The organism is Rhizomicrobium sp. (assembly GCA_037200385.1).
Lineage (GTDB): Bacteria > Pseudomonadota > Alphaproteobacteria > Micropepsales > Micropepsaceae > Rhizomicrobium.
This window is the reverse complement of the sequence record JBBCGL010000001.1, coordinates 902,557-1,012,711: the sequence shown is the minus strand read 5'-3', so window position 1 is coordinate 1,012,711 and position 110,155 is coordinate 902,557. Positions and strand designations below refer to the sequence as shown.

The 110,155-nt window shown below is 66.5% G+C and carries 119 protein-coding genes and 2 tRNA genes (2 of these 121 running past the window's edge); 75 read left to right on the top strand and 46 right to left on the bottom strand.

The window, feature by feature from the left end:
• The 4 genes in view from WDM91_04905 to WDM91_04890 are tightly spaced (at most 58 nt apart) and all read left to right on the top strand, a layout consistent with a single transcriptional unit that may run on beyond the window.
• A protein-coding gene (locus WDM91_04905; protein ID MEI9993912.1) for an RluA family pseudouridine synthase crosses the window boundary here: on the top strand, positions 1-366 show its 3' portion. 639 nt of this gene lie to the left of the window's left edge; 366 of the gene's 1,005 nt are visible here — the last part of the coding sequence; its start codon lies off the left edge, out of view; it ends in the stop codon at positions 364-366.
• Positions 363-1,454: a cupin domain-containing protein gene (locus tag WDM91_04900; GenBank protein ID MEI9993911.1), complete on the top strand. Its 1,092-nt coding sequence runs from the start codon at positions 363-365 to the stop codon at positions 1,452-1,454. Before WDM91_04905 ends, WDM91_04900 begins: the two co-directional genes overlap by 4 nt.
• Positions 1,451-2,146 (top strand): ATP12 family protein, encoded by a 696-nt coding sequence (locus tag WDM91_04895; GenBank protein MEI9993910.1) that lies wholly within the window; start codon positions 1,451-1,453, stop codon positions 2,144-2,146. Before WDM91_04900 ends, WDM91_04895 begins: the two co-directional genes overlap by 4 nt.
• Positions 2,147-2,204: 58 nt before the next feature.
• Positions 2,205-3,737, top strand: coding sequence for an acyl-CoA carboxylase subunit beta (locus WDM91_04890; protein ID MEI9993909.1), 1,533 nt, complete (start codon positions 2,205-2,207; stop codon positions 3,735-3,737).
• A 201-nt stretch (positions 3,738-3,938) separates the two neighbouring features.
• Here the strand turns inward: WDM91_04890 and WDM91_04885 are convergent, their stop codons facing one another.
• Entirely contained in the window at positions 3,939-4,316 is a 378-nt protein-coding gene (locus WDM91_04885; protein MEI9993908.1) for a Rid family hydrolase, read from the bottom strand.
• A gap of 77 nt (positions 4,317-4,393) precedes the next feature.
• Between WDM91_04885 and WDM91_04880 the strand changes: the two genes are divergently transcribed.
• Positions 4,394-6,076 carry a M28 family peptidase gene (locus tag WDM91_04880; protein MEI9993907.1) on the top strand — a complete coding sequence of 561 codons (1,683 nt, stop codon included), beginning with the start codon at positions 4,394-4,396 and terminating at the stop codon, positions 6,074-6,076.
• A gap of 40 nt (positions 6,077-6,116) precedes the next feature.
• Here the strand turns inward: WDM91_04880 and WDM91_04875 are convergent, their stop codons facing one another.
• Complete coding sequence (locus tag WDM91_04875; GenBank protein MEI9993906.1) at positions 6,117-8,201, bottom strand: FUSC family membrane protein; 2,085 nt, start codon at positions 8,199-8,201, stop codon at positions 6,117-6,119.
• Positions 8,202-8,300: 99 nt separating this feature from the next.
• Between WDM91_04875 and WDM91_04870 the strand changes: the two genes are divergently transcribed.
• Positions 8,301-10,301, top strand: a complete 2,001-nt coding sequence (locus WDM91_04870; GenBank protein MEI9993905.1) for an acetyl/propionyl/methylcrotonyl-CoA carboxylase subunit alpha — start codon at positions 8,301-8,303, stop codon at positions 10,299-10,301.
• A 46-nt stretch (positions 10,302-10,347) separates the two neighbouring features.
• On the opposite strand, the gene WDM91_04865 is transcribed toward WDM91_04870, so the two are convergent.
• Positions 10,348-12,360, bottom strand: coding sequence for a TonB-dependent receptor (locus tag WDM91_04865; protein MEI9993904.1), 2,013 nt, complete (start codon positions 12,358-12,360; stop codon positions 10,348-10,350).
• 179 nt (positions 12,361-12,539) lie between these two features.
• On the opposite strand from WDM91_04865, the gene WDM91_04860 reads away from it, so the two are divergent.
• Positions 12,540-12,833, top strand: coding sequence for an acylphosphatase (locus WDM91_04860; protein MEI9993903.1), 294 nt, complete (start codon positions 12,540-12,542; stop codon positions 12,831-12,833).
• Here WDM91_04860 and WDM91_04855 read toward each other — a convergent pair.
• A complete protein-coding gene (locus WDM91_04855) occupies positions 12,830-13,228 on the bottom strand; it encodes a hypothetical protein (GenBank protein MEI9993902.1) in 399 nt (132 codons plus the stop codon). The genes WDM91_04860 and WDM91_04855 overlap by 4 nt on opposite strands.
• Before the next feature lie 76 nt (positions 13,229-13,304).
• A complete protein-coding gene (gene lipB, locus WDM91_04850) occupies positions 13,305-13,949 on the bottom strand; it encodes a lipoyl(octanoyl) transferase LipB (GenBank protein MEI9993901.1) in 645 nt (214 codons plus the stop codon).
• Between the two features lie 40 nt (positions 13,950-13,989).
• Here lipB and WDM91_04845 point away from each other — a divergent pair, with 40 nt between their 5' ends.
• The 4 genes from WDM91_04845 to WDM91_04830 all read left to right on the top strand — a co-directional run bounded on the left by WDM91_04845 (position 13,990) and on the right by WDM91_04830 (position 16,192).
• On the top strand, positions 13,990-14,226 hold the full coding sequence (locus tag WDM91_04845) for a FliM/FliN family flagellar motor switch protein (GenBank protein ID MEI9993900.1): 237 nt from the start codon (positions 13,990-13,992) through the stop codon (positions 14,224-14,226).
• Positions 14,227-14,338: 112 nt separating this feature from the next.
• Positions 14,339-14,836 carry an NAD(P)-dependent oxidoreductase gene (locus WDM91_04840; protein ID MEI9993899.1) on the top strand — a complete coding sequence of 166 codons (498 nt, stop codon included), beginning with the start codon at positions 14,339-14,341 and terminating at the stop codon, positions 14,834-14,836.
• Positions 14,833-15,621, top strand: coding sequence for a phosphoadenylyl-sulfate reductase (locus tag WDM91_04835; protein MEI9993898.1), 789 nt, complete (start codon positions 14,833-14,835; stop codon positions 15,619-15,621). The genes WDM91_04840 and WDM91_04835 overlap by 4 nt, the downstream gene beginning before the upstream one ends.
• A 331-nt stretch (positions 15,622-15,952) precedes the next feature.
• Positions 15,953-16,192: a hypothetical protein gene (locus WDM91_04830; GenBank protein MEI9993897.1), complete on the top strand. Its 240-nt coding sequence runs from the start codon at positions 15,953-15,955 to the stop codon at positions 16,190-16,192.
• 1 nt (position 16,193) lies between these two features.
• Here the strand turns inward: WDM91_04830 and WDM91_04825 are convergent.
• Positions 16,194-16,278: transfer RNA gene (locus WDM91_04825), tRNA-Leu, on the bottom strand.
• Positions 16,279-16,365: 87 nt separating this feature from the next.
• Positions 16,366-17,565 carry a class I SAM-dependent methyltransferase gene (locus WDM91_04820; protein MEI9993896.1) on the bottom strand — a complete coding sequence of 400 codons (1,200 nt, stop codon included), beginning with the start codon at positions 17,563-17,565 and terminating at the stop codon, positions 16,366-16,368.
• A gap of 262 nt (positions 17,566-17,827) precedes the next feature.
• On the opposite strand from WDM91_04820, the gene WDM91_04815 reads away from it, so the two are divergent.
• Positions 17,828-19,003 carry an isovaleryl-CoA dehydrogenase gene (locus tag WDM91_04815; GenBank protein MEI9993895.1) on the top strand — a complete coding sequence of 392 codons (1,176 nt, stop codon included), beginning with the start codon at positions 17,828-17,830 and terminating at the stop codon, positions 19,001-19,003.
• A 93-nt stretch (positions 19,004-19,096) separates the two neighbouring features.
• Here the strand turns inward: WDM91_04815 and WDM91_04810 are convergent, their stop codons facing one another.
• Positions 19,097-19,891, bottom strand: coding sequence for a hypothetical protein (locus WDM91_04810; GenBank protein ID MEI9993894.1), 795 nt, complete (start codon positions 19,889-19,891; stop codon positions 19,097-19,099).
• A gap of 120 nt (positions 19,892-20,011) precedes the next feature.
• Here WDM91_04810 and WDM91_04805 point away from each other — a divergent pair, with 120 nt between their 5' ends.
• Positions 20,012-21,193 (top strand): acetyl-CoA C-acyltransferase, encoded by a 1,182-nt coding sequence (locus WDM91_04805; GenBank protein ID MEI9993893.1) that lies wholly within the window; start codon positions 20,012-20,014, stop codon positions 21,191-21,193.
• A gap of 91 nt (positions 21,194-21,284) precedes the next feature.
• On the opposite strand, the gene WDM91_04800 is transcribed toward WDM91_04805, so the two are convergent.
• Together WDM91_04800 and WDM91_04795 are read right to left on the bottom strand one after the other, a co-directional pair.
• A complete protein-coding gene (locus tag WDM91_04800) occupies positions 21,285-22,184 on the bottom strand; it encodes an SDR family oxidoreductase (protein MEI9993892.1) in 900 nt (299 codons plus the stop codon).
• Positions 22,185-22,198: 14 nt separating this feature from the next.
• Positions 22,199-23,098, bottom strand: coding sequence for an NAD(P)H-binding protein (locus WDM91_04795; protein ID MEI9993891.1), 900 nt, complete (start codon positions 23,096-23,098; stop codon positions 22,199-22,201).
• A 65-nt stretch (positions 23,099-23,163) separates the two neighbouring features.
• On the opposite strand from WDM91_04795, the gene WDM91_04790 reads away from it, so the two are divergent.
• The 5 genes from WDM91_04790 (at position 23,164) to WDM91_04770 (ending at position 26,876) form a co-directional block, all read left to right on the top strand.
• Positions 23,164-23,718 carry a PadR family transcriptional regulator gene (locus tag WDM91_04790; GenBank protein ID MEI9993890.1) on the top strand — a complete coding sequence of 185 codons (555 nt, stop codon included), beginning with the start codon at positions 23,164-23,166 and terminating at the stop codon, positions 23,716-23,718.
• A 72-nt stretch (positions 23,719-23,790) separates the two neighbouring features.
• Positions 23,791-25,383, top strand: a complete 1,593-nt coding sequence (locus WDM91_04785) for a carboxyl transferase domain-containing protein (protein MEI9993889.1) — start codon at positions 23,791-23,793, stop codon at positions 25,381-25,383.
• Between the two features lie 157 nt (positions 25,384-25,540).
• Entirely contained in the window at positions 25,541-26,101 is a 561-nt protein-coding gene (locus tag WDM91_04780) for a flavin reductase family protein (protein ID MEI9993888.1), read from the top strand.
• A complete protein-coding gene (locus WDM91_04775; protein ID MEI9993887.1) occupies positions 26,098-26,583 on the top strand; it encodes a GNAT family N-acetyltransferase in 486 nt (161 codons plus the stop codon). Before WDM91_04780 ends, WDM91_04775 begins: the two co-directional genes overlap by 4 nt.
• Positions 26,580-26,876, top strand: coding sequence for a putative quinol monooxygenase (locus tag WDM91_04770; protein MEI9993886.1), 297 nt, complete (start codon positions 26,580-26,582; stop codon positions 26,874-26,876). Before WDM91_04775 ends, WDM91_04770 begins: the two co-directional genes overlap by 4 nt.
• 43 nt (positions 26,877-26,919) lie before the next feature.
• On the opposite strand, the gene WDM91_04765 is transcribed toward WDM91_04770, so the two are convergent.
• Positions 26,920-27,591, bottom strand: a complete 672-nt coding sequence (locus WDM91_04765) for a type II CAAX endopeptidase family protein (protein ID MEI9993885.1) — start codon at positions 27,589-27,591, stop codon at positions 26,920-26,922.
• Between the two features lie 178 nt (positions 27,592-27,769).
• On the opposite strand from WDM91_04765, the gene WDM91_04760 reads away from it, so the two are divergent.
• The 4 genes from WDM91_04760 to WDM91_04745 all read left to right on the top strand — a co-directional run bounded on the left by WDM91_04760 (position 27,770) and on the right by WDM91_04745 (position 31,093).
• Positions 27,770-28,114, top strand: coding sequence for a hypothetical protein (locus WDM91_04760; protein MEI9993884.1), 345 nt, complete (start codon positions 27,770-27,772; stop codon positions 28,112-28,114).
• 338 nt (positions 28,115-28,452) lie between these two features.
• Entirely contained in the window at positions 28,453-30,336 is a 1,884-nt protein-coding gene (locus tag WDM91_04755) for an acetyl-CoA carboxylase biotin carboxylase subunit (GenBank protein MEI9993883.1), read from the top strand.
• A complete protein-coding gene (locus WDM91_04750) occupies positions 30,333-30,767 on the top strand; it encodes a DUF1489 domain-containing protein (GenBank protein ID MEI9993882.1) in 435 nt (144 codons plus the stop codon). Before WDM91_04755 ends, WDM91_04750 begins: the two co-directional genes overlap by 4 nt.
• Positions 30,764-31,093, top strand: coding sequence for a gamma-glutamylcyclotransferase family protein (locus tag WDM91_04745; protein ID MEI9993881.1), 330 nt, complete (start codon positions 30,764-30,766; stop codon positions 31,091-31,093). Before WDM91_04750 ends, WDM91_04745 begins: the two co-directional genes overlap by 4 nt.
• A gap of 168 nt (positions 31,094-31,261) precedes the next feature.
• Here the strand turns inward: WDM91_04745 and panC are convergent, their stop codons facing one another.
• Positions 31,262-32,107 carry a pantoate--beta-alanine ligase gene (panC, locus tag WDM91_04740; protein ID MEI9993880.1) on the bottom strand — a complete coding sequence of 282 codons (846 nt, stop codon included), beginning with the start codon at positions 32,105-32,107 and terminating at the stop codon, positions 31,262-31,264.
• Between the two features lie 66 nt (positions 32,108-32,173).
• On the opposite strand from panC, the gene putA reads away from it, so the two are divergent.
• Together putA and WDM91_04730 are read left to right on the top strand one after the other, a co-directional pair.
• On the top strand, positions 32,174-35,290 hold the full coding sequence (gene putA / locus WDM91_04735; GenBank protein MEI9993879.1) for a bifunctional proline dehydrogenase/L-glutamate gamma-semialdehyde dehydrogenase PutA: 3,117 nt from the start codon (positions 32,174-32,176) through the stop codon (positions 35,288-35,290).
• A 6-nt stretch (positions 35,291-35,296) separates the two neighbouring features.
• A complete protein-coding gene (locus tag WDM91_04730; GenBank protein ID MEI9993878.1) occupies positions 35,297-35,737 on the top strand; it encodes a DnaJ domain-containing protein in 441 nt (146 codons plus the stop codon).
• On the opposite strand, the gene WDM91_04725 is transcribed toward WDM91_04730, so the two are convergent.
• A complete protein-coding gene (locus WDM91_04725; protein ID MEI9993877.1) occupies positions 35,738-37,399 on the bottom strand; it encodes a D-alanyl-D-alanine carboxypeptidase in 1,662 nt (553 codons plus the stop codon).
• A 268-nt stretch (positions 37,400-37,667) separates the two neighbouring features.
• Here WDM91_04725 and WDM91_04720 point away from each other — a divergent pair, with 268 nt between their 5' ends.
• From WDM91_04720 to WDM91_04700, 5 genes are all read left to right on the top strand, one after another.
• A complete protein-coding gene (locus tag WDM91_04720; GenBank protein MEI9993876.1) occupies positions 37,668-38,129 on the top strand; it encodes a phasin family protein in 462 nt (153 codons plus the stop codon).
• 171 nt (positions 38,130-38,300) lie between these two features.
• Positions 38,301-38,657 carry an ATP-dependent Clp protease adapter ClpS gene (gene clpS, locus WDM91_04715; protein ID MEI9993875.1) on the top strand — a complete coding sequence of 119 codons (357 nt, stop codon included), beginning with the start codon at positions 38,301-38,303 and terminating at the stop codon, positions 38,655-38,657.
• A gap of 7 nt (positions 38,658-38,664) precedes the next feature.
• On the top strand, positions 38,665-40,995 hold the full coding sequence (clpA, locus tag WDM91_04710) for an ATP-dependent Clp protease ATP-binding subunit ClpA (GenBank protein MEI9993874.1): 2,331 nt from the start codon (positions 38,665-38,667) through the stop codon (positions 40,993-40,995).
• A 71-nt stretch (positions 40,996-41,066) separates the two neighbouring features.
• Positions 41,067-41,741 (top strand): hypothetical protein, encoded by a 675-nt coding sequence (locus WDM91_04705; protein ID MEI9993873.1) that lies wholly within the window; start codon positions 41,067-41,069, stop codon positions 41,739-41,741.
• Positions 41,738-42,139: a GFA family protein gene (locus WDM91_04700; GenBank protein ID MEI9993872.1), complete on the top strand. Its 402-nt coding sequence runs from the start codon at positions 41,738-41,740 to the stop codon at positions 42,137-42,139. Before WDM91_04705 ends, WDM91_04700 begins: the two co-directional genes overlap by 4 nt.
• 156 nt (positions 42,140-42,295) lie before the next feature.
• On the opposite strand, the gene WDM91_04695 is transcribed toward WDM91_04700, so the two are convergent.
• The gene (locus tag WDM91_04695) at positions 42,296-42,652 is read right to left on the bottom strand and encodes a DUF1428 domain-containing protein (protein ID MEI9993871.1); all 357 of its coding nucleotides are present in this window, start codon (positions 42,650-42,652) and stop codon (positions 42,296-42,298) included.
• Between the two features lie 405 nt (positions 42,653-43,057).
• On the opposite strand from WDM91_04695, the gene WDM91_04690 reads away from it, so the two are divergent.
• Positions 43,058-43,441, top strand: a complete 384-nt coding sequence (locus WDM91_04690) for a hypothetical protein (GenBank protein ID MEI9993870.1) — start codon at positions 43,058-43,060, stop codon at positions 43,439-43,441.
• On the opposite strand, the gene WDM91_04685 is transcribed toward WDM91_04690, so the two are convergent.
• Genes WDM91_04685 through WDM91_04665 form a run of 5 tightly spaced genes read right to left on the bottom strand, consistent with a single transcriptional unit; the run spans position 43,442 to position 46,047 of the window.
• Complete coding sequence (locus tag WDM91_04685; GenBank protein MEI9993869.1) at positions 43,442-43,681, bottom strand: hypothetical protein; 240 nt, start codon at positions 43,679-43,681, stop codon at positions 43,442-43,444. It abuts the gene before it with no gap.
• A 28-nt stretch (positions 43,682-43,709) separates the two neighbouring features.
• Complete coding sequence (locus tag WDM91_04680; GenBank protein ID MEI9993868.1) at positions 43,710-44,000, bottom strand: antibiotic biosynthesis monooxygenase; 291 nt, start codon at positions 43,998-44,000, stop codon at positions 43,710-43,712.
• Positions 43,997-44,413, bottom strand: a complete 417-nt coding sequence (locus WDM91_04675) for an HIT domain-containing protein (protein ID MEI9993867.1) — start codon at positions 44,411-44,413, stop codon at positions 43,997-43,999. Before WDM91_04675 ends, WDM91_04680 begins: the two co-directional genes overlap by 4 nt.
• Positions 44,414-45,589, bottom strand: coding sequence for a GNAT family N-acetyltransferase (locus WDM91_04670; GenBank protein ID MEI9993866.1), 1,176 nt, complete (start codon positions 45,587-45,589; stop codon positions 44,414-44,416).
• Complete coding sequence (locus WDM91_04665; protein ID MEI9993865.1) at positions 45,586-46,047, bottom strand: RidA family protein; 462 nt, start codon at positions 46,045-46,047, stop codon at positions 45,586-45,588. The genes WDM91_04670 and WDM91_04665 overlap by 4 nt, the downstream gene beginning before the upstream one ends.
• A 61-nt stretch (positions 46,048-46,108) precedes the next feature.
• Between WDM91_04665 and WDM91_04660 the strand changes: the two genes are divergently transcribed.
• The 3 genes from WDM91_04660 to WDM91_04650 are packed head-to-tail and all read left to right on the top strand — an operon-like array spanning position 46,109 to position 48,824.
• Positions 46,109-47,155, top strand: a complete 1,047-nt coding sequence (locus tag WDM91_04660; protein ID MEI9993864.1) for an agmatine deiminase family protein — start codon at positions 46,109-46,111, stop codon at positions 47,153-47,155.
• On the top strand, positions 47,152-48,027 hold the full coding sequence (gene aguB, locus WDM91_04655) for an N-carbamoylputrescine amidase (GenBank protein MEI9993863.1): 876 nt from the start codon (positions 47,152-47,154) through the stop codon (positions 48,025-48,027). The genes WDM91_04660 and aguB overlap by 4 nt, the downstream gene beginning before the upstream one ends.
• Positions 48,024-48,824, top strand: coding sequence for a DUF1849 family protein (locus WDM91_04650; protein ID MEI9993862.1), 801 nt, complete (start codon positions 48,024-48,026; stop codon positions 48,822-48,824). Before aguB ends, WDM91_04650 begins: the two co-directional genes overlap by 4 nt.
• Here WDM91_04650 and WDM91_04645 read toward each other — a convergent pair.
• Genes WDM91_04645 through WDM91_04630 form a run of 4 tightly spaced genes read right to left on the bottom strand, consistent with a single transcriptional unit; the run spans position 48,807 to position 51,893 of the window.
• Positions 48,807-50,078 (bottom strand): DNA polymerase IV, encoded by a 1,272-nt coding sequence (locus WDM91_04645; GenBank protein MEI9993861.1) that lies wholly within the window; start codon positions 50,076-50,078, stop codon positions 48,807-48,809. The genes WDM91_04650 and WDM91_04645 overlap by 18 nt on opposite strands.
• Positions 50,075-50,992 carry an ROK family protein gene (locus WDM91_04640; protein MEI9993860.1) on the bottom strand — a complete coding sequence of 306 codons (918 nt, stop codon included), beginning with the start codon at positions 50,990-50,992 and terminating at the stop codon, positions 50,075-50,077. The genes WDM91_04645 and WDM91_04640 overlap by 4 nt, the downstream gene beginning before the upstream one ends.
• On the bottom strand, positions 50,989-51,636 hold the full coding sequence (locus WDM91_04635; GenBank protein ID MEI9993859.1) for a hypothetical protein: 648 nt from the start codon (positions 51,634-51,636) through the stop codon (positions 50,989-50,991). The genes WDM91_04640 and WDM91_04635 overlap by 4 nt, the downstream gene beginning before the upstream one ends.
• The gene (locus WDM91_04630) at positions 51,633-51,893 is read right to left on the bottom strand and encodes a DUF3572 domain-containing protein (GenBank protein MEI9993858.1); all 261 of its coding nucleotides are present in this window, start codon (positions 51,891-51,893) and stop codon (positions 51,633-51,635) included. Before WDM91_04630 ends, WDM91_04635 begins: the two co-directional genes overlap by 4 nt.
• Positions 51,894-52,007: 114 nt before the next feature.
• On the opposite strand from WDM91_04630, the gene WDM91_04625 reads away from it, so the two are divergent.
• Both WDM91_04625 and WDM91_04620 read left to right on the top strand, forming a co-directional pair.
• The gene (locus tag WDM91_04625) at positions 52,008-52,382 is read left to right on the top strand and encodes a response regulator (GenBank protein ID MEI9993857.1); all 375 of its coding nucleotides are present in this window, start codon (positions 52,008-52,010) and stop codon (positions 52,380-52,382) included.
• A 9-nt stretch (positions 52,383-52,391) separates the two neighbouring features.
• Positions 52,392-53,765, top strand: a complete 1,374-nt coding sequence (locus tag WDM91_04620; GenBank protein MEI9993856.1) for a PleD family two-component system response regulator — start codon at positions 52,392-52,394, stop codon at positions 53,763-53,765.
• A gap of 15 nt (positions 53,766-53,780) precedes the next feature.
• Here WDM91_04620 and WDM91_04615 read toward each other — a convergent pair whose 3' ends face one another.
• A complete protein-coding gene (locus tag WDM91_04615; GenBank protein MEI9993855.1) occupies positions 53,781-54,527 on the bottom strand; it encodes a glucose 1-dehydrogenase in 747 nt (248 codons plus the stop codon).
• 112 nt (positions 54,528-54,639) lie between these two features.
• Here WDM91_04615 and WDM91_04610 point away from each other — a divergent pair, with 112 nt between their 5' ends.
• Positions 54,640-55,545 carry a LysR family transcriptional regulator gene (locus tag WDM91_04610; GenBank protein MEI9993854.1) on the top strand — a complete coding sequence of 302 codons (906 nt, stop codon included), beginning with the start codon at positions 54,640-54,642 and terminating at the stop codon, positions 55,543-55,545.
• Here the strand turns inward: WDM91_04610 and WDM91_04605 are convergent.
• Complete coding sequence (locus WDM91_04605; GenBank protein ID MEI9993853.1) at positions 55,540-56,292, bottom strand: SDR family NAD(P)-dependent oxidoreductase; 753 nt, start codon at positions 56,290-56,292, stop codon at positions 55,540-55,542. The genes WDM91_04610 and WDM91_04605 overlap by 6 nt on opposite strands.
• Before the next feature lie 96 nt (positions 56,293-56,388).
• On the opposite strand from WDM91_04605, the gene WDM91_04600 reads away from it, so the two are divergent.
• Positions 56,389-57,039: a DsbA family oxidoreductase gene (locus WDM91_04600; protein MEI9993852.1), complete on the top strand. Its 651-nt coding sequence runs from the start codon at positions 56,389-56,391 to the stop codon at positions 57,037-57,039.
• Here WDM91_04600 and WDM91_04595 read toward each other — a convergent pair.
• The gene (locus tag WDM91_04595) at positions 56,990-57,415 is read right to left on the bottom strand and encodes a hypothetical protein (protein MEI9993851.1); all 426 of its coding nucleotides are present in this window, start codon (positions 57,413-57,415) and stop codon (positions 56,990-56,992) included. The genes WDM91_04600 and WDM91_04595 overlap by 50 nt on opposite strands.
• Before the next feature lie 76 nt (positions 57,416-57,491).
• Here WDM91_04595 and WDM91_04590 point away from each other — a divergent pair, with 76 nt between their 5' ends.
• The 3 genes from WDM91_04590 (at position 57,492) to WDM91_04580 (ending at position 60,759) form a co-directional block, all read left to right on the top strand.
• Positions 57,492-58,610 (top strand): CaiB/BaiF CoA-transferase family protein, encoded by a 1,119-nt coding sequence (locus WDM91_04590; GenBank protein ID MEI9993850.1) that lies wholly within the window; start codon positions 57,492-57,494, stop codon positions 58,608-58,610.
• 129 nt (positions 58,611-58,739) lie between these two features.
• Positions 58,740-59,474 (top strand): histidine phosphatase family protein, encoded by a 735-nt coding sequence (locus tag WDM91_04585; GenBank protein ID MEI9993849.1) that lies wholly within the window; start codon positions 58,740-58,742, stop codon positions 59,472-59,474.
• Between the two features lie 43 nt (positions 59,475-59,517).
• Positions 59,518-60,759, top strand: coding sequence for an acetyl-CoA C-acetyltransferase (locus WDM91_04580; protein MEI9993848.1), 1,242 nt, complete (start codon positions 59,518-59,520; stop codon positions 60,757-60,759).
• 164 nt (positions 60,760-60,923) lie between these two features.
• On the opposite strand, the gene xth is transcribed toward WDM91_04580, so the two are convergent.
• Both xth and erpA read right to left on the bottom strand, forming a co-directional pair.
• The gene (gene xth / locus WDM91_04575; GenBank protein ID MEI9993847.1) at positions 60,924-61,706 is read right to left on the bottom strand and encodes an exodeoxyribonuclease III; all 783 of its coding nucleotides are present in this window, start codon (positions 61,704-61,706) and stop codon (positions 60,924-60,926) included.
• Between the two features lie 167 nt (positions 61,707-61,873).
• A complete protein-coding gene (erpA, locus tag WDM91_04570; protein ID MEI9993846.1) occupies positions 61,874-62,215 on the bottom strand; it encodes an iron-sulfur cluster insertion protein ErpA in 342 nt (113 codons plus the stop codon).
• A gap of 221 nt (positions 62,216-62,436) precedes the next feature.
• On the opposite strand from erpA, the gene WDM91_04565 reads away from it, so the two are divergent.
• The 6 genes from WDM91_04565 (at position 62,437) to scpB (ending at position 67,608) form a co-directional block, all read left to right on the top strand.
• The gene (locus tag WDM91_04565; GenBank protein MEI9993845.1) at positions 62,437-62,799 is read left to right on the top strand and encodes a hypothetical protein; all 363 of its coding nucleotides are present in this window, start codon (positions 62,437-62,439) and stop codon (positions 62,797-62,799) included.
• Between the two features lie 68 nt (positions 62,800-62,867).
• Entirely contained in the window at positions 62,868-64,097 is a 1,230-nt protein-coding gene (locus WDM91_04560; GenBank protein ID MEI9993844.1) for a deoxyguanosinetriphosphate triphosphohydrolase, read from the top strand.
• A gap of 88 nt (positions 64,098-64,185) precedes the next feature.
• Positions 64,186-64,998 (top strand): SPOR domain-containing protein, encoded by an 813-nt coding sequence (locus tag WDM91_04555; protein ID MEI9993843.1) that lies wholly within the window; start codon positions 64,186-64,188, stop codon positions 64,996-64,998.
• 38 nt (positions 64,999-65,036) lie between these two features.
• Positions 65,037-66,059: a beta-N-acetylhexosaminidase gene (nagZ, locus tag WDM91_04550; protein ID MEI9993842.1), complete on the top strand. Its 1,023-nt coding sequence runs from the start codon at positions 65,037-65,039 to the stop codon at positions 66,057-66,059.
• Positions 66,056-66,865, top strand: coding sequence for a ScpA family protein (locus WDM91_04545; protein ID MEI9993841.1), 810 nt, complete (start codon positions 66,056-66,058; stop codon positions 66,863-66,865). Before nagZ ends, WDM91_04545 begins: the two co-directional genes overlap by 4 nt.
• A gap of 50 nt (positions 66,866-66,915) precedes the next feature.
• Positions 66,916-67,608, top strand: a complete 693-nt coding sequence (scpB, locus tag WDM91_04540) for an SMC-Scp complex subunit ScpB (protein ID MEI9993840.1) — start codon at positions 66,916-66,918, stop codon at positions 67,606-67,608.
• 10 nt (positions 67,609-67,618) lie between these two features.
• On the opposite strand, the gene WDM91_04535 is transcribed toward scpB, so the two are convergent.
• Positions 67,619-67,834: a DUF2842 domain-containing protein gene (locus tag WDM91_04535; protein MEI9993839.1), complete on the bottom strand. Its 216-nt coding sequence runs from the start codon at positions 67,832-67,834 to the stop codon at positions 67,619-67,621.
• A 224-nt stretch (positions 67,835-68,058) separates the two neighbouring features.
• On the opposite strand from WDM91_04535, the gene WDM91_04530 reads away from it, so the two are divergent.
• A complete protein-coding gene (locus WDM91_04530; protein MEI9993838.1) occupies positions 68,059-68,382 on the top strand; it encodes a hypothetical protein in 324 nt (107 codons plus the stop codon).
• 86 nt (positions 68,383-68,468) lie between these two features.
• On the opposite strand, the gene WDM91_04525 is transcribed toward WDM91_04530, so the two are convergent.
• Entirely contained in the window at positions 68,469-70,172 is a 1,704-nt protein-coding gene (locus WDM91_04525; protein MEI9993837.1) for a hypothetical protein, read from the bottom strand.
• Positions 70,173-70,267: 95 nt separating this feature from the next.
• Here WDM91_04525 and WDM91_04520 point away from each other — a divergent pair, with 95 nt between their 5' ends.
• Together WDM91_04520 and WDM91_04515 are read left to right on the top strand one after the other, a co-directional pair.
• Entirely contained in the window at positions 70,268-71,347 is a 1,080-nt protein-coding gene (locus WDM91_04520) for a COX15/CtaA family protein (GenBank protein ID MEI9993836.1), read from the top strand.
• Positions 71,344-71,862 (top strand): hypothetical protein, encoded by a 519-nt coding sequence (locus WDM91_04515; protein ID MEI9993835.1) that lies wholly within the window; start codon positions 71,344-71,346, stop codon positions 71,860-71,862. The genes WDM91_04520 and WDM91_04515 overlap by 4 nt, the downstream gene beginning before the upstream one ends.
• A gap of 6 nt (positions 71,863-71,868) precedes the next feature.
• On the opposite strand, the gene WDM91_04510 is transcribed toward WDM91_04515, so the two are convergent.
• The 6 genes from WDM91_04510 to WDM91_04485 all read right to left on the bottom strand — a co-directional run bounded on the left by WDM91_04510 (position 71,869) and on the right by WDM91_04485 (position 75,569).
• Positions 71,869-73,143 (bottom strand): O-acetylhomoserine aminocarboxypropyltransferase, encoded by a 1,275-nt coding sequence (locus tag WDM91_04510; protein ID MEI9993834.1) that lies wholly within the window; start codon positions 73,141-73,143, stop codon positions 71,869-71,871.
• A gap of 227 nt (positions 73,144-73,370) precedes the next feature.
• Entirely contained in the window at positions 73,371-73,598 is a 228-nt protein-coding gene (locus tag WDM91_04505) for a hypothetical protein (GenBank protein MEI9993833.1), read from the bottom strand.
• 66 nt (positions 73,599-73,664) lie between these two features.
• Complete coding sequence (locus tag WDM91_04500; protein ID MEI9993832.1) at positions 73,665-74,180, bottom strand: CoA-binding protein; 516 nt, start codon at positions 74,178-74,180, stop codon at positions 73,665-73,667.
• Positions 74,180-74,449, bottom strand: a complete 270-nt coding sequence (locus tag WDM91_04495) for a hypothetical protein (protein MEI9993831.1) — start codon at positions 74,447-74,449, stop codon at positions 74,180-74,182. The genes WDM91_04500 and WDM91_04495 overlap by 1 nt, the downstream gene beginning before the upstream one ends.
• A 24-nt stretch (positions 74,450-74,473) precedes the next feature.
• The gene (locus WDM91_04490) at positions 74,474-74,764 is read right to left on the bottom strand and encodes a hypothetical protein (GenBank protein ID MEI9993830.1); all 291 of its coding nucleotides are present in this window, start codon (positions 74,762-74,764) and stop codon (positions 74,474-74,476) included.
• Position 74,765: 1 nt separating this feature from the next.
• Positions 74,766-75,569, bottom strand: coding sequence for an enoyl-CoA hydratase (locus WDM91_04485; GenBank protein ID MEI9993829.1), 804 nt, complete (start codon positions 75,567-75,569; stop codon positions 74,766-74,768).
• Between the two features lie 225 nt (positions 75,570-75,794).
• On the opposite strand from WDM91_04485, the gene WDM91_04480 reads away from it, so the two are divergent.
• The 4 genes from WDM91_04480 to WDM91_04465 all read left to right on the top strand — a co-directional run bounded on the left by WDM91_04480 (position 75,795) and on the right by WDM91_04465 (position 78,654).
• Positions 75,795-76,163: a PRC-barrel domain-containing protein gene (locus tag WDM91_04480; GenBank protein MEI9993828.1), complete on the top strand. Its 369-nt coding sequence runs from the start codon at positions 75,795-75,797 to the stop codon at positions 76,161-76,163.
• 203 nt (positions 76,164-76,366) lie between these two features.
• A complete protein-coding gene (gene rplM / locus WDM91_04475; GenBank protein ID MEI9993827.1) occupies positions 76,367-76,840 on the top strand; it encodes a 50S ribosomal protein L13 in 474 nt (157 codons plus the stop codon).
• A 61-nt stretch (positions 76,841-76,901) separates the two neighbouring features.
• Positions 76,902-77,339 (top strand): 30S ribosomal protein S9, encoded by a 438-nt coding sequence (gene rpsI / locus WDM91_04470; protein MEI9993826.1) that lies wholly within the window; start codon positions 76,902-76,904, stop codon positions 77,337-77,339.
• A 427-nt stretch (positions 77,340-77,766) separates the two neighbouring features.
• The gene (locus tag WDM91_04465; protein ID MEI9993825.1) at positions 77,767-78,654 is read left to right on the top strand and encodes a hypothetical protein; all 888 of its coding nucleotides are present in this window, start codon (positions 77,767-77,769) and stop codon (positions 78,652-78,654) included.
• Between the two features lie 181 nt (positions 78,655-78,835).
• Here WDM91_04465 and WDM91_04460 read toward each other — a convergent pair whose 3' ends face one another.
• Positions 78,836-79,450, bottom strand: coding sequence for a Crp/Fnr family transcriptional regulator (locus tag WDM91_04460; GenBank protein ID MEI9993824.1), 615 nt, complete (start codon positions 79,448-79,450; stop codon positions 78,836-78,838).
• 289 nt (positions 79,451-79,739) lie between these two features.
• Between WDM91_04460 and WDM91_04455 the strand changes: the two genes are divergently transcribed.
• Both WDM91_04455 and WDM91_04450 read left to right on the top strand, forming a co-directional pair.
• Positions 79,740-79,949, top strand: coding sequence for a hypothetical protein (locus WDM91_04455; protein ID MEI9993823.1), 210 nt, complete (start codon positions 79,740-79,742; stop codon positions 79,947-79,949).
• A gap of 35 nt (positions 79,950-79,984) precedes the next feature.
• Positions 79,985-80,695, top strand: coding sequence for a sensor histidine kinase (locus WDM91_04450; protein MEI9993822.1), 711 nt, complete (start codon positions 79,985-79,987; stop codon positions 80,693-80,695).
• Positions 80,696-80,836: 141 nt separating this feature from the next.
• Here the strand turns inward: WDM91_04450 and WDM91_04445 are convergent, their stop codons facing one another.
• On the bottom strand, positions 80,837-82,219 hold the full coding sequence (locus WDM91_04445; protein ID MEI9993821.1) for an NAD(P)/FAD-dependent oxidoreductase: 1,383 nt from the start codon (positions 82,217-82,219) through the stop codon (positions 80,837-80,839).
• Positions 82,220-82,409: 190 nt separating this feature from the next.
• Here WDM91_04445 and WDM91_04440 point away from each other — a divergent pair, with 190 nt between their 5' ends.
• Complete coding sequence (locus WDM91_04440) at positions 82,410-82,712, top strand: TM2 domain-containing protein (GenBank protein MEI9993820.1); 303 nt, start codon at positions 82,410-82,412, stop codon at positions 82,710-82,712.
• Between the two features lie 59 nt (positions 82,713-82,771).
• Here WDM91_04440 and WDM91_04435 read toward each other — a convergent pair whose 3' ends face one another.
• Positions 82,772-83,077 (bottom strand): DUF4282 domain-containing protein, encoded by a 306-nt coding sequence (locus WDM91_04435; GenBank protein ID MEI9993819.1) that lies wholly within the window; start codon positions 83,075-83,077, stop codon positions 82,772-82,774.
• 143 nt (positions 83,078-83,220) lie between these two features.
• On the opposite strand from WDM91_04435, the gene argC reads away from it, so the two are divergent.
• From argC to WDM91_04410, 5 genes are all read left to right on the top strand, one after another.
• Complete coding sequence (gene argC, locus WDM91_04430; protein MEI9993818.1) at positions 83,221-84,171, top strand: N-acetyl-gamma-glutamyl-phosphate reductase; 951 nt, start codon at positions 83,221-83,223, stop codon at positions 84,169-84,171.
• Between the two features lie 3 nt (positions 84,172-84,174).
• Positions 84,175-84,897: a phytanoyl-CoA dioxygenase family protein gene (locus WDM91_04425; protein ID MEI9993817.1), complete on the top strand. Its 723-nt coding sequence runs from the start codon at positions 84,175-84,177 to the stop codon at positions 84,895-84,897.
• On the top strand, positions 84,897-85,514 hold the full coding sequence (locus tag WDM91_04420) for an FMN-binding negative transcriptional regulator (GenBank protein MEI9993816.1): 618 nt from the start codon (positions 84,897-84,899) through the stop codon (positions 85,512-85,514). The genes WDM91_04425 and WDM91_04420 overlap by 1 nt, the downstream gene beginning before the upstream one ends.
• 226 nt (positions 85,515-85,740) lie before the next feature.
• Complete coding sequence (locus WDM91_04415) at positions 85,741-86,103, top strand: hypothetical protein (protein MEI9993815.1); 363 nt, start codon at positions 85,741-85,743, stop codon at positions 86,101-86,103.
• 9 nt (positions 86,104-86,112) lie between these two features.
• Positions 86,113-86,964 carry a hypothetical protein gene (locus WDM91_04410; GenBank protein MEI9993814.1) on the top strand — a complete coding sequence of 284 codons (852 nt, stop codon included), beginning with the start codon at positions 86,113-86,115 and terminating at the stop codon, positions 86,962-86,964.
• 6 nt (positions 86,965-86,970) lie between these two features.
• On the opposite strand, the gene WDM91_04405 is transcribed toward WDM91_04410, so the two are convergent.
• Positions 86,971-87,909 (bottom strand): hypothetical protein, encoded by a 939-nt coding sequence (locus WDM91_04405; GenBank protein MEI9993813.1) that lies wholly within the window; start codon positions 87,907-87,909, stop codon positions 86,971-86,973.
• Between the two features lie 61 nt (positions 87,910-87,970).
• Entirely contained in the window at positions 87,971-89,809 is a 1,839-nt protein-coding gene (gene phaC / locus WDM91_04400) for a class I poly(R)-hydroxyalkanoic acid synthase (protein MEI9993812.1), read from the bottom strand.
• Positions 89,810-89,993: 184 nt separating this feature from the next.
• On the opposite strand from phaC, the gene WDM91_04395 reads away from it, so the two are divergent.
• From WDM91_04395 to WDM91_04370, 6 genes are all read left to right on the top strand, one after another.
• Positions 89,994-91,394, top strand: coding sequence for an OmpA family protein (locus WDM91_04395; protein MEI9993811.1), 1,401 nt, complete (start codon positions 89,994-89,996; stop codon positions 91,392-91,394).
• Positions 91,395-91,563: 169 nt separating this feature from the next.
• Complete coding sequence (locus tag WDM91_04390; GenBank protein MEI9993810.1) at positions 91,564-92,778, top strand: LL-diaminopimelate aminotransferase; 1,215 nt, start codon at positions 91,564-91,566, stop codon at positions 92,776-92,778.
• Positions 92,775-94,055 (top strand): homoserine dehydrogenase, encoded by a 1,281-nt coding sequence (locus tag WDM91_04385; protein ID MEI9993809.1) that lies wholly within the window; start codon positions 92,775-92,777, stop codon positions 94,053-94,055. The genes WDM91_04390 and WDM91_04385 overlap by 4 nt, the downstream gene beginning before the upstream one ends.
• On the top strand, positions 94,052-95,053 hold the full coding sequence (glpX, locus tag WDM91_04380) for a class II fructose-bisphosphatase (protein MEI9993808.1): 1,002 nt from the start codon (positions 94,052-94,054) through the stop codon (positions 95,051-95,053). Before WDM91_04385 ends, glpX begins: the two co-directional genes overlap by 4 nt.
• A 185-nt stretch (positions 95,054-95,238) precedes the next feature.
• Positions 95,239-97,041 carry a single-stranded-DNA-specific exonuclease RecJ gene (recJ, locus tag WDM91_04375; GenBank protein ID MEI9993807.1) on the top strand — a complete coding sequence of 601 codons (1,803 nt, stop codon included), beginning with the start codon at positions 95,239-95,241 and terminating at the stop codon, positions 97,039-97,041.
• Positions 97,034-97,729 carry a class I SAM-dependent methyltransferase gene (locus tag WDM91_04370; protein ID MEI9993806.1) on the top strand — a complete coding sequence of 232 codons (696 nt, stop codon included), beginning with the start codon at positions 97,034-97,036 and terminating at the stop codon, positions 97,727-97,729. Before recJ ends, WDM91_04370 begins: the two co-directional genes overlap by 8 nt.
• 257 nt (positions 97,730-97,986) lie before the next feature.
• Here the strand turns inward: WDM91_04370 and WDM91_04365 are convergent, their stop codons facing one another.
• Complete coding sequence (locus WDM91_04365; protein ID MEI9993805.1) at positions 97,987-98,628, bottom strand: aspartyl/asparaginyl beta-hydroxylase domain-containing protein; 642 nt, start codon at positions 98,626-98,628, stop codon at positions 97,987-97,989.
• Positions 98,629-98,718: 90 nt separating this feature from the next.
• Between WDM91_04365 and WDM91_04360 the strand changes: the two genes are divergently transcribed.
• Together WDM91_04360 and WDM91_04355 are read left to right on the top strand one after the other, a co-directional pair.
• Positions 98,719-98,793, top strand: a tRNA-Glu gene (locus tag WDM91_04360).
• Between the two features lie 411 nt (positions 98,794-99,204).
• Positions 99,205-99,753 carry an SET domain-containing protein-lysine N-methyltransferase gene (locus tag WDM91_04355; protein ID MEI9993804.1) on the top strand — a complete coding sequence of 183 codons (549 nt, stop codon included), beginning with the start codon at positions 99,205-99,207 and terminating at the stop codon, positions 99,751-99,753.
• On the opposite strand, the gene WDM91_04350 is transcribed toward WDM91_04355, so the two are convergent.
• The gene (locus WDM91_04350; GenBank protein ID MEI9993803.1) at positions 99,739-101,253 is read right to left on the bottom strand and encodes a sulfotransferase; all 1,515 of its coding nucleotides are present in this window, start codon (positions 101,251-101,253) and stop codon (positions 99,739-99,741) included. The two genes, WDM91_04355 and WDM91_04350, sit on opposite strands and share 15 nt — an antisense overlap.
• Before the next feature lie 79 nt (positions 101,254-101,332).
• Here WDM91_04350 and WDM91_04345 point away from each other — a divergent pair, with 79 nt between their 5' ends.
• From WDM91_04345 to WDM91_04320, 6 genes are all read left to right on the top strand, one after another.
• Positions 101,333-101,749, top strand: a complete 417-nt coding sequence (locus tag WDM91_04345; protein ID MEI9993802.1) for a DUF3617 domain-containing protein — start codon at positions 101,333-101,335, stop codon at positions 101,747-101,749.
• 46 nt (positions 101,750-101,795) lie between these two features.
• On the top strand, positions 101,796-102,572 hold the full coding sequence (locus WDM91_04340; protein MEI9993801.1) for a Sir2 family NAD-dependent protein deacetylase: 777 nt from the start codon (positions 101,796-101,798) through the stop codon (positions 102,570-102,572).
• A gap of 307 nt (positions 102,573-102,879) precedes the next feature.
• On the top strand, positions 102,880-103,020 hold the full coding sequence (locus tag WDM91_04335; protein ID MEI9993800.1) for a hypothetical protein: 141 nt from the start codon (positions 102,880-102,882) through the stop codon (positions 103,018-103,020).
• 41 nt (positions 103,021-103,061) lie between these two features.
• Positions 103,062-104,222: a putative 2OG-Fe(II) oxygenase gene (locus WDM91_04330; GenBank protein MEI9993799.1), complete on the top strand. Its 1,161-nt coding sequence runs from the start codon at positions 103,062-103,064 to the stop codon at positions 104,220-104,222.
• An 87-nt stretch (positions 104,223-104,309) separates the two neighbouring features.
• Positions 104,310-104,912, top strand: coding sequence for an ATP-dependent Clp protease proteolytic subunit (locus WDM91_04325; protein ID MEI9993798.1), 603 nt, complete (start codon positions 104,310-104,312; stop codon positions 104,910-104,912).
• Between the two features lie 281 nt (positions 104,913-105,193).
• Positions 105,194-106,792, top strand: a complete 1,599-nt coding sequence (locus WDM91_04320; GenBank protein ID MEI9993797.1) for an alpha-amylase family glycosyl hydrolase — start codon at positions 105,194-105,196, stop codon at positions 106,790-106,792.
• On the opposite strand, the gene WDM91_04315 is transcribed toward WDM91_04320, so the two are convergent.
• The 3 genes in view from WDM91_04315 to WDM91_04305 are tightly spaced (at most 9 nt apart) and all read right to left on the bottom strand, a layout consistent with a single transcriptional unit that may run on beyond the window.
• Positions 106,781-107,203: an iron-sulfur cluster assembly scaffold protein gene (locus WDM91_04315; protein MEI9993796.1), complete on the bottom strand. Its 423-nt coding sequence runs from the start codon at positions 107,201-107,203 to the stop codon at positions 106,781-106,783. The two genes, WDM91_04320 and WDM91_04315, sit on opposite strands and share 12 nt — an antisense overlap.
• Positions 107,200-108,825, bottom strand: a complete 1,626-nt coding sequence (locus WDM91_04310) for a molybdopterin-binding/glycosyltransferase family 2 protein (protein MEI9993795.1) — start codon at positions 108,823-108,825, stop codon at positions 107,200-107,202. The genes WDM91_04315 and WDM91_04310 overlap by 4 nt, the downstream gene beginning before the upstream one ends.
• Before the next feature lie 9 nt (positions 108,826-108,834).
• Positions 108,835-110,155, bottom strand: the 3' portion of a protein-coding gene (locus WDM91_04305; protein MEI9993794.1) for an ATP-binding protein. 32 nt of this gene lie beyond the right edge of the window; 1,321 of the gene's 1,353 nt are visible here — the last part of the coding sequence; its start codon lies off the right edge, out of view; the stop codon is at positions 108,835-108,837.

Below are 110,155 nucleotides of genomic sequence, written 5' to 3'. Positions count from 1 at the left end.
GATGAAGGCGCCAAGGACGCGGTCACCGATTTCGTGGTGCTCGACACCGCGGGCGCGGAATTCGCCTGGCTCGCCGTCAAGCCGCTCACCGGCCGCACCCACCAGATCCGCGTCCATCTGGCTTCCATCGGCACGCCCATCGTGGGCGACTTCAAATATGGCGGCACCGACGTGCGCGGCATCGGCGAGATCGAGAACCGCCTCCACCTCCACGCGCGCTCGATAGACATCATGCGCCCCGACGGCGGCCGCCTGCATGCTGACGCACCCTTGCCGCCGCATATGGTCAGATCCTGGGAGCTGCTGGGCTTCAATGCCGACAAGGCGCCGGCGAACCCGTTCGAACGCAAGACCAGGAAGAAATGAAGACCCGTCCGACTTTCCTCAAGAACTGGCGCGCGCTCGAGCCGCCCCAGCCGCACAAGGCCGGCACCGGCGAGAACTTCGGCTATCCCGCGTCCTTCGCCGCCGCCGGCGGGCTGTCGCGTCTCAAGATCATGCATCTGCGCCTGCCGCCCGGCACCCGCGCCACCGTGCCCGGCGCCTATCGCGACGAGGAGGAGTTCTTCTTCGTTCTCGAAGGCGCGCCCGACCTGTGGCTCGACGGCCATCTCCATCCGCTGAAGGAGGGTGACGGCGCCGCCTTCAACGACCGCACCGGCATCGCGCACACGCTGATCAACAACACCGACCGGGACGTCCGGCTGTTCGTCTTCGGCGAAGCGACGCGGATGCAGTCGAAATTCGCTTGTCCGCTGCCGCAGGACGAGGCGGCAAACGATCTCCTGCGCCGGATGGACAAGTTCTGGAGCGGCGCACCGAAGCATAAGCTCGGCCCCAACTCGGGCCGCCCCGGCGACACCGCCGGCAAGCGCCGTTCGCGGCCCGACTACGTCGCGAACTGGCGCGACATCCTGGGCAAGGACGAAGATGGCTATCCGAACAGCACCGAGAAGCACGGCATCGACGCCGCGTTCGGCCGCCGCGCCCGCTTCTCGCGCATCGGCATCCATTTCGAGATCCTGCCCGCCGGCCGCCGCACCTCCTGGCCCCACGCCGAGCGCGACGAGGAGGAGTTCGTCTATGTCGTCGCCGGCACGGTCGATGGCTGGATCAACGGTTATCTCCATCGGATGGGGGAGGGCGATTTCGTCGGCTTCGAGGCCCGCACCGACATCTGCCATGTGGTAATCAACAACAGCGATGCCGATGCGCTGCTGCTGGTCGGCGCCGAAGCGTCGCGCACGCGCAACCAGTTCTGGTATCCCTTCCATCCGCACCGCGACAAGGAAACCGGCGAGCTCTTCTGGCAGGATCACCCCAAGCCAAAGCTCGGCCCGCATGACGGCCTCCCGGACGCCCTGCGCGTCCGCCTCCCCGCCGCCGTCCGCAAAGACCCCATCAAGGCCAACCGCGCGGCGATGACGCTGAAGCCTGAGAAAGCCCGTCGATGAAGCGCTTCTACAAGCAGGTGGGCGTCCGCCAGGTCGGGCCGCATTTCGGCATCACGCTCGACGAGCGCCCGGTGAAGACGCCGAACGGCGACATCCTCGCGCTGCGCTCCGCCGCGCTCGCCGACGCCATCGCTGCCGAATGGGCCCGCCAGGGCGACCAGATCGACCAGCGCGACATGCCGCTCACCGGCTTCGCCAACACCGCCATCGACCATGTCCGGGCCGACCGCGCCACCGTGCTCAGGCGGCTGGCGGACTTCGCCCGCCACGACCTGGTCTGCTACCGCGCCTCCGAGCCGCCGGAGCTTGCCGCCCGCGAAGCCGCCGCCTGGGACGCGCCGCTCGCCTGGGCCCAGGCCCGCTACGACATCGAGCTCGAGGTGACCCGTGGCATCGCCGCCATCCCGCAGCCGTCGGCTGCATTGGATGGTCTCGCGCGGCATCTTGCGACCCGCGACGAATTCGCCCTGACCGCGCTCGTCGCCGCCGCCGGCAACCTGAAATCGGTGGTGCTCGCATTGTCGCTTGCCGATGGCCGCCTGGCTGCCGCCGCGGCACACGCCGCTGCGCATATCGACGAGGACTTTCAGGCCGAAAAATGGGGCCGCGACGCCGAAGCCGTCGAGCGCCAGGCCAACCTGCTGGCCGAGCTCGACGCCTGCGAGCAATTCCTGCGTCTGGCCGCCGCTTGACCGCAAACCGGGCGCCCCACACTCTCCCGCCATCGATATTTCCAGTGAGCAGAGCCCCATGAAACACGTCGTCCAGGAACTCGAAGCCCGCCGCGCCAAGGCCCGTCTCGGCGGCGGCCAGGCCCGCATCGAATCGCAGCACGCCCGCGGCAAGCTCACTGCCCGCGAGCGTGTCGAGCTGCTGCTGGACGCCAATTCCTTCGAGGAGTTCGACATGTTCGTCGAATCCCGCAGTGTCGATTTCGATGCCGACAAGAACCGCTTCCCGGGCGACGGCGTGGTCACCGGCTGGGGCACGATCAACGGCCGCATGGTCTACGTCTTCGCCAAGGATTTCACGGTGCTGGGCGGCTCGACCTCCGAATGGCACGCCCAGAAGATCTGCAAGATCCAGGACATGGCGATGCAGAACGGCGCCCCGCTGATCGGCCTGTTCGATTCCGGCGGCGCCCGCATCCAGGAAGGCGTCGGCTCGCTTGCGGCTTACGGCGAGGTCTTCAAGCGCAACGTCCTCGCCTCGGGCGTGGTGCCGCAGCTTTCCGTCATCATGGGACCCTGCGCCGGCGGCGACGTCTACTCGCCCGCGATGACCGATTTCATCTTCATGGTGCGCGACACCTCCTACATGTTCATCACCGGTCCGGAAGTCGTGAAGACCGTGACGCATGAGGACGTGACGCCCGAGCAGCTCGGCGGCGCCAAGGTCCACTCCACCAAGTCGTCGGTCGCCGACGGCGCCTACGACAACGACGTGATCTGCCTGGAGGAGATGCGCCGGCTCTACGACTTCCTGCCGCTCAACAACCGCGACAAGGCGCCCGCCTGGCCGACCCATGACGACCCCAGGCGCGAGGAGCTCAGCCTCGACACGCTGGTGCCGGAGAACCCCAACAAGCCCTACGACATGAAGGAGCTGATCCTGAAGGTCGCGGACGAGGGCGATTTCTTCGAGATCGGCGAGGCCTTCGCCCGCAACATCATCACCGGCTTCGGCCGCATCGAGGGCTCGACCGTCGGCTTCGTCGCCAACCAGCCCATGGTGCTGGCCGGCGTGCTGGACAGCGACGCCTCCCGCAAGGCCGCCCGTTTCGTGCGCTTCTGCGACTGCTTCAACATCCCGCTCATCACCTTCGTCGACGTCCCGGGCTTCCTGCCGGGTCTGGCGCAGGAGCATGGCGGCATCATCAAGCACGGCGCCAAGCTGCTTTTCGCCTTCACCGAGGCGACGGTGCCGAAGGTGACCGTGATCACCCGCAAGGCCTATGGCGGCGCCTATGACGTGATGGCCTCCAAGCACATGCGCGCCGACGTGAACTACGCCTGGCCGAGCGCCCAGATCGCCGTGATGGGCGCCAAGGGCGCGGTGGAGATCATCTTCCGCAACGAACGCGGCAACCCCGATGCCATCGCCGAGCGCACCAAGGAATACGAAGACCGCTTCTTGAACCCCTTCGTCGCGGCGAGCCGCGGCTATATCGACGACGTTATCCGGCCCCACTCGACGCGCTGGCGCATCGCGCGGTCGCTGCGGATGCTGAAGAACAAGCAGGTCGCGCAGATCTGGAAGAAGCACGACAATATACCGTTGTGAGCGGGTCGGTCACGTCGGTTGGAGCCACCGCTGTCATCCCCGGCGAGCCGTGCGAAGCGCGGCGAGGGAAGGGGACCCAGGTCTATGGCACCGTCACGGTGACTGGCACCTGGGTCCCCTTCCCCTCGCTTCGCTCGGCCGGGGATGACAACGTGAGCGTGACGTAAAGCACCGCGCCAACGCTCTGCCCACTGACGTCGCTCACCCCTGCGCCCAGCACTCCATCTCCACCCGCGCGCCCAGGATGAGCTGCGCCCCGATCGCGGTGCGCGCTGGAAAGCGGCCGGCTTCGAAATACGGCACATACACCTGATTGAACGCCCCCCATTCCGCCATGTCGGCGAGATAGACCACGCATTTGAACACGTCGCCGAAGCCGGCCCCGGCTTCCTTCAGCACCGCGGCGATGTTCTCCATCATCTGCCGGCTCTCCGCCGCGATGCCGCCCGGCACCAGTTCCATCTTGCCGGGCAGGTTGCCGATGGCGCCCGACAGATAGAGCACGCCGTTCGTCCGGACCGCCTGGCTGAACGGCAAGCCCGCCGCCTTGGCGGCCGGCGAATTGATGAATTCCGACACCGTAAATTCCTCCTATGCCCCGTGACGGAGCGATGACAACCCGTATGATGCTGCGCCGTCCATCCCTTGGGGGAGCCATGAACCGCCGCCGCCTGATGGCCTTCGCGCTCGCCGCGTTGGCTACACCCGCAACCCTCTATGCCGCAACCGCGCCGGTCTATCCAGCGCATCCGGTCACGAGTCCCGACATCGTCGCCGCCGACGTGATGGCGCGCGACCGGGCGCTGGCTGACGACGTCTTCGAGGGCCGCGGCCCCGGCACGCCGCATGGCGAAGCCGCCGCGCAGTGGATCGCCGACGAGATGAAACGCATCGGCCTCAAGCCCGGCAATCACGGCAGCTATTTCCAGAAAGTGCCTTCGGTCTCCATCGCGCTCGACGCCGGGCAGTCCTCGCTGGCGTTCGAAACGCCGTCCGGTGCGATCACGCCGAACTTTCCCGAAGCGACGGTCTATTGGACGCCGCGCTATGCCTCGGCCGACGTGGATGTGAAAGCGTCACCGCTGGTGTTTGTCGGTTATGGCGTCGTGGCGCCGGAATATCATTGGGACGACTATGCCGGCCTCGACGTGAAGGGCAAGACCGTCGTCGTCCTGATCAACGATCCGGGCAACGAGGACCGCCCCGGCGACCCCGCCTTCTTCAAGGGCCGCGCCATGACCTATTACGGCCGCTGGACCTACAAGTACGAAGAGGCAGCGCGTCACGGCGCCGCCGCGGCGATCATCGTCCACGAGACCGGCCCCGCCGCCTATGGCTGGCCGGTGGTGCGCAATTCCAACTCCGGCAACAAGCTCTGGCTGGCCGAGAAGGACCGCAACGTCTCCCGGGTGCCGATCCAGGGCTGGATCACGCTGGACACCGCGCACGATCTCTTCAAGCGCGCCGGCCTCGATTACGACGCGCTGAAAGCTGCCGCCAACAAGCCCGGCTTCAAGTCGCTCGCAATGCCGGGCGAAACGCTGGAGGTCCACGCCCATTCGACCTTCAAGCTGCTCAACACCCGCAACGTGATCGGCGTGATTCCAGGCTACCTGCATCCCAACGACTATGTGCTCTACACCGCGCATTGGGATCATCTGGGCATCAAGCCCGACGTCGCCGGCCCCGACAAGATCTACAACGGCGCCATCGACAATGCGATGGGCGTCGCCTCGATCCTCGAGATCGGCGAGGCGCTCGCGCACGGCAAGCGGCCCCAGCGCAGCATCGCGATCATCGACTGGACGCTGGAGGAGCAGGGCCTGCTGGGCTCGGAATATTTCGCGCACCACCCGCTCTGGCCGCTCAACCACATCGTCGGCGGCGTGAACCTCGATGGCGGCTTGCCGCGCGGCCATGCCAGGGACCTCGTGCTGGTCGGCAACGGCGCGTCGGAGATGGAGGATATCCTGGCCGGCGTGCTCAAGACCCAGAACCGCGTGATCTCGCCCGATCCCGAGCCGGAGAAGGGCGGCTTCTACCGCTCCGACCACATCTCGCTTTCCAGGGTGGGCGTGCCGATGCTCGATCCCGCCGGCGCCAGCGACCTTGTGGTGGGCGGCACCGCGGCTGCCGCGGCGCTCCGCGACGACTACCGCATCAACCACTATCATCAGCCCTCGGACGAATTCAATCCGAACTGGGACCTCACCGGCGTGATCGACGACCTCGAGGCGCTTTATACGCTGGGCGACACGCTGGCGAACTCCGACCGCTGGCCGAACTGGTACGCCGGCAACGAGTTCAAGGCGATCCGGGACAAGAGCATGGCGAAATAACTTTCCTCCCCCGTAACCGCGGGGGAAGAAACCTCCCGCCCTAACCGCCCGCCAGCTGCGCCACCCGCCGCGCTGCGTGCTCGATATGCACCAGCCGCCGTTTGAGCACCGCCATCCCGTTGGGCTGGTGCAGGTCGGTCGCCGCGCCCAGCCGGGGCGACGCCTTTTTGCCGTCGCCCTTGCCGCCCAGCGTCTCCGAGACCCGCTCGCACACCTCCTTGAGCAGGGCGTCGCTCTGCGCCGCGTCCAGTTCGGCGCCGCGCAGCTTGAACAGAACCTGCATCGACGTCAGGTCCGACAGCAGCAGGTAGTTCGCGCTCAGGAGATCGTTCAGCCGCGCCAGCGTCGCGCGCTCGACATCCGGCTCGTCGGCCAGCCGCCGCACCGCGCCCGAAAGGTTCGCCACCGCATCGAACAGCCGCTTGCGCGCCAGCCGGTAGACCATCTCGACCCGCGTCCGCGTCAGCGCGGCGCGCGCGAAATCGCCGTCGGCCTTGAGCAGCGCGGCGACGGTGCGCGGCAGCTCCTGATGCTCCCAATTGGGCAGCAGGAAGGCGAAGACATAGGACAGCGCGGCCCCGATCAGCGTGTCCAGCACCCGCTCCGCCAGCACGTGATGCGCCCCGGGCTGCAGGAAATGCAGCAGCAGCAGGGCGGAGATCGACGCCGCCACCGCCGTCACGCGGTAGTTCACCGCACCGAAGGCGTGGCTGACTCCGACCGCCATCGCGACCAGCACCAGCAGATACGCCGTCGGCACGAAGGCGAGCAGCCCCGCCGCGACCGTGCAGCCGATCAGCGTGCCGATCACGCGGTCGGTGCGGCGTTGCCGGGTCACGCTGTAATTGGCCCGCATGATCAGCGCGGTGGTCAGCAGCACCCAGCTCGCATGCGAGATGCCCGGCAGGAACAGGGTCACGGCGAGCCCCGTGGTCATCGCCAGCGCCAGCCGGATCGCATAGCGCATCGCCGGCGCCTTCAGGCTGAACTGCGCCTGCAGCACCGAGAAATCGCGCGGCAGCGCCTGGCGGAACGCCGCGAGATCGACGCCGGGATGCGGCAGCGGCGCCAGCGCCGGAGTGGGCAGCAGCGCCGCCGCGATCGCCGCGATGCGCTCCGCCGCCTGGGCCAGCTTGTCCGCCGTGGAGCGGAACGCCGCGATGACCAGCAGCTCGTCCGCCCGTCCCTCCGACGCCTTGGCGAGGCGCGCGATCTCCGCCGCGATCTCGTCGCGGGCCTCCTTGTGCGAGCCGACCACGACGCCGCCGTCGTCGAGCGCCAGCGTCAGCATCGCGATGTCGTCGGCCAGCGCCAGGGTGAAGGCCTTGAGCCGCCGCATCAGATGGCGGTGCTGCGAGGCGCGCAGCATCTCGATATCCGCATCGCTCGACAGGATGGTCTCGAAGCCGTCCAGCAACGCGATCAGCGCGATCACCTGCCGCCGCTGCCAGGGCGTCTTGTCGCGGGCATAGACCGCGTCGCGCGCGATCTGCATCCGCTCCACGCAGGCCGCATGCGCCTCGATCAGCGCGGTGAACGCCTTGGCGTTGTCGATCGCCGGATCGAGCAGGCCCGCCTTGGCCCGCAGGAAACCCTCGAAGCGGTGCAGGGCCTCGATCATCAGGAGCCGGCGCACCCGCCGGTCGAACGCCCAGGCCGAGACCTGCGCATAGGCTGCGTAGAGCGCACCGCCCAGCGCGAAGAGCGCCAGGTGCGGCCAGGGCGGGTCCAGCGAGCCCATCGCCATCACGAAGGCCAGCACGCTGACCACGCCCAGCGTCAGGGCGCGCTTGCCATAGGCCGAGATCAGCCCCGCCCACAGTCCGATCGCCGCCGTGGCGGGCGCCAGCGTCCACGGCGTCTCCTTGGCGAACAGCGCCAGCAGGGTCACGACGACGGCCATCACCCAGGCGGCGACCAGGACCCGCGGCTTCTCGTTCAACGGATCGGGCTGGTCCGCGACGCTGACGCACAGCGCGCCGGTGGCCGCGGCGATTCCACCCAGCAGGCCGAAGCCGGCGCCCGCGATGCTGCCGCTCAGCGCGACGCCGGCCGCGACCGACAAGCCGTTCTCGATATGCGGCCGGAGCACTGCCCGCCGCAGGGTGTGGACAAACCGTGCCATGGTCTCCCCTGGGTAAACGAAGGGGACCGTTTACGGCAAGCCCAGCCTCGCCTAAAACCTTGGCCCTACAGGCCAATCGAGGCCGCCCCGGGGAACAGCGTGTTCAAGAAAATCCTGATCGCCAATCGCGGCGAAATCGCCTGCCGCGTCATCAAGACCGCCCGCAAGATGGGCATCAAGACCGTCGCGGTCTATTCCGACGCCGACCGCGATGCCCTCCATGTCGAGATGGCCGACGAGGCCGTCCATATCGGCCCGCCGCCCTCGGCGCAGTCCTATCTGGTGATCGACCGCATCGTGCAGGCCTGCAAGGACACCGGCGCGCAGGCGGTGCATCCCGGCTACGGCTTCCTGTCGGAGCGTGAAGCTTTCGCCGAAGCCCTGGCCAAGGCCGGCGTCGTCTTCATCGGTCCCAACAACCGCGCCATCGCCGCGATGGGCGACAAGATCGAATCCAAGAAGCTCGCCCAGGCCGCCAAGGTGAACACCGTCCCCGGCTTCATCGGCGAGATCACCGACGACGCCCATGCCCGCGCCATCGCGAAGGAGATCGGCTATCCGGTGATGGTGAAGGCCAGCGCCGGCGGCGGCGGCAAGGGCCTGCGCATCGTCCACAAGGAAGACGAGCTGGTCCAGGCGATCAAGTCCTCGCAGCACGAGGCCAAGGCCAGCTTCGGCGACGACCGCCTCTTCATCGAGAAATTCGTCACCGAGCCGCGCCACATCGAAATCCAGGTGATGGGCGACAAGCACGGCAACGTCGTCTACCTGAACGAGCGCGAATGCTCGATCCAGCGCCGCAACCAGAAAGTCATCGAGGAGGCGCCGTCCCCCTTCCTCGACGCCGCCACCCGCAAGGCGATGGGCGAGCAGGCCGTGATGCTCTCGAAGGCCGTAGGCTATGACAGCGCCGGCACGGTGGAGTTCATCGTCGACAAGCACCGCAATTTCTACTTCCTCGAGATGAACACCCGCCTCCAGGTCGAGCATCCGGTGACGGAGCTCACGACCGGCCTCGACCTCGTCGAGCTGATGATCCGCTCGGCCTATGGCGAGAAGCTCCCGGTCCAGCAGTCCGATATCGGCATCCACGGCTGGGCCGTCGAAAGCCGCGTCTACGCCGAAGATCCCTATCGCGGCTTCCTGCCCTCCACCGGCCGCCTGATCCGCTACCGCCCGCCGGCCGAAGGCACCCGCGGCGGCATCACGGTGCGCAACGACACCGGCGTCTACGAAGGCGGCGAGATCTCGATGTTCTACGATCCGATGATCGCCAAGCTCTGCACCCACGCGCCGACCCGCACCCAGGCGATCGACGCCATGGCGGTGGCCCTCGACCAGTTCCGCATCGAAGGCATCAACCACAACATCGCCTTCCTCACCGCGATCATGCACAACGCGCGCTTCCGCTCCGGCGCCCTCACCACCGCCTTCATCGCGGAAGAATTCCCCGACGGCTTCCACGGCCAGCCCACCACGGATGTCGACAAACACCGCTTCGTTGCGGCAGCGATCGCCGCGCGACTGGTCCGCGCCCTGCGCGCCAGCGGCATCTCCGGCACGATGAACGGCGCCTACCGGATCGCGAGCGATTTCGTCGTCACCATCGACGGCCAGGCCTTCGCCGTCTCGAACGCCAACCTCGCCGCCGGCAATCTGCACCTCGCCATCGACGGCAAGCCCTACACCGCGCTCACCGAATGGCAGGTCGGCCAGCCGATCATGTATCTCTCGGGCACGGACGGGGAGCATGCGATCCAGCTCAGCCGCATCTCCGGCGGCTACAAGCTGGGCCAGGGCGGCCGCACCGTTACGGCCATCGTCCGCTCCCCCACCGCCGCGCGCCTCGCCGCCCTGATGCCCAAGAAGATCGCGCCGGACACGTCGAAGCTGCTGCTCTGTCCGATGCCTGGCCTGATCGTTTCGATCAACGTCCACGAAGGCCAGGACGTGAAGGCCGGCGAGACGCTGGCGGTGGTCGAGGCGATGAAGATGGAGAACGTCCTGACCGCCGAGCGCGACGGCAAGATCAAGAAGGTCAACGCCGCCAAGGGCGACAGCCTGGCGCTGGACGACGTGATCCTGGAATTCGCGGATTGATTGCCATCCTTTCCTCCCCCGTAACCACGGGGGAGGAAACGTCTTGCTAAAGCGTGTGCCTCAACTGGATATCGACATACGGCCGCGACTGCGCGACGTACTTGTCGATATCGGCGATCGGCGAGACGTTGCGCGGCCCGCTATAGGCGATGTTCGTGTCGGTATAGACGAAGCCCCAGACATTGTCGGCCTCGACGTGCAGGCTCCATTCCGGATCGGGCTTCCACTCCCAGAACAGCACCACATAGGGCGCCGCGACATGGCGGTAGCGGACCTGCGCCAGACGGTAATATTGCTCGTCCCAGCAATTGTAATACGACACGCCCCAGGTCGATTTCAGGCTGTCGACGTCCTGGCTCAGCTTGATGTTGATGTTGTTGGGCCGCTGGCCGGAGATCCAGCGGTCCATGCCGCTCACCGGATCGCGCACCGAGCTGACGTCCCAGATCGCCGTCGTGACGAGCAGGCCGTTGGTGAGGCCGATCCTGTCCAGCGGCAGCGTCACGTTCAGCGTGATGTGCTCGTTGCGGCCGTTGCCGATATTGCCCGGCGCATCGAACACGTTGCCGAGCGGGTCGGCGATCGGGACATAGTCGACCACGTCCTTGATGTCCTCATGCATGAAGCCGAGCACCACCGCGCCCTTGTCCCAGAAATGCTGCTCGAGGGAGATCTCGTATTGCGCATGCTGGTCGGGCCGCAGGTTCTGGTTGCCCACCGTCACGCCGGTCGCCGACAGATTCGCCGAGGCGATGAAATTGGTGAAGTCGAGCTGTCCCACCACCTTCTCGTAACGCAGGCGCACCTGCGTATCCTTGCCCGGCGACCAGGTCAGCACCGCCCGCGGCTTGGGATAGAAGAAGGAGCGGCTGAGATCGACCGAGCCGCTCTCGCTGATCGTGGAATATTCCGCCCGCGCGCCCGCCTCGAACATCCACTGCTCCGAGATCCTCCAGGTGCCTTGCGCGAACGCTTCGCCGCGCCGTTCCTCGACCCGCGCATCGGCGGAGGGCAGGGGCTGGTCGACGGCGTTGATCGCGAAACGCGTCCGGCCGTCGAGGAAATTGTAGGCGCCCTCCGCGCCGCCCTCGAAGGTCAGGTCCGGCGTCGGGCGGTAGCGCAGCGTGGCGCGCGCGATGGTCTCGCCGGTATCGCTGCGCGAGCCGAAATCCTGGAACGTCGCGCCGTCATCCGCGGTCGAGCGCGCGGTCGAATGGCCGAGGCGCTGCAGCACCAGCGTCTCGAGCTCCATGCCGCCGACCAGGCCTTTCCAGTGCAGGCCGAGCTCGGCGCGTCCTTCGCGCGAATCGTCATGGAAATCCTCGGTGAAGCCGGGACGCTGATAGCGCAGATCGTCCACGAACGGGCTGATGAGAAGCAGGCCGTTGATCTTGAACTCGCCGCCCAGCAGCGGAAAGGTCGCTGCGCCCTTGACCGACCCGCCGACACCGAGACCGCGAGAATACGCCACGTCATGAGTCAGCAGGTTGCCCGCGCCGTCATAGACGTTGTGATAGCCCTTGCCGACCGAGTCGTCGTAGTTCTGGATCAGCCCGGCCGAACCTTCATAGGTCGATTGCCCCGAATGCTGCGTGAACTCCAGCGACGCATAGGGGATCATGTGCCCGTCGGTGAAGATCGAATCTTCTGCCGTCGCCACGATGCGCGTCGAGTCCTCCTTCTTGCGGATGACGTTGGCGACCACCGTCTGGCCCTGCATGTCGATGCCCGGCGCGCCGCCGCGGATCAGCTCGACATGGTCGACATCGGCGGCGGGGATGCGCTGCAGGACGGAGTCGAGCGCATCGCTCTTGGTGGTCGGCCGCTGGCCGTCGATCAGGACGTTGCCCGCGGTGCCCGCGAAGCCGCGCGCCGTGGCGCCCGCATCGAAATTGAATCCCGGCAGCCGCTTGATCATGTCGTAGGCGGTGTTGGGCCGCGCCTCGGCGAAGAACGCCGCGTCATAGGTGAGGATACCGCTCTGCGCGGGCTCCGCCTGCGCGGCGACGGTCGCCAGCACCGCGGCCATCGCCGCGATCGTCCATCTGCTGTGCCGCACGCGGTCCCCAAGTCGTTGATCCGTCGGAATCAAACTGGGGGCTGCGTTTCTAATCGCGCAACGCGCGCCGGACGCATGGCTCCGCTGCGGTGCTCATCTGCCCGGCGACTAGCGGCGGACGGTTCACGCGGAGGTGAAACGCTCTGGCCTCGTCCCGCCGGATCGGCTCATATGCCGCCATGAGCAGCGACGACGACTTCACCCATCTGCGCCTTCGGATCGAAGGCTTCGTCCAGGCGGTGGGCTACCGGAACTATGTGATCGCCGAAGCCGCGCGGCTGGGCGTCGACGGCTGGATCCGCAACCGTGCCGACGGCACGGTGGAGGTGTTGGTCTCCGGTCCCAACAAGGCCGTCGAGGCCCTGATCGGGCTCTGCATGAAAGGTCCGCCCGGCTCGACCGTGCGCAATGTCGAGATGCACAAGGCCGATGCCGCGGGCGAGAAGGGCTTCCGCCGCCGCCCGTCGCTCTAGCCGCCCGCGGGGCGCGTCCGCAGCAGTTCGCGCAGCACCGAGACCAGGAAGACCAGCAGGCCGAGGATCGCGATGCCGCCCGCCATGCCGGTGATCGGCCCCCACTTGGCGCTGTCGCCGCTCGTCAGCAGCATGTAGAGCGACGGCAGCATCGCCGCGAGGCCCAGCGTCGACAGCGTGAAATGCGTCCAGGCCAGCGGCAGCGACAGCGTCCCGCGCGTCAAGGCATAGAAGACGCCGTAGAGCGCCATCGTCGTCCAGCCCAGCAGGTTGATATGGGCGTGCAGCGGCGCGAGCGTGAACGCCTCCTTCGCACCCATATATTCGCCCAACGCCATGCCGCCGAGCAGCAGCAAGGCGGCGACGGTGAAGAACGCGGCGGATACGCGCGGCATGAAAATCCCCCACAGACAGCCATGCGCATGTACAAAAAATCCGGCGCGAAGAAAAGCCGGACCCGACGAGGAAATCTCAGCCGAACACGCCGTCGAAGGCCTGGCGCATCGCGACGTCGACGTCGGCCATCGTGACCGGCAACCCCAGATCGTGCAGGCTGGTCACGCCGTGTTCGCTGATCCCGCACGGCACGATGCCCGAGAAATGGCCGAGGTCCGGATCGACATTCAGGCTCACGCCATGGAACGTCACCCAGCGCCGCACCCGCACGCCGATCGCGGCGATCTTGTCCTCGCGCGAACCTCGCGCCACCCAGATCCCCACGCGTCCCTCGCGCCGTTCGCCCTTGACGTTGAACGCCGCCAGGGTGCGGATGAGCCAGTCCTCCAGATCGTGCACATAGGCGCGCACGTCGGGCCGCCGCCGCTTGAGGTCGAGCATCACATAGCCCACCCGCTGCCCCGGCCCATGATAGGTGTATTGCCCGCCGCGTCCCGTCTTGAACACCGGAAAGCGCGCGTCGATGAGATCGGCATCCTTGGCGCTCGTCCCTGCCGTGTAGATCGGCGGATGTTCCAGCAGCCAGACCAGTTCGGGCCGCTGCCCCGCCGCGATGGCGGCGGCGCGCTCCTCCATGAAGGCCACGGCCTCGTCGTAGGGCGTGAGCCCGGGCGCGATCCGCCATTCCACGGCGGGCCGCGTTAACGCCTCCGAAACCATGTCGGACGGACTATCGGGGCCGGTTCTCATAGGGCTCTACATGTCCTCCAATATCGCCGGCGTCAAAGTCGAAATCTCCGTGGTCCTGGGGAGTTCGACCATACCCATGCATCAGCTCCTGCGCATGGGCCGCGGCGCCGTTATCGAGCTCGATTCCAAGCAGGACGATCCGGTCTTGATCCTCGCCAACGACAAGCCGGTGGCCAAGGGCGAGATCATCATCCATGGCGACAAGATCGCGGTCTCCATCACGGACATCCTGAAGGGCTATCAATAATTTAACATCCGTATCTTGTGGATAATTCCATTGTCCACCTGATCCTTGCATTTTATTCCGTCGATGCGTACCTCTGCTGTAGAACCGGCCCGATAGCCGGTGCGGAGGCCGCTTGCTCCCCATTTTGCTCAACAGCCAGACTGTCCGTGCGGGCCTTGCCGGCGCGGGTGATGGCCATGCGCGCCGGGCGACGTTGCTCGCCGAGGCGGGCTTGGCCGCGCTGGCGGTGAGCCCGGATGAGCCCCTGCCGCCGCTGGACGTGCTTTTCATCGCCGGCCTCGACGCCGGCCGGACCGCGGCATTGGCTGCCAAAGCGCGCGCCGCCGGCATCCTGGTCAATGCCGAGGACATTCCAGAGCTCTGCGACTTCCATGTTCCCGCCATGGTGCGGCGCGGCGATCTCATCCTGACCGCTTCGACCGGCGGCCATGCGCCCGGTCTGGCCCGCCGGCTGCGCGAATGGCTGGAGGGCAAGTTCGGGCCCGAATGGAGCGGCCACCTCGCCGATACCGCCCAGGCCCGCGCCCGCTGGCGCGCCGCCGGCCTGCCGCCGGCTGAAGTCTCCCGCCGCACCCGCGACCTGATCGCGGAGAGGGGCTGGCTCTCGTGAGCGCCACCGTCACCGTCATCGACTCCAAGCGCGGGATCGGCCCCAGGGCGTTCGACCGCGCGGGGCAGGGTGCCGCCGATCCGCTGGTCGTCGCCAAGCTGGCACAGCTCCAAGATGCCGCGCGCGGCCGCGACGCGCACGGCATCCTCGAACTCGCGCTGACCGGCGAGTTCAAGGGCAAGAGTGCGGTCGTCTCCTCCTTCGGCGCGGAGTCCGCGGTCCTTCTTCACCTTGTGGCGCAGATCGATCCCGCGACACCGATCCTCTTCCTCAACACCGGCAAGCTGTTCGGCGAAACGCTGCGCTACCGCGACCGGCTGCAGGATGTGCTCGGGCTCGGAGACATCCGCGCCCTCGCGCCCAATCCAACCGAGCGCCAGCGCAGCGATCCCGAAGGCACGCTGTGGTCGCGCGATACCGATGCCTGCTGCAACGTGCGCAAGGTGATCCCGCTCAAGCGGGCACTGGAGCCTTTCGCGGCGCAGATCACCGGCCGCAAGCGTTTCCAGACCCGCGAGCGCGCCGAGATGGCGCCGGTCGAATTCTTCGACGGCCATTTCCGTTTCAATCCGCTGGCCGATTGGACGCTCGCCGACCTCGACGGCTACACCGACACGTACAGCCTGCCGCGCCATCCCTTGGTCGAAGACGGCTATCCCTCGATCGGCTGCATGCCCTGCACCCGCCGCGTCCAGGCCGGCGAGGACTACCGTGCGGGCCGCTGGTCCGGCCTCGACAAGGACGAGTGCGGCATCCACATCGGCGTCGACGGCGAGGGGATTTAGCGCGCACCTTGCGCATCGCATCCCCCTGTCATCCCCGGCTGAGCGTTGCGCAGCAACGCGAAGGGAAGGGGATCCAGGCGACAGACACCGTCACGGTATTTGCCGCCTGGGTCCCCTTCCCCTCGCATCGCTGCCGCGATGCTCGGCCGGGGATGACAAGGATGCCTCAAGATCGCCCGATCGGCTTGGCACTCGTCTCCGTGCATCCCCCTGTCATCCCCTTCCCTCGGCGTGCTTTCGCACGCCTCGCCGGGGATGACAGCGGTGCTTGCGCTGGCCTCGAAAAGGACAAATCCGGCTTTCACAACTGGTGTCGGTCTAAGGGGCGCCAATGACAACCGCAGAACAATCGAGCTTCGCTCCGCCGCGCCCGCTCCTCCAGCACCGGCTATGGATCGGCCGAAGCTACGGCCTGACCTTTACGTTCGTCACCACGCGCTTCATTCCCGACGTTCTGTTTCCAGGCCTCGACTATTACGACACGACAGCCCTCTATTGGCTGCTGATCGTCGCCGCGCTCATGATTCCGGATCTGGTGCTGGGCGGCCGCGCGCTGCTGCGCGGACGGTGATTGGTGCGGTCGAGAGGACTCGAACCTCCACGGGTTGCCCCGCTACCACCTCAAGGTAGTGCGTCTACCAATTCCGCCACGACCGCACGTCGGTAAGGAAATCACCGGTAGGCGCGGGGGTTTAGCAGAGCTTTTCCGCCAAGGGAAGCGTCCCGAAACCCCGCACGGAGCGCCTATTTCTCGACCACCGCATCCTCCGGTAGCTGGAGGATCAGGCGGTAGCAGTCGAGGCTCCGGCTGACGAACTCGTACGCGGCGCCCCACAGATAGAGCCGGAAGCGGCGGAAGTTGAAGTCGCCGAATTTCTCGACCAGGAAATCCTTGTGCGCGTCGAGATTCTTCGCCCATTGGACGAAAGTGTAGCAATAGCTCATCCGGTCGTTGAACACCTCCTCGCACTGGAACGGCGTCTTGGCGAGCTTGTTGAGGAAGTCGTCCAGCACCAGGAACGAATGGTTGCCCGGATAGATGTATTTCACCATGAAGGACGACAGCTCGTACTTCTTGATGCAGGCGCTGCCGTCCAGGAAGACGCGCCCGCCCGGCTTGACCAGAGTCATGAACTTGTTGAGCACGCGCATATAGTCCGGCAGGTGCTCGATCACGCCCATGATCACGATGGCGTCGTATTTGACGCCCGGCGTGTAGTCGAACAGGTCGCTCTCGACCAGCTCCCAGTCGTGCCCCAGTCTCTTGCCCTTCTCGGTCAGGAAGCGGATCGACTCCTTGGAGATCGAGATGCCGGTGCATTTCACGCCGCGCGCCGCGGCATATTCGAACCACGCGCCCCAGCCCGGCCCGACCTCGAGGATGTGGTCGCCCGGCTTCAGCTTCAGCTTCTCGAAGCAATAGTCGAACTTGCGCAGCGTCGCGACGTCCAGCCCCTCATCCGGGCTCAGATAGACGCCCTGGGTGTAGCAGGGCGTCACCGGATCGAGGAACGACAGGAAGAATTCCGAATCGATGTCGTAGTGGTGCGAGATCGCCTGCTTGTTGGTGTGCACCTGCCCGAAGAACAGCGGCTGGATATAGCGCCAGGCCTCGGTGACGAGATGGAAATCCTTCATCGAACCGCGCAGCTCGAACGGCTTCATCATGTCGCCTTCGAGGTCGATGTCGCCCGACAGATAGGCGTCGGCGATCTTGCCCTCGTCCAGGCTGGTGACCGCCTTGAGGCCGCGGTCCGAGCGGATGGCGAGCTGGAAGGTCGGCGTGCCCTGGCCGAAGCGCTGATGCGTCCCGTCGGGCAGGACGACTTCGAACGGCGTCTTGATGTCGGCATATTGCGCGGCGAAGCGGCCCAGCAGGGTCGGCTTGGCCGGCTTGGTCTCCGGCACGTCGGCGCCCGGTGTGATGTTCAACGCGTCCGTCATTCGTAACCCCCAGGCTGCTGATCCCTATGGCCGCAAAGGACATTCGCCCGCCGCGGCCGGGAAAGATTAAGGGCTGAGAACGGATTTGTCATGATCCGCGGCGTGGGGGGATTCGTAAAAGCGGCCCTGCCGTCCGGCTTGGATGCACGGCGGACTTGGTGTACGGCCAAGGCCGCGTTCGCGAGCGGCGTTCGGGCCGGTGGAAAGGGTTCCGCCTGCCGCAGCGGCGTCTTGGAATTGCGCGACTTTTCCGGAGCACTTAATGACGGCCAACGACTATCGCAGCCTCGACCACGCCCTGGGCGAAACCGCCGACATGATCCGCGAGACGGTGCGGACCTTCTCGGACGAGCAGATCGCGCCCCTGGCGGCGGAGATTGACCGCAGCAACGCCTTCCCGCGCCAGCTCTGGCCCCAGATGGGCGCGCTGGGCCTGCACGGCATCACGGTGGACGAGGAGTTCGGCGGTCTCGGCCTCGGCTATCTCGAGCATGTGGTGGCGATGGAGGAGGTGAGCCGGGGCTCGGCCGCCGTCGGCCTGTCCTACGGCGCGCACTCGAATCTCTGCATCAACCAGATCCGCCGCAACGGCCTGCCGGCCCAGAAGCGCCGCTACCTGCCCAAGCTGATCTCCGGCGAGCATGTCGGGGCGCTGGCGATGAGCGAGCCGGGCGCCGGCTCCGACGTCGTCTCGATGAAGCTGCGGGCCGAGAAGAGGGGCGAGCGCTACGTCCTCAACGGCACCAAGATGTGGATCACCAACGGCCCGCACGCCGACACGCTGGTGGTCTACGCCAAGACCGATGTTGCCGCCGGCCCGCGCGGCATCACCGCCTTCCTGGTCGAGAAGGGCTTCAAGGGCTTCTCCACCGCGCAGAAGCTCGACAAGCTCGGCATGCGCGGCAGCGACACCGCCGAGCTCGTCTTCGAGGATTGCGAAGTGCCGGAAGAGAACGTGCTGGGCGGCGAAGGCCGGGGCGTCAACGTCCTGATGAGCGGCCTCGACTATGAGCGCGCGGTGCTCGCGGCCGGCTCGCTCGGCATCATGCAGGCCTGCATGGACGTGGTGGTGCCTTACGTCCATGACCGCAAGCAGTTCGGCGAGAGCATCGGCAATTTCCAGCTCATGCAGGGCAAGCTGGCCGACATGTATGTCGCGCTCAGCGCGACGCGCTCCTATGTCTACGCCGTGGCGCGCGCCTGCGACCGCGGCCAGACCACCCGCAAGGACGCCGCCGGGGCGATCCTCTACGCGGCGGAGAAGGGCACCTGGATGGCGCTGCAGGCGATCCAGTGCCTCGGCGGCAACGGCTACATCAACGACTACCCCACCGGCCGCCTGCTGCGCGACGCCAAGCTCTACGAGATCGGCGCCGGCACGAGCGAGATCCGCCGCTGGCTGATCGGCCGCGAGCTGTTCGAGGAAAGCGGGAATTAGGCGGCTCGGACGATAGCGTCACGGCCGGCTTGTCCCGGCCATGACAAGTTATTGGTTAGGCTGACGCCAATCGAATCCGAATCCTGGGCGGCGTCAGGCCGCGCCGTAGGTCGTCAGCGCCAGGATGCTCTGCTTGTCGATCACGCCGACCGGCTTCAGCCGGCGGTAGACGACGAGGCCCTGCACCTTGTCGTTCGCCCACATCTTCTTCGTCGCGTCGCGGATGTCGGCGGTCTCCGCGATCGTGTCGTCCTGGCCGGCGCCCTTCATGCTGCGCAGCGTGTCGCTCTTGTCGGGATGGGCAAGGATGTCGACGATGAACTTCGCGATCTTGGTCTCGGCGTTCTCGCCGGTGAAATCCTTCTTGGCGGTCTCCGCCGGCAGGTAGCCGATGAAATCGCCCTTGTCGTTCAGCAGCAGGATGTGCTGGAAGCCCGTGAACGGCTTGAGCTTCTCGAACAGCTCCTTGAGCCGGACCGGGTTGAACACGTCCTTCTTCGAATCCTTGATGGTCAGCAGGATCGGCTTGGCGGCGTTCTTCTCCGGGTTCTTGAGCAGGTCGCCCAGCCGCACCGTCATCTCGCCGACGCTCTGGCCCGGCATCGCGGTGATGGTCAGCGGCTCCGGCTCGCGGAACAGCGCGACGAACTGCTTCACCGGATCCTTGTCCAGCGGCGACGCCTCCGCGACGCGCGCGACCACCGGCGGACGGCCCATCGCGACCAGCAGGAACGCCGCCAGCGACGCGCCGGTCGCCAGGATCGCCGACGCCGCGACGACCTTGCTCGGATCGACATGCCAGCCGAGATAGGGCGGCAGGAAATAGGCGGCCGCCAGCAGGACGACGGTCGCAATCCCCACTGCTGCGGCTATCGCGATCCTCTTCATGCCCCCCATTCCCCAACGCTTCTTGGCCGAACGCGCGGTTGATGATAACTCACGCCCGCGCCCCGGTCATGGGCTTTGTGCCGCAATGGGACGGGCGATTAAACAAGGGAATCCAAGGCAATGGCCGCCAACGATGTCGTCATTCTGTCCGGCGCCCGCACCCCGATGGGCAGCTTCCAGGGCGAGCTCTCCGGCCGCACCGCGCCCGAGCTGGGCGCTGCCGCCATCGGCGAGGCCGTCAGGCGCGCCGGGATCGCAGCCGGCGACGTCGAGGAGACCGTGATGGGCTGCGTCCTGCCCGCCGGCCTCGGCCAGGCGCCCGCCCGCCAGGCGGCGGTCTATGCCGGCGTGCCCTTCACCGTGCCCGCGACCACCGTCAACAAGATGTGCGGCTCGGGCATGAAGGCGGTGATGATGGTCGCCGACCAGATCGCCGCCGGCCGCGCCGGCCTCGCCATCGCCGGCGGCATGGAGAGCATGTCGAACGCGCCCTACCTGCTGCCCAAGGCCCGTGCCGGCCTGCGGCTCGGCCATGGCGAGGTCAAGGACTCGATGTTCCTCGACGGGCTCGAGGACGCCTATGAGCACCGCCTGATGGGCAGCTATGCCGAGGACGCCGCCCGCCACTACCAGTTCACCCGCGCCGAGCAGGATGCCTACGCCACCGAATCGCTCGCCCGCGCCAAGCGCGCCCAGGACGGTGGCGCCTTCGATGCCGAGATCGTCGCGGTGATGGTCCCGGTGAAGGGCGGCGAGGCGAATGTCGCGCGCGACGAGCAGCCCAAGACCGCCAACCCCGCCAAGATCCCGACCCTCAAGCCCGCCTTCGCCAAGGACGGCACGGTGACGGCCGCCAATTCCTCTTCGATCAGCGACGGCGCCGCCGCGCTGATCCTGGCCAGTGCCGACGAGGCGGAGAAGCGCGGCCTGAAGCCCATCGCCCGGATCGTGGCGCAGGCGAGCAATGCCGCCGAGCCCAAATGGTTCACCACCGCGCCGGTCGGCGCGATCCGGAAGGTCCTCGACGCTGCGGGCTGGAGTAAGGACGATGTCGACCTGTTCGAGATCAACGAGGCCTTCGCGGTCGTCGCGATGATCGCGATGCGCGATCTGGGTCTCGACCACGCCAAGGTCAACGTCAACGGCGGCGCCTGCGCGCTCGGCCACCCCATCGGCGCCTCGGGCGCCCGCATCATCGTCACGCTGCTCGCGGCGCTGAAGGCCCGCGGCCTCAAGCGCGGCGTCGCGGCGCTCTGCATCGGCGGCGGCGAAGCGACGGCCGTGGCGGTGGAGCTGGTGTAGCTTTCACCTCCCCGCAAGGGGGAGGTGAAGAGATGCCAGGCCGCTGCGGCGCCGGTCGATCCCGGCGCGCCCTTTTTCGAGCGCCCGCCGCTCAGCCGGCGACGTAATTCGCTTCCATGTCCGCCAGCAGCCCCGGCCCCTCCGGCGCCCAGCCCAGCTCCGTCTGCGTCTTGGCGCTCGAGGCGGGGATGTCGAGACCCAGGAACATGCCGAGGAAGCCGAAATGCGCCATGGCCTTCTCCTGGCTGATCGACTCCACCGGCAGCTTCAGCTTCTTGCCGATCAGCGCGGCGATGTCCTTCAGGGCCACGCCTTCCTCGCCGATCGGATGATACGCCGCGCCCGCGCGGCCCTTTTCCAAGGCCAGCCTGTAGACCTTCGCGGCATCGAGACGGTGCCCTTGCGACCAGCGGTTCCTGCCGTCGCCGATATAGGCCGCGACGCCCTTCTCGCGTGCGACCTGGATTGCATACGACACGAACCCCGCCTTGAAGCCCTGGTCGCTCGTGCCATGCGTGCTGGGCGCCAGCCGGATCGCCATCCCGCGCACGCCCTTGTCGGCGGCAAGCGCAAACGCCGTCTGCTCCGACACGCGCGGCGAACCTTCGCCCGACGGCATGATGTCCTCGGTCGCGACGTGGCCTGGCGAGAGCAGGGCGGTGCCCGAGCTCACCACCATCGGCTTGTTCGTGCCCGCCATCGCTTCGCCCATCGCCTCGATGGCGCGCTTGTCGATCTGGCCGTTCTCCGCGAATTTCGAGAAGTCGTGGATGAAGGCGGTGTGGATCACCCCGTCCGTCTCGCCCGCGCCCTTGCGCAGCGAATCGAGATCGGTCAGCGCGCCGCGCAGCACGTCGGCGCCCGCCGCTGCGACCGCTCTGGCCGCATCATCCGAACGGGCGAGGCCGAGCACCGTGTGCCCCGCGCCCAGCAACTCCTGCACCACGGCCGAGCCGATGAATCCGGACGCGCCGGTGACGAATACGCGCATGGCTGTTCTCCTTCTCAGATGTTCAGCGCCTTCGCGACCGCGTCGCGAAAGGGCAGTGGTTTGCGTGGCAGAAGCGCGCGGATCGGCATCGGATCGCCGACGCCGTCGGCGCCAAGACTGCCCACGATGTCCTTCAGCGCGCCGGGCGGCGTCTTCAGCATCCGCTCGAGCAGCGGCACGGCCGCTCGGAGCAGCGCCCGCGGAATGTGGATCTTCGGCGGCGGTCTCCTGCCGAGCACGCCGGCCACCATGTCGATCATCTCGTTGCTGCTCGGCACCTCGTCATTGCCGACGTCATAGGCCTGGCCGAAGGCGCGCGGCTCGTCGAGCACGCCGATGAGGTAATAGACGAGATCGCCGATCGCGATGCCGCGCATCCGCCCGCGCCCGTCGCCGATCACCAGCGCGACGCGGCTCTTGGCCTGCGCCACGGTCATCCCGAAGCCGCGGCCGCCGATGCCGACGATCATGCCGGGATGGATGAACGTCACGTCGAGACCGCTGGCGAGCAGTTCCTGCTCGATCCGCCCGCGCTCGCGCGTCCACACGCTCGGCGCATCGGGCGCGACGCCGAGCGACGTGACTTGGATCAGCCGCCGCACGCCGGTCGCCTTGCAGGCCGCCATGAGATTGCGCATGCCGGCCTTCTCGATGTCCATGAAGCCGCCCGCGCCGCTCTGCGGCGACAGCGTGTGGATCGAGACATAGACGCCGTCCGTGCCGTCCAGCGCGCGTTCCAGCGAGGCCGGATCGCCGACATCGCCCTTCACGGCCTCGCAGCCCGCCGCCGCGAGCGCCGCGACCGATTCGGGCTTGCGCGCCAGGCACCGCACCGCGAAGCCCTGCGCCAGCAGTTCCCGCGCCAGCGCGCCACCGACGAATCCCGAAGCCCCGATGACAAGCAGTTTCTTCACGGGCTAGATGGCATCCTGATGATCCAACGCGATCACTCTAACACGATTACTCTCGTGAGAGCAATATGTCCTCGATCCGCCTCTTCGTCCTGTCCACCGTTGCCGAGCTCGGGCCGGTGCACGGCCACCTGATCCGCCTCATGGCCGAGCGCATGCAGGCGCCGGTGTGGACCGACATCTCGGTCGGTGCGATCTATGGCGCCATCAACCGGATGGCGACCGAGGGCCTGTTGCGCGAGACGGCGCAGGAACGGGCCGGCAACCGCCCGACGCGCCAGCTCTACGAGATCACCGACGAGGGCCGCCGCACCCTCGACGCGCTGCGCCGCGAGGGCCTGAGCGAAATCTGGTTCAAGCCCGATCCGTTCGACCTGGCGCTGACGCGCATGGACCGCAAGACCACGAAGGCGCTGCCCACGATCATCGGCAAGCGGCTGGAGGCGGTGCGCGCGATGCTGGCGGAACGCCGGAAGGTCACCGAGGCCGTGCGTCCGAATGTCGGTCTCGCCAAGCTCTGGGTGCTGCGCCACAGCGAATACCGGCTGGAGGCGGAAGTCGCCTATCTGACCGATCTGCTGAAGTCCGCGAACGATATCGCCAACGACAAGGGGCATGTGTAAGACCCCGACGGAGGGGGAGTGATTCCGGCATCCAAATCTGCCAAGAAGGCTCAAACCCGCTCAGGACCAATCGTGTCGCAACTCAAATCCTCGCTTTCCCCGAACACCTCCGCCTTCAAAGCCAACGCCGCCGCCATGGCTGCACTGGTCGACGAGCTCAAATCCCGCCAGGCCGTCGCCGCGCTGGGCGGCGACGAGCGGTCGCGCACCCGCCACACCGAGCGCGGCAAGCTGCTCCCGCGCGAGCGGGTGGAGCGCCTGGTCGATCCCGGCGCGCCCTTCCTCGAACTCTCGCCGCTCGCCGCCAACGGCATGTATGAGGGCGACATCCACGGCGCCGGCATCATTACCGGCATCGGCCGCGTTGCGGGCCGCGAATGCGTCATCGTCTCCAACGACGCGACCATCAAGGGCGGCACCTACTATCCGCTCACCGTGAAGAAGCATCTGCGGGCGCAGGAGATCGCGCTGCAGAACCGCTTGCCCTGCATCTATCTGGTGGATTCCGGCGGCGCCAACCTGCCCAACCAGGCCGAGATCTTCCCCGACCGCGAGCATTTCGGCCGCATCTTCTTCAACCAGGCGAACATGTCCGCCGCCGGCATCCCGCAGATCGCCAGCGTGATGGGTTCCTGCACCGCGGGCGGCGCCTATGTTCCCGCGATGAGCGACGAGACCATCATCGTCAAGGGGCAGGGCACCATCTTCCTCGCCGGCCCGCCGCTGGTGAAGGCCGCGACCGGGGAGGTCGTGAGCGCCGAGGATCTCGGCGGCGCCGACGTCCATGCCCGCCAGTCGGGCGTCGCGGACTACTACGCCAATGACGACACCCATGCGCTGGCGCTGGTCCGCCACATCGTCGGCAACCTGAACCACGCCAAGCAGCCGAACATCCCGCTGTCGGCGCCGCGGCCGCCCGCTTTCGATCCCGCCGAGCTGGACGGCATCGTGCCGCAATCGCTGGCGGTGCAGTACGACGTGCGCGAGGTCATCGCGCGGCTGGTCGACGGCAGCGAGTTCGACGAGTTCAAGAAGCTCTACGGCACCACCATCGTCACCGGCTTCGCGAAGCTCGAAGGCATCCCGGTCGGCATCGTCGCCAACAACGGCATCCTGTTCTCCGAGAGCGCGCTGAAGGCGGCGCACTTCATCGAGCTGTGCTGCCAGCGCAAAATCCCGCTGCTCTTCCTGCAGAACATCTCGGGCTTCATGGTAGGCCGCAAATACGAGGCCGGCGGCATCGCCAAGGACGGCGCCAAGCTGGTGACCGCGGTGGCGACGGCGCAGGTCCCGAAGATCACGCTGATCGTCGGCGGCTCATACGGGGCGGGCAATTACGGCATGTGCGGCCGCGGCTTCTCGCCCCGCTTCCTGTTCTCGTGGCCCAATGCCCGCATCAGCGTGATGGGCGGCGAGCAGGCGGCCAGCGTGCTCGCGACCGTCAACCGCGACGCCGACAAATGGACGCCGGAGCAGGCCGAAGCCTTCAAGGCCCCGATCCGCCAGAAATACGAGGACGAAGGCAACCCCTATTTCGCGACGGCCCGCCTCTGGGACGACGGCATCATCGCGCCCAGCGACACAAGGCGGGTCCTGGCGCTGGCGTTCAGTGCCTGCCTCAACGCCCCGATCGCCGACACGAAGTTCGGCGTGTTCAGGATGTAGCTATCGCTGTCATCCCCGGCCGAACGGCGCGAAGCGCCGTGAGGGGAAGGGGACCCAGGCGCCGTTCACTTGCACAGGATGGAAACGCCTGGGTCCCCTTCCCCTCGCTTCGCTCGGCCGGGGATGACAATATGGATGGCGAAGGTTGTTGAAAATCATGACGCCCTCTCGCAAACATCCCCTCGTCCCCTCCAAGGTCCGCCGCTTCCTCGAGCCCGGTCCCATCATCCTCATCTCCTCCGCCCACAAGGGCGAGACCAACATCATGACCTGCGGCTGGCACATGATGCTCGGCTATGACCGCATCGGCTGCTACATCTGGAACGCCAATCACAGCCACGGCCTGATCCGCAAGTCGAAGGAATGCGTGATCAACATCCCCACCGTCGATCTCGCCGCCACCGCGGTGCGCATCGGCAATTGCTCGGGCCGCAGCGTCGACAAGTTCGCCAAATTCAAGCTTACGGCGGAGGCGGGCAGCAAGGTCTCCGCCCCGCTCATCGCGCAATGCCATGCGAACATCGAATGCCACCTCGCCGACACGCGCCTGATCGCGCGCTACGAGCTTTTCGTCTTCGACGTCGTGGCCGCCCGCGCCGCCGTCGCGCCCAAACTGCCCCGGACCATCCACTACCGCGGCGACGGCGCGTTCATGATCTCCGGCGCCGAGACCCGCAAGTGGCGCAAGCTCTTCCGCCCCGGCATGCTCGACGAATGACGCTCCGCGACGCCACGCAAGCCGACCATCCGGCCATCCTCGCCCTCAACGCTGCCTCGGTCGAGCAGCTCAGCCCGATGGACGAAGCACGCCTCGCGCTGCTTGCGTCCCAATCCGCCTATCTGCGCGTGATCGAAACCGACGGCGCCGTCGCCGCCTTCCTGATGGCCTTCCGCAAAGGCTCCGCCTATCGCGGCGCGGTGTTCCAGGCGCTGCAGTCGCGCGACAAGGACTTCCTTTACATCGACCGTGTCGTCACCGACGCGCGCCGGCGCGGGCAGGGCCTCGCGGGCCGGCTCTACGACGACATCGCCGCGTTCGCCCGTGCCGCCGGCATCGGCGCGCTGCTCTGCGAGGCCTATGTCGCCAACGACGTCTCGCGGCGTTTCCACGCGCGCCACGGCTTCCGCGAATTCGGCCGCATGGCGAGCCACGGCCGGACCGTCGCGCTGCTCGAACGCCTTCTGGAGGACCGTCCATGATCGTCGTCGCCGGCCACGTCTTCGCTTCCGAGGCGTCGCGCGCCGAGATGCTGCGCCTCAGCCTCGAGCACGTCCATCGCTCGCGCGGTGAGCCGGGCTGCCTCGAGCACGGCGTCTATGTCGACGCGGAGAATCCGCTGAAGCTGCACTTCTTCGAGCGCTGGGCCGACGAAGCCGCGATCCGCGCCCATTTCGCCGTCCGCGAAAGCCGCGCCTTCGCCAAGCGCCTGCGCGAGCTCGCCGCCGATCCGGGCCAGATGCATGTGATGACCGCCGAGCGGCTGAAGCTTTGACCCCTGCGGCTCCTCCCCGTGGCGGGGGAGGGAAGCCGGCCGCTCAGTGGTGCGGCGGCGCCGCGACGAACAGCAGGCCCGCCGCGTCGATCAGCCAATGCGCCAGGATGTTGGCCCCGAGGTCGCGCCGCCACAGATAGAGCACGGTCAGCATCAGCCCGGCACCGCCGGCGAACAGAAGCTGCGTCGGACCCCAAAAACTCAGATGGGCATAGGTGAAGACCGCGAGCGTCACCAGGCCGGCGACGATCCTGCTGCCGGTCAGTTCCTGCAGCCGTTCGATCCCATAGCCGCGGAACAGGATTTCCTCGGCGAAGGCCGCGCGCGTCACCAGCGCGACGCGATAGAGCAGGGGCAGGTTGACGATCTGCGCCATGGCCTCCGCGTTCTGCGTCAGGTGGTAGCGTTGGATGAGGAACTGGACGGCCAGCCCGACCGACGCCAGCGTCAGGACCGCGCCGCCGATGCCGAAGGCGAGGGTCTTCCAGGTCGGTCGCCGGAACCCGATCGACGACAGCGGCCGCCGCTCCACCACCAGCACATAGAGCAGGATCAGGGCGGCCAGCCCCCACCACAGGATTTCGCGGCCGACCAGCGGCGGCACGCCCGGGATCGGCGGCGCCAGCCGGATGACGCCGCTGCCCGACACGACCAACGCCAAAACCAGTCCGATCAGGATCGTCGCCCGCCGGCCCGTCGTCATGCCGTCCGCCATCCACCGCCCCCGCGTGCCAAGCCGCCATTATGCGGCCGCCGGCCGTCCTGTCACGCGACGAACCGCGCGACTCAACGCGCGATTGTATCGGGGGGGGGCGCCGGCAGCGGGTAAGGAACTTTCCCGTGCGGCCCGGCGTTATTTTGGATAACGTGTGGTTAACGATCAGGGGATGGCCATGGATCAAGTCCAGCATTTCATCAACGTCATCTGGGATTTCTTTCGCGAAGGCTTCAACCATGTGAACGCGGTCGAGGGGCTGGTCATCGCCCTGGTCGCCGCCATCATCGCGCCCGCCTGGGACCGGATCTGGGCCGTGGCCCTGGGCGCCACCATCGTCCATCTGATCGCCAATGTGCTGATTCCGGTGATCGCCAATCACACCTCCTTCCATCTGCCGCCGCTGATGGATCTGGATTACTGGCGCATGGCGCTATCGCTGTATGTCGGCTACCTGATCGTCATCGCGGTGCTGATGTTCATCAAGCGGATGTTCCTCTCGCCGCCCGCCCACGCGCACTGAAATAAAGTTCGGCGACTTATCCCCGCCCTGCCGCCGGCCGTGCCCCCGAAGGCGCGGCCGTTCGGCGTCGGGCCGGGGGGGATAAGTCGGACGTGCGCAAAAGCCAGGCCTTGAAGCTGCGGGGGCGGGGCCCACCTCACGCGCATGACCTGTGCCCGCGACACGATATTGCAGCCCTTGCGCCGCCAGCCGGCGGGCGCGCGCTCATGTCGCTTCGCGTGGCGACTTATCCCCCACGATTGCCTCGTGAAATCAGATTGTTATGCGAATAAGAGGGGAATTGAACCTCGCTTTCTGACATTTTCCCTCCGCGCCACTTTTGCTCTAAGAGCTCGCCCATGTTTCGCACCCTGCTGATCGCCAATCGCGGCGAGATCGCCTGCCGCATCCAGCGCACTGCCAAGCGCATGGGTCTCGCCACCGTCGCCGTCTATTCGGATGCCGATGCCGGCGCGCTCCATGTCGCGATGGCCGACCGGGCCGTCCGCATCGGCCCGCCGCCGCCGCGCGAATCCTATCTGCGGATCGACGCGATCCTCGCCGCCGCGAAGGAGACCGGGGCCGACGCCATCCATCCCGGCTATGGCTTCCTGTCGGAGAACGCCGAGTTCGCCGAAGCCTGCGCCGCCGCCGGCATCGTCTTCGTCGGCCCGCCGCCCGCCGCCATCCGCGCCATGGGGCTGAAGGACCGCGCCAAGGCGCTGATGCAGAAGGCCGGCGTGCCGGTGGTGCCCGGCTATCTCGGCGACGACCAGGCGCCGGCGCGGCTCGCGGACGAAGCCTCCCGCATCGGCTATCCCGTCCTGATCAAGGCGGTCGCCGGCGGCGGCGGCAAGGGCATGCGCAAGGTCGAGGAAGCGTCCGGTTTCGCCGCGGCGCTCGAAGGCGCCAGGCGCGAGGCGCAGTCCGCCTTCGCCAACGATGCCGTGCTGATCGAGAAATACGTCTCGCGCCCCCGCCACATCGAGGTCCAGGTCTTCGCCGACAACCACGGCAATGCCGTCCACCTGTTCGAGCGCGACTGCTCGCTGCAGCGCCGCCACCAGAAGGTGATCGAGGAAGCGCCGGCGCCCGGCATGAGCGAGGCGATGCGCGCCAGCATCGGCGCCGCCGCGGTGAAGGCCGCCAAGGCCGTGAATTACAGCGGCGCCGGCACCATCGAGTTCATCGCCGACGCCTCCGACGGCCTCAAGCCCGACCATATCTGGTTCATGGAGATGAACACCCGCCTCCAGGTCGAGCACCCGGTCACCGAATCCATCACCGGCACCGATCTGGTCGAGTGGCAGCTCCGCGTCGCGGCCGGCGAGCCGCTGCCCCGGACTCAGGACCAGCTCGCGATCCAGGGCCATGCCATGGAGGTCCGCCTCTACGCCGAAGACCCGCCGTCCGGCTTCCTGCCGTCCACCGGCACGCTCGAACGCCTGCATCTGCCGGAGGGCGTTCGCGTCGACACCGGGGTGCGCGAGGGCGATACCGTCACGCCCTATTACGACCCGATGATCGCCAAGGTGATCGCGCATGACGCGACCCGCGAAGGCGCCGCGGCGAAGCTGGCCGCCGCGCTCGGCGGCGCGGAGATCGCCGGCCTCAAGACCAATGCCGCGTTTTTGATCCGTATACTGACGAACGAGGCCTTCGTCGCGGCCGATATCGACACCGGCTTCATCGAGCGCCATCTGGCCGAACTCGTGCCCGCCGCGGCGCCGCCGTCCCCGGCGGTGCTCGCCGCCGCGGCACAGCTTGCGGTCGCTCCGGCGAACGACACCGGCAACGACCCCTGGAACGCGCGCGACGGATTCCGCCTCGGCGGACGGCGGACGCCGGCGGTGGATATCCTGGTCGACGGCAGGCGCGAGCGGGTCGACGCCGCGCCGTCGCCGCTCCCGGCCATCCGCCTGAAGTCCGGCGCCATCGCCGTGTTCGACCACGGCGAGACCGTCGTCGTGCAGCTCTACGATCCGTTCGAGGCCGCCGACTCCGCCGGCACGGCGTCCGATCGCGTCGTCACGCCGATGCCGGGCAAGATCGTCCAGCTCCTGGTCGCGCCCGGCGACACGGTCGCCAAGGGTCAGCCGCTCGCCGTCCTCGAGGCGATGAAGATGGAGCACACGCTGGCCGCGCCCGCCGCGGCGACGGTCGAGTCGGTGGGCGTCGCGGTCGGCGACCAGGTCGCCGACGGCACCATCGTCGTGCGCTTCGCGGCGGAGAAGGCGGCGTGACGCTGCACATCATCAAGCTCTGCGTCGGCGTCGAGACCGTCGAGGAGCTGGCGCAATGGCAGGCCGGCCGCATCCGCGACCAGAAGAAGCGCGGCGTGAAGGCGCCGCAGCTCGTCCATGTCACCCGCATGATGCCCAAGCGCAAGGACGAGGTGCTCGACGGCGGCTCGCTCTACTGGGTGATCAAGGGCCAGATCGCGGTGCGCCAGCGCCTGCTCGACATCAAGCGCGTGACGAAGAACGGCACGCCGCATTGCGGCCTGGTCTACGAGTCCAAGCTCGTGCCGGTGCAGCGCCGGGCCCATCGCGCCTTCCAGGGCTGGCGCTATTTCGATCCCAAGGACGTCCCGCCCGACGCACGCGGCGGTAAGGGCGGCGCCAATCTTCCCGAGGCGCTGCAGAAGGAACTCGTGGAGCTGGGCTTGCTGTGAGCGAACGTCTCTTCTCGTACGGCACGCTGCGCGATCCGAAGGTCCAGCGCGCCGTGTTCGGCCGGGAGGTGGCGGGCACGCCGGATGCGCTGGTCGGCTTCGTCCTCAAGCCGGTCACGATCAGCAACCGGCACTCTGCCGCCATCGCGGGTACCGATGCGCACACCATCCTCGAACCGGGCGACGGTCCGCCGATCGAAGGCCTGGCGCTGGAGCTGACGCCGGACGAATTGGCGCGGGCCGATGCTTATGAATCGGCCGAATACAAACGCGTCGCAATCCATCTGCGATCGGGACGCGATGCCTGGGTTTATGTCCGGGCGTAGAATCCACACCCAATTGTCATGGCCCGCGAATGCGGGCCACCCAGTTGGGTTCTGCACGTCGCGAGCAGGTTCGCGATATCGCATCGCGCAAATCCCAGGAGCGTGCCGCTTTCATCTGGGTGGCCCGCATTCGCGGGCCATGACAACGGGACGATGCGGTGCCGCTGCTCACACCGCCATATTGTCGATCAGCCGCGTCGCGCCGATCTTCGCCGCCGCCAGCACGCGGGCAGGGCGGTCGAGCATCTCGATGCGTTCGAGCGTCGCCGCATCGCGCACCGCGACATAGTCGACCGCATCGAATCCCGCTTCGCGCAGATCGGTGCGCGCGAAGTCCTTGACCTCCGCGACGGGATCGCCGCGCTTCAGCCGCGTGATCGCGTCCTTGAGCACCAGATTGAGCCGGGCCGCCACCTGGCGCTGCTCCGCCGAGAGATAGGCGTTGCGGGACGACATCGCGAGCCCGTCGGCCTCGCGCACGATCGGCGCACCCGCGATCTCGATCGGCAGGCCGAGATCGGCGCTCAGCCGCCGGATCACCAGCAACTGCTGGTAGTCCTTCTCGCCGAAGATCGCCATGTCGGGCATCGCGGCGATCAGCAGCTTGGCGACCACGGTCGCGACGCCGCTGAAGAAATGCGGCCGGAAATCGGTCTCGAGCCCGGTGCTCGGACCACCGATCTGAATGGCGGTGGCAAAGCCCGCCGGATACATCTCCGCCACCGACGGCGCGAAGATCAGGTCGAGCCCGACGCTCCCCAGCTTGGCGGCGTCGCTCTGCAGGTCGCGCGGATAGCGGTCGAAATCTTCATGCGGCGCGAACTGGGCGGGGTTCACAAAGATGCTCGCCACGACCTTGTCCGTCCGGCTTTGTGTCTCGCGCACCAGCGAGAGGTGGCCGTCATGCAGCGCGCCCATGGTCGGCACGAGGCCCACGCGTGCGCCGCCGTGCCGCCAGTCCGCGATCCGGCCACGAAGCGCCGCCGCCGTCGTCACGATCTCGGGTACTTTCATCACGCAAACATAGCGCGATGCCATGGCCGCGGGCTAGGATGCGCTGCGATCCAAACCGTCACAGCCATGACCTCCTCGCCGCTGCGCGACGCCATTTCCTCCGCCTATCTCGCCGACGAAGACAGCATCGTGGACCAGCGCATCGCGCAGGCGACGCTTTCGCCTGCCGAGGCCGCTCGCACCGCACGCGCCGCCGCCGATCTCGTCGACCGCATCCGCAAGGATGCCGCCAAGAGCACCGGGGTCGATGCCTTCATGCGCGAATACGCCCTGTCGAGCGAGGAGGGGGTCGCGCTGATGTGCCTCGCCGAGGCGCTGCTGCGGGTTCCCGATGCCGACACCGCCGACCGTCTGATCCGCGACAAGATCGGCGGCGCGCAATGGGATCGCCATCGCGCCAAGTCGGATTCGTTCTTCGTGAACGCCTCGACCTGGGCGCTGATGCTGACGGGACATGTCGTCCGCCTGGATGACACTGCGAAATGGGACTTCGAAGGCATCTTCCGCAAGCTCGTGGCCCGCACCGGCGAACCGGTGATCCGCCAGGCGGTGAGCTATGCGATGCGCATCCTCGGCCGCCAGTTCGTGCTCGGCCGCACCATCGGCGAGGCGATGAAGGAAGGCCGCCCGCTGGTCGAGAAGGGCTATCGTTACTCCTTCGACATGCTGGGCGAGGCCGCCTACACCAAGGCGGACGCCGCTCGCTACGCGCAGTCCTACCGCGACGCGCTGGACATGGTCGCCGCCGCGAACCCGAGAGACGCGCGCAGCATCTTCGAGCGGCCGAGCCTGTCGGTGAAGCTGTCCGCCCTGCATCCGCGCTATGAATGGGTGAACCGGTCCCGGGTCTTCGCCGAGCTCGTGCCGGTCGTGGTGTCGCTCGCGGCGCAGGCCCGCGCCGCCGACATTGCGATCACGATCGACGCCGAAGAAGCCGAACGGCTGGATCTGATGCTCGACCTGTTCGAGGCGCTCGGCGCGGCGCCGGAGCTCCGGGGCTGGAGCGGCCTCGGTCTCGCCGTCCAGGCCTATCAGAAGCGCGCGATGCCCATTCTGGCCTGGCTGATCGATCTGGCGCGACGCCAGGACCGCCGCATTCCCGTGCGCCTCGTCAAGGGCGCCTATTGGGACACCGAGATCAAGCGCGCCCAGGAACTGGGCCTGCCGGAATATCCCGTCTTCACGCGCAAGGCCGCGACGGACACGTCCTATCTCGCCTGCGCCCGTGTGATGCTCGGTGCCGGCGACGCGCTCTATCCGCAATTCGCCACCCACAATGCCCATTCCCTGGCCGCCATCGACGCGCTGGCCCGCGGCCGCCGCGATTTCGAATATCAGCGCCTCCACGGCATGGGCGAGACGCTGCACGAGATCCATCGCACGCTGGGCGGCGTCCCGACCCGCATCTATGCGCCGGTGGGAAGCCACGAAGACCTGCTCGCCTATCTCGTCCGCCGCCTGCTGGAGAACGGCGCCAACACCTCGTTCGTGAATCGCCTGGCCGACGAGGAGGCGCCGCTGTCCGAGATCATCGCCGATCCGGTGGCGCAGATCGCGACGCTCAAACCGCACCGCAATCCGCGCATCGCGCTGCCGAAGGACATCCTTGGCGAGCGCAGGAATTCGGCCGGATTCTTATGGAGCAATCCAAAGGTCACCGATCCGCTGCTGGCGGAGATCGACACGCTGTTGGCCTCGCCGCACGATGCCGCTCCACTGGTGGGGGGCGTGGCGCGCCCCGGCACGCCGTCCGATGTCCGCGACCCATCCGACCGGCGTCGTGTCGTGGGAACGGTCATCGAGGCGAGCGCCGGCGACGCGCAGGCCGCGCTCACGCAGGCCTGTGAGGCGCAGCGCGGCTGGAACGCCAAGGGCGGCAAGGTCCGCGCCGGCATCCTCTATCGGGCCGCCGACCTGTTCGAGGCCAATCGCAGCCTGCTGATGGCGCTGGCGATCCGCGAGGCGGGCAAGACCCTGCCGAACGCGCTCGGCGAAGTCCGCGAAGCGGTCGATTTCCTGCGCTACTACGCGGCGCGCGCGGCGCAGACGTTCGAAGAGCCCATCCGTCTGCCCGGCCCGACTGGCGAGTCGAACGAGTTGTCGCTGCATGGCCGCGGCGTGTTCGCCTGCATCAGCCCGTGGAATTTCCCGCTCTCGATCTTCACGGGCCAGGTTGCCGGCGCGCTTGCCGCCGGCAACGGCGTCCTCGCCAAGCCGGCCGAGCAGACCCCGCTGATCGCCGCCGCCGCGGTGGATCTGCTGCATCAGGCCGGCGTTCCGGCAGACGTGCTGCATCTTCTGCCCGGCGACGGGCCGAAGATCGGCCAGGCGCTGTTCGCCGATCCACGCCTGGCCGGCGTCGCCTTCACCGGCTCGACCGATGCGGCGCAGGCCATCAACCGCGCGCTCGCCGCGCGCAGCGGTCCCATGGCGACGCTGATCGCCGAAACCGGCGGCCAGAACGCGATGATCGTGGATTCCACGGCGCTGCCGGAGCAGGTGGCGCGCGACGCGCTCTCTTCGGCCTTCGACAGCGCCGGTCAGCGCTGCTCGGCGCTGCGCGTGCTGTTCGTGCAGGACGACGTCGCCGACAAGATGCTCAGGATCATCCTCGGCGCGATGGACGAATTGAAGCTCGGCGATCCGCTGCGGCTCGATACCGATGTCGGTCCGGTGATCGACGAGGCGGCGCGCGAAATGCTGGAACGGCACGCGGCGCAGATGACCCGCGACGCCAAATTGCTGCGCAAGCTGTCCGTTCCGCCCGAACTCGCGAGCGGCGTCTTCTTCGCACCGCACGCCTTCGAGATCGCCAGCCTCGCCCAGCTCACCCATGAGGTGTTCGGCCCCGTGCTGCACGTCCTGCGCTATTCGGCCGACAGCCTCGGCAAGGTCTGCGAGGCGATCAACGCCACCGGCTTCGGCCTGACGCTCGGCATCCACAGCCGCATCGAGGAGACCGCGGCCTTCATCCGCGAGCGGGTCCATGCCGGCAACATCTATGTGAACCGCAACCAGATCGGCGCCGTGGTCGGCGTCCAGCCCTTCGGCGGCGAAGGGCTTTCCGGGACCGGTCCGAAGGCGGGCGGACCGAACTATCTCCAGCGCTTTGCGCTGGAGCGGACCTATACGGTGAACACGACGGCAGCCGGCGGAAATGCCGCCCTGCTGAGCGCGGGTTAGGCGGCGATGGGCGCGATCATTGCGGGCGCGGCCGCGCTCGTCGTCCTGCTTCTGCTCATCCGCATCTATGTCGGCGCCGATCCCAAGGCGATGGCCGGCACCTTCCGCCATGTGGCCGTGACCATCCTTGGTCTCGCCGCGATCGGATTGCTGCTGACGGGCCGGGCGATCAGCGCGATTTTCCTGCTGGCGCTCGCCTGGGGTCTGTTCAGCGGCGGCCGGCTCTGGCCCGTCTCCTGGATGCCAGCGCGAGATCCCGCGACTCGCCGCGGAACGATGACGCGCGCAGAAGCGCTGGCCGTGCTCGGTCTCGAGGAAGGCGCCACGGAGGACGACATCAAGGCGGCCTATCTCCGCCTGATCCAGCAGAACCATCCCGATCGCGGCGGATCGAACTACCTCGCCGCGAAGATCAACGAAGCGAAGGACGTTCTGCTCGGCGCATGATCAGCGCGCCGAGGCCAGCACCGTGAAGCAGGTTTGGCCGCGCTGCGTCAGTCGCGAGCAGACCTCGCGCGCCTCGCGCTCCACGAACGGTCCGAACCGGGCGCGATACAGCATGTGCCCGTCGACGCCGGTGAACGGAATGACGATGCGGGCCGCCTGGCCGAGGATATCCATCGACTTCTCGGCATAGGACGCGAGCTGGCCGCGCGCCTGGTTCATGTCCGCGAAGGCGCCGATCTGGATCGTCCAGGCCTTCGGGCCCATCGGCACCGGCGTGCCGGAATCGCCGATATCGCCCTCGCCGACGTCATTGCGCAGTCGCGGCTTGACCACGGGCTTGGCGGTCGGCAGCAGCGCCGCGACCTGGCGCGGCTTGGCGATCGGCGTGATCGCCGGAGCGGCTGCCGCGACGATCGCCTCCGGAGGCTTCGGCCGCGGCCGCGGCACATTCGCCATCCGGATCGGCGCGGGCACCGGAACGGCGCGCGGCGCCGGGGGAGGGGCCACATGCGGCTGAGGCGCCTGGGGCGGCGTGAAGGCCGGTGCCGGAGCCGCCTGGGCCACAACCGTGGTGGGTTTGGGCGGCGGTGGCGCGGCGATCACGTTGGTATCGTCGCTTCCGTCGTCGGTGGCGGCAGCCTCGGCCGCCTCTTCGTCGTCGCCGGGCGCGGGCGCGACGTCCATGCTCGCGATGACCGGCGGCGCGTTCACGGCGACATTGCGCCAAGGCACGCCCGCATGGGCCACCAGCGCGGGATTGCGGCCGATCTGCCCAAAGGCATCGTCGAGCAGATGGACCATCTCGAGGTCGCGGCGATGCGCGGTCCGGCCGCCCATCACCACGCCGATCACATGCGCTCCGTTGCGCACGACAGAAGAGACGAGGTTGAAGCCCGACATCCCCGTATAGCCGGTCTTGATGCCGTCGGCGCCGTCATAGCGTCCGATCAGGTTGTCGTGCGTGACATAGGTCACGCCGCGGAAGGTGAAGGCCGGTGTCGCGAAATACGGGAAATATTGCGGGAAATCGTAGGCTAGGTGGCGCGCCAGGACGAGAAGGTCGGCCGCCGTCGTGATCTGCAGCTGGTCCGGCAGGCCGGACGCATTGTGATAGAATGTGTCCTTCATGCCGAGCTGGCGCGCCTTGGCCGTCATCAGCTCGGCGAAATGGCCCTCCGTGCCGCCCAGCGACTCGGCGATGGCGACCGCGACGTCGTTCGCCGAGCGGACCACGATCGCCTTGATCGCGGTTTCGACCGGGATCATGTCCCCGCCATAGAGATGCAGGTTCGTCGCATGCTGGCTGGCGGCATGCTCGGACACGCGCAGCATGGTCTGCATCGTGACGTCGCCGCGTTTCAGCGCCTCGAACAACAGGTAAAGCGTCATCATCTTCGTCAGCGACGCGGGATGGCGCTCCGCATAGGCGTTGCGGGCGTAAATCACCCGGCCGGTCTCGCCATCCGCGATCAGCGCCGCGTCCTTGGCAGGATCGGTCGGACCTACGGCGATCGGGATGCGCGCACGCCCATGCCCGCCCCGGTGGTGATGCCCCCGGGCGTCGGCAGAAGACGTGCCTGCCGCGAGGGCAAGGCCGATAAGTCCCGCTACGAACAGCGTTCGCACGAGCACGCCGAATCCGGCGCGCGGCTGTCCAAACATCACAGCCCCATTTGTCGTCGTTGGCGCCCCAAACAGATTCGATAAGACCAAATTGGGGCTCCCACCGCAAGCAGTCGAATTGACGATATAAAACCGGCATTTACGAAGTGTTAACGGTGCTGGCGAACGTGCTTAATGAATTTTTTGGTGCGGCGCAGCATAACCCTTGACAGTAGCGGTATTGCGCCGCATATAGGTCATGTTGCACCGCAACAAGGCCGCTGGCCGCGGAGACGGTGCGCCATGAACTTTACGAGGAGTAATCATTATGGCGAAAGCAAAGACGGCCGGCGAGAAGCTCAACGGCACGACCGAAACCATCGAAACCGCGTTCAAGACCGGCACCGAGGCGCTCAAGGCGAACTTCGACAAGGCCGTGAAGGGTTATGACCAGTTCCTGGGCTTCCAGAAGGACACGGTCGAGGCTTATGTGAAGGCCGCGAACGTCGCCGGCAAGGGCGCCGAGACGCTGCACAACGAAATCTACAGCTTTTCCAAGGCTTCGATCGAAGGCACGATCGCCAACACCAAGGCCCTGATGGCGTCGAAGTCCGCGCATGAGGCATTCGAACTGCAGACCGGCTTTGCCAAGTCGGCGTTCGAATCCTATGTCAACGAGCTCACCAAGCTCGGCGAGCTTTTCGTGGCGACGTCCAAGGAAAGCCTCGAACCGATCCAGGGCCGCGTCCAGGCCTGGGTCGAGGTCGTTCAGAGCGCGCGCGCAGCCTGATCCGCCGCCTGCCGAATGCGTCGAAGGGCCTGGGAGCGATCCCGGGCCCTTCTGCTTTGTCCCGGCTCGCGCGGCAGTAACCGCGCTGGCGTTAGGTCTATATCGGGGCTTTGCTCGGCCCTCTTATGGAATAGGATGGGCATCACCATATTGATTGAATGAAGCACCGAGATGAAAGACGGACGTGACGGGCGCGGCCAGGGTGGCCAGGGAACTCGCGACGGTGACGGCGGCACCGGCACGGGGATCGTCACCAAGACGCGACCCAAGACCAAGAAGCCGAGCATGTACAAAGTGCTCCTGCTCAACGACGACTACACCCCAATGGAGTTCGTCGTTCACATTTTGGAGAAGATCTTCAACAAGAACCGCGAGCAGGCGGTCGAGATCATGCTTCACGTCCATCGCCACGGAGTCGGCATCTGCGGCGTTTTCACCTACGATGTGGCCGAGACCAAGGTCGCGCAGGTCATTGAATTCGCGCGGCGTCACCAGCATCCTCTGCAATGCACGATGGAGAAGGAGTAGCGACTAGATGCCCTCACTCTCGCGAAGCCTCGAACAAGCGTTACACCGCGCGATCAAGCTCGCGAGCGACCGGCATCACGAGTACGCGACGCCGGAGCATCTCCTGCTCGCCCTGATGGACGACACCGATGCGGCACAGGTCATGAAGGCCTGCAATGTCGACATCGAGGCGTTGCGCAAGACCGTGCAGAAATACGTCGACGAAGAGCTGATGACCCTGGTCATCGAGGATGGCGAGGATGCCAAGCCCACGACCGGCTTCCAGCGCGTCGTGCAGCGCGCCGTGCTCCACGTCCAGAATTCCGGCCGCGAGGAAGTCACCGGCGCGAACGTGCTGGTCGCGCTGTTCACCGAGCGCGAGAGCCACGCCGTCTATTTCCTGCAAGAGCAGAACATGACGCGGCTCGACGCGGTCTCCTACATGAGCCACGGCATCGCCAAGCGCCCGGGCATGAGCCAGCAGAAGGCCGCCAAGGGCGCCGAGGAAGAGGGCGAGGACGGCGAGCCCAAGAACAAGCAGGGCACCGAGGCGCTCGAAGCCTATTGCGTGAACCTCAACGAGAAGGCCAAGGCCGGCCGCGTCGATCCCCTGATCGGCCGCATGGCGGAGGTCGACCGCACCATCCAGATCCTGTGCCGCCGCCAGAAGAACAACCCGCTGTTCGTCGGCGATCCCGGCGTCGGCAAGACCGCGATCGCCGAAGGGCTCGCGCGCAAGATCGTCAAGGGTGAAGTGCCCGAGGTCCTGAAGAACAGCGTCATCTATTCGCTCGACATGGGCTCGCTGATCGCCGGCACGCGCTATCGCGGCGATTTCGAGGAGCGCCTGAAATCGGTGGTGAAGGAGCTGGAGGCGCTGAAGGGCGCGATCCTCTTCATCGACGAGATTCACACCGTGATCGGCGCCGGCGCGACCTCGGGCGGCGCGATGGACGCGTCCAACCTGCTGAAGCCCGCCTTGCAGCAGGGTTCGCTGCGCTGCATCGGCTCGACCACCTACAAGGAATACCGCCAGTATTTCGAAAAGGACCGCGCCCTGGTGCGGCGCTTCCAGAAGATCGACGTCGTCGAGCCGACGCTGCCCGACACGATCAAGATCATGATGGGCATCAAGCCCTATTACGAGGAGTTTCATAAGGTTCGCTACACCGTCGACGCCATCAAGGCGGCGGTGGAGCTTTCGGCGAAATACATCAACGACCGCAAGCTGCCCGACAAGGCGATCGACGTGATCGACGAGGTCGGCGCCTCGCAGATGCTGCTGCCCGAGTCGCGGCGCAAGAAGGTCATCGGCGTCAAGGAGGTCGAGGACGTCATCGCGACGATGGCGCGGATTCCTCCAAAGTCGGTGTCGAAGGACGATACCGAGGCGCTGCGCACGCTGGAGGCGGATCTCAGACAGGCGGTGTTCGGCCAGGACGCGGCGCTGCATGCGCTGGCGAGCGCCATCAAGCTCGCCCGCGCCGGCCTGCGCGCGCCGGAGAAGCCGATCGGCTCCTACCTGTTCTCCGGCCCGACCGGCGTCGGCAAGACCGAGGCCGCCAAGCAGCTCGCCAAGACGCTGGGCGTCGAACTGCTGCGCTTCGACATGTCGGAATACATGGAGCGCCACACGGTGAGCCGTCTGATCGGCGCCCCGCCGGGCTATGTCGGCTTCGACCAGGGCGGATTGCTGACCGACGGCGTCGACCAGCATCCGCATTGCGTGCTGCTGCTCGACGAGGTGGAGAAGGCCCATCCCGACCTGTTCAACATCCTCCTGCAGGTGATGGATCACGGCAAGCTGACCGACCACAACGGCAAGAAGATCGACTTCCGCAACGTGGTGCTGATCATGACCACCAATGCGGGCGCGTCGGATGCCGCCAAGGACGCCATCGGCTTCGGCCGCGGCAAGCGCGTCGGCGAGGACGACGAGGCGATCAAGAAGCTGTTCACGCCGGAATTCCGCAACCGGCTCGATGCGATCATCACCTTCGCGTCGCTGACCCGCGAGACCATCGACCATGTGGTCGAGAAGTTCGTGCTCGAGCTCGAGGCGCAGCTGGTCGACCGCGACGTGACCTTCGATCTCACGCCGGAAGCGACCCGCTGGCTGGGCGAGAAGGGCTATGACGACGCGTTCGGCGCGCGCCCCCTTGCGCGCGTGATCCAGGAGAACCTCAAGAAGCCGCTGGCCGACGAGATCCTGTTCGGCAAGCTCAAGGACGGCGGCACGGTGCGCGTCCTGCTCGACCGCGACGCCGACAAGCTCGCCTTCGAGTTCATCACCGAAAGCGGCAAGAAGCCCAAGGCCCTGCCGCCGCCGAAGAAGCCCAAGGCGGAAGAGAGCGTCTAGGCGTCCCGCGGATTTACGGTCGATAGCAAAATGCTTATCTTTAGCGGGTTGCTCTTCGTGATTTTGCAACCATGCAGAAGAAAAGTCCTCCGCGCGACGCGTTGACAACTTATATCGTAAAGAATGTCGATCGCGAATTGCAAAAACGCGCTTCGCATGAAGGCGTGCCCAAGTCTTTGCTCGCAAGCAAGATGATTCAAGAAGGGCTGAAGTTAGAGCATACAAAGAACGGAAAAATGGCCACCAGGGTGCTCATTCGCCCTGTGGATGGAAAAGAGTCGGAGTTCTATTCGTTTGAAGTCGGTCAACCTTCGACCAAGAAATCAAAAAAACTAGCCGTTCGCAATCGCCAACAGGCGATCTGGTACACACGCTGCCTCATAGCAAGCTTTGAGCCGGTAACTGAATATGATCTGCGCAATCTGCCAAACGAACCTCCTCCGCACCTTTGGGTACGAGACACGGAGTATCTGGACGAAGTCCGTAAGTTGGTGATTGAACTTAGGCAGCTAAATCAGTTGTTGAGTGAGAAGCGGCCAATTGCCGCCAATCAGTCCGCCCGCAGATCAGCCAAGCTTAGGAAACACCTCGATACATTTCTCGCCGGCTACGCAAGCACGCTTGGCGATGCGGCAGCTTACGCTACAATGGGTTTGATCGCCTGCCTTATGTATCAGCTGGGTGCCAGTAACAATTTTTTGGCCAAAGTATTTCAGCACCTGAACATCCCAGGCGGCAGACCGTGATCACCGGCGGTTGCCTCTGCGGCCAGCTCCGCTATGAAGCGAGCGCGCCGCCCCAATACGCCGGCTATTGCTTCTGCAAAGACTGCCGCAAGGCGTCAGGCTCTGGCTTCATCGCCTTCATGGGCTTTCCGGCGAGCGTGCTGCGCTTCACCGGCGACGCCGTCACCCACACGATGACCCAGAGCGACGGCCGCAAATCCGAGAGAAATTTCTGCCCGCAGTGCGGCGGGCTTGTTTATGGCGGCGTCCGCGGCGAGTCGGAACAGCACACCGTCTATGCCGGCTCGCTCGACGACCCGTCGCACTTCCGTCCGACCATGGCGATCTTCGCCAGCCAGCGCCCCCATTGGGTACCATTGCCCGATGGCCTCACGGTTTTCGAAACGATGCCGGGATAGTGGGATTTTGCATGGAACTGAATCGTCATCGCCGGGCTTGTCCCGGCGACCCATGAACACCCATGCGGCGCGGGTGTTCCTGGGTGCCGGCACAAGGCCGGGCATGACGGTTGCGGGTGATCGGTCAAAATCCAAAAGCCGCTGCCGGCACCAAGCTCAGTCCCGGCCCATCGAGAACACCGGCGCGAAGCAGCCGGCGATCAGGCGCCTGGCATCGAAGGGCGGTTCGCCCGCTGTGTCGAGAACACCGTCTTCATGCATCTTGTCCTCGGCAGCGTAGAAGCTCGCCTTATCGGGCCAGACCTGCCAAGTGAACACGATCTTCTCGCCGGGCTTCGCGGCGACCGCGCGGCGGAAATCCGTCTGTTTGCCGTCGGGCACGTTGTCTTCCCAGGATTCGACGACCTCCAGGCATCCGTAGCTCTTGAAGATCTGCGCGCTCATTTCGGCCCATTTGCGATAGGCCTCCGCGTTTTCCTCCGGCACAGGGATGACAAGGCCCGCGACATACATGGCTCCGCTCCTTCGGCTGACACGCGCACCGGCCAAGCGTAGGGGTGCGGCTGCGCCCGTGTCCACGCCCTTCGGGCAACCATGGCACGGCTCCAGGGTCTTTCGTTCAAACCGCAGAATTATTTTCGCGCAACAAAATATCGTCTTCGCGGCGCGACACCCGGATTTATCCACGCGCCGCCTTCCACGAAAAATGCCCGGAATCCCTGCGGTTCGGGTTCGCCAGCCGAGGATAACTCCGTATACGGAATTATTTTCGAATGGGTCTTGAACCGAGTCGGTCGAACACCCATTTCCACCATGTCCTCACAATTGCATCTCGGCCGGCGCGAAGGCGCGAACCGTCTTCCGGTCCGTCGCCTGTGCCGTCTAGACTTGGCGCTGCTCGCAGAAGAGGAATTCCGCATGATCGATCATCAGGCCTCCATCGATGCCGCCCAGAAGGTGCTCGACGACTTCATGGCGGCATTCAATGCGCGTGACATCCCTGCCTTCGAGGCGACGTTCAATTTTCCTTCGGTGCGGCTGGCGTCGAACACACTGGTGACCCTGAACAAGGGCGACATGACGCCCGAGCGCTTCACCACCGGCGCTCTGGCCGAGTGGGACCACTCCGCCTGGGAACGGCGCGCCGTGATCCATGCCGGTCCCGACAAGGTCCATATCGACACGCGCTTCACGCGCTACGCCAGGGACGGCAGCGTGATCGGCGGTTTCGATTCGATCTACGTCGTCACCTGCGAGAACGGTCATTGGGGCGTGAAGGCGCGATCCAGCTTCGCGCCGTGATCAGCGCCGCTGCGCGTCCGCGATCCAGCGGGCGCGGCGATCGTCGCGGGCATTGTTGATCGTTAGGACGGCATGGGTGAAAGCCAGCAGCCAGAGCAGGAAGCCGGCATGGAAGAAGATGATCGACGCCCAGCACAGGATCGAGAACAGATACAACATCAGGTTGAACACCGCCGAAATCGGCTTGCCCGTGAGGAGCAGGGCCAGCGGCGAACAGAAGATCGCGACCAGATAGACCATGGGCTCGATATAGGAACCCCGCGGGCGCCTACAAGGGCCGGCCGTAATGCTGCACGGCCGGGAAGGCTTCGTAGAAGCCATGCAGCGCCTCGCGCCAGGGGCCGTAGCGCTCCGACTGCCGGAATCCGACCGTATGGGCCTCGAGCGAGCCCCACCAGACCAGCAGGAGATAGCGGTCCTTGCTCTCGACGCAGGGGCGGACCTCCATTTTCTGGAAGCCTTCGGTCGCCTCGATCAGGGGGCGCGCCTTGGCCAGCGCCGCCTCGAAGGCGGCGGATTGGCCCTTCTTCACGTTCAGGACGGCGTGTTCGAGGATCATAGCGCAGCCCGGATCTTCTCGGCGATCGGCACGAGCGTCTTGGCATCGACCATCTTGCGGCCATGGAAATTCATATCGAGGCCGCTGTCGCGCGGCAGGATGTGGAAATGCAGGTGCGGCACCGACTGGCCGGCCGCCTTGTCGTTCAACTGCACGAGCATGATGCCCGGAACGCCGAACGCGGCCTTCACCGCCGCGGCGACTTTCTGGGTCGTCCGGATGGTCGCGGCAACGCCGTCGGGCGAACAGTCGAACAGCGTTTCACAGGGCTCCTTGGGGATCACCAGCGTGTGGCCCGGCGTGGCCGGCGCGATGTCCATGAAGGCGAGCGTCAGATCGTCTTCGAAAACCGCGACCTTGGGCAACGCGCCGCGCAGGATCTTCGCGAAGATGTTGTCGGGATCATAGGCCATTCATGCGTCCTCCGGTGACGTCTTGCGGAACGGGCCGTGCTCGGCCAGTTCCTCGATATGCTCGGCGATGGCGGCGCGTTCCTGTTCCAGATAGGCATCGACCGCGCGCCGCAGGCCCTCATGCGCGATATAGTGTGCGCTGTAGGTCGTGGCCGGCATGTAGCCGCGCAGCAGCTTGTGCTCGCCTTGCGCCCCCGCTTCCACCTTTTTGAGGCCGTGCTGGATCGCGTAGTCGATCGCCTGGTAGTAACAGGTCTCGAAATGCAGGAAGGGGACGAACTCCGTACAGCCCCAGTTGCGGCCATAGAGAACGCCGCCGCCGGCGAAATTCAGCGCACCGGCGATGTGGCGGCCGTTGCGCCTGGCGAGGATCAGGACGATCTGCTCCGCCATCGTGGCGCTGACGCGGCTGAAGAACTCGCGGGTGAGATAGGGCTGGCCCCATTTGCGGCCGCCGGTGTCCATGTAGAATTCGAAGAATGTGTCCCAATGCGCTTCGGTGAGGTCGCTGCCCGAGAGCCAGTCGAAGGTCACGCCGGCGTCCCGGACGGCGGCGCGTTCCTTGCGCAGGTTCTTGCGCTTGGACGAGGAGAGCTCGGCGAGGAAGTGATCGAAGCTCGCATAGCCGCGGTTCTCCCAGTGGAATTGCTGGTCGGTCCGCTGCAGAAAGCCGATCGCGCCGGCGGCCTTCCATTCCTCCTCCGTCAGGAAGGTGATGTGCAGCGACGATGCCTGGAGCTGTTTCACGGCCGTCGCGCCGGTCGCCAGCAGGGCTTCGCGGGTGGCGGCGATGTCCGCGCCCGCCGCGACGAGCAGGCGCCGGCCGGTCGCGGGCGTGAAGGGTACCGCGGCCTGCAGCTTCGGATAGTAGTCGCCGCCGGCGCGCTCCAGCGCGTCGGCCCAGGAGTGGTCGAAGACGTATTCGCCCTGGCTGTGGTTTTTCAGGTAGGTCGGCAGCAGGCCGATAATGCTGCCGTCCCGTTCGATGACGATGTGCACCGGCCGCCAGCCGGTACGCGCGGTGGCGGAGCCGCTCTCCTCGCAGGCGGCGAAGAACTCATAGCGTGTGAAAGGATGCGGATCGGCCGTGCCCTCCGGATTGGCGCACGCGTTCCATGCTTCGGCGCCGATCTCGGCTGCACGTCCGGCGATGCGGGCTGTGAAATCTCCTTTCACGCGATCTCGATCACCGCTTCCACTTCGGTCGCAACACCGCGCGGCAGGGAGCCGACGCCGACCGCCGCGCGGGCGTGCTTGCCGGCCTCGCCGAAGACCTCCACAAAGAGGTCGGACGCGCCATTGGCGACTTCCGGGTGCTGGGTGAAACCCGGCGCGGCATTGACGAAGACACCGAGCTTCACCACCCGCTTCACGCGATCGAGATCGCCGTTGCAGGCCGCTTTGAGCTGGGCGATGACGTTGATGGCGCAGAGCCGTGCCGCCGCCTGGCCGTCCGCCAGGGCGATATCGGCGCCGACCGTACCGACATATTTGAGGCCGTCGGCCGTCAGGGTGATCTGGCCGGAGATGGTGACCAGATTTCCGCTCACCACATAGGGCACATAGCTCGCGATAGGCACGGGCGGCGTGGGAAGCGTGATGTCCAGTTCCTTCAGGCGATTTTCGATTCGCATGGATGCATCCTTGGTTCGCAAAAGATTATCGCGGGCTGGGCGGCCGCGCTATAAGCGAAGCATGACGAAACGCCTGGACGCCGACGATCCCTGTCCCGCGCGCGACGGCTATGCGATGCCGGCCGAGTGGGCGACACATAAGCGCACCTGGATGTGCTGGCCATGCCGCATCGAGGCCTGGGGCGGTCCCGAGGGGCTGCTGCGCGCCAAGCAGGCTTATGCGCGGGTCGCACGGGCGATCTCGTCCTTCGAGCCGGTGACCATCGCGGCCCGGCCGCCGGACGCGGCGGAGGCGAAGCTCGCCACCGCCGGCAAGGCCGGGATATTCGAGGTTCCGCTGGACGATTCCTGGGCCCGCGACCAGGGTCCGACCTTCGTCATCGGAGCGGACGGTGCACGGGCGGCGGTGCAATGGGAATTCAATGCCTGGGGCAACAAATATCATCCGTGGTCGGAGGATGCACAGCTTGCGACCCGGATCGGGAAACATGCCGGCCTGCCGATCTACGACGCGCCGCTGGTTTGCGAGGGCGGCGCGATCCACAGCGACGGGCAGGGGACGCTGATCACCACCGAGCAATGCCTGCTCAATCCCAACCGCAATCCGCATCTGAGCCGCCAGCAGGTCGAGGAGCGGCTGGCGCTGTTCACCGGCGCGCGGCGGGTGATCTGGCTGGGCGAGGGTTTCTCCGACGACGAGACCGATGGGCATGTCGATAACATCGCCTGTTTCGCAGCGCCGGGGCGGGTCCTGGTCGGCGTGCCGGCCTCGCGCGGCCATCCCGATTTCGAGCCTGTGATGGAAGCGATCCGGCGGCTCTCCAAGACGCACGATGCCGAAGGCCGCCAGATCGAGGTCGTCGAGATCGAACAGCCGCTGCGCGCCGGCGCCGATTGGCGCGGGCGGTTGCGGCAGGCGAGCTATGTCAACTTCTACCTCGCCAATGGCGGGCTGGTCATGCCGGGCTTCGACGATCCCAATGACGAGAAGGCACGGAGCGTTCTCGCCGACTGCTTCGCCGGTCGCGACATCCTCCAGATACAGGCACTCGACATCGTCGAAGGCGGCGGCGGCATCCATTGCATCACCCAACAGGAACCGGAATGAGACAGGTCACCTTCGCGGCGACGCAATTCGCCTGCTCCTGGGACAAGCATGCGAATGTCGCGAAGGCGAAGGAACTCGTTCGCGATGCGGCAGGGCGCGGCGCGAATGCGATCCTGATCCAGGAACTGTTCGAGACGCCCTACTTCTGCCAGGACCAGTCGGCGGAATACTACGAACACGCTTCGCCGTTCGAAGGGAACAGGCTCATCGCCGAGATGTCGGAACTTGCGAAGACGCTCCGCGTCGTTTTGCCCATCAGTTTTTTCGAACGCGCGGGCCATACACACTTCAACTCCCTTGCCATGATCGATGCAGACGGTACCGTGATGGGGCTGTATCGGAAGTCGCATATCCCCGATGGGCCGGGCTATCAGGAGAAGTTCTACTTCACGCCGGGTGATACCGGTTTCAAGGTCTGGCGCACGCGCCTGGGAACTTTCGGTTCCGGAATCTGCTGGGACCAATGGTTTCCCGAAAGCGCGCGCGCGATGGCGCTGATGGGTGCCGAGGCGCTGTTCTATCCGACCGCGATCGGAAGCGAACCGCCACCGGCACCGCCCGTCGACAGCCGCGATCACTGGCGGCGCGTGATGCAGGGACATGCGGCGGCGAACTACATGCCGCTGATCGCTTCGAACCGGATCGGGACGGAGCAGGGCAAGGCGGGCGAGATTGCGTTCTACGGCTCTTCCTTCATCGCCGGTCCGACCGGCGCAATCGAGGCGGAGCTGGACAGAACGGGCGAAGGCGTGGCGACCGCATCTTTCGATCTCGACGAGATCGCGAAGGCGCGAGCGTCCTGGGGGCTGTTCCGCGACCGGCGGCCGGACTTGTACGGACCTCTGGTCAGTCATGACGGAGTGCACAGGTGAAGCAGATCCTGGTTCTGGCCGCGGCGCTGTCGCTGACGGTCTGTGTCGCGACGGCCGGACCGGTCGCTCTCGTCTCGCATCGCGCGCAATATGATGTGACGCTGGCTTCGACCCACCCCGGCGGCGTGGTGGCCGCGCGGGGCCGCACCGTTCTCGAATTCCGCGACGTCTGCACCGGCTGGACCACGACGCAGCGCTTCATCGCCGACATGACGGACGGAAAGGGCAGCGACGTCCACAGCGACTTCGTGGTGTCGTCGAGCGAGGACAAGGTCGGCAAGCTCATCCGCTTCAAGATCCACAACGTGGTCAACGGCCGCACGACGCAGCGCTTCGAAGGCGCCGGGATGCTGGCGTCGGCGGGCGGCGAGGTGAAGCTCACCGCGCCGCGCGGCCAGCATTTCGCCCTGCCGACCGGGACGTTGCTGCCGACGCAGCACACGCTGGCGGTCCTCCGCGCCGCGGCGGCCGGCGTGGATTCGTTCCACCAGACCGTGTTCAACGGCGGCGACAGCCACGACCTCTACGACACCTCGACGGTGATCGGGCGGCCACTGCCGTTGGCGAAGCTGGCCGACGACCGCAAGGTGGACTCGCAGGGATTGCTGGCGGGGCTGCGGGCCTGGCCGACCTTGATCAGCTATTTCCCGCACGACTCGGCCGACGAGCGGGCGGATTACGAAGTCGCGTACCGGCTGTATGCCAATGGCGTGATCGCGTCGATGACGCTGATCTACCCGAATTTCACGATGAAGGCCGAACTCGTGAAGCTCGAGAAGCTACCGTCGCACTGTTGAACGCGTTGCGCGGCCCTTGATCACCGCATCGCCGCCGAATTTGGCGCGCACCTTGTCCATCGCACGCTCCGCCGCGGCGCGTTTGCTCGACCCGTCGTCCACGAGATCGGCGGGATCGCAATCCGTATCGGGGCCGATCTGGCTGATGCCGACGCCCAGGAGGCGGAAGGCCGTGCCGTCGGCCTCGCGGCGCAAGGCTTCACGCGCGGTGCGGAAGATGCGGTCCGCGAGCTGGGTGGGCGACTCGAGCGAGATGCTGCGCGTGCGGGTCTTGAAACCCGCGGTCTTGAGTTTCAGCACGACAGTCCGTCCGCCATGGCCGCCGGCTTTGGCACGGGCACTGACGCGCTCGGCCTGACGCCAGAGGACGGCTTCGAGCTCTTCGAATTTGCTGATGTTGGTGTCGAAGGTGGTCTCCGACGAGATGCTCTTGAGCTCGCCTTCGGGATCGACCTTGCGGCTGTCCCGGGCATGGGCAAGCCGGTGCAGCCACAATCCCGTATTGCCGTAGCGCCGTGCCAGGTCCTTGATCTCCATATCCTGCAGTTGGCCGATATGGGTGATGCCATCCCTTGCCAGGCGTGCCTGCAGTGCGGCGCCCGCGCCGCGGATGGTGCCGACCGGCTTGTCGCGCAGGAACGTCAGGGCCTCGGCTTCGCCGATCACCGCAAAGCCGCGGGGCTTGTCGATCTCGCTGGCGAGTTTGGCGAGGAATTTGTTGAAGCTGAGCCCGATGGAGACGGCGATGCCGACCTCGGCCTCGATGCGCCTGGCGAGCCGTGCCATGAGCTTGGCCGGGCTGAGGCCGTGGAGCATCGCGGTGCCCGAGAGATCGAGGAACGCCTCGTCGAGCGAGAGCGGTTCGACCTGCGGCGTCAACTCCAGCATCATGGCGCGGATGGTCTTGGCGGCCGCGGTGTATTTCGCGAAGTTCGGCTTGATGACCACCGCGTTCGGGCAAAGCTGCATCGCCTTGAACATCGGCATGGCCGAGCGCACGCCGTCGATGCGCGCGACATAGCAGGCCGTGGAGACCACGCCGCGGCGCGAACTGCCGCCGACGATCACCGGCTTGTCGCGCAGCTCGGGGTTGTCGCGCTTTTCGATCGCCGCATAGAATGCGTCGCAATCCATATGCGCGATCGACAGCGTGTCGAGCTCGGCATGCGCGAGCACGCGCAGGCTGCCGCATGCCTTGCACCGCCTCGCGCCGGGCGGCGCGTCGGTCAGGCAGTCGCGGCAGAAGGCGATCATGTCCGGTCGGCGGCCTCGGCTTCGCTCCACAGCCAGGCGGCGCCGCGCACGCCGCTGGAATCGCCATGGCGGTTCTTGACGATGCGGGGCGGAGTCTCGGGCGTGAAGGCATAGGCTTCGACGCGCGCGGGAAGCTCCGTATACAGCGTATCGACGTTCGACAACCCGCCGCCCAGCACGATGGCGTCGGGATCGAGGACGTTGACGATCGAGGCCAGCGCCCGCGCAAAACGGTCGTAGAAGTCCGCCATCACGGCCGCCGCGAGGACGTTGCCGGCGCCCGCCGCGGCGGCGATCTCATGGCCCTTGCGCTCTTGTCCGCTCCGGCGCCGGAAGTCGGCGGCAAGGCCGGTCCCGCTGATCCAGGCCTCGATGCAGCCGGTGCGGCCGCAATAGCAGGATGGCGCCAGCGCGATTTCCTCGGGGCGCGGCGCAGGCAGGGGATTGTGGCCCCATTCGCCCGCGATACCATGCGCACCACCCAGCACCCTGCGGCGGACGCTGATCCCGCCGCCGCAGCCGGTACCGACGATCACGCCGAACACGACATCGGCGCCCGCGCCGGCGCCGTCGCTGGCCTCGGACAGCGCGAAGCAATTGGCATCGTTGGCGACGCGCACCGGCCGGCCCAGCGCCTTTTCGAGGTCCTTGTCGAGCGGGTGGCCGATCAGGCGGGTCGAGTTGGCGTTCTTCACCAGGCCCGTCCGCGTGCTGATGGTGCCGGGAATAGCGACGCCGACCGTGCCGCGCTTGCCGGTCTGACGCTCAGCCTCCACGATCAGTCCGCGGATCGCCCCGATCGTGTCCTCATAGGCCGATTGCGGCGTGTGGACGCGCTCGCGCAGGATCTCGCGGCTGCCGTCGAGCGCGACGACTTCGATCTTGGTGCCGCCCAGATCAATGCCGAACCTCATAAACCCGCCTCGTTCAGTTTGTCCGTGATGTAGCGCCCGGCCTCGGACCAGGTCTCGGCGCGCAGATGCGCGTGTGAAGCAGGCGGCAGCAAAGGTTTCAAGCGGTCGTCGCCGATCAAATGAATCCGCCAGACGTCCGGCGCGGCCTCGGCTGCCGAGGCCAGGTTCTGCGGGATGTCGTCGATGAAAAAGGCGGGCCGGCCGGCGCGGGCCGCAAGCGCCTTGATCGCCGGTCCCTTAGGGCCGCTGTTCGCCACCAGCGGCAGGTCCAGGCCGAGCGTCGCCAGGTTGCGCAGGCGCGCTCCGGCCTGGGCGGGCGCGATGTTGGTCAGGACGACGATGTCGAGCCGCTCCCGCAGCGCCGACAGCGCGTCATAGGCGCCCTCGACCGCCTCCAGCGAGTCCAGGTCGCGGCGGAACTCGTCCAGCAGGGCGGTGACCTCGACGTCGAGAATCGGCTGGTTGTCGGCCTGACGCTTCACATTGCCGTGCAGCCGGTAGCTGGTCAGGTCGAGGAACAGGCCCCCGGCACGTAGAAATCTGTCGAGTCCGTCGACGAAGCGCAGGATCACCTCGTCGGCATCGACGATCAACAGGGGGCGGCCGGGTGTCAGCCGGGCGATTGCGGCACCGAGATCGCTCATGCGCCGCCCAGGACGTGGCGGGCCAGGTGGATTTGCCGCGGATCGAGCGATTCCGCGCCACAGAAGCCGACCAGAAGGTCCTCATCGGCCAGCAGAAAGTCCAATATCGATGCCAACATGTCGGAATCGCCGGCGCGTTTGCGCAAGGCGCCCAGATCCAGGCCCGATTGTTCCATCAGCCGCTCCAGGGCGCCGTCGGAATCGGCGATGAATCCCAGTGCTTTGAGGGCCAGTGTCTGGGCGATCTGTGGCTTCATGCTATTTGGCATCGTCAAGCTGGCGTTAAGAGTTCGGGCCTAATACTAACCATCGCTCGGCAGAACCGTTAAGGGGACGGCGCGGGGCTTATGCTGACTGCGGAGAGCCACTTCATGGACGCCAAGACCAAGACCGTGCTGATCGTCGAGGATAACGAGCTCAACATGAAGCTCTTCCACGATCTGCTCGACGCCCATGGCTACAACATCCTGCAGACCAAGGATGGCATGGAGGCACTCGACATCGCGCGCGAGCATCGCCCCGACCTGATCCTCATGGATATCCAGTTGCCCGAAGTCTCGGGGCTGGAAGTGACCAAATGGCTCAAGGAAGACGATTCCCTCAAGTCGATCCCCGTGGTGGCCGTCACGGCCTTCGCCATGAAGGGCGACGAGGAAGTCATCCGCCAGGGCGGCTGCGAGGCTTATATCTCCAAGCCGATCTCGGTGACGAGCTTCCTGGACACGGTCCGTCGGTTCATCGGGTAGGCACGAGCCATGACGGCGCGCGTACTTGTCGTCGACGATATCCTCTCCAACGTCAAGCTTCTCGAAGCGAAGCTGACGGCGGAATACTTCGAGGTCGTCAGCGCCTTCAACGGACTGGAGTGCCTCGCCAAGATCGACGAGGCGGCGCCGGACATCGTCCTGCTCGACGTCATGATGCCGGGCATGGACGGATTCGAGGTCTGCCGCCGCATCAAGAACAATCCCAAGACGGCGCATATACCGGTCGTGATGGTGACGGCGCTGGACCAGCCCAGCGACCGCGTCGCCGGGCTCGATGCCGGGGCCGACGATTTCCTCACCAAGCCGGTCGACGACGCGGCGCTGTTCGCCCGGGTGCGCAGCCTGGTCCGCCTCAAGATGATGACCGACGAGTTGCGCATGCGCGAGACCACCGGTCAGACCATGGGCCTGATCGATCCTGCGACCACGCTGATGGACGCCAACCCGACGGGCCGCATCCTGATCATCGAGGACCGGCCCGAATCCGTGGCTTGGTTCGCCACGGCCTTGCAGCCGGGCCACGAAGTCGCCTCGGTCGACACGTTCGAGGAAGCGCTGGTCCGGGTCCGCGGCGGCGATTACGACCTGATCGTGGTCAGCCTGGGTATGCGCGGCTTCGACGGGCTGCGCCTGTGCTCGCAGCTTCGTTCGCTCCCCGAAGGCCGCAACGTGCCGATCCTGGTCGTCGTCACCGATGGCGACCGGCGCAAGCTGAACCAGGCGCTCGAGATGGGCGTCAACGACTATCTGACGCGGCCCGTCGACAAGAACGAGCTGGTGGCGCGGGTGCGCACCCAGTTGCGCAAGAAGCGCTATGCCGACCGGCTGCGCCACAATGTGCAGCTGAGCCTCGAAATGGCGATCACCGACCAGCTCACCGGCCTGCACAATCGCCGCTACATGGCGCGGCATCTCGACAACCTCGTCGCCTCGGCGGGGCGCAACGGCAAGCCGCTCGCCTTCCTCATCCTCGACATCGACCACTTCAAGCAGGTCAATGACGGGCATGGCCACGACATCGGCGACGAGGTTCTCAAGGAGTTCGCCAACCGGATCTCCGCCAACGTCCGCGGCATCGATCTCGCCTGCCGCTATGGCGGCGAGGAGTTCGTGGTCGTGATGCCCGACACCGACATGGGCCTCGCCTATTCGATCGCCGAGCGCCTGCGCAAGAGCATCGAGACCACGCCGATCGCGATCTCCCGCGCGCCGACAAGGCTCAATATCACGATCTCCATCGGCATCGCGGGCAGCAAGGGCGCGGACGACAGCGCCGACGCGCTGCTGCACCGCGCCGACCAGGCGCTCTACAGCGCCAAGCGCAGCGGCCGCAACCGCGTCGTGACGGCGGCTGCGGCCTGAGCGTCCCCGCGCGGTTCAGCCTGCCGTCTTGCCGCCGTCGACCGTGATGACCTGGCCGGTCATGAACGACGCGGCGTCGGAGGCGGCGAACAGGATCGCCTGGGCGATCTCGTCCGGATGGCCGGCGCGCTTGAGCGGCACGGTGGCGACAAGCCCGGCCTTCACCGCGTCGCTGCCCGCGAAGCGGTTCAGCATGCCGGTCTCGATCGGGCCGGGCGCCACGGCGTTGACGCGGACATTGGCGGGGGCGCCTTCCAGCGCCGCCGATTGCGTCAGGCCGACGACGGCATGCTTGCTCGCCGCATAGACGGACGCGCCGGCGCCGCCGAACTGCCCGAAGGTGGAGGAGATGTTCACGATGGCGCCCCGCTTCTGCGCCAGCATGAGCCGCATCTCGTGCTTCAGGCTGAGCAGCGTGCCGAGCACGTTGGTGTCGAACACCGCGGCATAGGTTTCCGCGGTCTGCTCGGTGACGGGCCCGGGCGTGCCCTCGGTGCCGGCATTGTTCACCGCGACGTCGAGGCGGCCGAAGCGCTTCACCGTTTCTTCGACAAGACGGCGAACGTCCTCGTCATGGCGGACATCGGCCGGGACGAAGAGCGCCTGGGTGCCCAAGTCCTCGATTTCCTTCGCCAGTGCGGCGCCGGCGTCCGCGCGACGCCCCGAGACGACGACCTGGGCGCCGTTGCGCGCGAAGGCGAGGGCGGTGGCGCGGCCGATGCCGGTGAGGGCGCCCGTGACCAGTACGACTTGCTTGCTCATCTGAGTTCTCCTTCATGGGCGGCCCGTGCCGCCGCTGATGGGAAGATGCGAATTGGCTGGCCAATAGACCAAGACTTTGTATGCTCCAGCCATACCTTTCAGGCATGGATTCATGGAGCTTCGCCATCTACGCTATTTCATTGCAGTCGCCGAAGAGGGCAGCCTGACGCTGGCCGCCGAAAAGCGGTTGCACACGGCGCAGCCGTCGCTGAGCCGGCAGATCCGGGACCTGGAGCGCGACGTCGGCGCCAAGTTGCTGATCCGCCGCGCCCGCGGCATCGAGCTGACGGAGGCGGGGCAGGTGTTCCTCGATCATGCCCGGCTCTGCCTGGCGCAGGTCGAGGCTGCGGGCGACGCGGCGCGGCGGGCGACGCAATCGGACCGGCCGGCCTTCGTCCTGGGCATGCTCACCGGATACGAGATGGAGTGGCTGCCGGCGGCCCTTCGCATCCTGCGCGACGAGTTGCCGAACATCGAAGTCACGCTCGCCAGCCAGTCCTCGCCGGAGCTGGCCGGTGCGCTGCTGCGTGGGAAGGTGGATGTCGCTTTCCTTCGGCGCGAACAGGCGCCGGGTCTGGTCTATAGGCTGCTGGACCGCCAGCCGATCGTCGCGGTATTGCCGCGCGGGCACCGCCTGGCGGAGCATAAGACGATCCGGCTGGCGGATATGGCGGGCGAGACCTATATCAGCCCGACCAAGGCCGCTCCGGTCCTCAAAGTGCTGCTTGCGAAGCATGCCGCAAGCAACGGCGTCCGCCTCACGGCTGCGCACGAGGCCGAGAATCTCACCATGGCGATCTCGCTGGTGGTGTCGACGGGCGGCGTGAGCCTGCTGCCGCTCTATGCGCAGAACCTCCTGCCGCCGTCGGTGGTGTGGCGGCCGCTGGAGAAGGCACCGGCGATCGATCTCGTCATGGGCTACAGCAGGTCCAACACCTCGGCTCTGCTGAAGCGCTTCATCGCAAGAGCTGACGAGATGATCGCGCGGGCCCGGCCGGCGCGGCAGGCCGCATCATAGCGCCTGTCCGTCGTCCACCGTCAGCAGCGAGCCGGTGATCGCGCGGCTGGCGTCCGAAGCCAGCAGCAGGAGCAACCCGTCGAGATCGGTTTCCCGGGCCAGCCGCTTGCGCGGGAAGCCGTCGATCTGCTTCTTGCCTTTCTCGCTCGCGAACCATTCGTCGTTGAGCTCGGTCTCGATGAAGCCGGGGCACAGCGCGTTGACGGCGATCCCCTTGCGGGCCCATTCGCGCGCCAGGCATTGCGTCATCATCGCGAGGCCCGCCTTGGAGATGCAGTAGGGCGTCGTGCCGGGCAGAACGCGATAGGCGCCGATGCTCGCGATGTTGATGATGCGACCCTCGCGCCCGGCCGCGATCAGGCGGCGGCCGACCTCGGTCGCCAGCAGGAACGGCGCCCGAAGATTGGTCGCCATCACCTTGTCGAAATCGGCGGCGGAGATGTCGGCAGCAAGGCCGAGCACGCTGAGGCCGGCATTGTTCACCAGGATGTCCACCGGACCCAGCGCGGCCTCCGCCGCGTCCAGCGCCGGGGCGATGGCGGCCGCATCGGTCACGTCGAGCGCGACGGCGGTCGCCTTGCCGCCGGCGGCTTCGATCTCGGCCTTGACCGCTTCGAGGCGCTCCAGGCGGCGGGCGCAGAGCGCGACGGCAGCGCCGGCGCCGGCCAGGACTCGGGCGAAGTGGCGGCCGAGGCCGCTGCTGGCGCCGGTGACGAAGGCGACGCGTCCGGTGAGGTCGTAGCTCATGTTCCTGTGGGTCACTTTCCTAGAACCGCGAAATATTGATCATTGTTTGCCGGGCCGGGCCCTTTATCCGCGCCGGGATGGCGTTAGGCTGGGGTCATGCAGATCGACATTGTCTCCGACACGGTGTGTCCGTGGTGTTTCATTGGCAAGCGCCGGCTGGCGCGGGCGCTGGCGATGCGGCCGGATGTCCCGGTCGAGCTGTTCTGGCGGCCGTTCCGGCTCGACCCGGCCATCCCGCGCGAAGGAGTCGACCGAAAGGCCTATATGAAAGCCAAGTTCGGCGACAATCCACGCAGCGGCGCGATGGCCGAGGCGCTGCGCAGCGAGGGGGCGGGCGAGGGCATCGAATTTGCGTTCGACAAGATCGCCAGGACGCCGAACACGCTCGACTCGCATCGCCTGATCCGCTGGGCGGGCGGCGCCGGGGCGCAGGACGCGGTGGTCGAGCGGCTGTTCAAAGCCTATTTCCTCGACGGGCGCGATATCGGCGACGCGGCGGTCCTCACCGACATCGCCGCCGAGGCCGGCATGAACGCGCAGCTGGTCGGCGAACTCCTGGCCGGCGACGCCGATCTGGCCGTCGTCGAGCGCGAGGCCGGCATGGCCAACCAGATGGGCATCTCGGGCGTGCCGACCTTCATCTTCGACAGCCGCTTCATGATTTCCGGTGCGCGCGAGCCGGAGGTCCTCGCCCGCATCATGGATAAGGCTTTGCAAGCGGAGCCGCAGGCGCAGGTGGCGCCGTGACGATCGGCGCCACGACCGCGTTGCTCTCCGAGACCACCTTCACCTGCAGCGTCGCGTAGCGCGGCAGCGGAAAGACCGCCGTCATCTGGATCGGCAGCAGGGCCTGGATCACCACCGTGCCGGTCGGCGGCGGCGTCGCGAGGAACTCAAACGTCTCGGTATCGGATTCCGGCGTTCGCACCTCCTTGTGGTGCAGACGCGGCAGGCTCCAACCGCCGCTGTTCACCGCGCCCGAGGCGCTGACCACGAGACGGCCGCGGATGATGGCGGCGGTGACCTTGTCGACCTTGTAGATCAGCTTGGGTGCCGCCTCCGCTGCGGTTGCCGTAGCTGCAGCAAGGGCGAAGATCGCGACGGCAAGCGCTCGCGCATACATGCCTTTTGCCTTCTGTTGTCCTGTCATCTTCGGCCAGCTAAGAGGGAAATGCGGCGCAATTGCGATGAGGGTTTTCATGGGTCCCCTGAAGGGTGTTCGGGTGGTGGAATTTGCCGGGATCGGACCGGGGCCTTTCGCGGCCATGCTGCTGTCCGACATGGGGGCGGACGTCATCCGGATCGACCGCAAGGGCGGGCGCTCACCGGCCAAGACCGAGGTCACCTATCGGGGCCGCAAGGCGGTCGCGCTCGACCTGAAAAAGCCGGAAGGCGTCGAGGCGGCGCTCAAGCTGATCGACAAGGCCGATGCCCTGATCGAAGGCTTCCGTCCCGGCGTGATGGAACGCAACGGCGTGGGTCCCGATGTGTGTCTCAAGCGCAATCCCAAGCTCGTCTATGGCCGGATGACCGGCTGGGGCCAGACCGGGCCGCTGGCGATGGCGGCGGGGCACGACATCAACTACATCGCGCTGACCGGCGCGCTGCATGGCATGGGCAATGCCGGCAAGAAGCCGGTGCCGCCGCTCAACCTGGTCGGCGATTTCGGCGGCGGCGCGCTCTACCTCGCCTTCGGCGTGGTGTGCGGCATCCTCGAAGCGAAGACGTCCGGCAAGGGCCAGGTCGTCGACACCGCGATGACCGACGGCGCGGCGTCGCTGATGGCGATGTTCTACGGCATGAACGCCATGGGCATGTGGAAGGACGAGCGCGGCGTGAACCTGCTCGACAGCGGGGCGCATTTCTACGACACCTATGAGACCAAGGACGGCAAGTACGTCGCGCTCGGCTCGATCGAGCCGCAATTCTACAAAGAGCTGCTCGAGAAGACCGGGATCGACGATCCGGCCTTCGCGGCACAGATGGATCGCAATGCCTGGCCGGCGCTCAGCGACAAGCTCGCCGCGGTCATCAGGACCAAAACGCGCGACGAGTGGGACGCGATCATGCTGGGCTCCGACGTGTGCTACGCACCGGTGCTGTCGCTGGGCGAAGCACCGAAGCATCCGCACAACGTGGCGCGCCGGACCTTCGTCGAGATCGGCGGCGTGACGCAGCCGGCGCCGGCGCCGCGCTTCTCGCGCACCGTGCCGCAGGTGCAGGGGCCGCCCGAAGGCGCCGACAACGCGGCGGCGCTGGCGGCCTGGGGCTTCTCGGGCGAGGATGTCGCGAAACTGCAAAGCGCGGGTGCGATTTGATTTGATGTCGTCATCCTGAGGTGCCCGGCGAGGCCGGGCCTCGAAGGATGACGGCGCCGAAAGTGCGTGCTTCGAGGCTTCGCCGTCGGCGAAGCACCTCAGCATGACGAGAGTGGTGACACGTACGGTATGACCTATCTCCCGGACACCAAATCCCGCCGCCGCATCTATCTGATGCGGCACGGGCATGTGGACTACCTCGCCAGGCATGTGGTGAGCGAAGGCGCGATCAACATCGTGCCGCTCACCAAACGCGGCCGGCTGCAGGCCGAGGCGGCCGGCGCCGCGCTCAGCCATGTCGCATTCGATCGGGCGGTCTGCTCGGGCTATCCGCGCACCCATGAGACGGCTTCCCATGTGCTGGCGGCGCAGAAGAGCCCGCCGCCGCTCGAGATCGACGCGGGCCTGGTCGAGATCGTCGGCGGCCCGATGAACCCGCCGCCCCAGAGCCGCGAGGAGCTCATCGAGCGGATGAAGCAGCGCTTCTCCGCCGCGGGCGCGCCGGACGCGGCCACGCCCGACGGCGCCGAGGCCTATGCCGCGGCGCAGGGCCGTGCCGTCGCAGTGCTGACGCGGCTGCTGAAGGCGCCGGGCTGGCATACGATGCTGGTCGTGGCGCATGAGGGGATCAACCGGCTGGTGCTGAGCTGGGCCTGCGGCGCGGGCCTCGCGGCAATGGGCGCCTTCGAGCAGGACACCGGCTGCATCAACGTGCTGGACTTCGACCTCGATGCCGATGGCGCGGTCGCGCGCGCGATGATCAAATCGGTGAACCTGACGCCGTACAACTGGCTCAAGCACGGGATGAACCTGACCAGCCTGGAAGCGATCTTCGAGCGCAACGCGACGGAAGAGTTGCGCTGACGTCACAGACGACAACGAGAAACGACACCGGAAGGAAACCAACATGACCGACGCATACATCATCGACGCCGTCCGCACGCCGCGCGGCGTCGGCAAATATCCCAAGGGCGCGCTGTCCCAGATCCATCCGCAGCGCCTGGGCTCGACGGTCCTCAAGGCGCTGGCGGAGCGCAACGGCATCGACACGGCGGAGGTCGACGACGTGATCTGGGGCACCAGCTCGCAGCGCGGGCCGCAGAGCTGCGATCTCGGCCGGATGTCGGCGCTCGATGCCGGTTACGACATGCGCAGCAGCGGCGTGACGCTGGACCGCTTCTGCGGTTCGGGCATCACCTCGGTGAACCTCGCGGCCTCGACCATCATGGCCGGGATGGCCGATCTGGTGGTGGCCGGCGGCACCGAGATGATGTCGATGCCCAACCGCCGCAGCGCGGAAGACGGTCCGCCGCTGTTCGACATGGGCAATCTGCATCTGCGCGGGCTGCATCCCCAGACCAATCAGGGCATCTGCGCCGACGCCATTGCGACCATGGAAGGCATCAGCCGCGCCGACGTCGATGCGCTGGCGCTGGAAAGCCAGAAGCGTGCCGCGGCGGCGATCGCCGGCGGGCACTTCAAGAAGAGCTTGGTGACCGTTTACAACGAGGACGGCACGGTCGCGCTCGACCATGAGGAATTTCCACGCCCGCAGACCACCGCCGAAGGCTTGGCGGCGCTGAAGCCGTCCTTCGAGCAGCTCGCCGACGTGCCGCTCAACGGCGACGGGCTGACCTTCCGCAGCCTGATCTTGCAGAAATATCCCGAGCTGAAGATCAACCACATCCATCATGCCGGCAATTCCTCCGGCGTGGTCGACGGTGCGGCGGCGCTGCTGCTGGCGTCGCCCGATTACGCGAAGGCGCATGGCCTCAAGCCCCGCGCCCGCGTCGTGGCGACCGCTAACCAGGGCGACTGTCCGACGTTGATGCTCAACGCGCCGGTGCCCGCGACGCGCCGCGTGCTGGCGCGCGCCGGCCTGACGCTGGACGACATCGACCTGTTCGAGATCAACGAAGCCTTCGCCGTGGTGGCGGAGAAGTTCATCCGCGACCTCAAGCTCGACCGCGACAAGGTCAACGTGAACGGCGGCGCGATGGCGCTCGGCCATCCGATCGGCGCCACCGGCTCGATGCTGATCGGCACGATGCTCGATGAGCTCGAGCGCCGCGACCTCAAGCGCGGCCTGATCACGATGTGCGCCGGCGGCGGCATGGCGCCCGCAATCATCATCGAGCGGGTGAATTGAGCTGCGTTTTCCTCCCCCGTTGTCACGGGGGAGGGGGACCGCATCGCGAAGCGATGTGATGGAGGAGGGCGGCTGGACGTTCGGAGTCGGCCCCCTCCGTCTCGGCGCTGCGCGCCGAGCCACCTCCCCCGTAACAACGGGGGAGGAAAGGTCGTGCGGCGCTGCTAGATGTCCAGCTCGCACCAGATCGGCGTGTGGTCGGACGGCTTTTCGCGCTCGCGGACGAATTTGTCGATCACGCAGGTCTTCAGCGTGTCGGCGGCCTGCGGGCTCAGCATGATGTGGTCGATGCGGATGCCGTTGTTGCGCTCGAAGGAGCCCGCGAAGTAATCCCAGAAGGTGTACTGATGTGGCTCGGCGTTGCAGGCGCGGAAGGCGTCGGTATAGCCGAGATGGGCGAGGCGGCGGAACGCGGCGCGCGACTCCGGCTGGTAGAGCGCGTCCTTGATCCAGCTCTTGGGATCCTTGCAGTCCTCCGGCATGGGAATGATGTTGTAGTCGCCCAGCAGCGCCACGGCCTCCTCGTCGGCCAGCAGCGCCTTGGCGCGCTTGTTCAGCCTTTCGTGCCAGGCGAGCTTGTAGCTGAACTTCTCGGTACCGATCGGGTTGCCGTTGGGGGCGTAGAGGCAGCCGACGCGCACCACGCCGCGGGCGCCGGGGATCAGCGCCTCCATGTAGCGCGAATGGTTGTCCGCATCGTCGCCGGGCAGGCGCGGCGTGACGTCCTCCATCGGACGCTTGGAGAGGATCGCGACGCCATTATAGCTCTTCTGGCCGTGGACGGCGCAGTTGTAGCCGAGCGCCTCGAAGGGCTCGCGCGGGAACTGCTCGTCCTGGCATTTGAGCTCCTGCAGGCAGAGCACGTCGGGCGAGGACTCCTTGAGATAGGCCAGCGCCGCGTCGAGCCGCGAGCGGATGGAGTTGACGTTCCAGGTGGCGATCTTCATGGCGGAAATTTTTCTCGCGGGTTCGGATGCAGTCTAGAAGCAAACCGCACGAAAGCAGCAATACCGCGACTTCTCGCGGAGCCGCGGCGGAGTGCCTACACCTGTGGGAATTTACGGGAAATGGGTCTCGGACCGACTCGGTTCAAGAGGGTCCCGCAACTTTATTTTCAGACCGAAAAGCTGGTGCCGCAGCCGCAGGAAGACTGGGCGTTCGGGTTGTTCACCTTGAACGCGGCGCCGATCAGGTCGTTGGAGAAGTCGATCTCGGCCCCCTTGAGGAAGTCGAGGCTGACCGGGTCGATCAGCACGGTGGCGCCGTCGCGCTCCACCACGAGATCGTCGTCCATGCGCTGGTCGTCGAGCGCGAAATTGTATTGGAAGCCCGAGCAGCCGCCGCCGGTCACCGCGAGACGCAGCATGGCGGGCGCGGGTTCCGACTTCAGGATCTCCGCGATGCGCTTGGCGGCGCGCGGGGAGACGGTGACGGGCAGGGCGGTTTCGATGGTCATGGACAATATATAGGGTCGAAACCGCCGGTTTGGAAGGAGGCCGGCGGGGTCGCGAAAGCGGCCGCGGCGCGGGAATATCCATCGGGTATTTGAGCGATTCCGCGACATGCGGTACCCTGTCCTTGACGGGGAGAAATAATATGAAGAATTCGGGCGTGTTTGTATTTGCGATATCTGCACTCTTTTACTGCTCGGCAGCCCTCGCGGACGATGCCGCCTGCATGGCGGGCGCGACGGAAAAAGGCAGCTTCTTCTCGAGCCGTACCTATTCGGCGGAGGACGAATTCCCCGACACGCCGCCGCTCGATACGTTCAAGCGGCTCAACATCTATGTCTTGAAAGACGGATGGCGCATCAACCAGGCCGACCGCGAACTGGGGACGATTTCGGCCTCCCAAGACGTCGCGGGCTCCGAAGGCAAGCAGACCAGCCTGAACATCATCGTGGAACCCTTGGGCGTCCATGGCAGCAAGGCGTCGGCCACGTTCCAGATCGGCTTCGGCCAAGCGGTCATCGGAGTCGACGTCCTCAAGGGGATGTGCGGCATGCTGAGCGGCACGGGAAAGCCGGGCGCGGGCGGCTGATATCCCGGCGATCTGCCGGTTGAACGGCTTGCGGCTTTGCCGTGAGAAGCCTTGAGCTTGTCACATCGATGTCGTGTATCTTTTCGTCGAAGGTATTCGACATCATGCCGTCCGGCCATCTGATTCCGCCTCTCTACGAGCCGCCCGCGGCGCGCGCCGCCTATGCCACGCGGCCGCCCGAGAGTCGCGGCCGGTTCCATGCCGAACCCGAGAGCGCGACGCGCACCTGCTACCAGCGCGACCGCGACCGGATCATCCATTCGGCGGCGTTCCGCCGGCTCAAGCACAAGACGCAGGTCTTCGTGCAGCATGAGGGCGACTATTACCGCACGCGGCTGACGCATTCGCTGGAAGTGGCGCAGATCGCGCGCAGCGTGGCGCGGGTGCTGGCGCTGGACGAGGACCTCGCCGAGACGCTGGCGCTCGCCCATGATCTCGGCCACACGCCGTTCGGCCATGCCGGCGAGGACGCCCTGAGCGCGGTGACGCAAGGCATCGGCGGCTTCGATCACAATGCGCATGCGCTGCGGCTGGTGACAAAGCTCGAGCACCGCTATGCCGAATTCGACGGGCTGAACCTGACCTGGGAGACGCTGGAGGGGCTGGTCAAGCACAATGGGCCGCTCCAGCCGCCGCTGGCGGGACCGATCCAGTCCTTCGACGCGCGCTGGCCGCTGGACCTGCACGAATGGCCGTCGCTGGAGGCGCAGGTCGCGGCGCTGGCCGACGACATCGCCTATGTGAACCACGATATCGACGACGGCTTGCGCGCCGAACTGTTCGGCATCGACGATCTCGCGGCGGCGCCGCTGGCCGGGGCGCACGTCGCGGCGGTGCGCGCGCGCTTCGGCGACCTCGAGCTCGGGCGCTTCATCGGCGAACTGGTGCGCGCCCTGATCGGCCAGCTGGTGAACGACCTGCTGGCGGAGACGCGGCGGTGCATCGCGGGGGCGCAGCTGACCGCGGCGGCCGGGGTGCGGAGCCAGGGCCGCGCCTTGGCGACGTTCTCGCCGGCGATGGCGGAGCAGGTCGCCGCGATCAAGCGCTTCCTCTTCGCGCATATGTACCGCCATCCGCGCGTCATGGTGCCGGTCGGTCGCGCCAAGGCCGTGGTGGCGGAACTGTTCGAGGCCTTCAGCAGCGAGCCGGGGAAAATGCCCGCGGATTGGGCGGGGCTTTGCGGCAGCCCGGGCGACGCCGTGACCGGCGGCGTGGTGCGCGATTACATCGCAGGCATGACCGACCGCTACGCCCTGTCGGAATATGCCCGCGTCTTCCGCAAGGAGGTCGTATTGTGAGTTTCGCCGCCCCGGTGGACCTGAAGGCCATGATTCGACCGCAGGCCGGTGCTACATTGCGAATCAGGAGAATCGGAGCGTTTGGCAGATGGCCAATTTCGAACGCGGCTCGGACGACGTGCGCGTCTTCGATGGCGGTGAAGACGAGGAAGACGTCGAGGGCTCGCGCCTTCCGCTCCTGATCGTCATCGCGCTTCTGGTGCTGGCGGCGTTCGGCGCCGTGGTCTGGCTCGCCTATCAGCGCGGCGTGCAGCAGGGCCATGCCGAAATCCCGCGCACCATCGCCGCCGAATCCGGTCCCGCCAAGGTCGCGCCGGCCGATGCCGGCGGCACGCAGACGCCCTATACCGGGCTCAAGATCTATCAGCAGCACGCGCCGTCGGACGAAGAGGCGAATGCCGACACCGCGCCGCCGCCCTCCAACGACGCGCTGAAGCCGCCGCCGGTCGTGGCCGCGCCCGTGACGGCGCCACCGCCAGTCGTACCCAAGCCGGAGGCGGCGGCGAAGCCGCAGGCCGTGGCGCCCAAGCCTGCGCCGGTCGTCGCCAAGCCCGTTGCCGAGACCAAGCCGATCCCGGTCGAGAGCAAACCCGTGCCAGTCAAGCCGGAGCCCGCCGCGGCCAAGCCGGTCGAGGCCGCGGCGCCGGCCGAGTCGTCGGCGGGCGGCAGTGCCTTGCTGCAGATCGGCTCCTACAAATCGCAGGCCGACGCGGATGCGGCCTGGACGGCCTACAAGCACAAACATCCCGGGGTTGCCGGGCTGACGACCGATGTGAAGCAGGTCGACCTCGGCGAAAAAGGTACTTGGTTCCGCCTGCGCATCGTCGCCAGCAAGGCCGGCGCGGTGGCCTTGTGCGACAAGCTGAAGGCCGAGGGTGGCGCCTGCATTCCGTCGAAATGACAGCAGCCGAAGCAAGAGCGGCGATCTGGGGGTAGGGCATGCGCTCGCGCGCGATCTATGGCTGCGCCGGAACGGCACTGGCGGCGGAGGAGCGGGATTTCTTCCGCGAGGTGCAGCCTTGGGGCTTCATCCTCTTCACGCGGAACATCCATGATCGGGCGCAAATCCGCGATCTCGTTGAGTCTTTGCGCGATACGGTCGGTGATGCCCGTGCCCCGGTCCTGATCGACCAGGAAGGCGGCCGCGTGGCGCGGCTGCGGCCGCCCGGCTGGCGCGAGCGGCCGCCCGCGGCGCGGTTCGGCGCGATCTATGCCGAGCAGCACGAGGTCGCGCTGGAGGCGGTCTACCTCAATGCAAGGCTGATCGCGCACGACCTTTCGGAACTGGGCATCAATGTCGACTGCCTGCCGCTGCTGGACGTGCCCGTCGAGGGCGCCGACGCGGTCATCGGCGACCGTGCCTTCGCGAGCGATCCGGCGGCGATCATCGATCTGGGGCGGGCGCAGATCGAGGGGCTGATGGAGGGCGGCGTGCTGCCCATCATGAAGCACATCCCGGGTCATGGCCGCGCCACGGCCGATTCGCATCTCGCCCTGCCGCGCGTCGCGACCGAGGCGGAGGAGCTCAGCGCCACCGATTTCGTGACCTTCCGCAGCCTCAACACCTGCCCGATGGCGATGACGGCGCATGTGGTTTACGAGGCGCTGGATCCGCAGCGGCCTGCGACAACCAGCCCGAAAATCATCCGCGACGTGATTCGCGGCGAGATGGGCTTCGATGGCCTGTTGATATCGGACGATCTTTCCATGAACGCGCTGGACGGGCCCTTGTCGGTGCGTACAAAGGCTGCACTGTTTGCAGGCTGCGACGTGATCCTGCACTGCAACGGCAAGATGGACGAGATGCGCGAAGTGGCTTCCGAGGTGAAAGTGCTGGACGGTGCGGGCTTGCGCCGCGCCGAACACGCGCTCTCGCTCCTCAGCGTGCCGGACGCGTTCGATCCCGCCGCCGCCGAGGCGCGGCTGGCCGAACTCATGAGCGCCATCGGACAGAACGCATGAGCGAAGCGGGCGAGAATTTCGGCGAGTTCGACTCCATCGTGGCGCCCGCCGACGAAGCGCTGATGGTGCATGTCGACGGCTTCGACGGACCGCTCGACCTGCTGCTGACGCTGGCGCGGAACCAGAAGGTCGACATCGCGAAGATCTCGATCCTCAAGCTCGCCGACCAGTATCTCGAATTCATCGAGGCGGCGAAGAAGATCAATCTCGAGCTCGCCGCCGACTATCTCGTGATGGCGGCGTGGCTCGCCTATCTCAAATCGCGCCTGATCCTGCCGCAGCCGCCCGCCGCGGACGGCGAGCCGACGGCCGACGAGATGGCGACCCGGCTGCGCTGGCGGCTGCAGCGGCTCGAGGCGATGCGCCAGGCGGCGGCGCGGCTGATGGCCGGCAACCGGCTGGACCGCGACGTGTTCGCGCGGGGCGATCCCGAGCCGGTCAACGTGGTGAAGCTGAAGACCTACAAGGACACGCTGTTCGACCTGCTGACCGCCTATGCGACGCAGCGGACCAAGACGCTGGGCGGCAAGACCTATGTCCGGCAGCATGCGCCGGTCCTCCTGATCGAGGAGGCGCGGGCCCGACTCGAGCGAATGCTGGGCAAGATCGCCGACTGGAACGTGCTGGAGCGGCTGCTGCCGTTCGAGTGGTCGGGCGGGCAGCGGCGGCGTTCGGCGCTGGCCAGCACGCTGCTCGCCTGTCTGGAACTGGCGCGGGACGGTAAGATCGAGATTCGCCAGATGGCGCCCTTTGAGCCGGTCTTCATCCGCGACCGGCTCGCGCCCACCGCAGAGGTTAGCCCATGAGTGGAGTTGCCCGCCTCGTCGCCAAAATCGGAACCGAAATGGGAGTGGACGTGGAACAAGAGGGGGCCGACATCGCGGCCGAGACGCCAGCCGCCGAGGCCGTGGGCGTGAACCCCGAGCATTTGCGCATGACCGAAGCATTGCTGTTCGCGGCCAGCGAGCCGCTGGATGAGAAGGCGCTGGCAACATCGCTGCCGGAAGGCGCCGACGTTCCGGCGCTGCTGGCGGAGCTTCAGGGAATCTATGAGGTGCGAGGCGTAAACCTCGTGCATGTCGCAGGAAAATGGCAGTTCCGCACCGCTTCGGACCTCGCCTTCCTGTTGCGCAAGGAACAGCCGGAGCAGCGCCGCCTGAGCCGGGCCGCGATCGAGACCTTGGCGATCATCGCCTATCATCAGCCTGTGACGCGGGCCGAGATCGAGGATATCCGCGGCGTGATGCTCTCGAAGGGCACGCTGGACGTGCTGATGGAGATCGGCTGGGTGAAGATCCGCGGCCGCAAGCGTACCCCGGGCCGCCCGGTGACCTTCGGCACGACGGAGGCCTTCCTGCTGCAGTTCGGGCTGGAGAGCGTGAACCACCTGCCGGGCGTCGACGAGCTCAAGGCGGCCGGGTTCCTGGAAGCGATCCCGCCGGCCGGCTTCGACGTGCCGAACCCGAGCGACGAGCTGGGACCGGACGAGGATCCGTATACCGGCGAGGAAGAGGCCGACCTCGCGACGGGCGGGCCGGAGCTGGATTGAGGGCGGCGCGTCAGGCTTTCGATTTGGGCTCGCGAAACATCCAGGGAAACATCAGGCCGACCGGCACGGCCCACAACGTCCCGGCGATCGCGAAGAACAGAAAGCTCTCCACGCCGTTGGCATGGCGCAGGGCGAGGGCCGCGAGGCCGGCGACGAAGAACATATAGAACGGAACCCAGAGCAGGATGAGGATCGTGCCGATCAGTTTCTTGAGGCGCGGTGTCATGCGGGAACGCGTTCGATCCAGAGGGTAGCGATGGGACGCGGCACAGACGCGTCCGTACGGCCGACGAGCAATGAGAGCCGTTTCTCCGGCATGACGACATGTAAGGCAAGAGGCGGCGGCGCGGTCAAGCGCGTCCTTTTCGCTTTTGCAACACGGCAACCATGGCCGGTGCGGCGCGTTGCCCTTGCGGCTGGAGCTCGAAACCGATTCCAGGAGAAAACCCCATGAAAATCATTCTCGCCGCCTGCACCGCGGCTTTCCTCGCCACGGCGGCTCTTGCCGCTGGACCGGGCGACGGCATGGCGCCGGCCGGCCAGACGCCTCCGACCGGCGATACGGCGCCCGCCAATTCGCTGCCTGCCAGCGCAACGCCGTCGACCACGAGCTGTGCCGACATGATCACCCAGGCGCGCGGCATGGCGCTGCCGAGCGATCCGGACAAAGCCAGGCTGGTCCGGGATGAGATCGCCGCCGCGGACGACGCCGGCGACGACGCGACCTGCCGCAGCCATGAGCAGAACGCCTTGAACGCGATGGGTGGGATGTAGGTCCTGTCCATGCGTGCGTGACGGAAAGGGCGGCCGAGAGGTCGCCCTTTTTCTTCGTCCCCCCCCGCAACCACGGGGGAGCAAAATCAAAACCGCGACGCCGTCAGCTTCACATCGGCCATCGACCACGCGCCGGCGAATTCCTTGCGGGTCGCGGCGGCGCCGGCGGTGTCGCCGAGCGCGTCCTGCGCCTGCGCGAGGCCATAGAGCGCCCAGCCGTCGACGCGGTAATTGGTCAGGCTGTGGCGATAGACGTCCGCGGCCTCCCGGGCGCGGCCGGCCTGCAGCAGCGCCGCGCCGAGCAGATGGCTCGAAGGCTGGTGCCAATAGGGCGGTTCGGTATAGGGCAGGGCTTCTTCGAGATCGCGCGCCTTGGTGAAGTCGACGATCGCGGTGTCGAGATCGCCGCCGGTGCGGGCGATCTCGCCATCGAGATCGGCAAGCGCGATCTGTGCCATCGCTTTGGCGGGATAGAGCTTGTCATAGGCGGCGAACGCCTTGTCGTCGAGTAGCGCGGCCAGCGCCATGCGTTCGCCGATGGCGCTCGTCCGGTCGCCGGTGTTCGCATAAGCGAAGCCGCGCGCCAGATGCGCGATGGCCAGCGTCATCTTCTGGTCGTCGGGCGGCAGCGGCTCGGCCAGCGCCTCGCGCCATTTTCCGAAGCGCAGCAGCGTGGCATAGGGCGTGAAGAAGAAGAGCTGCGCCTGCGGATTGAGCTTGTCGGCACGCAGCGCCAAGGCGGCCTTCACCAGACGGCGCGCCGCGCCGATCGACGCGGCGTAATTGCCCTGCATCTCCGACGAGGTCCACAGGAAGTGGATGTTGTGGCCGTAATAGCCGATCGGGTAGTAGCCCTGTGCCTTGCAGGCGGCGATGTATTGTTCGTCGACCAGTGCCGCCAGCGTATTCACTTTCGCAGCATCTTCGTAGCGGCCCACCCGGTAATAGATGTGCGACGGCATGTGCACGATATGGCCGGCGCCGGGCATCAGCGTCTCCAGCCGGTCGGCCGCGGCCTCGGCGCGCTGCGGCGTCGTCGAGGCTTCGACGGCGTGGATGTAGAGATGCAGCGCGCCGGGATGATAGGGCGCCCGCTTGATGATGCCCTCGAGCACCGAGACGATCTCCAGCGCATGGCCTTTCGGCGTCACGCCGTCCTCGTCCCAATAATCCCAGGGCTGGGTGTCCATCATCGCCTCGGCATAGAAGGTGCCGGCGTCGAGGTCGTTCGGATAGCGCGTCCACAGATCGCCCATCGCGGCGGCGAAGGCGGCGTCGAGCTTGGCGCGGTCGGCCTTGGGATCGGCGGAATAGCGCGTCGCCAGCGCGTCGATCCAGCCGCGCTCCTCCGGCGAGGCGTAGCGTTCGAGCGCGACGGCGTTCTGCAGCGCCTGCCAGGCAGGCTTGTCGGCGTCGGCCGGCATGGGCAGGTTGATGTTGGAGCCCAGCGCGAAGGCGACGCCCCACCAGCACATCGCGCAATGCGGATCGCGCCGCGCCGCCTCGCGGAAGGAGCGGATCGCCTCGGCATGGTTGAAGCCGAAGGTGAGCTTGATGCCCTGGTCGAACAGGACCTGGGTCGTCGCGTTCTTCGTGGTGATCTTGTGGTGATGGGTGCCCAGGCCCTTGAAGAACGGTGCGCCGGGCTTGTCGGCCTCGCCCATATAGAGGCTGGGCATCGGGTCGATCATCTTCATGACCATGCCGGACGGCATCGGCATGGGATCGGCCGCGAGGGCGCCGCCGGCGACGGCGGCGACGGTGGCCAGGATTGCGATGGCGCGTTTCATGGGAATCCTCCGAAGCGGCGGGAGAATGCGGCGCGCGGGGCGCCGCGACAAGATGGCGGCAAGACCGCGGGATAAAGGCGCATTATGCAAGAGTCATGAAAGCCGATGTCCCCCGCCGCGAGAATTTCTGGCGCAGCCGCCGGGCGGTCGGCATCTGGCTGCTTGCGCTGGCCGCGATCATCCTGGGGATGATCGTGGTCGGGGGGCTGACCCGGATCACGGGCTCGGGGCTTTCGATCACCGAATGGGATCCCATCCTGGGCGCGATCCCGCCGCTCAGCGACGCCGCCTGGCACGAGGCCTTCGCGAAGTATCGGCGCATCCCGCAATACGTCCACGAGAATGCGGGCATGAGCCTCGCCGCGTTCAAGGGCATCTTCTGGTGGGAATGGGCCCACCGGCTGCTGGGGCGGTTTCTGGGCTTCGCGTTCTTTGTGCCGTTCGTGTGGTTCGCCTGGGCGGGCGCGATCCGGCGCGACGCGTGGCCGCGCATGCTGCTGCTGTTCGCGCTGGGCGGCCTGCAGGGCTTCGTCGGCTGGTGGATGGTGGAAAGCGGGCTTGAGACGCGGGTGAGCGTGTCGCAATACCGCCTCGCGATCCATCTCGGCGTGGCGCTGATCCTGCTGGTGGCGATGGTGTGGACGGCGCTGGACTATCTGCGGCGCGCCGCGCCCGCGGCGCTTCGGCGCGACAGGCCCGTGCGCTCCACCTGGGCGATCGGGTTCGCCGTGCTGGTCTACCTTCAGATGCTGCTGGGCGCGCTGGTCGCGGGGCTGCATGCGGGGCTGCTCTACAACACCTGGCCGTCGATGGACGGACGCGTGTTCCCCGAACATCCGTTCTTCGCGGCGCCCTGGTGGATCAATGTCTTCGAGAATCCCGGACTCGCGCAGTTCGATCATCGCATCGGCGCCTATCTCGTCGCGGCCGTCGCGGTGGTCGTTGCCGCGCAGGCGCGGCGGCTGACGGGCTGGGCGCGGCGCAGCGGCGTCGCGGTGCTGCACCTCACACTGCTGCAGATCGTTCTCGGCATCGCGACGCTTCTGCTGCAGGCGCCGGAATTCCTCGCCGCGGCGCATCAGCTGGTTGCCGCGCTGTTGCTCTGCACGGCGGTGTGGCATTGTTTCGAGCGCCGCAATGGCGGCCTGGTCCGCGACGAGGGGAAAATCGCATGAAGCGCTTGATGGGTACCGCGATCCTCATCGCCGCGCTGGCCGGCGGGGCGCAGGCGGCGCAGATCGACCAGCTCAAGGCCGGCAAGCTGCAATGCTATGGACCGAACGCGGCGAAGCATACCTGCATCGCGCTGTCGGGCTATACGTTCGGCGGCGGCATGATCATGAACCAGGCGCAGGTGATGCTGTCCGCGTCGCCCGTGGTCGTGATGAAGACAAATTCCATGGTGACCTTCGACGGCGACGTCGTCTGCGGCGTCGTCGCCAAGGGCGACATCGACGCGGCGGCGATCACCGTCGGCGGCAAGCTGCTGGAAGGGGCGCAGGCCGACGGGGTCCGGGCGAATATCTGGGCGGCGCTGGCGACCCGCGCCGGCAAGCGGATCTGCACCACCTATGTGCCCGCGGGGGATGCCTACACGACGCAATACACGATCGACGGCAAGCCCGACGACGCGCCGCCCGTGACCGTCACGCTGGTCGACCCGGGCGAGGGCTATGCCGTCGGGCCGTGAGGACCGCTATTCCGCCAGCGCCTGGTCGAGGTCGGCGATGATGTCCTCGACGCTCTCGATGCCGATCGACAGACGCATCACGTCGCCGCCGGCGCCCGCCTTCACCCGCTCCTCGTCGTTGAGCTGGCGATGCGTGGTCGAGGCGGGATGGATGATCAGGCTGCGGGTGTCGCCGACATTGGCGAGATGGCTGATCAGCTTCACGCCGTTCACCACCTTCACGCCGGCCTCGTAGCCGCCCTTGAGGCCGAAGGTGAACACCGCGCCCGCGCCCTTGGGGCAATAGGTGCGGTGCAGGCCGTAGGACGCGTCGCCTTCGAGCCCGGCATAGTTCACCCAGGAGATCTTGGGATGGCGCTGCAGCCATTGCGCGACGGCGAGCGCATTGTCGCAATGCTTCTGCATGCGCAAGGGCAGGGTCTCGATGCCGGTCAGCACCAGGAAGGCGTTCATCGGCGACAGGGCGGGCCCAAGGTCGCGCAGGCCGAGCACGCGGCACGCGATGGCATAGGCCATGTCGCCGAAGGTCTCCCACATCTTCATGCCGTGATAAGACGGGCAGGGCTCCGACAGGGTGGGGAACTTGCCGCTACCCCAGTCGAACTTGCCGCCGTCGACGATGATGCCGCACATCGAATTGCCGTGGCCGCCGAGGAATTTCGTGGCCGAATGCAGCACGATGTCGGCGCCCCACTCGATGGGGCGGATGAGGTAGGGCGAGGCCAGCGTGTTGTCCACGATCAGCGGCACGCCCGCGGCGTGCGCGATGCCCGCGATGGCCTCGATGTCGCTCACGATGCCGCCGGGATTGGCGAGGCTCTCGATGAAGACGGCGCGGGTGCGCTCGTCGATCTGCGCCTTGAACGAGGCGGGGTCGCGCGTATCGGCCCATTTCACGCCCCAATTGAACTTGGCGAAGCCCTGGGAGAACTGGTTGATCGAGCCGCCGTAGAGCTGGCGCGCCGCCACGATGTTATCGCCGGGGCTCATCAGCGTATGCAGGGCGATGAGCTGTGCCGCATGGCCCGAGCCGACCGCCAGCGCGGCGCGGCCGCCTTCGAGCGCGGCGACGCGCTCCTCCAGCACCGCATTGGTCGGATTCATGATGCGCGAATAGATGTTGCCGAAGACCTGGAGATTGAACAGCGCGGCGGCGTGGTCGGCATCCTCGAACACGAAGGCCGTGGTCTGGTAGATCGGCGTGGCGCGTGCGCCCGTCGCCGGATCGGGCTGAGCCCCGGCATGGACCGCGAGCGTGTTGAAGCCATAGTCGTCGGACATGAAAACCTCCGGGAAGCGATAAACACTACCAATCTTGTAGGATATAAATCAAACGCCGGTCAGAATGCCAGCCGTCTCCGGGGATCATCGAACGGGACCATGACACGGGTGCGATGGGCGGGAGCCGCACATATCATGCTTCCGCATTGGCCCAGGACGGCCGGCCGATCTTCAGCACGAAGACGGCGAGACCGCGGCGGACACGCAGCCCGTCACCGGCTCAGGAGTTAATGATGGCCGTGCTGGGCGGCCCTGCGTTCGGCGTCGTGCTTGGCCGCGAGGTGCCGGCCGACGGCGCAGCCAGCCATCGCGCCGATCAGGCCATGGTGGTGCATATAGTGCCCGGCGATGCCACCGACGATGGCGCCCTTGATGCAGCCCTTGGCATCCGCGGCCGGCGCACCCGCCATGACGAGGACCACGACCAGCGAAATTCCCGCGACGATGCGTTTCATCCTGCCACTCCAGAGAGACCCTGATGGCAAGTGGGCATTGCGCGCGCCACTTCAAGGTGCGGCGTGTCAGACCCGCTTGAGCGAGCCGCCCTTGCCGAAGAGCAGGGGCTTGCGATTGTCGATCACCTTGCGGTTCACGCCCATCCAGCCGATCTCGCCCGAGAAGCGGCCATGCTCGATCTTGGGGCAACGGTCCATGATCACGGTGAGGCCGGCCTCGCGGGCCAGCGCGGCGGCTTCCTCGCTGATCACGCCGAGTTGCATCCAGATGGTCTTGATGCCCAGGCGATCCTTTTCCGCCAGCGCCTCGCGCACGATCCCGGGCGCCGCGTCGGAGGCGCGGAAGATGTCGACCATGTCGACGGGTGCCGGCACATCCTTCAGCGAGGCATAGACGGCCTGGCCGAGGATCGTCTTGCCGGCGAGCGAGGGATTGATCGGATGGATGACATAGCCCTTGGCGAGCAGATACATCATCGCGAAATAGGACGGGCGCATGTCGTTGCCGCTCGCCCCGACCATCGCGATGGTCTTGGTCGTGCGCAGGATCGATTTGATCAGGGCGTCGTCATATTGGGGCATCAGGGCGCCGTCATTAGAATGAAAACCACTACGATGCTGACCGCCACGGCCAGGACCTGCATGCCGATCTCCGTCCAGAACAGGCCCGGCATGTGGCTTCGGTAGGCATAGTTCACGTCGCGACTGTCCCGAAATTGCTGCTTCGGATAAGGGTAGTAGAGTCGGCGCACGATACGCCCGTCGCGCAGGCCGCGCACCAGAAAGTATGCGGCGCCCAGGCCGAGAACCATGAAGAGCGCTGCGAACGCGACGAGGACGGGATCCTTCACGTCAGGCGGGCCATTCGGTTGGCATCAGGGCGCGGCCACCAGCACGATGAACATGGTCGCGCAGATGACCAAGATCAACGCCTGCACTGCGGCCCCCAGCCAGAAGCCGACCCCGTCGCGGTCACGGTAGCTGTAGCCCGGCTCGTAGCCCTCTGAAACGGCTCGGTTCGGAATCCGCAAGGCACGGTGCGCCGCAAGAATGGCGAAGCGGTCCGCGAAGCGACCCTTGCGAAGGCCGCGCACCAGGAAATACACGGCACTCGCACCGAGAAGCACGAAGACGACCGCGAGCGGGACGAGAACGGGATCCTTCACGTCACTCCGGCCATTTCGGTTCGCGCTTCTCCACGAAGGCGCCGATGCCTTCCTTGGCCTCCGCCGCCAGCATGTTCAAGGTCATGACTTGGCCGGCATAGTCGTAGGCTTCAGCCAGCGGCATCTCGACCTGACGATAGAACGCCTCCTTGCCGAGCTTCAGCGTGCCGTGCGGCTTGGTCGCGACCAGCGCGGCGAGCGCCTGCGTCTCGGCCGCGAGAGCTTCCGGCGCGACGACGCGGTTGATGAGGCCGATGCGGCGAGCTTCCTCGGCGGCGATCATCTCGCCGGTCAGCAGCATCTCCATCGCATGCTTGCGCGCCACGTTGCGCGACAGCGCCACCATCGGGGTCGAGCAGAACAGGCCGATGTTCACGCCCGGCGTCGCGAAATGCGCGGTCGACGAGGCGACGGCGAGATCGCAGCTCGCGACCAGCTGGCAGCCGGCCGCGGTCGCGACGCCCTGGACCTGTGCGATCACCGGCTTGGGATGGCGGACGATGGTCTGCATCAATCGCGAGCATTGTGCGAACAGCGCCGCGAAGAACGCCTTGCCCTGGTCGGCGTCGGCGCGGTGGGCCGTCATCTCCTTGAGGTCGTGGCCGGACGAGAAGGCGGGTCCCTCGGCGGCGATCACGACGACGCGCACGGATGTCTCGGCGGCGGCATCCTCCAGCGCGGCCTGGAGCGCCGCCATCAAACCCCGGCTCAGCGCATTGCGCGCGGCGGTCCGGTTCAGGGTCAAGGTGAGGACGCCTTCGGCCTGGGCGGCAAGGACGAGCGGTTCGGAGATCGGAGCGTTCATGGACCGATATATAGGTGTTTTGCGCCGCCGCCGCCACCCGGCGGCCACCGTCCGTCTCGCCGACGGCGGCGTCCCCGCGGGCGCCGTCGCGGCGGCGAAGACCCGCCGCGGCACGAAAATCGCCGACGCGAACCGGAACCGCTTCGCCGCCAGCGGAACCTGCGATGCACAGGAACGAAGGGTTGGAAGCGGCGTTCACGCCATGCATCCCAAGGGAGACACTGCATGACAACATCGAGTGGCCACACCAGCGCAATCCTCGCTTCCAAGGTCAAGGGCACGTCGGTCTATGACCAGGCCGGCGAGAAGATCGGGCATGTCGAGGACATCGTGCTCGACAAGCAATCGGACAAGATCATGTTCGCCGCGCTCGGTCAGGGCGGCGTGCTCGGCGTCGGCGAGAAGTACTTTCCGGTTCCGTGGTCGATGCTGGACTACAGCAAGGACAAGGGCGGCTATGTCGTTCCCGTCGCGCAGGACGTGATCTCCAAGGCGCCGACCTATCGGCTCGAGGACCTCACCAAGAGCGATGGCGATTTCGGCAAGATCCGCGAGACGTCGTACAATTACTTCAACATCAAACGCGACTGGTAGGCCCCCCCAAGCCAGTTGTGAGAGAAGGCCCGGCTGCCCCCCGCCGGGCCTTTTCGTTTGGAGTCGGCATAAAGGCCCCTCGGGGGAGCGGTATTATAATACCGCATAGGAAAAATCGAGCAAAATCGCGGTTTTCGCTTGACCACCGCGTGGCCGGCACGTATTAGCGCGGCCCGAACAGCATTTTCCAAACAGGTCCCCTCATGAAAACCTACTCGGCCAAGCCGTCCGAGATCGAGAAGAAGTGGATCCTGGTCGACGCCGAAGGTCTCGTCGTCGGCCGGCTCGCCTCGATCCTCGCGCTGCGCCTGCGCGGCAAGCACAAGACCACCTTCACGCCCCATATGGACTGCGGCGACAACATCGTCGTGATCAACGCGGCCAAGATCGTCCTCACCGGCAACAAGATGAAGGACAAGACCTACTACCACCACACCGGCTATATCGGCGGCATCAAGGAACGGACCGCCGGACAGATCATGCGCGGCAAGTTCCCCGAGCGCGTGCTGCACAAGGCGGTCGAGCGCATGCTGCCGCGCGGCCCGCTGGGCCGGCGCCAGCTCGCCAATCTGCGCGTCTTCCCGGGGCCGACGCACGATCACGAGGCGCAGAAGCCCGAAGCCCTCGACATCGGCAAGATGAATCCCAAGAACACCAACTACAAGAAGGCGAGCTAGGCTCATGGCGGAAGACGTAAAGAGCTTCGGCGAACTCAAGTCCACGCTGATCAAGGCGAAGGTGCCGGAGAAGGCGGATGCCGGCGAGGCGCCCAAGTCCAATCGCGACTCCAAGGGCCGCGCCTATGCCACCGGCCGCCGCAAGAACGCGGTCGCCCGCGTCTGGATCAAGCCGGGCCGCGGCACGATCACGGTCAACGGCCGCGACGAGAAGGTGTATTTCGCGCGCCCGGTGCTGCGCATGATCCTGCGCCAGCCGCTGATCGCGGCGGCGCGCGATGGGCAGTTCGACGTGGTGGTGACGGTGGTCGGCGGCGGTCTGTCGGGCCAGGCCGGCGCGGTGCGCCACGGCATCTCCCGCGCGCTGGTGGCCTATGAGCCGTCGCTGCGCGCGGCCCTGAAGCCGGGCGGCTTCCTGACGCGCGATCCGCGCGCCGTCGAGCGCAAGAAGTACGGCCGCCCCAAGGCCCGCCGCAGCTTCCAGTTCTCGAAGCGCTGATCCGGAACGTTCAGTTTATCGTTTAGAAACAGCGGCCCACAGAAATGTAGGCCGCTGTTTTGCCATGTGCTTCGGGTGGGCGCACCCGGGCATATCTCCAATCTTCAACCGCGATAAGGACCGCAAAAAAGGCGACGCTCATAGGGATGACGAGCCAGAATGCCGGATATTGTTTCAACCCGTTCCGTGCATCGACAGAATCCCATGCTTACGCATCGCTCGGAAGCAGGAAACCGGTTGCGTTGCCAAAGAGGACATCAAAATATAGAAATCGTCCCGTGCTGGTGACGGTCCAATACGAATGTCGATAGCCGATTTCTACATTATGGTGTCCAGCACCTTCTTGGCGACTGTCGCGTTACTCCTGATCCTTCGTCGGCAATATATCAAACATTCCTCCCTGCCCTTGCTCCATAGAGGGCGATATATGCTCGGCCAAACGGCAGTCATCGGTTTCTCCGGCCGATCAATTGCCGCGTTCTATTTGTTCGTGGTGGCCGGCCTTTGCATGATGAGCCTGAGCTTTTTTTTCTACCTGTCTCACTTCGCCGTGAAGGGGTATGTGGACCCGATATCTTGGAGATCGCTTCAGCTCGCAGCGACTTTCGCCTTTTTCCTGGCCTCCTTCACGTATTCCAATGTCTTCACTTGGCGGCGCGCGATCATCGACCAATTTGTCATAAATAAACTGTTCTCTTATGGGGATGAGGAGGCTTGGCCAACATGGCGACCGTTTCTCATCCAAGCCGACACGGCAAGAAACAAATACAATTTCCGACGATTTGAGGGTGAGGGTCATCCGCCAAGAGAAATCGAAAACATGGTGCGCCAGTCATATGCGGTTTTCGAAGCGGAAGACCTTGTGCCATTTCGCGGCGGCGACGGCATGCAAGCTCCCGATGGTTATTTCCTCGTCATAGCTGAACCGATAGAGATAGCCGCAAAGGGCAGCTTCGCCGAGAAAATCAAATTCCTGCTCTGGAATATCGCGTTCCTCATCGGGCTGACCTTGCTATCGAGCGGCGCCGTCTTTTTCTTCTATTATACGGAGGCATTGCAAAACGGGCTGTCTTATCCGGCGACTTTGGCCAACGCGTTCAAATTCCTCCTGCTCCAGCTGATCGATTTGTTGCCGTTCGGCTTATCCGATTTCGTTCCGAGCGGCCTGTATCCTCCTATTTATCCGGGGCGCTTGATGCAGGTTTCTGCGCTCGCATTCCGAATCATGATTTGCATTTTCTTCGTGTCGACATTCGCGAAGGTCGTCGCGGTTTTCATGGCTGGGAAAGACGATCGCAAGAACGACATTCATTAGCCGCGCAACGGGTCGATGGGTTTGTGAGGCGGTCTAAGTGACTGTCGTGATCAGATGGAGTCACCAAGAACTTGTCATGGCCCGCGAATGCGCGCCACCCAGGTGACGTCTGCTCCTGCCGTTGAAGTAAGGCGTGATTGTTCACCCCGTCGATGCCGGCCGGGATGGACCGGTCCGCAACTCAGCGCGGATCTTCTTCCGTATTGCGGGGCTGGTCGTTCAGGACGACGCTCAGCAGCGAGCTGTGGATTTCCAGATGGCCGTTGTATTTGATGAAGCCGAGCTTGCGGAACTTGTTCATGAAGAAGCTGACGCGGGAGCGGGTCGTTCCGATCATCTCCGCCAGCGTCGCCTGGCTGATCTTGGCGATCACCGGCTCGGGCCGGCCTTCCTTGCCGAAATTCGCCAATAGGAGCAGGGCACGCGCCAGGCGCTTTTCGCTCGAGTTGAACAGCTGATCGACCAGATCCTCCTCCACGCGCTGGGCGCGCATCAGGATGTGCGACACGAACATCTCGGAGAACGTGATCTCCTCATGGATCACCCGCACGATCGCGGCTTTCTCGATCCGCATGATCTCGCAATCGGTCATCGCCGAGGCGGTCGCCATGCGCCGCGTCTGCCCGGTCAGGCAACCCTCGCCGCAGAACTCGTCCGGACCCAGGATCGAGACGACGGCTTCCTTGCCCTGCGAGGACACCACGGCGATCTTCACCTTGCCTTTCTGGATGTAGAACACTGCGTTCGCGGCATCGCCCTGCGAGAACAGAATCTCGTGCTGGCGATATTTGGACATGACTCTGCCGACCCCCGCCTTGGCGAGAAACGTGAGCGGATCGAATGATTGTTTCTTCTTCGTCGTCACGCGGGCCTGTTTTCCTTTCAAGGCCGCCCCAGCATCGTTCCAAATGTCCCCGTCGAACTATGTCGAATCCCATCTTATTCGAGGAACGTTATGCGCATTGAGCTATATTGACCAGACGCGATGCCGAGAACTGCATAGGGTCGGATGTCGGTTCGGCGGAGCAATCCATTCCGTAGGCTGACGAAGGTCGTCTTGTCCGGCGTCGCACGGGAGAACAGCCATGACTCCGCTCTACTGGATCGTCGGCCTCATCGCGATCGTCGTGCTCTTCTGGCAGGCAAAAAAAGGCAATGGAACGCATGCCAGGCGGCAAAAACACGCCGACAGCGCGGCGACTCTGGAGCGGGAAAACCTTCGGCTCCGGCATGTGCTCGCCGAACTGACCGTGGAGAACCACGCCCTGAAATACAGACCGCCCGACTATTGGTAGCGCCGGCCTGAAATGACGACTGTTGGAGGGCTCCAATGAACAGTTCTTTCACCGCTGCCGTCGAATGCAGCATGTTGCTGAACACCGCATGCGTGATCCCGGTTCCCGAGCGCGAGGTGCAGATTCTGTTGAAGCACAAGGACGTGCTGCTGCAGGAGATGCAGCACCGCGTGGGCAACAGCCTGCAGATCGTGGCCAGCATTCTTCTGATGAGCGCGCGCACGACGCAGTCCGAGGAGGCGCGGCTGCATCTTCGCGACGCCCATGGCCGGATCATGTCGATCGCTGCGGTCCAAAAGCAGTTGCAGGCGTCCCAGACCGGCGAGCCGGTCGAGATCGGCCCTTATCTGTCGGCGCTGTGCGAGAGCCTGGAAGCGTCGCTGGTCGACGAGGCGCAGCCGGTCCGTCTCGACGTGCAGGCCGAGGCGGGCGTGCTTTCGGCGCATGAGGCGGTCAGCATCGGCCTGATGGCGACGGAACTGGTGATCAATGCGCTGAAGCACGCTTTCGGTCCGGACGACGCCGACTGCCGGATCGGCATCTTGTTCGAGAGCCGTGCCGGCGCGTGGCGCGTCTCGGTCCGCGACAATGGTTGTGGAAGCGCCGCGGCGTCCGACGAAAAACCGAAATTCGGCCTTGGAACGAGCATCGTCGAGGCGCTGGCGCGACAATTGGGTGCCCGTGTCGCGGTCGTGAAGGACACGAGCGGCTACAGCACCGCGATTACGCACAACGCCTTCATCTGAGGCTCCAAGTCCTTTGCGGCAGCGCGAACGTCTGCGCGCAGAACAATCTTTGGTTGCAATGGATGTAAGGCACTTCGGGCGCCGGCCGACCCGTCTCTACACGGACGATGCTCGGACGGCGCGCCGCGGCAAAAGCCCCCGTCAGCCTGCCTTCAACAACGCCGCAATGCGCGACGCGGCCTGCGTGCCCGCGCTATAGGCGCCGCTGCAGGTCGCGAACATGCCGCCGGGCGCGGTCGCTTCGCCCGCGAAGAACAAGCGGCTGTGCACGGGCTGGGCGAGGACGGCGCGGCTCGCATGCTTGCCGGGCCTGGCTGCGGAATAGGCGCCGCGCGCCAGCGGGTTGGTTGCCCACGGCGTCAGCAGCCCGCGCCGCACGCGGCGCTTGATATCGCTGCCGAAGATGTTGGAGAGTTTGTCCTTGGCATAGGCGATGGCAGCGGCCTGGCCCTTGCGCGACAGGTCCCAGCCGAACTTGCCGCCGACGAATCCGACCATGAGATCGCTGTTCCAAGGCCAGGCCAGGAAATAGATGTCGTCGAGACCGGCATTCTCCTGCAGCAGGTTGTAGTAGGGTTGCACGCCGTCGAGATAATGGCTGATGCCCGGGATCTGCAGCGGGATCTTCGCCAGCAATCCCATGGGCACATCGCCGATGGCGTCCTGCGTCGCCGGGGGCAGGCCGGCGGGAAAGCGGATCGCGCCGGACGCCAGCACGCCGGTCGACACCGTCACGATGACCGCCCGCGCGGTCAGCGCGCCGGGATGCCGTCCGCCGATCGTCACCTTGACGCCGCTGCCGCCGGTATCGATCGCCGTCACCGGCGCGTTCAGGACGATGTCGAGGCCGCTCTGCGATCCCACGGTCTTCACCAGCGTGCCATAGCCTTCGCGCACCAGATAGTTGGGATCGTATTCGTCCATCGCGGTGAAATCGGCGGTCGACAGCGAGTCGAAATCGACGCCCATGTCCATCGGCCCCATATAGGTCGCCGCCGCGTCCATCGGCTTGTCCCAATCGGTGATGACGCTGCTGGCGGGCACGTCGCCGGCGCCCGCGAAGGCCTTCTTCGCCTTGTCCTCGTCCTCGTCGAGGAAGCGCACCATCAGGTCGCTATAGGGGGTCTTGCCGTAGAACAGGCGGTTGACGCCCAGATCGTGCGCCTGGGTATCGAAATGCAGCTTGCGCGACCAGTCGGCGAACGGATCGCCCGTCTCGAAGCGGTGGATCCAGGCACAGCCGATGTCGAAGGGGACGGCCTTGCCGTCCTTGCCGCGGAAGGTCGTGGTGTCGGTGAGGGCGCGGCCGCCGATACGATTGTCGGCCTCCAGTATCCTCGCGGTGAGACCGGCCTGCTTGAGCGCGATCGCCGCGCCGATGCCGGCGGCGCCGGCGCCGACGATGATCACGTCGACATCCGTCGCGAAGGCCCAGGCGCCGCGCAGGACGAACGGAGCCGCGCCCAGCGCCGCGAGCCCGCCGAGCACGGCGCGCCGGCTGGTTGGATAGTCTCTGATGTCCATGATGATACCCCCCGATCCCCACGGGCTAAGGTGCCATCGAATACTGGATTCGCAAGAAAAATCTTCGTCCGAATACAGAACTGACCGGTGCTCGGGAAGAGATCGCCGGCGATGGGAAAAACAATGCGCGGCCGCCGGTCGCTGCTGCTATAAGTTTCGCGGGCTTGAGACTCGGGAGGGCGTCGTGGGAATGGTCTATTGCAGGGGCTGCGGCAAGGAAATCCATGAGACGGCGACGGCTTGTCCGTCCTGTGGCGCGCGGCAGCGCGGCGCCCCCGGCGGCGGTCCGGGCAAGAGCAAGGTCGTGGCCGGCGTGCTCGCGCTGTTCCTCGGCGGCCTGGGCGTCCACCGTTTCTATCTCGGTCAGTGGTGGGGGATTTTCTATCTCTTGTTCTGCTGGACCTTCATTCCCAGCATCGTCGCATTCATCGAGGCGATCGTGTTCTTCGTCACCGACGACGCGTCGTGGGAAGCGAAATACGGCTTCGCCTGATATGGGCGGCCGAGGCCAGCCCGCCGAGCGGCGGGCTGGCCTTGCCGTCCCGGCGACTATCAGGGCCTGGGCTGGCTGTTGTGCGCGAGGATGCCGAGGCGCGCGTTGATCGAGAAGATCACGATCCAGGCCTCGCAGACGATCCGCCACAAGATGGTCCACAGCACGCCCAGGACCAGCGCAAGAAGGACGCCGCCGATGCCGGGATGCCCGCCATAAGTGCCGGTGTATCGGCTCATCAGACTCATGCCGAGCATGCCGGCCAGCGTGGCGAGCACGATCAGCACCAGGCCGATCCAGTACGCGACCTTGATGAGCACCGGTGCAAGGAATTTCTCGAAGCTGAAGAGATCGCTGAATTGCATGCTATTTCCCCCATGGTTACAGCCGCGATTCCGGCTGCGGCGGCAGGCTGGCACGGACAAACGGCCGCTGCCAGCACGGCGCATGCCCGATGTGCCGGGCAAGCCCATGGTTCGATGGGCGGTTCTTCTGCTAAGCAGAAAACATGAACAGGAAAATCTTCATCGACGGGGCCGCCGGCACGACGGGACTCGAGATTCGCGAGCGCCTGGCGGGGCGCCGCGACCTTCAGGTCGTGCAGCTCCCCGATGCGGCGCGCAAGGATCCGGCGGCGCGCGCGGCGGCGCTCAACGCCGCCGACGTGGTGATCCTCTGCCTGCCGGACGAGGCGGCGCGCGAAGCGGTCTCGCTGATCGAGAATCCCGAAGTGCGCGTGATCGATGCCTCGAGCGCGCATCGCGTGGCGCCGGGCTGGGTGTTCGGCTTTCCCGAATTCGCGCCCGGCAATTACGACGCCATCGCCGCGGCGAAGCGGGTGACCAATCCGGGCTGCTGGGCGACGGGATTCCTCGCGCTGGTGGCGCCGCTGGTGCGCGCCGGACTCGTGCCGGCCGGAACGCCGCTCACGGCCCATGGCATCTCGGGCTATTCGGGCGGCGGCAAGACGATGATCGAGGAGTTCGAGAAGCCAGATTCGCCGACTTATGTCGAGACGGTGGCGCGGGCCTATGCGCTGCAGCTGGCGCACAAGCATATCCCCGAGATGACGGAACGGGCCGGGCTCGCGCATCCGCCGGTCTTCTCGCCCTATGTCGGACGTTTCTATCGCGGCATGATCGTCGAGGTGCCGCTGCATCTGCGGATGCTGGACGGCGCACCGAAGGCCGCCGACCTCCGGGCCGCGCTGGCCGACACCTACAAGGATCGTCCGTTCGTCGAGGTCGCCGGTCCGGCAGAAGCCGCGGCGCTCAAGACGCTCGACGCCGAGATGCTCAGGAACACCAACAAGCTCAAGCTTTACGTATTCGCGAACGAAAAGACGGGGCAGGCGCGGCTGAGCGCGGTGCTGGACAATCTGGGCAAGGGTGCCTCGGGGGCGGCGGTGCAGAACCTCAATGTGATGCTCGGCTTGCCCGAGACGACCGGCCTCGTCTGAGCGATGACGATCGACGAGGCGCTGGCGGCGGCGGGTGTGACGGCGAGTTCGCTGATGGAAGCCGATGCGCGGATGCTCGACGCGCAAGGCTATGTGATCCTGCGCGGTGCGGTGGCGCCCGACGTCCTGGAAAGGTTGCGCGAGCGCTTCGAAGCCTGCGTCCTCGCCGCCGACAGATGGCCGGTCCCCCGCGAGCGGAGCCTGCGCCATGCGATGCTCGACAACGATGCCGAGGCCCGCAGCTTCTGCCTGTCGCCGCAGATGCTGGCCGCGGTCGCACGGGTGATCCCGCATCGCTTCTTCCTGACGGCGGTGCAAGGCCGCGATCCGCTGCCCGCCGGCGGCTACCAGGCGCTGCATCGCGACTGGCCGGACGACGATCCGGACTCGCATATGGTCTCCGCGCTGGTGTTCCTCGATCCGTTCGGCCCGCACAATGGCGCGACGAGGCTTGTTCCCGCCACGCACCGCGACGCCGGCGCCATGCATGGCCTCGGCGACCCCGACGGAAATCATCCGGCCCAGATCGTCGTGGAAGGGCAGGCCGGCGACGTTCTCGTCTTCCATGGGCGGCTGGCGCATTCGGGCATGCGCAACATGACGGGCGCGCCGCGGCGTTCGCTGCTGGCCTGCTATACAAGCCATGCGGCCTACGCTCAGCGGCCCGAGACGCGCGAGCTTGCGGCGCTCCCGGCGCTCGACCGCTATCTGCTGGGGGCCGATTGATGTATCGCCCGCCCGCCTTCGCCGTCGACGATCCCGCGATGCTGCGGGATTTCATCCGCGCCAATCCCTTCGCGGTGGTGATGCTGGCGCAGGCGGACCGGGTGGCGATCGCCTATGCTCCGGTCGTGCTCGATCGCGACGGGCAGCGCTTGCGCTTCCATCTCGCCGCCGGCAATCCGGTGGCGCGGGCGGCGGACGGTGCGCGGCTGCGGCTGTCCTTCCTCGGCGCGCATGCCTACGTCTCGCCCGATTGGTACCGCAGCCAGGGCATGGTGCCGACGTGGAATTACAGCGCGGTCGAGGCCGAAGGCATCGCCCGCAAGACCGATGTGGCGGAGCTGCGCGCATTGCTCGACGAGTTGTCGGCGGCGGAAGAAGCCTTGCTGCTGCCGAAGGCGCCCTGGATCGCGGACAAGGTGGGCGAGGCGCGCATGGCCGCGCTGCTGAACGCGATCGCGGGATTCGAAGTGACGCTCGAGTCGTTCGCGGGAAAGTTCAAGCTGTCGCAGAATCTCAAGCCGGAAGACTTCGCCGGTGCGCTGGACGGTCTCGAAGCGCGGGGCGACGCCGCCGGCGCGGCGGTCGCGGCGCAGATGCGCAAAACGCGCAAAACCTAAGGCGCCGCCGACGCAAACGGCCGGCGCAGGTCGCGGACCGCTCAGTGTTCATCTTTTCGGCCGTGCCGAAATCCAAAGTAAATACGATTTAATATCTACATGATCCTTGTTATTTACTGTATTCATTGTCCGTGATACGCATGCGACCGTAGTACGTAGCGTGGGGTGCTTTGAATTCGCCTCGATTTGTTTCATTTCGTTTTGATCTTTTTTCAAGGGGAACGACATGGCACCGAGGAAGACGAAAAAGCCGTCCGGCGGGAAGGCCGCGGCCAAGGCGAAGATCACGACACTGGCCTATGGCGAGGAGAATCCGCCGATCACCACGCTGGTGTGGGGCGAGGAGCATCCGCCCATCACCACGCTCGCCGTCGGCGAAGAACATCCCATCACGCTGATCGCCGGCGAGAGCGGGCCGGTGACGACCCAGATCGCCGGCGAGGACAAGCCCGGCGGCCCGACGACGAAGAAGAAGGGCGAAGAGGGGCCGCCGATCTCGACCCTGGCGCTCGGCGAGGAGACGGTGTTCACGACCATGATCTATGGCGAGGAACATCCGCCCATCACCCAGATCGCCGGCGAGAAATAGCGGCACCGGATGCTTGTCGTCGCGGGCGGCCAGTACGATCCGAATATCGGCTGGCTGCTGCGGCGCGTGCTGGCGCGCGGCGTGGCGTTCGCCGACATCCTCAACGGGCCGACGCTGAAGCCGGACGTCGTCTACGATTTCGCGCGCGGCGGCCTGACGCTGAGCGGCAAATCCTTGAAGCCGACCGGACTGTTCATCCGGCACAACGTGTTCCTGGAAGGCTATTCCGATCCCGCGGAAGCACACGCGGAGGCGCTGAACTGGTTCTATTTCCTGCGTGGCTGGGCTTGCGCCGATCCCGCCATACGCTGCTTCAACCGCTCCGCCAATGGCGCGGAGAACAACAAGGTCGAGAACCTGCACGCCGCGCGGGCCGCGGGCCTGCGGATACCCGAGACGACGATAGCTTGCGCGCCGCCGCCCACGAAGACGGCGTCGATCCGCAAGCCGGTGGCCGGTGGCGAGTTGACGGAGGCGCTGGACGAGGGGCGCAGGGCCGATCCGCCGTCGCGCTGGCGACCTTATTTCCATCAGGCGAGGCTCGGCCGGCCGGAGCTCCGCGTCTTCGTGATCGGCCGGCGCCTGTTCGGCTGTGCGCTGACCTCGGCGCATGTCGACTACCGCGACGACAACGACACGAAGCTGGAGCCGGCAAAGGTGCCCAAGGCGGTGGGGCTGGGTCTCCTGGCGCTTTGCGAGACGCTGCAACTGGATTTCGCCGCGGCCGATTTCATGCTGGACGGCGCCGGCCGCTACCGCTTTCTCGAGATCAACACCCAGCCCATGTTCATCGCGTTCGACAAGGCCCTCGGCGGCGCCTTATGCGATGCGATCATCGATCATCTCGCCGCGCCGCCGTGACGCCCGCTATTCGAGGCCCGGCTGCAGCTTCTCCCGCGTGCCGCCGACCGAGGCGTAATAGCCCGGACCGTCGGGACCGTTGTCGTCGTAATCGCTGGTGACGTCGACATTGTAGTTTCGCCCCACCGAGTCATGCACCCAGCCGGTGCCGAGCTGCGTGTTGTAGGTGCCGGCCAGATCGCTGTCGTCGCAGCTTCCCTGCTCGGCGCAGGCTTTCGATGTGCCGGCGCCATGCGCGCTGCCGCGATCCGTGTCGTTGCCGATCGGCTGCGGGATCACCACCGCCTGGCAGCGCGTCGCGGCGGCGACGCCGCCCGCTTCGGCGACGGCATGCCGGTCGCCGCGCGCCAGAGCGATGCGCATGACGAGACCGTAGCCGCCCGGATCGGGTGCCAGGAAAAACCGATAGTAGAGCACATAGCCGTGATAGTCGCCGGCCTGGAGCTGCGCGGTCTGGTAGGCGCCGAAGGCGGGGCCGGGCTGGAGTTGCGCGTTCTGATTGGTCAGCCCGGAGACCGCGAACTGGATCAGCGCTTCGGGCGAGGTGAATTGCGGTCCATACAGGCCTTGCGCCTGGCCGGAATTGATCGCGACGCCGCCATAGCTCGCGATCCCCGAGCGGTCGCCGGACGCGGCGGTGAAGGCGGTGCCGTTGGCGTTGCTGTCGATGACGCTCCAGCCCGCCGGCGCGAAGGTGCGGCATCGGCCGCTCTCGAGCGGATCGAGCGGAACGGCGCCGCGTCCCGCGCTGCCGTCCAACAGACCGCCGAGGACGCCGCCGCCATTGCCGCTGGACGCCGTCCCATGGCCGGGCGCGGGGGGCGTGCCCGGCGCGAAGGTCTGCACGAGATAGACGGCGGCGATGACCGCCAGGAAGAACACGATCCATTTCGGCCGGTTCTCCGGCGCCGCAATCTTTTTCCAGTCGAACGGCTCGCCCGCCATCGCGTTTCCCCCTCGCGCAAGCGGCGGAAGCATAACACAGGCCCGGCAGCCGGTCCGGCCTCTACTGCGCCTTGATCTTCACATACGTGCCCGGCGCGTCGCCCAGCACCGGCAGCTTGCCGTCGCCGGGCTTGCGGGCGGGGACCATCTTGCCCGACAGCTTCGACAGCCACTTGTCCCAGTCGGGCCACCAGGAGCCGGAGTGCTCCTTGGCGCCTTCGACCCATTTGTCGACCGTCGCGGGAAGCTTGTCGTTGGTCCAGTACTGGTACTTCTTCGCGACCGGCGCGTTGATCACGCCCGCGATATGGCCGGAGCCCGCAAGGATGAAGCGGATCGGTCCCTTGAACAGCTTGGTGGTCTTGTAGATCGAGCGATAGGGCGCGATATGGTCTTCCTTCGCCGATTGCAGGTAGACCGGAAGCTTCACTTTCGAGAGGTCGAGCTTGACCCCGCCCAACTCCATCTTGCCGCGCGCCAGGTTGTTCTCCTTGTAGCATTCGCGCAGGTAGAACAGATGCGTCTTCTCCGGCATCCGCGTGGTGTCGGAATTCCAGTAGAGCAGGTCGAACGGCACGGGCTGCTTGCCCAGCATGTAATTGTTGATCACGAAGGACCAGATCAGGTCGTTGGCCCGCAGCATGTTGAAGGTCGTCGCCATCTTGGCGCCTTCGAGCACGCCGCCGGCGTTCTCCATCTGCTGGTGCAGTGCCTCGAGCTGCGCCTCGTCGACGAAGACGGTGAGGTCGCCCGCCTCGCTGAAATCGGCCTGCGCCGCCCAGAAGGTGGCCGAATGGATCCGGTCGTCGCCCTTGGCCGCCATGTAGCCCAGCGTCGCGGTCAGCAGCGTGCCGCCGATGCAGTAGCCGACGACGTTGGGATCGCGCACGCCGGTTGCTTCGTGGACGGCATCGAGCGCGGCGAAGATGCCCTCGCGCATGTAGTCCTCGAAAGTCTTCTGCGCGAGGCGGCGGTCGGGATTGATCCAGGAGGCGACGAACACCGTGTAGCCCTGGCCGACCAGCCATTTGATGAACGAGTTCTCCGGCCGCAGGTCCATGATGTAGAACTTGTTGATCCAGGGCGGGAAGATCAGCAGCGGCCGCTCGTGGACCTCGGCGGTGACCGGATCGTATTGCAGCAGCTCGAGCAGCGCGTTGCGGAAGATCACCTTGCCGGGCGTCGTCGCGATGTTCTCGCCGATGCGGAAGGCGTCGGCCGACTGGCGGATCGAGAGCTGGCCGTGGCCGCGGTCGATGTCCTCCAGCAGGTTGTCGAGCCCCTTGACCAGGTTGTCGCCGCTGGATTGCAGCGTGGCGCGCAGCACTTCCGGGTTGGTGAGGATGAAATTGGTCGGCGCGATCGCGTCCGCGAATTGCTTGGTGTAGAAGCTCACGCGCTTGCGGGTGTCGGCATCCAGGCCCTCGACATTCGCGACCGTGCTCTGCATCCAGTTCGCGGTCAGCAGATAGCTCTGCTTGATGAAGTCGAAGATCCGGCTCTCCTGCCAGTCCTTGTCGCGGAAGCGCTTGTCGCCGGGCTTGGGCGCCACGGCGGGCTCGACGTCGCTGCCCATCATCCGCAGCGCGGTCTTCTCCCAGAGCCCCATGAAATCGCGCCAGAGCTGGAACTGGGCGTCGACGATGGCGGTGGGATGTTCCACCATCGCGGTCATCAGGGCGGTGAACGGTGCCGCGATGTTGAGCGGATCGACGGGCGCCTTGCCGGAAGAACCCTGACGTTTGAGGAAATCGGCGAGCAGCTTCTGCGACTGTTGGCCCACCCGGACCATGTTGCGCGCGAACTCGCCCGGATCGCCCAGCGTATAGCGGTTGGCGCCGTCAGCACCTTCCACGGCCGGCTTGGCGTCTCTCCCCGTATCATCGAGCTTCTTTTGCATGGCGGTCACCGGCTCGTATCGTGTCCGTTGATAGCGCGCGGCCTCGCAAGGCTGCAAGGCGGCTCCGGCCTAGGGCCATTTGCCACAAGATTTCATGGATTTGAATGCCTTGGCGGCTTGGAAGCTAGGACCCGCACCTGTATACGGGATGCCATTGGAATATCGACGAGTCTGAGGCTGACGCATGACCAAGACCGTGGTGCGCCTGGCGGCGGTGATGGCGTTCGCGCTTTGCACCGGCGCATGTTCGACCCTTGACGACATGCTCTCCGACGACACCCCCGCGCCGGCGGGTACGCCTGCCGCGGATTCGACCGGCTTTCCGCCGGACACGGCGCCTCCGGGCGCGACGGCCGATGCGAGTGCGCCGGCGCCGTCCGCCGCACCGTCCAATGACGGCAATCCGCTGGCTGCCGGCACCCAGGCCGACACAAGCGCGGCCGCGCCGCCGGCCGACACCGCGCCTGCCGCCACGGCAGACAACACCGCGGCGCCAGCGCCGGCCGCGCCACCGCCCGATCTGGCCGCCGTGCCCGAGAAGCCGAGCGGCACGACCACGCCGGACGAGCAGCGCGAAGCCGCGGACTCGCTTGCCGCCGACCGGGCCAGGACCAATTACAGCGGCGAAGCGTTGCGCGGCGGCACGGAGCCGGCCGCGGCGCCGCCGGGGCCGCCCGCTGCCGACACCGCCGTCGCGACGGCGACACCGCCTTCGACGCCGACGCCCGACAATGCTCCGGCACCGGCCGCCAGCACGCCGGCCGCCAGCGCACCGGCGCCCGATAGTGCCGCGCCGGCCAGCGATGCCGCGCCGGCGCCCACAACCCGCGTCGCGTCCGCGCCGGTCGCCGCACCGCCCGGCAGCCAACCGGCGGTTCCCGCCAATGCCGGCGTTCCGGGCGCCCAGCCGGGCGTGATGTCCGACGCGCAGCTCGGCTTCAGGCCATCCGCCGCGCCCGCGCTCGATCCCAGCATCTCGCAATTCGTGGCGCAGCCGATCATCGCGCGCTACCAGCAAACCGCCTCCAATGCCGGAATCGCGACCGGAACGATCAGGCCCTTGTCGGCGGATCAGGCGATGGCCGCCGCCGTGCCGCTCAAGCGGCGTGGCCGGGCGACGGCGGTCGGCGGGCCGGAAGCGATGACGGGATCCGTGGTCGCCAATCTCGACGTCCTCAATGGCACCGGCAGCAGCACGCCGAGCGTCTATGCCAATCCGGCCGGCATGCCCCCGGCCGCGGTCGTGATGTTCCCGGGCGATGGGACGGCCCTCAATGCGGCCGGGCGCGCCCAGATCCGCGCGGCGGTCGAAACCTTCCAGCAGCGTGGCGGCAGCGGCTTCATCAAGGTGATCGGCCATTCGTCGAGCCGCACGTCGAACATGCCGGTGGAAAAGCATCTCGAGGCGATCTTCGCCAAGTCGCAGCAGCGCGCCAACGCCGTGGCGCGGGAGATCATCCGCGAAGGCGTGCCGGCCAGCCGGGTGCTCGTGGAAGCGGTCGGCGACAGCCAACCCGTCTATTACGAGTCCATGCCGCAGGGCGAGGACGGCAATCGCCGGGCCGAGATCTTCATCCAGGGCTGAGGCCGCGAACTGCGCAAACATCCCACGCGGCCGCATCCGAGCCGGCTCGCGCTCTGCGGCGGACGCGGATGAAGAATGCCCTCTAACATCATTGACGGGACAGCCTTTTTGCCCTGATGTTGCCGCCCGCGAGGCGTTGCTTCGCGCAGACATAACGGTCCGAAACCCAATGCAAACCGACTTTTACCGCATCAAGCGGCTGCCACCCTACGTCATCGAGGAAGTGAACATCCTCAAGGCGAAGGCGCGGGCGGCGGGCGAGGACATCATCGACTTTTCGATGGGCAATCCCGACATGCCCACGCCGCAGCACATCGTCGACAAGCTGATCGAGACGGCGAAAGACCCACGCTCCAACCGCTATTCCGCCAGCCGCGGCATCAAGGGCCTGCGCAAGGCCTATAGCGCGTTCTACGCCCGCCGCTTCGGCGTGAAGCTCGATCCCGACAGCGAGGTCATCGCCAATATCGGCTCCAAGGAGGGCTTCGCCAACCTCGCCCAGGCGATCACTGCGCCCGGCGATGTCGTGCTGGTGCCCAACCCGGCCTATCCGATCCACGCCTTCGGCTTCATCCTGGCCGGCGCCGCGATTCGCCACGTGCCCGCGCGCACGCCGGAAGAATATCTCAGCCATCTGAGCCGCGCGGTGAAGCATTCGGTGCCGTCGCCGCTCGCGCTGGTGGTGAACTATCCCTCCAACCCGACCGCGCAGGTCGTGGGCCTCGACTTCTACAAGGAGATCGTAGCCTTTGCGAAGAAGCACGAGATATGGGTGCTCTCCGACCTCGCCTATGCCGACATCTATTTCGACGACGCCAATCCGCCGCCGTCGATCCTGCAGGTCGACGGCGCCAAGGACATCGCGATCGAATTCCAGTCGCTGTCCAAGACCTATGCCATGCCGGGCTGGCGCATGGGTTTTGCGGCGGGCAACAAGCATCTGATCCACGCGCTGGGCCGCATCAAGTCCTATCTGGATTACGGCGCCTATACGCCGATCCAGGTCGCGGCGACCACGGCGCTCAACGGCCCGCAGGACTGCGCCGACGAGATCCGCGCCATCTACAAATCGCGCCGCGACGTGCTAGTCGACTCGATGAAGCGGGCCGGCTGGGAGATCCCGTCGCCACCCGCCTCGATGTTCGCCTGGGCCCCGGTGCCCGAGAGCTATCGCGAGAAGGGCTCCATGGAGTTCGCAAAACAGTTGCTGATCCATGCCAAGGTCGCCGTCCTGCCGGGCACGGGCTTCGGCGAATACGGCGAGGGCTATGTCCGCGTGGCGCTGGTCGAGAACGAGCACCGCATCCGCCAGGCGGCGCGCAACGTGAAGAAGTTCTTGTCGCTGCGGGTCAACGAGCCCGCCGAGCTGGAACACGCGAAGTGAAGCCTCTGAAGATCGCGATGGCCGGCCTGGGCACGGTCGGCGGCGGCGTCGTCAAGGCGCTGGGCGATCCGCAATTGGCGGAGCGGGCAGGGCGCAAATTCGAGATCGTCGCGGTCTCCGCCCGGGACCGCAAAAAGGATCGCGGCTTCGACGCTTCGGCGCTGAACTGGACGGACGATGCCGTGGCGTTGACGCGCTCGGACGCCGACGTCGTGGTGGAGTTGATCGGCGGCGAGGACGGCATCGCACTCGCCGTGGTCGAAGGCGCGCTGGAAGCCGGCAAACACGTCGTGACCGGCAACAAGGCGCTGCTCGCCAGGCATGGCGCGCGGCTGGCGGCGCTGGCCGAGAAGAACGGCGTGGCGCTCAAATGGGAAGCGGCCGTCGCGGGCGGCATCCCGATCGTCAAGGCGCTGCGCGAGAGCCTCCTGGCCTATGGCGTCTCCACGGTGCGCGGCATCCTCAACGGCACCTGCAACTACATCCTCACCCAGATGGAAGCGACCGGGCGTACCTTCGCCGACGTGCTTGGCGAGGCGCAGGCGCTCGGCTATGCCGAGGCCGATCCCGAGCTCGACGTCGGCGGCGGCGACACCGCGCACAAGCTTGTCCTTCTGGCGAGCCTGGCGTTCGGCACCATCCCCGACCAGAAGAACATCGCGGTCGAGGGCATCAAGGGCATCACCACCGAGGACATCCGCTTCGCGCGCGAGTTCGGTTTCCGCATCAAGCTCCTGGGCATCGCCCGGCGCACGCCCCAGGGCATCGACCAGCGTGTGACGCCGTCGATGGTCAAGACCGGCATGCCGCTCGCCCATGTCGACGGGGTGTTCAACGCCGTGATGGCCAATGCCGGGCCGGCCGGGCGCTATTTCTTCGAAGGCCGCGGCGCCGGCGAGGCACCCACCGCCCAGTCGGTGATCGCCGACCTGGTGGACATCGCGCGGGGCAATTTCGGGGCCGCGTTCGGCTGGCCCGCCGCGACCCTCAAGCCGCTCCAGCCATCCGATCCGGGGGCCGCGACTTCGGCCTATTACCTGCGGTTCGAGGTGCTGGACGTCCCCGGCGTCCTGGCGGATATCGCCGGACATCTGGCCGAATCGCGTGTTTCCATCGAAAGCATGATCCAGCGGGGCCGCAGCCCGGGCGAACCGGTCTCGATCGTCATGATAACCCACGAAACCTCACAGGCTTCGGTGGAACGCGCCTTGAAGGCCATTGCCACCTCCGACAAGGTGCGCGCGCGCCCGTGCATGATTCCGATGGAGGCAGCTTGAACACCAAGACTATCGTCGCGCCCGGCCAGACCAGCCCGCTCGACCGCGCCTTCGCGCTGGAAGCGGTCCGCGTCACCGAGGCCGCCGCCATCGCCGCCGCGCAGCAGATCGGCCGCGGCGACGAGCATGCCGCCGACCACGCCGCCGTCGAGGCGATGCGCATCGCGTTCAACTCGCTGCCGATCTCCGGCACGGTCCGGATCGGCGAGGGCGAACGTGACGAAGCGCCGATGCTCTTCATCGGCGAAGAGGTCGGCACCGGCGGGCTCGCCGTCGACATCGCGCTCGACCCGCTCGAGGGCACCACGCTCACCGCCAAGGCGATGGCCAACGCGCTGGCGGTGATGGCGATGGCCGAACCCGGCACGCTGCTCAACGCGCCCGACACCTATATGGACAAGATCGCGATCGGGCCGGGCTATGCCGAAGGTGTCGTCGACCTCGATGCCGATCCGGCCGAGAACATCCGTGCCCTCGCGAAGGCCAAGGGCGTCAGGCCGCGCGACATCACCGCCTGCATCATGGACCGGCCGCGGCATGAGGAGCTGATCGCCAAGGTCCGTGCCTCCGGCGCGGCGGTGAAGCTGATCACCGACGGCGACGTCGCCGGCGTGATCGCCTGTACCGATCCCGCGACGGGGATCGACATCTATATCGGTCAGGGCGGCGCGCCCGAGGGCGTGCTGGCCGCGGCGGCGTTGCGCTGCGTCGGCGGCCAGATGCAGTCGCGCCTGGTGTTCCGCAACGAAAGCGAGCGCGAGCGCGCCGCCAAATGGGGCATCAAGGATCTCAAGCGCAAATATTCGCTGATCGAGATGGCCTCGGGCGACGTGGTGTTCGCCGCCACCGGCGTGACCGACGGCTCGATGCTCGACGGCGTGCATTACGACGGCAATTTCCTCACCACCCACTCGGTGGTGATGCGCTCGGCGACCGGCACCGTGCGCTGGATCAAGGCCCGCCACGTCCGCGCCCGCCATCTGAAGGATGAGCAATAGCCGTTGTCATCTCCGGCCGAGTGACGCGCAGCGTCGCGAGGGAAAGGGGACCCAGGTCGGAAACACCGTCACGGTGATTGGCACCTGGGTCCCCTTCCCCTCGCATTCACTTCGCTCATGCTCAGCCGGGGATGACAGTTGTGGCTGTTTCCACACGCCTGTCAGACTCGTGCCATACTAGTGCGATGTCGCAGCCTCTCCGCAAAGAACAGGAACCCACCGCCGCCCTCGGCGTCGCGCGCTCCTTCACCGGGCGGCGCTGGCGTCTCGCGGCGGGCGACGACGCGGCGGCGCAGGTGCTGGCGCGCGACAAGGCCATCTCGCCCGCGCTGGCCCGGCTGCTGCTGGCGCGCGGCGTCGCGGCCGCCGACGTCGCGGATTACCTCAATCCCACGCTCAGGCGCTTCCTGCCCGAGCCCCTGACCCTCAAGGACATGGACAGGGCGGTCGCGCGCGTCTTGCGTGCCATCGAAGCCGGCGAGAAGATCGCGGTGTGGGGCGACTACGATGTCGACGGCTCGACCTCGGCGGCGCTGCTCAGCGAGTTCTTCGCCGCGCTGGGCGTGCAGGCGCGCATCTACATTCCCGACCGCATGACCGAAGGCTACGGCCCCAATGCGGCCGGCCTGCTGAAGCTGAGGGACGAGGGCACGGCGCTCGTCGTCACGGTCGATTGCGGCGCCGGCGCGGTGGCGGCGCTGACCGCCGCGCGCGACGCAGGCCTCGATGTCGTGGTGCTCGACCATCACGCGGTGGAGACGCCGCCGCCGGCCTATGCGCATGTCAATCCGAACCAGCCCGGCGACACGTCCGCGCTCGGCCATGTCTGCGCCGCCGGCATCACCTTCCTGTTTGTGGTGGCGCTGAACCGCGCCCTGCGCGACGCTGGGTTCTACGCGCGCAGGGCCATCGCGGAGCTCGACCTGCGCAATCTCGTCGATCTCGTCGGTCTTGCCACCGTCGCCGACGTCGTGCCGCTGATCGGCGTCAACCGCGCCTTCGTCCGGCTGGGGCTGATGCGGCTCAACACGCTGGAGCGCCCGGGCTTTGCGGCGCTCTCCAAAGTCGCGAACATCGCGCCGCCCTTCACGCCTTATGCGTTGGGCTTTCTCTTCGGCCCGCGGATCAATGCCGGCGGCCGCGTCGGCCGATCGTCGCTCGGCGTCGAGCTGCTCACCGCGACGGATCCCGTGCTGGCGGACGAGCTTGCGCTCGCTCTCGACACCCACAACCGCGAGCGCCAGGCGCTGGAGAAGATGATCCTCGACGATGCCATCGCGCTGAGTGCCGAGGACGCGGCGCCGTTCCTGCTCGTCTCGAAAGAGGGCTGGCATCCCGGCGTGGTGGGTATCGTCGCGGGCCGCCTGAAGGATCGTTACGGCAAGCCCGCCTTCGTCGCGGGCTTCGAGGGCGGTTATGGCCGCGGCTCGGCGCGCTCGGTCGCGGGCGTCGATATCGGCGCGATGATCCGCGTCGCGCGGGACGCAAAGCTCATCGACACCGGCGGCGGTCACGCCATGGCGGCGGGCTTCGGCCTGAGGCCGGAGCAGGTCGACGGCTTCCGCGCCTTCCTTGCCGAACAATTCGCCAAGGCCGGCGCCGCGCTCGGCGCCGCGCTCGAACTGGAGCTCGACACCGTGGTCTCGCCCTCCGGCGCCACCGTCGCCCTGGTCGAGGAATTCGCCCAGGCCGGCCCCTTCGGCGCCGGCAATGCCGAGCCGCTGGTCGTCATCCCCGACGCCCAGGTCGTCTTCGCCGACACGGTCGGCAAGGATCACGTCCGCGTGCGACTCGCGGGCGGCGACGGTTCGCGGATCGACGCCATCGCCTTCCGGGTCGCCGACATGCCGCTGGGCAAGGCGCTGCTGGCGTCACGCGGCAAGCGCATCCATGCCGTGGGCCGGCTGCGGGCCGATGAATGGCAGGACAACAAGCGCGTGCAGCTGCAGATCGACGATGCCGCGCCCGCGGGAGCCGCCGATGTCTGACGAGGAGCGCGGCCTGCTCAGTCCCTATTTCGACGCCCGCGCGGTCGAGGAGCAGGTGGCGCGGGGCAACCACCGCGCCGTGGTCGGCGGCAAATGGGAATATCTCGGCAAGCTGCAATGCGACTTCCTGATCGCCAACGGGATGCGGCCGGAGCACTTCCTGCTCGACATCGGCTGCGGCGCGCTGCGCGGCGGCATCCATGCCGTGGCTTATCTGGAGCCCGCGCATTATTTCGGCACCGATATGAACCAGCCGCTGCTCGACGCCGGCTACGACCAGGAACTCGTGCCGCTCGGCCTCGCGCCAAAGCTGCCGCGCGCCTATCTCGCCTGCAACGCGGACTTCGATTTCCCGTGGGACGTGACCTTCGACTACGCGATGGCGCAGTCGCTGTTCACCCATCTGCCGTTCAACTTCATCCGCTTCTGCCTGGCGCGGCTGGTGCCCAGGACGCGCCCTGGCAGCCTGTTCTTCGCGACCTATCACGCCGTGGCCGACAACGCCGACGTCAACGCCCCGCGCCTGCTCCAGGGCGGCCGGGTGAGCCATCCGGTCAGCGACCCGTATCACTACAAATTCCGCGACCTGGAATACGCCTGCGTCGAGCTGCCCTGGCGGGTCGCCGCCGTGCCCGACGCGCAATGGCCGCATCCGAGGCAGAAGCTGGTCCGGTTTGAGCGGCTTTAGGGCTCGGACTCAATTGCAAAAGGTTGTCATGGCCCGAGAATGCGGGCCACCCAGTTGGGTTCTGCAGTATGCGGATTTGTTTATGCGTCCTTGCGAACGTTTGGGATTTTCGCAGGACTTCACCTGGGTGGCCTGTATTCGCTGGCCATGACAGGTTTTTGGTTAGGCCGACGGCGGTCGAGTCCGACCCCTCGGGCCGGGGCCCCATCGGCGTCTGCCTTACCCAAATGACAGTAGGGCCGCTCGCCTCCGAAGCGCTAGACAACCGCCCGATCGAACATCTCGAAAATCAGATGCACCCGGTCCGCGGCCCCGTCATTGCGCACCGCGTGCGGCACGACGTTGTTCAGCTCATAGGCGTGGCCCACGCCAAGCTGGAAACGCTCGCCGTCCACCGTGAACCACACGGCGTCGTTGGTGATCAGCGGCACATGGATCTTGTGCGTCAGGTGGTTCGACACGCCCACGTCGATATGCGGGTCGATCTTGCCGCCCGCCGCCAGCCGCGCCAGCATGACTTTCGAAAAATCGGGTGCCGCGAGGTCGTAATGCGCCGCGACCTGTCGCATCACCGGCTCCAGCGTCTCGCGCCAGCGCGTCCAGAAATCCGTCGCGTAATAGGATTCCGGCCCCTGGCCCCGGCTGAAGCGCGCGATGATGTGGCGGGTCTGGCGGAAGCATTCGAAATCGTTCGCCTTGCCGGCATTCTCCGCTTCCCATTCGCCGTCCGCAATGCCGCGCACCCCGTCCAGCAGGGAACCGATATCGACTGCGCAGACCTCACGGAACGTCGCCGGCTTGACGACCGGCGTACGGCCGGAGCGCAGCAGTTCGGCCATCACGGCAAGCTGCTTCGGCGTCATCGCCGCCTTCGGCTTGGCGAGGTTTTCCTGCGACATGGCGGCAACCTAGCATTGCCGCCGGCCCGCCGAACAGCCGGGGTTGCCAAGGGCGATTTCGGCCTTTATAGCCCGGCCTTCCTGGACCAAGCGCTCTTCGTCTATCGGTTAGGACTCCAGATTTTCATTCTGGCAAGACGGGTTCGACTCCCGTAGAGCGCACCACCCTACGCCGCTTCGCGGCTTCGGGTGGCAGGCCACCGCCACATCATTCGGCGTAGGGTGTCTCCCGAAGCTCCGGAGGAGCGCAGGGAGACTGCCGATATGTGGTAAGTCCATTTTCTCGAACTTAACAACAAGGACATCATGTCGGGTCGACGGACGATTTGCGTCGCCGATTCGCGTCCCATAAAAAGGGGCAAGTGATGTCGACCAAATCGCTGCTTCCGGCCAAGTTGAAGTGTTACGTCGCCGTGCAGACGGAGCCCCACGCTCGTCAGCTCGAACGATACTTCAAGTCGGGTTCAGGGAAAGCAGTGGCAAAAAAAGGTTTTTGATATCCTGAACCCGACCCCGCCCAACGCGTTCTTCAGCCGCTGTTATCATTGCGCGTGTCGTACTGAGTCGCGCTCGCCCATGAAACCCTATCTCCCTCGCTCCTGGGTCAGCCCCAAGCTCGTTCCCGGCGAATCCAAGATTCACTATGACGGTGTGCTCGCCGTTGCGCCCATCGCAAAAGGCGAGAAGCTCATGGAGTTCGGTGGGCGGCTCATCTCGCGCCATGAATCCGAAGAAGGGCCTTACCGGGTCCGCTCGATCTGGATCGTGGGCGAAGACGCCTATCTCGCGCTGCCCGAAAGCGACGTCGATCCCAGCCTCGACGAGAACCTCAACCATTCCTGCGACGCCAATGCCTGGCTGGCCGACGAGGTGACCCTGATCGCGCGGCGCGACATCGCGGCCGGCGAGGAGATCACGATGGATCAGGGGACCTGGAATTTCGACGAAAGCGAATACACGGTCGACGCCGAGGATTGCACCTGCGGCGCGCCCGACTGCCGCGTCCGGCTTACCGAACGCGATTGGACGCTCCCTGCGGTGCGGGCGCGCTATGAAGGCCACTTCCATCCGTTCGTCCAGGCGATGATCGACGCGGAAACCGATCCGGTGTCAAAAGTCGCCTGAGCCGCCGCGCCAGTCTTCCAGCACCGGTCCGAGGGCGGATTTCAGCGGCCCGAGCCAGGGCTCGAACGGGCGCCAGCTTTCGAGCCCGGCGGTGGAGATCGGCCGGCGGACCTGCTCGGCGCTCGCCGTGCGCACGGCGCGGCGGTTCTCATGGAAACGCAGGCAGCCGGGCTCGAACCCGACGCCGCAATAGGCGAGCAGACGGCGGACTTCGCCCTCCGGATCGGCGACCAGGTCTTCGTAGATCACGCGGTGTATGCGGCCCGGCAACACGGCATCGAGATGCGCCATCAAGCGGACATAGTCCGCGTAATAACGGCCCAGATCACCAAGCCCATAGCTGAAGGGCTGTCCGGCGGCGAAATTCTGCTTGTACGCCGACAGGCCGCAGGCGAGGGGATGGCGGCGGACGTCCACGATCTTCGCATTCGGCAGGATCAGCTGGATCAAGCCCACATGCACGAAATTGTTCGGCATCTTGTCGATGAAATAGGGTCGCGCCGCGCGGCGATAGACGCGGGTGCGGGCGAGGTAGGCTTCGCCCAGCGTCCGCAATCTTTCGCCATCGAGGTCCGCGAGCGCCCCGGGATAGGCGTTGAAATCGAACGGTCCGGGTCCCATCGCCTCGCGGGCGACGGCGATCATGTCGGCCAATTCCATCGTGCCTTCGATCGCGGAATGGCTCGCGAGGATCTGCTCCACCAGAGTCGAGCCCGAGCGGGGCAAGCCTACGATGAAGATCGGATCGGCCGCGGTGCTGCCCAGTCCCGCGCGCGCCGCGAAGAAGGCCGGCGTGAACAGCGTCCGGGCGCGCGCGACATAGGCGGTCAGCTCGCCCGCGTCGTAGCGCAGCGTGCTGCGCTTCAGCGCATTGCCCATGTCGTATTGCGCAAAGGCGGACGCGGCGTCGCCGTCGTCTTCCAGCGCCTTGCCGAGCGCAAAGTGCAGCGCGGCACGTTCGGCCGGCGGCAGCGCGCTCTGCACAAGGCCGCGCATCGCCGCGACGTCGGCGGCGGAGAAGCGGACCGTCTTCAGATCGGCGAGGCTCCACCACGCCTCGCCGCCCGGCTTGAACGTCAGGCTCATGCGATAGGCTGCGACGGCACCGTCCGCGCGGCCGGCGGTCTTGAGCGCATGGCCGAGCTGCAGCCAAAGCCGTGCATCCTCCGGCGCCAGCGCGAGCGCCGCTTCATAGTCCGCGATGGCCGCGTCGTAGTCGCCGAGCTGTCCCAGCGCAGCGGCGCGGAACGCACGATAGGCGGCATTCTTCGGCTCGGCGGCCAGGAGCTTTGCGGCCTGTGCGGCTGCACCGGCAGGATCGCCGAAATGCTGGAGGAGCAGGGTGGCGTAGCGCTGCCGCGCCGCCGTGAGACCGGGCGCGTGTTCAAGGCACGCTTCGAGAAGCCGGCGCGCGGTCGCGAAATCCGCGGCGCGGATGGTGTCGTCCACCCGACGCAGTTGCGCCAGGGCGGCGGGGGATGGATTTGCCGGTCCGGTCATGCCCCATCATGGCACGGCGCGCGGCGCTTCCAACGCCCCGCCGCCCTGTGCCAAAGTCGCGCAAAGCCCGGGAGGATTCATGCTTCGCAGAGGATTTTTGGCTGTCGTGGCGCTCGCCGCGCTGGCGCCGGTCGCCGCCTTGGGCGGCCATGGCAAGGCAGGCCTGTGGTCGAGCACGACGACCATGTCGATGCCCACCATGGCGGCCCAGACGCATTCGGCGACCTATTGCATGACGCCTGCGGAGGTGAAGACCGATGCTCCGCCGCCGGGCAACAAGGAGTGCAGCTATCAGAACGTGCGCCTGCAAGGCCATGCGATGTCGGCGGACATGGTCTGCCACGGCCAGTTCGAGGCGACCGGTCATTTCGAGTCCGACTACGACAGCGACACGCACTACACCGCGAAGATCACGATCGATACCGGCGGCATGAAGATGACGAACACGGTGGAAGGCCACTGGCTGAAAGCCGACTGTGCCGGGGCGAGCCATTGACGATCCGCCGCGTCGCGGTCCCACAGACCTGCCGGAAGACCGGACGATGAATGGACCGCATCACCCGGTCGATCCGGCCTCCGGTGCGGATGCGCTTGCGCACCTGCTCCATGCGGCGCAGAGGGTCGTGGTGTTCACCGGGGCCGGTATCTCGACCGAATCCGGCATTCCCGATTTCCGCTCGCCCGGCGGCATCTGGACCAAGATGATGCCGATCAACTTCGACGATTTCGTCGCCTCGGCCGAGGCGCGGCGCGAGAGCTGGCGGCGCCGCTTCGAGATGGAAGAGACCTGGAACGCCGTGAAGCCGAATGCCGGGCACGACGCCGTGGCCGAACTGGTCCGGCGCGGCAAGGTCACCCATGTCATCACCCAGAATATCGACAATCTGCACCAGGATTCCGGTGTGCCGGAAGACAGGGTGATCGAGCTGCACGGCAACACCCGCTACGCCAAATGCCTCACCTGCGGCGCGCGGATGGAGATCGCCGATATCCGCAAGCATTTCGAAGCCGAGGGTGACGCACCCGATTGCCTGTTCTGCGGCGGCATCGTGAAGACCGCAACCATCTCGTTCGGCCAGGCGATGCCGGAGAAGGAAATGGAGCGGGCGCAGGAGGCGACGCTGGCCTGCGATCTGATGCTGGTGCTGGGCTCCTCGCTGGTGGTTTATCCCGCCGCGGCCTTCCCGCTGATGGCCAAGCGCAACGGCGCCCGCTATGCCATCGTGAATCGGGAGGCGACCGAGCAGGATCCTTACGCCGATCTCGTCGTGCATGAGGGCATCGGCGCCACGATGATGGCAGCGCTCGCAGTGCTCTAGCGGTTATGGAACCCGCAACGGCTGCTGGCATTGAATCAGCAATGATCGAGCTGGACGAGCATTATGAAGGAACCTCACGCAAAATCGCACCAGACCGCGCAGTCCGATACTCAGCCGGACTTATCGGCGCTGAAATTGTGGGTTCGCCCGCGGCTGCGTCGGATGGATATCGGCCTGTCGGAGGCCACCCCGGGCGGCAACGCTGAAGGCGATGGCACGTCCTGATCATAACGCCTGCCCGGCTGTAGCCTACTGACAACATCACCGGAAGCTGCTAGCGTCGAGTCAGCAACATCGGAGCAGCCCCATGAGTCACGAGATCGCCGAGATCCGCCCCGAAGCCGTTGCGCTGCGCCAAGCCTGGACGACGCCCGCGATGCGAGTCCTCAATGCCTCCCAGAGCGAGCTCGGCGTCGGAGCCACTGTCGACGTTGAAGGCCATTCCTGACCGCTGCGCTGATACGCTGGAGCAAATCGACATTCGAGGACTTGGCCGCGCCGGGGCAGATCACGGCGTTGCTTGAGCGCGCCATAGCCGCCGGACCGGAGCGCGCGGAACCCTACGCCAAGCTCGGCGCCATCCATCTCGACTCCTATCGCCCAATCGAAGCACTCGTCGCATTCGAAGCCGCGGCGCAGCTGGAGCCGGGGCGACCCGAATGGCAGCTGCGGCTTGCACAATTGCGCAACATACGCGGTCTGCCGAGTGAAGCGCTTGAGGCGCTCGCCGAGCCGGCATTGCGCGCGGTTCCGTTCGGCGCCGAGGTCGACTACCAGCGCGGCCTCGCCTTGCTGGCACTTGGCGACCGACAGGATGCCGAGACGGCGCTCCGCGCGGCACTGGCGCGCGATCCGGGACACCGCCGCGCCTGCCTCAATCTCTGCCGTCTCTTGCGCGATGCCGGACGCATGGATGCACTGCTGGCGGTCTGCGAGAGCCTCGTCGCGCAAGGCGTCACCCACGCGCAGCTTATGCTCGACTGGGGCCGCGCCTTGGCGATCGCGGGTGAGGACGCCAAGGCGAAGCGCCTCCTGTTCGATCCTGCACGCGTCACGCGCCAATCCCTCGCGATGCCCGACGGCTTCAACGAAGCACTCGCGACCGAACTGCTCGCCAATCCCTATGCGATCTGCGACTTCCCGGAAGAGGAGGCCAATCGCGGCTCGAGCCGTGTGCACCACCTGCTGAATGGGGCGCGCCCCGATCTCGTCCGCACGCTGTCGGCCGCGATTCGCAGTGCGGTCGAAGCGCGCATCGCCGCGACCGCGCCGTCGACCGGCAACGACTTCGATCCTTGGGCGGCCGCGCGGCCGCAGGGAGCGCACCTCCACGCCTGGGGCCTGATCCAGCGCGGCGGCGACCACGAAGCCTGGCACACCCATCGCGGCGGCTGGCTGAGCGGCGTGTACTATGTCCGAGTCCCGCAAGCGGTGGCGCGGGATACGGATGGCCGGGGCGCCCTCGAATTCGGGCCGCCGCCCTATCTGGCGCGGACCCAGCCGGGCCTGATCGAAACGCGGCGTTATGTCCCTCGGGAAGGCATGCTGCTGCTGGCGCCGTCGCACTATCATCACCGCACCATTGCCAGCGGCCTGGACGAATATCGGATCAGCTTCGCCTTCGACGTGGTTCCCGACGATAACCGCTGAAATTATAAGGCTTTTTGCCGCTTTAACGCTTTGCTCCCGCGAAGCTAGTATGTAAGCCGGATTCGAACCGTTTCAGGAGTAACGCCCTTGCGCCGCCTCGACGAAGAAGACGAAGACGACAAGTCCGCGAACAAGCCCCCCGAGCCGCAATCGACGCCGGTGCAGAACGCGCTGTTCAAGTCGCGCACCGTGCTGATCTTCGGTGAAGTCGACATGAAGATGGCCGAACGCGTCTCGGCGCAGCTTCTCGCCTATGCGGCGGAAGGCGAGGGCGACATCCGGGTGATCGTCAATTCCCCGGGCGGCCATGTGGAGTCGGGCGACACGATCCACGACATGATCCGCTTCGTCGGCCCGCGGGTGAAGATGATCGGCACCGGCTGGGTGGCCAGCGCCGGCGCGCACATCTTCCTGGGCGCGAAGAAGGAGAACCGCTACTGCCTCCCGTTCACCCGCTTCCTGCTGCACCAGCCGCTCGGCGGCGTGCGCGGCCAGGCCAGCGACATCACGATCGAGGCGGAAGAGATCCTCAAGATGCGCGAGCGCTTGATCCGCGAGATCGCGACCGAGACCGGCCAGACCTATGAGCGCGTGGTGAAGGACACCGAGCGCAATTTCTGGATGGGCGCGGAAGAAGCGGTGAAATACGGTCTGGTAAGCAAGGTCGTGAGCTCGGCTTCGGAAGTTTGAATGTCATGCGACCCTCCCCTTGAGGGAGGGTCGAAATTTGCGCAGCAAATTTCGGGGAGGGGCATGCCACCGGAGCCGCAGGATCGCGCTGAACGGCGCGCGCAATTTGAGCGCGGTGCTGCCAAAACGCTGCGGACACGTGTACTGCGCTTCGACAACGCATTCTTTCTAGGAAACAAAGACGCGGCGCTCGAGGGCATCTGGCGAGCCGCCGGGAATTGCGGCCAGCCTTTCCCCGAACCGCCTGCGGCGGTTCGACCCTCCCTCAAGGGGAGGGTGGAATGACCGCCTGGTGGCGCGGTGCCGTCGTCTATCAGGTTTATATCCGTTCCTTTTGTGACTCCAACGGCGACGGGCAGGGCGATTTTGCGGGGCTGATCTCCAAGCTCGACTACATCGTGCAACTCGGGGTCGATGCGATCTGGCTGTCGCCGATCCATCCCTCGCCCAACCGGGACTGGGGCTATGACGTCGCGGACTATGACGGCGTGCATCCCGATTACGGCACGCTGGCGGATTTCGATGCGCTGCTTCAGGCGGCGCATGCAAAAGGGCTCAAGATCATACTCGACGAGGTGCTGTGCCACACCTCCGACGAGCACGATTGGTTCCGCGAGAGTCTCGATGTGTCGTCGCCGAAGAAAAACTGGTTCGTCTGGGCCGATCCGAAGGACGACGGCACCGTGCCGAACAACTGGCTCGCGGTGTTCGGCGGCCCGGCCTGGGCCTACCGGCCGGAGCGACGCCAATATTACCACCACAAATTCCTGCGCCAGCAGCCCAAGCTCAACTGGACCGATCCGGACGCCAAGCGAGCCGCGCTGGACGTTCTGACGACATGGCTGGCGCGCGGGGTAGACGGCTTCCGCCTCGACGTCGCCAATGCTTATCTCCACGACGCCATGCTGGCGGACAATCCGGCGATCGCCCCGGCGGCACGCGGCACCTATGAATGGAGCCATGCCGCGAACATGCAGCGCCATCTGCACGATTCGAATCTGTTCGAGAACCGCAGCGAACTCGCCGACATCCGGCGCACGGTCGAAGCCTTCGACGACCGGTTCGTGTTCGGCGAATTCTCGGAGGAGTTCGAGCGCTCGGGCGCCTATCTCTCGCCGCAGGAGGGATTGCACGCCGGTTACACCTTCGCGCTGCTGGTCGCGAGCCGGCTGGCGCCGAACTATATCCGGAAGCATTTCGAGGGGCTGAACGCGCATCCCGCACACTGGCCCTGCATCTCCTTCTCCAACCACGACGTGCCGCGCACCGTGACGCGGTTCGGCGGCGGCGCGGCGGGCGATCCGGCGCTGGCCAAGCTGCTCTTCGCGCTGCTTTGCGCCCTGCGCGGGACGACGCTGATCTACCAGGGCGAAGAGCTCGGATTGCCGGACGTCGATCTGCGGCGCGATCAGCTCCGGGATCCGGTCGGCGATCTCTATTATCCGATGGCCAAGGGTCGTGACGGCTGCCGCACGCCGATGCCGTGGGATGCGGCGGCGAAGAATCTCGGTTTTTCGAACGGCACGCCTTGGCTGCCGATGGGGCCGACCCACAAGGCGCTCGCGGTCTCGGTGCAAGAGGGCAATCCGGATTCGGCGCTGGAATTCGCCCGCCATTTCCTGCGCGAGCGAAAGAAGAACCTGGCGCTGCGCCTCGGCACGCTGGCGTTCCTCGATGCGGAGAAGCCGGTGTTGGCTTTCATCCGCGAGCATGACGGCGAACGGATGCTCTGCGTCTTCAACATGGGCCGCGGCGATGCCGCCTTCACGCATCCTTTCGTCGCGCAAGGGCGGGTGCTGGGGCTTGGCTGCGGCAATTCCGTCGACCGTGGCGAGACGCTGCATTTGGGTCCGCTGGCGGCGCGGTTCTCAGCGCTCTGACGCCTCGAACGCCGCCAATACCGCGTCGACCGGCAGGAGCACGCATTTGTGCCGGCTCTTGTGGTCGGCGACGCCATCGAACACCGCGAAGGCGTCGAACGGCGCATGCGGCACCGGACCGCCCTCCAGCATCTCGCGGACCGCGTCGCGCAAGGCCACGACCTCTTCGAGGCTCATCCCGGTCGCATAGGCGCCGAGGATCGCGGCCGACGCCTGGGTGAGGACGCAGGCAAGGGTGTGGTGCGCCACGCCCAGGATACGGCCATCCTCCAGCGCGATGTCGACGACCACCTTGTCGCCGCAGGCCGGGTTGTGGGCCGTGCCGGTGCCGCAAGGCATCTGAAGCCGGCCCGAGCCGGTCGCATTGGCCGCCAGCCGCAGCAGCTCCTTCTTGTAGAGGGGATCGGTCATTTCGCCGCCGCCATTTCGCGGTACGCGTCCAGCGCGTCCGGCGTATCGATATCGGTCAGCGGGGCATCGTCGGAAGCCTCGATCTCGCAGACCAGCTCGTCGTATTCGGCAATGAGCGCACGGGCGCCGACATCGCCCGCGATGGCCAGCATCTCGGGAAAGAAGCGGCGGGCCCAGAGCACCGGATTGCCACGCCGCCCGCCGCGCGTCGCGACGCAGATCGCGCGGTCTTCGCCGGGATCGAAGGCGGCGATCAGCTTGTCGACCAGCGCCGCGGTCACGCCCGGCATGTCGCCGAGCAGGATGATCGCGCCGTCGCAATCGTCCGGCAGGGCCCGCAGACCCTGCTTCAGCGATGTGCTCAGCCCCCGCGCGAAATCGGGGTTGTCGGCGAAACGCGGTGCCAGCGGGGCTAGGGCCCTGCGCACCTCCGCGCCGGCATTGCCCGTCACGACGATGACCGGCCCCGCGGCGCTCGCCAGCGCAGCCTCGACGGCATGGCGGACCATCGGCTTGCCGCCGATCTCGGCGAGCAGCTTGTTGCCGCCCATCCGGGACGACAAGCCGGCCGCCAGCACGATGGCGGCGATCCGGGGCAGGCGCGGCGCTTCCGCCGGCTGCTCGTCGCGCGGCTGCGGACGGCTGGAAATCTCGCTCAGCAGGCCGCCCACGCCCATCCCGGACAGTTCCTTTGCGCCCACCGGCAGTCCGGCCAGCAGGCGCCACAGCACGAAGTCGAAGCCGTTGAGCTTGGGCGAACGGGCGCAGCTCGGCAGCCCAACAACGATCCGTCCGGCAAGCGTGCCGATCAGCAGCAGGTTGCCGGGATCGACCGGCATCCCGAAATGGATGACGGTCCCGCCGGCCGCTTCGATGGCGGCGGGGATGACATCGCGCCGGTCGGTGATCGCGCTGGCGCCGAACACCAGAATGGGGTCGGCCCCCGCCCCCGCGGCGTCGGCGATGGCGGCTGCCAGCGCGCCGGCGTCGTGCGCGACGCGGCGCTCGAAGACGAGGCTCGAACCGAGCGCGGCCAGACGGTCTCCGATCGCACGGCGATTTTTGTCGAGCAATGCCGGCTTGGTATCGGAAAGCCGGGTCGAGATCAGCGCCGCGCGATGCGGTGTGAACGGCGCGACGCGCATGAGCGGCCCGGCGCGGTGCAGCAGGACTTCGGCGTCTTCGACGGCGGAGCGCGGTGCCGCAAACGGGATGATCTTGACGGTCGCCAGCATCTGCCCCTTCGCGACCCGCGTATGGGATGCGACCGTCGCGAGGGTGATCGACTCGTCGATCGCGTTGAGCGCGTCGACCGTCGGCGCATGGATGACGGCGAGACCGTCGGTTTGCGCGTAAAGATTGACCCGGCCGGTGAAGGCCGCGCCGGCATAGACCGCGCTGCCGCCGGATGGCGCGGCGATCCGTGCCGCCGCTTCATCTTCGGGGATATCGCCGCCCTGAAGCCGCACCACCGAGACGGTCGCGATGCCGGCGCCAGAGATGTCGGCAACATCGGCTTGCGAAAGCACGCGCCCCTTGCGCAGGCGCTTTTCGCCCAGCCGCACGCCATGGGCGAGAATGGCGCCCAGCGCGTCCGCGATCGCGACGGTGTCGAATTCCATGGCGCGAGTTTACGCGGCCACGCCCTCTCGCGGCAAACTGAGACGGGCGCGCAAGCCGCCTTGCGGACGATTTTCCAGCGAAACCCCGCCGCCATGACCGTGCGCGATGGCCTTGACCAGCGTCAGGCCGAGCCCGGTTCCACCAGTATCGGCATTGCGCGAGCTTTCGAGCCGGACGAACGGCTCGAAAACGCGGCCCTGGTCGTCGTCGGGGATGCCCGGACCTTCGTCCTCGACCAGGATTTCATAGGCCGCGGGCGTCTCGTGGATCATGACCTCGGCGCGGCGGCCGTAGGCGACCGCATTTTCGACCAGGTTGCGCACGGCGCGGCGGATCTCGTCCGGCCGGCAGGCGAGCGGCGCCGGCCTGTGGGTGTGCCAGGTCACCGGCTCGCCCAGATCGTCGAGATCGGCGCACAGGCTCTCGACCAGCGCGGAGAGATCGATATTCCGCTTGGATTCACCGCCCGCGCCGCGCGCCGCCGAGAGCACGGATTCCGTCAATGCCTGCAGTTCTTCGAGATTGGCGGTCAGCCTGTCGCGCAGCTCCTCGTCGGTGACGAATTCGATATTGATGCGCATGGCGGTGATCGGCGTGCGCAAATCATGGCCGACGGCGGAGAGCAACTGGCGCTGGCTCTCCATCGTGCGCGTCACACGGTCGGTCATGGCGTTGAAGGCGGTGGCGGCGTTTCGCACATCGTCCGGTCCCTCCTCCGGAACGCGCGGTGCCGTGCCGCCGCGCGCCGCGACCGAGGCCGACGCGGCGAGTGCGATCAGCGGCCGCGCCACGCGGCTGGAAATGTAGGCGGCCGCGGCGGACGCCACGAAGATCGCCATGCAGGCAGCGATCATGATCTCGGTCGGCCAGGGCGGCGCCGGCTGGCGATAGAACATCGCGATGAGCTGGGTACCGCGCACCACGGGCAGGATGAACTGGATCGCCGGGCCGGGGGGACGGTGCGGACGGGCTCGGCCATCTTCGGGCGGGCTCGCCACGATGCGCTTCACCGTGATCGGCAGCGTCGCCTTGTCGTCGGGCAGCATCTGCCGCAGGCGATTGGCGAGGCGGGTCTCGTCGTCGTCCATCGGCAATTGCGGCGCCTTGCCGCGATGCAAGGTGAAATTCCAGAAGCCCGAGCTCATCGCGCGCGCCGCATCTTCGCGGGCATGCGCCGGGATGGCCGCCAGGAGCGTCGACATCGAGGCGGCCCGGTCGATCAGGCGCTCGTTGAGGTCGCTTTCGCTCATGCGCTCATTGCCGAGCTGGAACCAGGCCGCGACCGCGAGATTGGAGATCAGCACCGCTGCCGCGGTGACGACGATCAGC

Coding starts and splice junctions, on each gene's coding strand:
- WDM91_04415 (MEI9993815.1), top strand. CDS start 85,741: ATGGCACCGAGGAAGACGAAAAAGCCGTCCGGCGGGAAGGCCGCGGCC.
- WDM91_04845 (MEI9993900.1), top strand. CDS start 13,990: ATGTCCTCCAATATCGCCGGCGTCAAAGTCGAAATCTCCGTGGTCCTG.
- WDM91_04705 (MEI9993873.1), top strand. CDS start 41,067: ATGCAGAAGAAAAGTCCTCCGCGCGACGCGTTGACAACTTATATCGTA.
- WDM91_04595 (MEI9993851.1), bottom strand. CDS start 57,415: ATGTATGCGCGAGCGCTTGCCGTCGCGATCTTCGCCCTTGCTGCAGCT.
- WDM91_04440 (MEI9993820.1), top strand. CDS start 82,410: ATGGTCTATTGCAGGGGCTGCGGCAAGGAAATCCATGAGACGGCGACG.
- putA (MEI9993879.1), top strand. CDS start 32,174: ATGACCTCCTCGCCGCTGCGCGACGCCATTTCCTCCGCCTATCTCGCC.
- WDM91_04755 (MEI9993883.1), top strand. CDS start 28,453: ATGTTTCGCACCCTGCTGATCGCCAATCGCGGCGAGATCGCCTGCCGC.
- WDM91_04350 (MEI9993803.1), bottom strand. CDS start 101,253: ATGACCGGACCGGCAAATCCATCCCCCGCCGCCCTGGCGCAACTGCGT.
- WDM91_04860 (MEI9993903.1), top strand. CDS start 12,540: ATGAGCAGCGACGACGACTTCACCCATCTGCGCCTTCGGATCGAAGGC.
- WDM91_04590 (MEI9993850.1), top strand. CDS start 57,492: ATGGGTCCCCTGAAGGGTGTTCGGGTGGTGGAATTTGCCGGGATCGGA.
- WDM91_04580 (MEI9993848.1), top strand. CDS start 59,518: ATGACCGACGCATACATCATCGACGCCGTCCGCACGCCGCGCGGCGTC.
- phaC (MEI9993812.1), bottom strand. CDS start 89,809: ATGCAAAAGAAGCTCGATGATACGGGGAGAGACGCCAAGCCGGCCGTG.
- WDM91_04660 (MEI9993864.1), top strand. CDS start 46,109: ATGACGAAACGCCTGGACGCCGACGATCCCTGTCCCGCGCGCGACGGC.
- WDM91_04800 (MEI9993892.1), bottom strand. CDS start 22,184: ATGCGCGTATTCGTCACCGGCGCGTCCGGATTCATCGGCTCGGCCGTG.
- WDM91_04545 (MEI9993841.1), top strand. CDS start 66,056: ATGAGCGAAGCGGGCGAGAATTTCGGCGAGTTCGACTCCATCGTGGCG.
- WDM91_04420 (MEI9993816.1), top strand. CDS start 84,897: ATGTATCGCCCGCCCGCCTTCGCCGTCGACGATCCCGCGATGCTGCGG.
- WDM91_04780 (MEI9993888.1), top strand. CDS start 25,541: ATGACGCCCTCTCGCAAACATCCCCTCGTCCCCTCCAAGGTCCGCCGC.
- aguB (MEI9993863.1), top strand. CDS start 47,152: ATGAGACAGGTCACCTTCGCGGCGACGCAATTCGCCTGCTCCTGGGAC.
- WDM91_04605 (MEI9993853.1), bottom strand. CDS start 56,292: ATGAGCTACGACCTCACCGGACGCGTCGCCTTCGTCACCGGCGCCAGC.
- WDM91_04810 (MEI9993894.1), bottom strand. CDS start 19,891: ATGAAGAGGATCGCGATAGCCGCAGCAGTGGGGATTGCGACCGTCGTC.
- WDM91_04480 (MEI9993828.1), top strand. CDS start 75,795: ATGACAACATCGAGTGGCCACACCAGCGCAATCCTCGCTTCCAAGGTC.
- WDM91_04895 (MEI9993910.1), top strand. CDS start 1,451: ATGAAGCGCTTCTACAAGCAGGTGGGCGTCCGCCAGGTCGGGCCGCAT.
- WDM91_04450 (MEI9993822.1), top strand. CDS start 79,985: ATGAACAGTTCTTTCACCGCTGCCGTCGAATGCAGCATGTTGCTGAAC.
- WDM91_04530 (MEI9993838.1), top strand. CDS start 68,059: ATGAAAATCATTCTCGCCGCCTGCACCGCGGCTTTCCTCGCCACGGCG.
- WDM91_04695 (MEI9993871.1), bottom strand. CDS start 42,652: ATGTATGTCGCGGGCCTTGTCATCCCTGTGCCGGAGGAAAACGCGGAG.
- WDM91_04680 (MEI9993868.1), bottom strand. CDS start 44,000: ATGATCCTCGAACACGCCGTCCTGAACGTGAAGAAGGGCCAATCCGCC.
- WDM91_04625 (MEI9993857.1), top strand. CDS start 52,008: ATGGACGCCAAGACCAAGACCGTGCTGATCGTCGAGGATAACGAGCTC.
- WDM91_04665 (MEI9993865.1), bottom strand. CDS start 46,047: ATGCGAATCGAAAATCGCCTGAAGGAACTGGACATCACGCTTCCCACG.
- WDM91_04370 (MEI9993806.1), top strand. CDS start 97,034: ATGTCTGACGAGGAGCGCGGCCTGCTCAGTCCCTATTTCGACGCCCGC.
- clpA (MEI9993874.1), top strand. CDS start 38,665: ATGCCCTCACTCTCGCGAAGCCTCGAACAAGCGTTACACCGCGCGATC.
- WDM91_04335 (MEI9993800.1), top strand. CDS start 102,880: ATGAGTCACGAGATCGCCGAGATCCGCCCCGAAGCCGTTGCGCTGCGC.
- WDM91_04645 (MEI9993861.1), bottom strand. CDS start 50,078: ATGATCGCCTTCTGCCGCGACTGCCTGACCGACGCGCCGCCCGGCGCG.
- WDM91_04585 (MEI9993849.1), top strand. CDS start 58,740: ATGACCTATCTCCCGGACACCAAATCCCGCCGCCGCATCTATCTGATG.
- WDM91_04405 (MEI9993813.1), bottom strand. CDS start 87,909: ATGGCGGGCGAGCCGTTCGACTGGAAAAAGATTGCGGCGCCGGAGAAC.
- WDM91_04345 (MEI9993802.1), top strand. CDS start 101,333: ATGCTTCGCAGAGGATTTTTGGCTGTCGTGGCGCTCGCCGCGCTGGCG.
- WDM91_04790 (MEI9993890.1), top strand. CDS start 23,164: ATGTCCTCGATCCGCCTCTTCGTCCTGTCCACCGTTGCCGAGCTCGGG.
- recJ (MEI9993807.1), top strand. CDS start 95,239: ATGTCGCAGCCTCTCCGCAAAGAACAGGAACCCACCGCCGCCCTCGGC.
- lipB (MEI9993901.1), bottom strand. CDS start 13,949: ATGGTTTCGGAGGCGTTAACGCGGCCCGCCGTGGAATGGCGGATCGCG.
- WDM91_04560 (MEI9993844.1), top strand. CDS start 62,868: ATGTCGTGTATCTTTTCGTCGAAGGTATTCGACATCATGCCGTCCGGC.
- WDM91_04510 (MEI9993834.1), bottom strand. CDS start 73,143: ATGTCCGACGACTATGGCTTCAACACGCTCGCGGTCCATGCCGGGGCT.
- WDM91_04535 (MEI9993839.1), bottom strand. CDS start 67,834: ATGACACCGCGCCTCAAGAAACTGATCGGCACGATCCTCATCCTGCTC.
- WDM91_04830 (MEI9993897.1), top strand. CDS start 15,953: ATGACAACCGCAGAACAATCGAGCTTCGCTCCGCCGCGCCCGCTCCTC.
- WDM91_04880 (MEI9993907.1), top strand. CDS start 4,394: ATGAACCGCCGCCGCCTGATGGCCTTCGCGCTCGCCGCGTTGGCTACA.
- WDM91_04500 (MEI9993832.1), bottom strand. CDS start 74,180: ATGCCCCAATATGACGACGCCCTGATCAAATCGATCCTGCGCACGACC.
- WDM91_04435 (MEI9993819.1), bottom strand. CDS start 83,077: ATGCAATTCAGCGATCTCTTCAGCTTCGAGAAATTCCTTGCACCGGTG.
- WDM91_04805 (MEI9993893.1), top strand. CDS start 20,012: ATGGCCGCCAACGATGTCGTCATTCTGTCCGGCGCCCGCACCCCGATG.
- argC (MEI9993818.1), top strand. CDS start 83,221: ATGAACAGGAAAATCTTCATCGACGGGGCCGCCGGCACGACGGGACTC.
- WDM91_04565 (MEI9993845.1), top strand. CDS start 62,437: ATGGCGGGCGCGACGGAAAAAGGCAGCTTCTTCTCGAGCCGTACCTAT.
- WDM91_04445 (MEI9993821.1), bottom strand. CDS start 82,219: ATGGACATCAGAGACTATCCAACCAGCCGGCGCGCCGTGCTCGGCGGG.
- WDM91_04610 (MEI9993854.1), top strand. CDS start 54,640: ATGGAGCTTCGCCATCTACGCTATTTCATTGCAGTCGCCGAAGAGGGC.
- WDM91_04620 (MEI9993856.1), top strand. CDS start 52,392: ATGACGGCGCGCGTACTTGTCGTCGACGATATCCTCTCCAACGTCAAG.
- WDM91_04395 (MEI9993811.1), top strand. CDS start 89,994: ATGACCAAGACCGTGGTGCGCCTGGCGGCGGTGATGGCGTTCGCGCTT.
- WDM91_04640 (MEI9993860.1), bottom strand. CDS start 50,992: ATGAGGTTCGGCATTGATCTGGGCGGCACCAAGATCGAAGTCGTCGCG.
- WDM91_04410 (MEI9993814.1), top strand. CDS start 86,113: ATGCTTGTCGTCGCGGGCGGCCAGTACGATCCGAATATCGGCTGGCTG.
- WDM91_04525 (MEI9993837.1), bottom strand. CDS start 70,172: ATGAAACGCGCCATCGCAATCCTGGCCACCGTCGCCGCCGTCGCCGGC.
- erpA (MEI9993846.1), bottom strand. CDS start 62,215: ATGACCATCGAAACCGCCCTGCCCGTCACCGTCTCCCCGCGCGCCGCC.
- WDM91_04820 (MEI9993896.1), bottom strand. CDS start 17,565: ATGACGGACGCGTTGAACATCACACCGGGCGCCGACGTGCCGGAGACC.
- WDM91_04425 (MEI9993817.1), top strand. CDS start 84,175: ATGACGATCGACGAGGCGCTGGCGGCGGCGGGTGTGACGGCGAGTTCG.
- WDM91_04320 (MEI9993797.1), top strand. CDS start 105,194: ATGACCGCCTGGTGGCGCGGTGCCGTCGTCTATCAGGTTTATATCCGT.
- nagZ (MEI9993842.1), top strand. CDS start 65,037: ATGCGCTCGCGCGCGATCTATGGCTGCGCCGGAACGGCACTGGCGGCG.
- WDM91_04775 (MEI9993887.1), top strand. CDS start 26,098: ATGACGCTCCGCGACGCCACGCAAGCCGACCATCCGGCCATCCTCGCC.
- WDM91_04730 (MEI9993878.1), top strand. CDS start 35,297: ATGGGCGCGATCATTGCGGGCGCGGCCGCGCTCGTCGTCCTGCTTCTG.
- WDM91_04310 (MEI9993795.1), bottom strand. CDS start 108,825: ATGGAATTCGACACCGTCGCGATCGCGGACGCGCTGGGCGCCATTCTC.
- WDM91_04875 (MEI9993906.1), bottom strand. CDS start 8,201: ATGGCACGGTTTGTCCACACCCTGCGGCGGGCAGTGCTCCGGCCGCAT.
- WDM91_04890 (MEI9993909.1), top strand. CDS start 2,205: ATGAAACACGTCGTCCAGGAACTCGAAGCCCGCCGCGCCAAGGCCCGT.
- WDM91_04690 (MEI9993870.1), top strand. CDS start 43,058: ATGATCGATCATCAGGCCTCCATCGATGCCGCCCAGAAGGTGCTCGAC.
- WDM91_04855 (MEI9993902.1), bottom strand. CDS start 13,228: ATGCCGCGCGTATCCGCCGCGTTCTTCACCGTCGCCGCCTTGCTGCTG.
- WDM91_04630 (MEI9993858.1), bottom strand. CDS start 51,893: ATGAAGCCACAGATCGCCCAGACACTGGCCCTCAAAGCACTGGGATTC.
- WDM91_04725 (MEI9993877.1), bottom strand. CDS start 37,399: ATGTTTGGACAGCCGCGCGCCGGATTCGGCGTGCTCGTGCGAACGCTG.
- WDM91_04340 (MEI9993801.1), top strand. CDS start 101,796: ATGAATGGACCGCATCACCCGGTCGATCCGGCCTCCGGTGCGGATGCG.
- WDM91_04455 (MEI9993823.1), top strand. CDS start 79,740: ATGACTCCGCTCTACTGGATCGTCGGCCTCATCGCGATCGTCGTGCTC.
- WDM91_04765 (MEI9993885.1), bottom strand. CDS start 27,591: ATGGCGGACGGCATGACGACGGGCCGGCGGGCGACGATCCTGATCGGA.
- WDM91_04815 (MEI9993895.1), top strand. CDS start 17,828: ATGACGGCCAACGACTATCGCAGCCTCGACCACGCCCTGGGCGAAACC.
- WDM91_04675 (MEI9993867.1), bottom strand. CDS start 44,413: ATGGCCTATGATCCCGACAACATCTTCGCGAAGATCCTGCGCGGCGCG.
- xth (MEI9993847.1), bottom strand. CDS start 61,706: ATGAAGATCGCCACCTGGAACGTCAACTCCATCCGCTCGCGGCTCGAC.
- WDM91_04365 (MEI9993805.1), bottom strand. CDS start 98,628: ATGTCGCAGGAAAACCTCGCCAAGCCGAAGGCGGCGATGACGCCGAAG.
- WDM91_04770 (MEI9993886.1), top strand. CDS start 26,580: ATGATCGTCGTCGCCGGCCACGTCTTCGCTTCCGAGGCGTCGCGCGCC.
- WDM91_04515 (MEI9993835.1), top strand. CDS start 71,344: ATGAAGCGCTTGATGGGTACCGCGATCCTCATCGCCGCGCTGGCCGGC.
- WDM91_04460 (MEI9993824.1), bottom strand. CDS start 79,450: ATGTCCAAATATCGCCAGCACGAGATTCTGTTCTCGCAGGGCGATGCC.
- WDM91_04685 (MEI9993869.1), bottom strand. CDS start 43,681: ATGGTCTATCTGGTCGCGATCTTCTGTTCGCCGCTGGCCCTGCTCCTC.
- WDM91_04900 (MEI9993911.1), top strand. CDS start 363: ATGAAGACCCGTCCGACTTTCCTCAAGAACTGGCGCGCGCTCGAGCCG.
- WDM91_04520 (MEI9993836.1), top strand. CDS start 70,268: ATGAAAGCCGATGTCCCCCGCCGCGAGAATTTCTGGCGCAGCCGCCGG.
- WDM91_04760 (MEI9993884.1), top strand. CDS start 27,770: ATGGATCAAGTCCAGCATTTCATCAACGTCATCTGGGATTTCTTTCGC.
- WDM91_04485 (MEI9993829.1), bottom strand. CDS start 75,569: ATGAACGCTCCGATCTCCGAACCGCTCGTCCTTGCCGCCCAGGCCGAA.
- WDM91_04390 (MEI9993810.1), top strand. CDS start 91,564: ATGCAAACCGACTTTTACCGCATCAAGCGGCTGCCACCCTACGTCATC.
- clpS (MEI9993875.1), top strand. CDS start 38,301: ATGAAAGACGGACGTGACGGGCGCGGCCAGGGTGGCCAGGGAACTCGC.
- rplM (MEI9993827.1), top strand. CDS start 76,367: ATGAAAACCTACTCGGCCAAGCCGTCCGAGATCGAGAAGAAGTGGATC.
- WDM91_04600 (MEI9993852.1), top strand. CDS start 56,389: ATGCAGATCGACATTGTCTCCGACACGGTGTGTCCGTGGTGTTTCATT.
- WDM91_04505 (MEI9993833.1), bottom strand. CDS start 73,598: ATGAAACGCATCGTCGCGGGAATTTCGCTGGTCGTGGTCCTCGTCATG.
- WDM91_04615 (MEI9993855.1), bottom strand. CDS start 54,527: ATGAGCAAGCAAGTCGTACTGGTCACGGGCGCCCTCACCGGCATCGGC.
- WDM91_04355 (MEI9993804.1), top strand. CDS start 99,205: ATGAAACCCTATCTCCCTCGCTCCTGGGTCAGCCCCAAGCTCGTTCCC.
- WDM91_04315 (MEI9993796.1), bottom strand. CDS start 107,203: ATGACCGATCCCCTCTACAAGAAGGAGCTGCTGCGGCTGGCGGCCAAT.
- WDM91_04635 (MEI9993859.1), bottom strand. CDS start 51,636: ATGAGCGATCTCGGTGCCGCAATCGCCCGGCTGACACCCGGCCGCCCC.
- WDM91_04465 (MEI9993825.1), top strand. CDS start 77,767: ATGCTCGGCCAAACGGCAGTCATCGGTTTCTCCGGCCGATCAATTGCC.
- panC (MEI9993880.1), bottom strand. CDS start 32,107: ATGAAAGTACCCGAGATCGTGACGACGGCGGCGGCGCTTCGTGGCCGG.
- WDM91_04720 (MEI9993876.1), top strand. CDS start 37,668: ATGGCGAAAGCAAAGACGGCCGGCGAGAAGCTCAACGGCACGACCGAA.
- WDM91_04555 (MEI9993843.1), top strand. CDS start 64,186: ATGGCCAATTTCGAACGCGGCTCGGACGACGTGCGCGTCTTCGATGGC.